Source organism: Pseudomonas arabinosi, assembly GCF_047758675.1.
Classification (GTDB): domain Bacteria; phylum Pseudomonadota; class Gammaproteobacteria; order Pseudomonadales; family Pseudomonadaceae; genus Aquipseudomonas; species Aquipseudomonas arabinosi.
Map to the genome: position 1 here is coordinate 967696 of NZ_CP180480.1, position 114120 is coordinate 1081815.

Annotated in this window: 107 protein-coding genes, 6 tRNA genes and 3 rRNA genes (1 of these 116 only partly in view); 85 read left to right on the plus strand and 31 right to left on the minus strand. The window is 57.5% G+C overall.

The window, feature by feature from the left end; translation table 11 throughout:
• Positions 1–139 precede the first annotated feature (139 nt).
• From ACMXYJ_RS04340 to ACMXYJ_RS04375, 8 genes are all read right to left on the minus strand, one after another.
• Complete coding sequence (locus tag ACMXYJ_RS04340) at positions 140–2062, minus strand: PrkA family serine protein kinase (protein ID WP_008147199.1); 1923 nt, start codon at positions 2060–2062, stop codon at positions 140–142.
• A 296-nt stretch (positions 2063–2358) separates the two neighbouring features.
• Positions 2359–2688 carry a thiosulfate sulfurtransferase GlpE gene (glpE, locus tag ACMXYJ_RS04345; protein ID WP_046045372.1) on the minus strand — a complete coding sequence of 110 codons (330 nt, stop codon included), beginning with the start codon at positions 2686–2688 and terminating at the stop codon, positions 2359–2361.
• Positions 2689–2721: 33 nt separating this feature from the next.
• Positions 2722–3603 carry a symmetrical bis(5'-nucleosyl)-tetraphosphatase gene (locus ACMXYJ_RS04350; RefSeq protein WP_046045373.1) on the minus strand — a complete coding sequence of 294 codons (882 nt, stop codon included), beginning with the start codon at positions 3601–3603 and terminating at the stop codon, positions 2722–2724.
• The gene (apaG, locus tag ACMXYJ_RS04355; RefSeq protein WP_008147202.1) at positions 3603–3983 is read right to left on the minus strand and encodes a Co2+/Mg2+ efflux protein ApaG; all 381 of its coding nucleotides are present in this window, start codon (positions 3981–3983) and stop codon (positions 3603–3605) included. Before apaG ends, ACMXYJ_RS04350 begins: the two co-directional genes overlap by 1 nt.
• Before the next feature lie 121 nt (positions 3984–4104).
• Positions 4105–4923: a 16S rRNA (adenine(1518)-N(6)/adenine(1519)-N(6))-dimethyltransferase RsmA gene (gene rsmA / locus ACMXYJ_RS04360; protein ID WP_415758913.1), complete on the minus strand. Its 819-nt coding sequence runs from the start codon at positions 4921–4923 to the stop codon at positions 4105–4107.
• The gene (pdxA, locus tag ACMXYJ_RS04365) at positions 4920–5909 is read right to left on the minus strand and encodes a 4-hydroxythreonine-4-phosphate dehydrogenase PdxA (RefSeq protein WP_415758914.1); all 990 of its coding nucleotides are present in this window, start codon (positions 5907–5909) and stop codon (positions 4920–4922) included. The genes rsmA and pdxA overlap by 4 nt, the downstream gene beginning before the upstream one ends.
• Positions 5906–7222, minus strand: coding sequence for a peptidylprolyl isomerase SurA (surA, locus tag ACMXYJ_RS04370; RefSeq protein WP_415758915.1), 1317 nt, complete (start codon positions 7220–7222; stop codon positions 5906–5908). Before surA ends, pdxA begins: the two co-directional genes overlap by 4 nt.
• On the minus strand, positions 7203–10004 hold the full coding sequence (locus tag ACMXYJ_RS04375) for an LPS-assembly protein LptD (protein WP_415758916.1): 2802 nt from the start codon (positions 10002–10004) through the stop codon (positions 7203–7205). The genes surA and ACMXYJ_RS04375 overlap by 20 nt, the downstream gene beginning before the upstream one ends.
• A gap of 130 nt (positions 10005–10134) precedes the next feature.
• Here ACMXYJ_RS04375 and ACMXYJ_RS04380 point away from each other — a divergent pair, with 130 nt between their 5' ends.
• Genes ACMXYJ_RS04380 through ACMXYJ_RS04390 form a run of 3 tightly spaced genes read left to right on the plus strand, consistent with a single transcriptional unit; the run spans position 10135 to position 12591 of the window.
• The gene (locus tag ACMXYJ_RS04380) at positions 10135–11154 is read left to right on the plus strand and encodes an aminoglycoside phosphotransferase family protein (RefSeq protein WP_415758917.1); all 1020 of its coding nucleotides are present in this window, start codon (positions 10135–10137) and stop codon (positions 11152–11154) included.
• Positions 11151–11822: an N-acetylmuramate alpha-1-phosphate uridylyltransferase MurU gene (gene murU, locus ACMXYJ_RS04385; RefSeq protein WP_415758918.1), complete on the plus strand. Its 672-nt coding sequence runs from the start codon at positions 11151–11153 to the stop codon at positions 11820–11822. The genes ACMXYJ_RS04380 and murU overlap by 4 nt, the downstream gene beginning before the upstream one ends.
• A 1-nt stretch (position 11823) precedes the next feature.
• Positions 11824–12591 carry a TerB family tellurite resistance protein gene (locus ACMXYJ_RS04390; RefSeq protein WP_415758919.1) on the plus strand — a complete coding sequence of 256 codons (768 nt, stop codon included), beginning with the start codon at positions 11824–11826 and terminating at the stop codon, positions 12589–12591.
• Positions 12592–12733: 142 nt separating this feature from the next.
• On the opposite strand, the gene ACMXYJ_RS04395 is transcribed toward ACMXYJ_RS04390, so the two are convergent.
• Complete coding sequence (locus ACMXYJ_RS04395; RefSeq protein WP_415758920.1) at positions 12734–13726, minus strand: alpha/beta hydrolase family protein; 993 nt, start codon at positions 13724–13726, stop codon at positions 12734–12736.
• A 73-nt stretch (positions 13727–13799) separates the two neighbouring features.
• On the opposite strand from ACMXYJ_RS04395, the gene ACMXYJ_RS04400 reads away from it, so the two are divergent.
• The 10 genes from ACMXYJ_RS04400 (at position 13800) to trpE (ending at position 26137) form a co-directional block, all read left to right on the plus strand.
• Complete coding sequence (locus tag ACMXYJ_RS04400; protein WP_415758921.1) at positions 13800–16199, plus strand: PAS domain-containing sensor histidine kinase; 2400 nt, start codon at positions 13800–13802, stop codon at positions 16197–16199.
• Complete coding sequence (locus ACMXYJ_RS04405; RefSeq protein ID WP_003210977.1) at positions 16200–16829, plus strand: response regulator; 630 nt, start codon at positions 16200–16202, stop codon at positions 16827–16829. It abuts the gene before it with no gap.
• Between the two features lie 351 nt (positions 16830–17180).
• Positions 17181–18305 carry an ABC transporter ATP-binding protein gene (locus ACMXYJ_RS04410; protein WP_415758922.1) on the plus strand — a complete coding sequence of 375 codons (1125 nt, stop codon included), beginning with the start codon at positions 17181–17183 and terminating at the stop codon, positions 18303–18305.
• A gap of 49 nt (positions 18306–18354) precedes the next feature.
• Positions 18355–19398: an ABC transporter substrate-binding protein gene (locus ACMXYJ_RS04415; RefSeq protein WP_095127226.1), complete on the plus strand. Its 1044-nt coding sequence runs from the start codon at positions 18355–18357 to the stop codon at positions 19396–19398.
• A 169-nt stretch (positions 19399–19567) separates the two neighbouring features.
• Entirely contained in the window at positions 19568–20815 is a 1248-nt protein-coding gene (locus tag ACMXYJ_RS04420; protein WP_415758923.1) for an ABC transporter permease, read from the plus strand.
• Positions 20816–20827: 12 nt separating this feature from the next.
• On the plus strand, positions 20828–21652 hold the full coding sequence (locus tag ACMXYJ_RS04425; RefSeq protein ID WP_415758924.1) for an ABC transporter permease: 825 nt from the start codon (positions 20828–20830) through the stop codon (positions 21650–21652).
• 213 nt (positions 21653–21865) lie between these two features.
• The gene (locus ACMXYJ_RS04430) at positions 21866–23014 is read left to right on the plus strand and encodes an iron-containing alcohol dehydrogenase (protein WP_415758925.1); all 1149 of its coding nucleotides are present in this window, start codon (positions 21866–21868) and stop codon (positions 23012–23014) included.
• Between the two features lie 80 nt (positions 23015–23094).
• Positions 23095–23769 (plus strand): ribulose-phosphate 3-epimerase, encoded by a 675-nt coding sequence (gene rpe / locus ACMXYJ_RS04435; protein ID WP_415758926.1) that lies wholly within the window; start codon positions 23095–23097, stop codon positions 23767–23769.
• Complete coding sequence (locus ACMXYJ_RS04440) at positions 23766–24584, plus strand: phosphoglycolate phosphatase (RefSeq protein WP_415758927.1); 819 nt, start codon at positions 23766–23768, stop codon at positions 24582–24584. The genes rpe and ACMXYJ_RS04440 overlap by 4 nt, the downstream gene beginning before the upstream one ends.
• A 71-nt stretch (positions 24585–24655) precedes the next feature.
• Positions 24656–26137 carry an anthranilate synthase component I gene (trpE, locus tag ACMXYJ_RS04445; RefSeq protein ID WP_223431295.1) on the plus strand — a complete coding sequence of 494 codons (1482 nt, stop codon included), beginning with the start codon at positions 24656–24658 and terminating at the stop codon, positions 26135–26137.
• A gap of 80 nt (positions 26138–26217) precedes the next feature.
• Here the strand turns inward: trpE and estP are convergent, their stop codons facing one another.
• A complete protein-coding gene (estP, locus tag ACMXYJ_RS04450) occupies positions 26218–28125 on the minus strand; it encodes an esterase EstP (RefSeq protein WP_415758928.1) in 1908 nt (635 codons plus the stop codon).
• 406 nt (positions 28126–28531) lie between these two features.
• Between estP and ACMXYJ_RS04455 the strand changes: the two genes are divergently transcribed.
• The 4 genes from ACMXYJ_RS04455 (at position 28532) to ACMXYJ_RS04470 (ending at position 31889) form a co-directional block, all read left to right on the plus strand.
• Complete coding sequence (locus ACMXYJ_RS04455) at positions 28532–29125, plus strand: aminodeoxychorismate/anthranilate synthase component II (RefSeq protein WP_415758929.1); 594 nt, start codon at positions 28532–28534, stop codon at positions 29123–29125.
• Positions 29126–29134: 9 nt separating this feature from the next.
• Positions 29135–30184, plus strand: coding sequence for an anthranilate phosphoribosyltransferase (trpD, locus tag ACMXYJ_RS04460; protein ID WP_415758930.1), 1050 nt, complete (start codon positions 29135–29137; stop codon positions 30182–30184).
• Entirely contained in the window at positions 30181–31017 is an 837-nt protein-coding gene (gene trpC / locus ACMXYJ_RS04465) for an indole-3-glycerol phosphate synthase TrpC (RefSeq protein ID WP_415758931.1), read from the plus strand. The genes trpD and trpC overlap by 4 nt, the downstream gene beginning before the upstream one ends.
• A gap of 170 nt (positions 31018–31187) precedes the next feature.
• On the plus strand, positions 31188–31889 hold the full coding sequence (locus ACMXYJ_RS04470; RefSeq protein ID WP_415758932.1) for a lipoate--protein ligase family protein: 702 nt from the start codon (positions 31188–31190) through the stop codon (positions 31887–31889).
• Here the strand turns inward: ACMXYJ_RS04470 and crp are convergent.
• Complete coding sequence (crp, locus tag ACMXYJ_RS04475) at positions 31886–32530, minus strand: cAMP-activated global transcriptional regulator CRP (protein ID WP_415758933.1); 645 nt, start codon at positions 32528–32530, stop codon at positions 31886–31888. The genes ACMXYJ_RS04470 and crp overlap by 4 nt on opposite strands.
• A 231-nt stretch (positions 32531–32761) precedes the next feature.
• Here crp and ACMXYJ_RS04480 point away from each other — a divergent pair, with 231 nt between their 5' ends.
• On the plus strand, positions 32762–33184 hold the full coding sequence (locus tag ACMXYJ_RS04480) for an OsmC family protein (RefSeq protein WP_008061600.1): 423 nt from the start codon (positions 32762–32764) through the stop codon (positions 33182–33184).
• Positions 33185–33422: 238 nt separating this feature from the next.
• Positions 33423–34217, plus strand: a complete 795-nt coding sequence (gene speD / locus ACMXYJ_RS04485) for an adenosylmethionine decarboxylase (RefSeq protein ID WP_415758934.1) — start codon at positions 33423–33425, stop codon at positions 34215–34217.
• Positions 34218–34287: 70 nt separating this feature from the next.
• Here speD and coq7 read toward each other — a convergent pair whose 3' ends face one another.
• From coq7 to hemJ, 6 genes are all read right to left on the minus strand, one after another.
• Entirely contained in the window at positions 34288–34935 is a 648-nt protein-coding gene (gene coq7, locus ACMXYJ_RS04490; protein ID WP_008147238.1) for a 2-polyprenyl-3-methyl-6-methoxy-1,4-benzoquinone monooxygenase, read from the minus strand.
• Positions 34936–35059: 124 nt separating this feature from the next.
• Positions 35060–35398: a histidine triad nucleotide-binding protein gene (locus ACMXYJ_RS04495; protein ID WP_008147240.1), complete on the minus strand. Its 339-nt coding sequence runs from the start codon at positions 35396–35398 to the stop codon at positions 35060–35062.
• Positions 35399–35480: 82 nt separating this feature from the next.
• Positions 35481–36269 (minus strand): SDR family NAD(P)-dependent oxidoreductase, encoded by a 789-nt coding sequence (locus tag ACMXYJ_RS04500; RefSeq protein ID WP_415758935.1) that lies wholly within the window; start codon positions 36267–36269, stop codon positions 35481–35483.
• A 62-nt stretch (positions 36270–36331) separates the two neighbouring features.
• The gene (locus ACMXYJ_RS04505; protein ID WP_415758936.1) at positions 36332–37297 is read right to left on the minus strand and encodes a DUF805 domain-containing protein; all 966 of its coding nucleotides are present in this window, start codon (positions 37295–37297) and stop codon (positions 36332–36334) included.
• 86 nt (positions 37298–37383) lie between these two features.
• Complete coding sequence (locus ACMXYJ_RS04510; RefSeq protein WP_415758937.1) at positions 37384–38352, minus strand: NAD(P)H-dependent flavin oxidoreductase; 969 nt, start codon at positions 38350–38352, stop codon at positions 37384–37386.
• Between the two features lie 33 nt (positions 38353–38385).
• A complete protein-coding gene (hemJ, locus tag ACMXYJ_RS04515; protein ID WP_415758938.1) occupies positions 38386–38814 on the minus strand; it encodes a protoporphyrinogen oxidase HemJ in 429 nt (142 codons plus the stop codon).
• A 135-nt stretch (positions 38815–38949) separates the two neighbouring features.
• Between hemJ and argC the strand changes: the two genes are divergently transcribed.
• Positions 38950–39984 carry an N-acetyl-gamma-glutamyl-phosphate reductase gene (gene argC, locus ACMXYJ_RS04520; RefSeq protein WP_415758939.1) on the plus strand — a complete coding sequence of 345 codons (1035 nt, stop codon included), beginning with the start codon at positions 38950–38952 and terminating at the stop codon, positions 39982–39984.
• Positions 39985–40152: 168 nt separating this feature from the next.
• Positions 40153–40503 (plus strand): iron-sulfur cluster insertion protein ErpA, encoded by a 351-nt coding sequence (gene erpA / locus ACMXYJ_RS04525; RefSeq protein WP_007947969.1) that lies wholly within the window; start codon positions 40153–40155, stop codon positions 40501–40503.
• An 80-nt stretch (positions 40504–40583) separates the two neighbouring features.
• Here the strand turns inward: erpA and ACMXYJ_RS04530 are convergent, their stop codons facing one another.
• Together ACMXYJ_RS04530 and ACMXYJ_RS04535 are read right to left on the minus strand one after the other, a co-directional pair.
• On the minus strand, positions 40584–41675 hold the full coding sequence (locus tag ACMXYJ_RS04530; protein WP_415758940.1) for an anhydro-N-acetylmuramic acid kinase: 1092 nt from the start codon (positions 41673–41675) through the stop codon (positions 40584–40586).
• A 3-nt stretch (positions 41676–41678) separates the two neighbouring features.
• Complete coding sequence (locus ACMXYJ_RS04535; protein WP_415758941.1) at positions 41679–43103, minus strand: peptidoglycan DD-metalloendopeptidase family protein; 1425 nt, start codon at positions 43101–43103, stop codon at positions 41679–41681.
• Positions 43104–43315: 212 nt separating this feature from the next.
• Here ACMXYJ_RS04535 and tyrS point away from each other — a divergent pair, with 212 nt between their 5' ends.
• The 56 genes from tyrS to bfr all read left to right on the plus strand — a co-directional run bounded on the left by tyrS (position 43316) and on the right by bfr (position 86902).
• Positions 43316–44515: a tyrosine--tRNA ligase gene (tyrS, locus tag ACMXYJ_RS04540; protein ID WP_415758942.1), complete on the plus strand. Its 1200-nt coding sequence runs from the start codon at positions 43316–43318 to the stop codon at positions 44513–44515.
• 495 nt (positions 44516–45010) lie between these two features.
• Positions 45011–46549 (plus strand): 16S ribosomal RNA (locus ACMXYJ_RS04545).
• An 83-nt stretch (positions 46550–46632) separates the two neighbouring features.
• Positions 46633–46709: transfer RNA gene (locus ACMXYJ_RS04550), tRNA-Ile, on the plus strand.
• A gap of 27 nt (positions 46710–46736) precedes the next feature.
• A tRNA-Ala gene (locus tag ACMXYJ_RS04555) sits at positions 46737–46812 on the plus strand.
• A 250-nt stretch (positions 46813–47062) separates the two neighbouring features.
• Positions 47063–49954: ribosomal RNA gene (locus tag ACMXYJ_RS04560) — 23S ribosomal RNA — on the plus strand.
• Between the two features lie 152 nt (positions 49955–50106).
• Positions 50107–50222 (plus strand): 5S ribosomal RNA (rrf, locus tag ACMXYJ_RS04565).
• The 16S, 23S and 5S rRNA genes sit together here with 2 tRNA genes alongside, the layout of an rRNA operon.
• Positions 50223–50357: 135 nt before the next feature.
• On the plus strand, positions 50358–51317 hold the full coding sequence (gene birA / locus ACMXYJ_RS04570) for a bifunctional biotin--[acetyl-CoA-carboxylase] ligase/biotin operon repressor BirA (RefSeq protein ID WP_415758943.1): 960 nt from the start codon (positions 50358–50360) through the stop codon (positions 51315–51317).
• Positions 51307–52056 (plus strand): pantothenate kinase, encoded by a 750-nt coding sequence (locus ACMXYJ_RS04575; RefSeq protein WP_415758944.1) that lies wholly within the window; start codon positions 51307–51309, stop codon positions 52054–52056. Before birA ends, ACMXYJ_RS04575 begins: the two co-directional genes overlap by 11 nt.
• Before the next feature lie 7 nt (positions 52057–52063).
• On the plus strand, positions 52064–52504 hold the full coding sequence (locus tag ACMXYJ_RS04580) for a hypothetical protein (RefSeq protein WP_415758945.1): 441 nt from the start codon (positions 52064–52066) through the stop codon (positions 52502–52504).
• Between the two features lie 142 nt (positions 52505–52646).
• Positions 52647–52731, plus strand: a tRNA-Tyr gene (locus ACMXYJ_RS04585).
• 23 nt (positions 52732–52754) lie between these two features.
• A tRNA-Gly gene (locus ACMXYJ_RS04590) sits at positions 52755–52828 on the plus strand.
• Between the two features lie 26 nt (positions 52829–52854).
• Positions 52855–52930: transfer RNA gene (locus ACMXYJ_RS04595), tRNA-Thr, on the plus strand.
• Between the two features lie 84 nt (positions 52931–53014).
• A complete protein-coding gene (gene tuf, locus ACMXYJ_RS04600; protein ID WP_046047313.1) occupies positions 53015–54208 on the plus strand; it encodes an elongation factor Tu in 1194 nt (397 codons plus the stop codon).
• A 53-nt stretch (positions 54209–54261) separates the two neighbouring features.
• Positions 54262–54337 (plus strand) — tRNA-Trp (locus tag ACMXYJ_RS04605).
• Between the two features lie 45 nt (positions 54338–54382).
• A complete protein-coding gene (gene secE, locus ACMXYJ_RS04610; protein ID WP_131062048.1) occupies positions 54383–54751 on the plus strand; it encodes a preprotein translocase subunit SecE in 369 nt (122 codons plus the stop codon).
• A gap of 9 nt (positions 54752–54760) precedes the next feature.
• A complete protein-coding gene (nusG, locus tag ACMXYJ_RS04615) occupies positions 54761–55294 on the plus strand; it encodes a transcription termination/antitermination protein NusG (protein ID WP_415758946.1) in 534 nt (177 codons plus the stop codon).
• A 117-nt stretch (positions 55295–55411) separates the two neighbouring features.
• The gene (rplK, locus tag ACMXYJ_RS04620) at positions 55412–55843 is read left to right on the plus strand and encodes a 50S ribosomal protein L11 (protein WP_003210097.1); all 432 of its coding nucleotides are present in this window, start codon (positions 55412–55414) and stop codon (positions 55841–55843) included.
• The gene (rplA, locus tag ACMXYJ_RS04625; RefSeq protein ID WP_007896626.1) at positions 55843–56538 is read left to right on the plus strand and encodes a 50S ribosomal protein L1; all 696 of its coding nucleotides are present in this window, start codon (positions 55843–55845) and stop codon (positions 56536–56538) included. The genes rplK and rplA overlap by 1 nt, the downstream gene beginning before the upstream one ends.
• 198 nt (positions 56539–56736) lie before the next feature.
• On the plus strand, positions 56737–57237 hold the full coding sequence (gene rplJ / locus ACMXYJ_RS04630) for a 50S ribosomal protein L10 (protein ID WP_008145489.1): 501 nt from the start codon (positions 56737–56739) through the stop codon (positions 57235–57237).
• Positions 57238–57317: 80 nt separating this feature from the next.
• On the plus strand, positions 57318–57683 hold the full coding sequence (gene rplL, locus ACMXYJ_RS04635) for a 50S ribosomal protein L7/L12 (RefSeq protein WP_010467258.1): 366 nt from the start codon (positions 57318–57320) through the stop codon (positions 57681–57683).
• A 220-nt stretch (positions 57684–57903) separates the two neighbouring features.
• Positions 57904–61977, plus strand: a complete 4074-nt coding sequence (rpoB, locus tag ACMXYJ_RS04640; RefSeq protein ID WP_149630379.1) for a DNA-directed RNA polymerase subunit beta — start codon at positions 57904–57906, stop codon at positions 61975–61977.
• Between the two features lie 64 nt (positions 61978–62041).
• Positions 62042–66241: a DNA-directed RNA polymerase subunit beta' gene (gene rpoC / locus ACMXYJ_RS04645; RefSeq protein ID WP_415758947.1), complete on the plus strand. Its 4200-nt coding sequence runs from the start codon at positions 62042–62044 to the stop codon at positions 66239–66241.
• 216 nt (positions 66242–66457) lie between these two features.
• Positions 66458–66829, plus strand: coding sequence for a 30S ribosomal protein S12 (gene rpsL, locus ACMXYJ_RS04650; RefSeq protein ID WP_002555494.1), 372 nt, complete (start codon positions 66458–66460; stop codon positions 66827–66829).
• 118 nt (positions 66830–66947) lie between these two features.
• On the plus strand, positions 66948–67418 hold the full coding sequence (rpsG, locus tag ACMXYJ_RS04655; RefSeq protein ID WP_002555493.1) for a 30S ribosomal protein S7: 471 nt from the start codon (positions 66948–66950) through the stop codon (positions 67416–67418).
• Positions 67419–67448: 30 nt separating this feature from the next.
• Positions 67449–69554: an elongation factor G gene (gene fusA / locus ACMXYJ_RS04660; RefSeq protein WP_415758948.1), complete on the plus strand. Its 2106-nt coding sequence runs from the start codon at positions 67449–67451 to the stop codon at positions 69552–69554.
• Positions 69555–69585: 31 nt separating this feature from the next.
• Positions 69586–70779, plus strand: a complete 1194-nt coding sequence (gene tuf / locus ACMXYJ_RS04665) for an elongation factor Tu (protein WP_046047317.1) — start codon at positions 69586–69588, stop codon at positions 70777–70779.
• Positions 70780–70920: 141 nt separating this feature from the next.
• Positions 70921–71232, plus strand: coding sequence for a 30S ribosomal protein S10 (gene rpsJ, locus ACMXYJ_RS04670; RefSeq protein WP_003186070.1), 312 nt, complete (start codon positions 70921–70923; stop codon positions 71230–71232).
• Positions 71233–71312: 80 nt separating this feature from the next.
• Positions 71313–71948: a 50S ribosomal protein L3 gene (gene rplC, locus ACMXYJ_RS04675; RefSeq protein WP_003186059.1), complete on the plus strand. Its 636-nt coding sequence runs from the start codon at positions 71313–71315 to the stop codon at positions 71946–71948.
• Between the two features lie 12 nt (positions 71949–71960).
• Positions 71961–72563 (plus strand): 50S ribosomal protein L4, encoded by a 603-nt coding sequence (gene rplD, locus ACMXYJ_RS04680; RefSeq protein ID WP_415758949.1) that lies wholly within the window; start codon positions 71961–71963, stop codon positions 72561–72563.
• Complete coding sequence (rplW, locus tag ACMXYJ_RS04685; protein ID WP_002555488.1) at positions 72560–72859, plus strand: 50S ribosomal protein L23; 300 nt, start codon at positions 72560–72562, stop codon at positions 72857–72859. The genes rplD and rplW overlap by 4 nt, the downstream gene beginning before the upstream one ends.
• Before the next feature lie 14 nt (positions 72860–72873).
• Positions 72874–73698: a 50S ribosomal protein L2 gene (rplB, locus tag ACMXYJ_RS04690; protein ID WP_003176423.1), complete on the plus strand. Its 825-nt coding sequence runs from the start codon at positions 72874–72876 to the stop codon at positions 73696–73698.
• 16 nt (positions 73699–73714) lie between these two features.
• Entirely contained in the window at positions 73715–73990 is a 276-nt protein-coding gene (gene rpsS / locus ACMXYJ_RS04695) for a 30S ribosomal protein S19 (protein ID WP_002555486.1), read from the plus strand.
• A gap of 13 nt (positions 73991–74003) precedes the next feature.
• Positions 74004–74336, plus strand: coding sequence for a 50S ribosomal protein L22 (gene rplV, locus ACMXYJ_RS04700; RefSeq protein WP_003103908.1), 333 nt, complete (start codon positions 74004–74006; stop codon positions 74334–74336).
• 13 nt (positions 74337–74349) lie between these two features.
• Positions 74350–75036: a 30S ribosomal protein S3 gene (gene rpsC, locus ACMXYJ_RS04705; protein WP_003176422.1), complete on the plus strand. Its 687-nt coding sequence runs from the start codon at positions 74350–74352 to the stop codon at positions 75034–75036.
• 12 nt (positions 75037–75048) lie between these two features.
• The gene (gene rplP / locus ACMXYJ_RS04710; protein WP_008145497.1) at positions 75049–75462 is read left to right on the plus strand and encodes a 50S ribosomal protein L16; all 414 of its coding nucleotides are present in this window, start codon (positions 75049–75051) and stop codon (positions 75460–75462) included.
• Positions 75462–75653, plus strand: coding sequence for a 50S ribosomal protein L29 (gene rpmC, locus ACMXYJ_RS04715; protein WP_002555481.1), 192 nt, complete (start codon positions 75462–75464; stop codon positions 75651–75653). Before rplP ends, rpmC begins: the two co-directional genes overlap by 1 nt.
• A 2-nt stretch (positions 75654–75655) precedes the next feature.
• The gene (rpsQ, locus tag ACMXYJ_RS04720) at positions 75656–75922 is read left to right on the plus strand and encodes a 30S ribosomal protein S17 (protein WP_003176419.1); all 267 of its coding nucleotides are present in this window, start codon (positions 75656–75658) and stop codon (positions 75920–75922) included.
• A 23-nt stretch (positions 75923–75945) separates the two neighbouring features.
• Positions 75946–76314 carry a 50S ribosomal protein L14 gene (gene rplN, locus ACMXYJ_RS04725; RefSeq protein WP_002555479.1) on the plus strand — a complete coding sequence of 123 codons (369 nt, stop codon included), beginning with the start codon at positions 75946–75948 and terminating at the stop codon, positions 76312–76314.
• Positions 76315–76325: 11 nt separating this feature from the next.
• Entirely contained in the window at positions 76326–76640 is a 315-nt protein-coding gene (rplX, locus tag ACMXYJ_RS04730; RefSeq protein ID WP_008145498.1) for a 50S ribosomal protein L24, read from the plus strand.
• A gap of 20 nt (positions 76641–76660) precedes the next feature.
• Positions 76661–77200, plus strand: a complete 540-nt coding sequence (gene rplE, locus ACMXYJ_RS04735; protein ID WP_003176415.1) for a 50S ribosomal protein L5 — start codon at positions 76661–76663, stop codon at positions 77198–77200.
• A gap of 13 nt (positions 77201–77213) precedes the next feature.
• Entirely contained in the window at positions 77214–77519 is a 306-nt protein-coding gene (rpsN, locus tag ACMXYJ_RS04740; protein WP_003176414.1) for a 30S ribosomal protein S14, read from the plus strand.
• A gap of 209 nt (positions 77520–77728) precedes the next feature.
• Entirely contained in the window at positions 77729–78121 is a 393-nt protein-coding gene (gene rpsH, locus ACMXYJ_RS04745; RefSeq protein ID WP_003186040.1) for a 30S ribosomal protein S8, read from the plus strand.
• A 12-nt stretch (positions 78122–78133) separates the two neighbouring features.
• Positions 78134–78667 (plus strand): 50S ribosomal protein L6, encoded by a 534-nt coding sequence (rplF, locus tag ACMXYJ_RS04750; protein WP_003176412.1) that lies wholly within the window; start codon positions 78134–78136, stop codon positions 78665–78667.
• A 10-nt stretch (positions 78668–78677) separates the two neighbouring features.
• Complete coding sequence (rplR, locus tag ACMXYJ_RS04755) at positions 78678–79028, plus strand: 50S ribosomal protein L18 (protein ID WP_003186037.1); 351 nt, start codon at positions 78678–78680, stop codon at positions 79026–79028.
• A 3-nt stretch (positions 79029–79031) separates the two neighbouring features.
• Positions 79032–79532: a 30S ribosomal protein S5 gene (rpsE, locus tag ACMXYJ_RS04760; protein ID WP_007943782.1), complete on the plus strand. Its 501-nt coding sequence runs from the start codon at positions 79032–79034 to the stop codon at positions 79530–79532.
• A 2-nt stretch (positions 79533–79534) separates the two neighbouring features.
• A complete protein-coding gene (rpmD, locus tag ACMXYJ_RS04765) occupies positions 79535–79711 on the plus strand; it encodes a 50S ribosomal protein L30 (RefSeq protein WP_003186033.1) in 177 nt (58 codons plus the stop codon).
• Positions 79712–79714: 3 nt separating this feature from the next.
• Positions 79715–80152, plus strand: a complete 438-nt coding sequence (gene rplO / locus ACMXYJ_RS04770) for a 50S ribosomal protein L15 (RefSeq protein WP_007896782.1) — start codon at positions 79715–79717, stop codon at positions 80150–80152.
• The gene (gene secY, locus ACMXYJ_RS04775; RefSeq protein WP_008073883.1) at positions 80153–81481 is read left to right on the plus strand and encodes a preprotein translocase subunit SecY; all 1329 of its coding nucleotides are present in this window, start codon (positions 80153–80155) and stop codon (positions 81479–81481) included.
• 27 nt (positions 81482–81508) lie between these two features.
• Positions 81509–81625 (plus strand): 50S ribosomal protein L36, encoded by a 117-nt coding sequence (rpmJ, locus tag ACMXYJ_RS04780; RefSeq protein WP_002555468.1) that lies wholly within the window; start codon positions 81509–81511, stop codon positions 81623–81625.
• A gap of 130 nt (positions 81626–81755) precedes the next feature.
• The gene (rpsM, locus tag ACMXYJ_RS04785) at positions 81756–82112 is read left to right on the plus strand and encodes a 30S ribosomal protein S13 (protein WP_003186020.1); all 357 of its coding nucleotides are present in this window, start codon (positions 81756–81758) and stop codon (positions 82110–82112) included.
• Positions 82113–82142: 30 nt separating this feature from the next.
• Positions 82143–82532 carry a 30S ribosomal protein S11 gene (rpsK, locus tag ACMXYJ_RS04790; RefSeq protein WP_002555466.1) on the plus strand — a complete coding sequence of 130 codons (390 nt, stop codon included), beginning with the start codon at positions 82143–82145 and terminating at the stop codon, positions 82530–82532.
• An 18-nt stretch (positions 82533–82550) separates the two neighbouring features.
• Entirely contained in the window at positions 82551–83171 is a 621-nt protein-coding gene (gene rpsD / locus ACMXYJ_RS04795; RefSeq protein WP_003210056.1) for a 30S ribosomal protein S4, read from the plus strand.
• Between the two features lie 22 nt (positions 83172–83193).
• The gene (locus ACMXYJ_RS04800; protein ID WP_003186012.1) at positions 83194–84195 is read left to right on the plus strand and encodes a DNA-directed RNA polymerase subunit alpha; all 1002 of its coding nucleotides are present in this window, start codon (positions 83194–83196) and stop codon (positions 84193–84195) included.
• A 42-nt stretch (positions 84196–84237) separates the two neighbouring features.
• Positions 84238–84624: a 50S ribosomal protein L17 gene (gene rplQ / locus ACMXYJ_RS04805; RefSeq protein WP_008145500.1), complete on the plus strand. Its 387-nt coding sequence runs from the start codon at positions 84238–84240 to the stop codon at positions 84622–84624.
• A gap of 209 nt (positions 84625–84833) precedes the next feature.
• Positions 84834–86288: a catalase gene (locus ACMXYJ_RS04810; RefSeq protein ID WP_415758950.1), complete on the plus strand. Its 1455-nt coding sequence runs from the start codon at positions 84834–84836 to the stop codon at positions 86286–86288.
• 149 nt (positions 86289–86437) lie between these two features.
• The gene (bfr, locus tag ACMXYJ_RS04815) at positions 86438–86902 is read left to right on the plus strand and encodes a bacterioferritin (RefSeq protein ID WP_007943775.1); all 465 of its coding nucleotides are present in this window, start codon (positions 86438–86440) and stop codon (positions 86900–86902) included.
• 64 nt (positions 86903–86966) lie between these two features.
• Here bfr and uvrA read toward each other — a convergent pair whose 3' ends face one another.
• Positions 86967–89801, minus strand: coding sequence for an excinuclease ABC subunit UvrA (gene uvrA / locus ACMXYJ_RS04820; RefSeq protein WP_415758951.1), 2835 nt, complete (start codon positions 89799–89801; stop codon positions 86967–86969).
• A gap of 191 nt (positions 89802–89992) precedes the next feature.
• On the opposite strand from uvrA, the gene ACMXYJ_RS04825 reads away from it, so the two are divergent.
• A complete protein-coding gene (locus tag ACMXYJ_RS04825) occupies positions 89993–91390 on the plus strand; it encodes an MFS transporter (RefSeq protein WP_415758952.1) in 1398 nt (465 codons plus the stop codon).
• Between the two features lie 9 nt (positions 91391–91399).
• Positions 91400–91930, plus strand: coding sequence for a single-stranded DNA-binding protein (locus tag ACMXYJ_RS04830; protein WP_008145505.1), 531 nt, complete (start codon positions 91400–91402; stop codon positions 91928–91930).
• A 66-nt stretch (positions 91931–91996) separates the two neighbouring features.
• Here the strand turns inward: ACMXYJ_RS04830 and ACMXYJ_RS04835 are convergent, their stop codons facing one another.
• Together ACMXYJ_RS04835 and ACMXYJ_RS04840 are read right to left on the minus strand one after the other, a co-directional pair.
• A complete protein-coding gene (locus ACMXYJ_RS04835) occupies positions 91997–94201 on the minus strand; it encodes an OsmC domain/YcaO domain-containing protein (protein WP_415758953.1) in 2205 nt (734 codons plus the stop codon).
• A 153-nt stretch (positions 94202–94354) separates the two neighbouring features.
• The gene (locus tag ACMXYJ_RS04840) at positions 94355–94909 is read right to left on the minus strand and encodes a cysteine hydrolase family protein (RefSeq protein ID WP_415758954.1); all 555 of its coding nucleotides are present in this window, start codon (positions 94907–94909) and stop codon (positions 94355–94357) included.
• 101 nt (positions 94910–95010) lie between these two features.
• Between ACMXYJ_RS04840 and ACMXYJ_RS04845 the strand changes: the two genes are divergently transcribed.
• From ACMXYJ_RS04845 to ACMXYJ_RS04855, 3 genes are all read left to right on the plus strand, one after another.
• Positions 95011–96003, plus strand: a complete 993-nt coding sequence (locus ACMXYJ_RS04845; RefSeq protein WP_415758955.1) for a GlxA family transcriptional regulator — start codon at positions 95011–95013, stop codon at positions 96001–96003.
• Between the two features lie 192 nt (positions 96004–96195).
• Positions 96196–97305: a DUF3182 family protein gene (locus ACMXYJ_RS04850; protein WP_415758956.1), complete on the plus strand. Its 1110-nt coding sequence runs from the start codon at positions 96196–96198 to the stop codon at positions 97303–97305.
• A complete protein-coding gene (locus ACMXYJ_RS04855) occupies positions 97295–98053 on the plus strand; it encodes an alpha/beta hydrolase family protein (protein ID WP_415758957.1) in 759 nt (252 codons plus the stop codon). The genes ACMXYJ_RS04850 and ACMXYJ_RS04855 overlap by 11 nt, the downstream gene beginning before the upstream one ends.
• A 101-nt stretch (positions 98054–98154) precedes the next feature.
• Here ACMXYJ_RS04855 and ACMXYJ_RS04860 read toward each other — a convergent pair whose 3' ends face one another.
• The 5 genes from ACMXYJ_RS04860 to ACMXYJ_RS04880 form a co-directional block, all read right to left on the minus strand.
• Positions 98155–99144, minus strand: a complete 990-nt coding sequence (locus tag ACMXYJ_RS04860) for a lysylphosphatidylglycerol synthase domain-containing protein (protein ID WP_415758958.1) — start codon at positions 99142–99144, stop codon at positions 98155–98157.
• Positions 99141–100427 carry a cardiolipin synthase ClsB gene (gene clsB, locus ACMXYJ_RS04865; protein ID WP_415758959.1) on the minus strand — a complete coding sequence of 429 codons (1287 nt, stop codon included), beginning with the start codon at positions 100425–100427 and terminating at the stop codon, positions 99141–99143. The genes ACMXYJ_RS04860 and clsB overlap by 4 nt, the downstream gene beginning before the upstream one ends.
• A complete protein-coding gene (locus ACMXYJ_RS04870; protein WP_415758960.1) occupies positions 100424–101221 on the minus strand; it encodes an endonuclease/exonuclease/phosphatase family protein in 798 nt (265 codons plus the stop codon). The genes clsB and ACMXYJ_RS04870 overlap by 4 nt, the downstream gene beginning before the upstream one ends.
• Complete coding sequence (locus ACMXYJ_RS04875; RefSeq protein WP_415758961.1) at positions 101218–102144, minus strand: DUF72 domain-containing protein; 927 nt, start codon at positions 102142–102144, stop codon at positions 101218–101220. The genes ACMXYJ_RS04870 and ACMXYJ_RS04875 overlap by 4 nt, the downstream gene beginning before the upstream one ends.
• 212 nt (positions 102145–102356) lie before the next feature.
• The gene (locus ACMXYJ_RS04880) at positions 102357–103568 is read right to left on the minus strand and encodes an MFS transporter (RefSeq protein ID WP_415758962.1); all 1212 of its coding nucleotides are present in this window, start codon (positions 103566–103568) and stop codon (positions 102357–102359) included.
• 358 nt (positions 103569–103926) lie between these two features.
• Between ACMXYJ_RS04880 and ACMXYJ_RS04885 the strand changes: the two genes are divergently transcribed.
• Positions 103927–106050 (plus strand): mechanosensitive ion channel family protein, encoded by a 2124-nt coding sequence (locus tag ACMXYJ_RS04885; RefSeq protein WP_415758963.1) that lies wholly within the window; start codon positions 103927–103929, stop codon positions 106048–106050.
• Positions 106051–106099: 49 nt separating this feature from the next.
• On the opposite strand, the gene ACMXYJ_RS04890 is transcribed toward ACMXYJ_RS04885, so the two are convergent.
• Positions 106100–110410 (minus strand): DEAD/DEAH box helicase, encoded by a 4311-nt coding sequence (locus ACMXYJ_RS04890; RefSeq protein ID WP_415758964.1) that lies wholly within the window; start codon positions 110408–110410, stop codon positions 106100–106102.
• Between the two features lie 295 nt (positions 110411–110705).
• On the opposite strand from ACMXYJ_RS04890, the gene ACMXYJ_RS04895 reads away from it, so the two are divergent.
• Together ACMXYJ_RS04895 and ACMXYJ_RS04900 are read left to right on the plus strand one after the other, a co-directional pair.
• The gene (locus tag ACMXYJ_RS04895; protein ID WP_046053235.1) at positions 110706–111590 is read left to right on the plus strand and encodes a sugar nucleotide-binding protein; all 885 of its coding nucleotides are present in this window, start codon (positions 110706–110708) and stop codon (positions 111588–111590) included.
• The gene (locus ACMXYJ_RS04900; protein ID WP_415758965.1) at positions 111583–112512 is read left to right on the plus strand and encodes an NAD-dependent epimerase/dehydratase family protein; all 930 of its coding nucleotides are present in this window, start codon (positions 111583–111585) and stop codon (positions 112510–112512) included. The genes ACMXYJ_RS04895 and ACMXYJ_RS04900 overlap by 8 nt, the downstream gene beginning before the upstream one ends.
• Positions 112513–112569: 57 nt before the next feature.
• On the opposite strand, the gene ACMXYJ_RS04905 is transcribed toward ACMXYJ_RS04900, so the two are convergent.
• From ACMXYJ_RS04905 to ACMXYJ_RS04915, 3 genes are all read right to left on the minus strand, one after another.
• A complete protein-coding gene (locus ACMXYJ_RS04905) occupies positions 112570–113268 on the minus strand; it encodes an OmpW/AlkL family protein (protein ID WP_415758966.1) in 699 nt (232 codons plus the stop codon).
• A 223-nt stretch (positions 113269–113491) separates the two neighbouring features.
• Positions 113492–114010, minus strand: coding sequence for a DUF3299 domain-containing protein (locus ACMXYJ_RS04910; RefSeq protein WP_150658314.1), 519 nt, complete (start codon positions 114008–114010; stop codon positions 113492–113494).
• Positions 114011–114021: 11 nt separating this feature from the next.
• A protein-coding gene (locus tag ACMXYJ_RS04915) for an ABC transporter permease (RefSeq protein WP_024164579.1) crosses the window boundary here: on the minus strand, positions 114022–114120 show its 3' portion. The gene runs 1167 nt beyond the window's last position; only the last 99 of its 1266 coding nucleotides appear in the window; the start codon falls outside the window, past its right edge; it ends in the stop codon at positions 114022–114024.

Below are 114120 nucleotides of genomic sequence, written 5' to 3' on the forward strand. Positions count from 1 at the left end.
GATGTTCACGCTCCCCCAAGCGCTTTTGGACGCTGACTGAACCTCGCTACCGACTTTCGAACACCTTCCAGAGGTCTGTGTAACAGAAAATGCGTACACAGGCCTCTGGCTGACGACAACCGGTCTGACCGGCAGCGGGTTATTGTGATTTTCTGACCCGCAGGTACCACTCGGACAGCAGTCGTACCTGTTTGTCGGTGTAACCCCGCTCGACCATCCGTGTGACGAAGTCGTTGTGCTTCTGCTGGTCCTCTTTGCTGGCCTTGGCGTTGAAGCTGATGACTGGCAGGAGGTCCTCGGTGTTGGAGAACATTTTCTTCTCGATGACCACCCGCAGTTTTTCGTAGCTGAGCCAGGTCGGGTTTTTGCCGTTGTTGTTGGCCCGGGCGCGCAGTACGAAGTTGACGATTTCGTTGCGGAAATCCTTCGGATTGCTGATGCCGGCCGGTTTTTCGATTTTCTCCAGTTCTTCGTTCAGCGCTACGCGGTTGAGGATCTCGCCGGTTTCCGGGTCGCGGTATTCCTGGTCCTGGATCCAGAAGTCGGCGTACAGCACGTAGCGATCGAAGATGTTCTGGCCGTACTCGCTGTAAGACTCGAGGTAGGCGGTCTGGATTTCCTTGCCGATGAACTCGATATAACGCGGTGCCAGGTACTCCTTGAGGAAGCGCAGATAGCGTTCGCGGGTTTCGGCCTGGAATTGTTCCTGCTCGATCTGTTGTTCCAGCACGTAGAGCAAGTGCACCGGGTTGGCGGCGATTTCGTGCGGATCGAAGTTGAACACTTTCGACAGGATCTTGAACGCGAAGCGGGTCGACAAACCGTTCATGCCTTCGTCGACACCCGCATTGTCGCGGTATTCCTGGATCGACTTGGCCTTCGGATCGGTGTCCTTGAGGTTTTCGCCGTCATACACGCGCATCTTGGAGTAGATGTTGGAGTTTTCCGGCTCTTTCAGTCGCGAAAGCACGGTGAACTGGGCAAGCATCTTCAGGGTGTCAGGCGCGCAGTGAGCCTTGGCCAGGGAGCTGTTGAACAAGAGCTTGTCGTAGATCTTCACTTCGTCGCTGACCCGCAGGCAGTACGGCACTTTGACGATGTAGATCCGGTCGATGAAGGCTTCGTTGTTCTTATTGTTGCGGAAGGTGTGCCATTCCGATTCGTTGGAGTGGGCCAACAGGATCCCGGTAAACGGAATTGCCCCCAGACCTTCGGTACTGTTGTAGTTGCCTTCCTGAGTGGCGGTCAGCAGTGGGTGCAGCACCTTGATCGGCGCCTTGAACATTTCGACGAATTCCATCAGGCCCTGGTTGGCCCGGCACAGTGCGCCCGAGTAGCTGTAGGCGTCGGCGTCGTTCTGTGGGTATTCCTCCAGTTTGCGGATATCGACCTTGCCCACCAGCGCCGAGATGTCCTGGTTGTTTTCATCTCCCGGCTCGGTTTTGGCCACGGCGATCTGGTTGAGGATCGACGGATACAGCTTCACCACACGGAACTGGCTGATGTCGCCGCCGAATTCGGCGAGGCGTTTGGTAGCCCATGGCGACATGATGGTGTTGAGGTAGCGCCGTGGAATGCCGAAGTCTTCCTCGAGGATCGCGCCATCTTCGGTGGCGTTGAACAGACCCAGAGGCGATTCGAATACCGGCGAGCCCTTGATCGCGTAGAAGGGCACTTTTTCGATCAGCTGTTTCAGCTTTTCGGCCAGGGACGATTTACCGCCACCCACAGGGCCGAGCAGATAAAGAATTTGTTTCTTCTCTTCCAGGCCCTGAGCGGCATGGCGGAAATACGACACGATCTGGTCGATGCATTCTTCCATCCCGTGGAAGTCTTCAAAGGCCGGATAGCGGCGGATTACCTTGTTGGAGAAGATTCGCGACAGCCTCGAGTTGGCCGAGGTGTCGAGAAGCTCCGGCTCACCGATGGCCAGTAACAGACGCTCGGCGGCGGAGGCGTAGGCGCTGCGGTCGCTTTTGCACAGCTCCAGATACTCTTGCAGCGAGAGTTCTTCCTGGCGTGTGGACTCGAAGCGTTGTTGGAAGTGGCTAAAGATACTCATGACGTCACCTCGCTCGATACGTGGAGCCGACGCCGGATCATTCAGTCGATGCTGGCAGCGACCGAATATGCAGTCGCTGTTTACCCCCCAGAACTCTTTCGAAGTTGACTACCCCGAAAGCTACTCCCGATGACCCGCGCGCCGGTGTACCGGCTCTCCCCTGTTTTGGATGGCCTGCGCTTAAGGATAGTTGGGAATTCGGGAGGTAAAGGCGAGATACGTAATTAGTTGTGGCAGACCGTTCGTCTGCCACCGCGCGAGCCCGCGGGGACCGGGGCTTGCGCGTTACAAAAAAATTATTCGGAAGTGCCTTGCGCTGTTTCCGAAGGATACGTCGTACGCCACAGCTCAAAACCGCCATCCATGCTGTAGACGTCGGAGAAGCCCTGGCTAATGAGGTACGCAGCGGCGCTCTGACTGGAATTGCCGTGGTAGCAGACCACTACCGTCGGTGCATCAAGGTCGGCGGCACGGATGAAGTCCGAGATGGAAACGTTGTCCAGATGCTTGGATCCGGCAATGTGCAGTGCGGCAAAGGTCGCTGGGTCGCGAACATCGACCACCACTGCGCCTTGTTCGCGCAGGGCCTGGGCTTGTTCCGGGGGGATACGTTTGAATTCGCTCATGGCGGGCTCCTGTGGCTCGGCTGAAAGCGCAGTTTAGCGCGGGGCGCTTGCTGACGATGGTTCGGGGATAAGTGCGGCGACTGGCGGCAGGGCAAGGCCATGCTCGTCGCATTTGCAAGACAGGCGTTCACCGCTGTCGACATTCATGAGGGTCAGGGCGCCACCCCAGACACAACCGGTGTCGAGGGCCGAGATGCCCGGCTCATTGCATCGGCCTTCCAGAGCGGCCCAGTGGCCGAAGATGATCTTCAAGCCCTTGGTCTTGCGCTCTTTGTGCTGAAACCAGGGTTTGTAGCCCGGTGGCGCATTGTCGAGGCCTTCCTTGCTTTTGAGGTCAAGCTTGCCCTCAGCGGTACAAAACCGCATGCGGGTGAAATAGTTGGTGATCACCCGCAGACGTGTCACGCCTTTGAGGTCGTTGTCCCATTTCGCCGGATCGTTGCCGTACATGCCATCGAGGTAGGGTGGCAACAGGTTGTCATCGCGCAATGCCGTCTCGACTTCGGCGGCATACTTCAAGGCCTTGCGCAGTGACCACTGGGGCGGAATGCCCGCATGTACCAGGGCGACGTCGCGCTGTTCGTCATAGTGCATGAGCTTTTGCTGACGCAGCCACTCCAGCAGTTCCGCGCAATCGGGCGCTGCGAGAATCTCGAGCAGGGTGTCGGACTTCTTCAAGCGTTCGATGTTTTTCCCGGCAGCCAGCAAGTGCAGGTCATGGTTGCCGAGCACGCACACCAGCGATTCGCGGATGCTATAGAGGAAGCGCAAGGTATCCAGCGACTGCGGGCCACGGTTGACCAGATCGCCGACCAGCCACAGACGATCCTGTGTCGGGTCGAAGGCGACCTGCTTGAGCAGGCATTGCAATGCTTGAAGGCAGCCTTGCAGATCGCCGACGGCATACGTTGCCATCAGTGCAGGGCTCCGGGCACCGCCAGACGGAATGGGGCGATGATGGCGTCGAAGTGTTTGCCGTCGTCGGCAACCATTTCATAAGTGCCCTGCATCGTGCCGACCTTGGAGGTCATGACGGTGCCGCTGCTGTAGGTGTGGCTCTCGCCCACCTCGATCAACGGTTGCTGGCCAACAACGCCGGCTCCGCGAACCTCTTCGACATGCCCGTCACCGTCGGTGATCACCCAGTGCCGTGACAACAGCTTGGCCGGTAGCTCGCCATTGTTGTGCACGGTGATGGTGTAGGCGAAGGCAAAGCGGTTTTGCTCGGGTTGCGATTGTTCTGCCAGATAGCGGGTGACGACGCTGACGTCGACCTGGTAACGAGGATCGGACATGCAAGAGGCCTTAAACGAAGCGGAACGCGGGGCGTAGCTGATGGAGATCAGTCTAGGCCAAGTATCGGGTAGTAAACCAGACATGACGGCTGGTGTCCTACCCGATAACGCTCATTGCCTGTCAGTCGGCGGCGGGCGTCTGTAGGACTTGTTCGCTGAGCTTGTCGGCAAGGCGCACGAAGGCGGCCAGATCGAGCTGTTCGGGACGCAGGCTGCCATCAACGCCGGCGGCTTCGATTTCAGCATTGCTCAGCAGCAGCTTGAGGGTGTTGCGCAGGGTCTTGCGGCGCTGGTTAAAGGCTTCGCGCACGACACGCTCCAACAGCTTGTGATCCTTGGCCGGGTGCGGGAGCACCGCGTGAGGCACCAGGCGCACGATAGCCGAATCGACTTTGGGCGGCGGATTGAACGCGCCCGGGCCAACGTTGAACAGGTGTTCGACCCGGCAGTGATACTGAACCATGATCGACAAGCGACCCCAGTCACCACCACCAGGGCCTGCTGCCAGGCGCTCGACCACTTCTTTTTGCAGCATGAAATGCATGTCGCGAATCAGGCTGGCGTTATGCAGCAGGTGAAAAATCAGCGGCGTAGAGATGTTGTACGGCAGGTTGCCAACCACCCGCAGGCTGTTCGGCGCAGCGTTCAGGCTGTTGAAGTCGAACTTCAGTGCGTCGCCCTGGTGCAGGTTGAAGTTGCTCTTGCTGGCAAATTGCTGGTTGAGGATCGGGATCAGATCCTTGTCCAGTTCCACCACGTCCAACTGGGCGCCGCTGTTAAGCAGGCCCTCAGTCAGCGCACCCTGGCCAGGGCCGATTTCCAGCAGGTGGTCTTCGGGTTTGGCGCGGATGGCGCGCAGGATGCGGTCGATAACGCCAGCATCGTGCAGAAAGTTCTGGCCGAAGCGCTTGCGCGCCCGGTGTTGGTAATGCTCGGTCATAAACGGGTCTCGGCCATCTGGTAGGCTGTTTCCAGGGCGACTTGCAGGCTGCCGGTATCGATTTTGCCGCTGCCGGCCAGGTCCAGGGCAGTGCCGTGGTCGACCGATGTGCGGATGATCGGCAAGCCGAGGGTCACGTTGACTGCCGCGCCGAAGCCTTTGTACTTCAGCACAGGCAGGCCCTGGTCGTGGTACATCGCCAGCACCGCATCGCAGTGCTCCAGATATTTGGGGGTAAACAGAGTGTCGGCGGGCAGGGGGCCACGAAGGTCCATTCCTTCGCCGCGCAGGCGCTCTAATGTAGGTTCGATGATGTCGATTTCTTCATGGCCCAGGTGTCCGCCTTCGCCGGCATGGGGGTTGAGCCCACAGACGAGGATGCGTGGCCGGGCAATGCCGAATTTTTCTTGTAGATCGGTGTGCAGGATTCGCGTGACCCGTTCCAGACGCTCCGGTGTGATCGCATCGGCAATCTCGCGAAGAGGCAGGTGAGTGGTGACCAGCGCCACGCGCAAACCGCGAGTGGCGAGCATCATCACCACTTGGGCGGTATGGGTCAGGTCGGCGAGAAATTCTGTGTGCCCGGAAAAGGCGATCCCGGATTCATTGATCACGCCCTTGTGTACAGGGGCCGTGATCATGCCGGCAAAATGCCCGTCCAGGCAGCCTTGGCCAGCTCGAGTCAGGGTTTCGAGAACGAAAGCCGCATTGGCCTTGTCCAGTTGCCCGGCAGTGACCTTGGCGTTGAGCGGTGTATCCCAGACATACAGGCTGTTGGCTGGCGCGGGCACATCCGGCCAGCTGTCCGGGGTGACCGGCAGCAAATCGACAACCACACCCAGCTGCACGGCCCGCTCAAGGAGCAGGTCGCGGCTGGTAATGGCAATCAGGGGATGTGGCTGGGCTTGCGAGGCGAGCAGCAGGCACAGGTCGGGACCTATGCCGGCCGGTTCGCCGGGTGTCAGCGCGAAACGTTTGGGTTTCACTGCGCTGCCTGGTCTGCACCAGGGAGTTTGATCTCTACGTACGCTTCGTCACGGATCTGACGCAGCCAGGTTTGCAGTTCTTCGTCGTATTTGCGGTTACGCAATACGGTCATTGCTTGCTGCTCACGGGCCTGGGTGGTGCTGTCAGTGGCGCGACGGCCAAGGACTTCCAGAACGTGCCAGCCATATTGGGTCTGGAACGGCTTGGACAGCTGACCTTGTGGGGTCTTGGCCATCACTTCGCGGAATTCAGGCACCAATGCATTCGGGTCGATCCAGTTCAGGTCACCACCGTTGAGGGCGGAACCAGGATCTTCCGAGAAGCTTTTCGCCAGTTCGCCGAAATCTTCGCCCGCTTCGATACGGGTGTAGAGGGACTCAGCGAGGGCTTTGGTTTTTGCTTCGTCGCGGATCGGGCTCGGCTTGACCAGGATATGACGCACGTGCACTTCATCACGTACCTGGGTCTCACCGCCACGCTTGTCGAGGATCTTCAGGATGATGAAGCCGCCCGGCGTACGCATTGGCTGGGTAATGTCGCCGACAGTCATGGTGCTCAGTATACGATCGAACGGAGGTGGCAGTTGACCGGCTTTACGCCAGCCCATATCGCCACCTTCCAGTGCGGTTTCGCTGGCGGATTTGGCGATTGCCAACTGACCGAAGTCAGCGCCTTGCTTGAGCTGCTGGTAAACCGCGTCTGCCTGTTTGGCTGCATTCTGAATCGCGTCGGAGTTGGCGCTTTCCGGCGTAGGAATCAGGATGTTGGCCAAGCGGAATTCTTCGGACAGCTGCATTTTGCCAAGGTCGGAAGCGAGGAAGTTCTTCACTTCCTGTTCGGAAACCTGGATACGTTCGGCCACACGACGCTGACGCACACGGCTGATAACCATCTCGCGGCGAATCTGGTCGCGGGCGTCGTCGTAAGACAGACCGTCGCGAGTCAGAGCGGCGCGGAATTGATCCACGGACATGTTGTTGCGTTGGGCAATGGTGCCGACAGCCTGGTTCAGTTCTTCATCGGTAATGCGGATACCGGAACGTTCGCCGATCTGCAGTTGCAGGTTTTCGACGATCAGACGTTCAAGTACCTGCTGATCCAGCACGTTGGCCGGCGGTACAGCAGAACCGCGCTTGGCGATGGTTTGCTGAACTTCATGAACCCGTTGGTCCAGTTGGCTCTGCATGACCACGTCGTTGTCGACAATGGCCACCACTTTATCGATGGACTGTACCGCGGCGTTCGCCGCGGTACCCAGGAACAGCGCGCCCAGCATCAGCGGGCGCAGACAATCAGAAAGCTTGGTCTTCACGTTCACGATAACCTTGGATGCCTTTGTCGAGGAAGCTCTCTACTTTGGCGCCGGTGAGGCCGCCGAGTCCCTTCAGAACAATTTGTAGGAAGATGCCGTGGTCGCCTTTTTCGTTTTCCGGGGCGTTCTGACTGAACTCGTCATACGAAACCCAGTAACGGTTGATCAGGCGCAGTTTCCAGCAGCAGTTGTCGTACTCGAAACCACCGAAAGCTTCCAGGGTACGGTTACGGTTGTAGTCATACTGCCAGCGGCTGATGGCGTTCCATTGCGGCACGATCGGCCAGATCACCGAGAAATCGTGCTGCTGAATCTTGTAGTAGTCCTTCACGTAGCCAGGTTGGCCCGGGGTGCCGTAGTCGCCACCGCCCACTTGCCACTTACCGGTGTTCTGGTCGTAACGGACCTGGTCATTGCGATAGCGATAGCCGGCGTTGATGACCTTGTTCGGGTTGTCTTCAGGCTGGTAGTGGAACATCGCGCTGCCCGAGCGAGGGCTGCGGCTGTCCGGGTCCCAGTTGTAATCGGCCGTGGTGCGCCAATCACGATTCCAGCGGTATTCGTATTCCAGCGCATACGGCGAGACATTAGCCTGCGCGTCCTGGCGGGTTTTTGCATCGATACCCGGCAACTGAACTTCACGATCCTTGAAATACATGGCTTGGCCGACGCTGATGCGTTGACGTTCGAAGCCATTGTCTTCGATCCAGCGGTTGGTTACGCCCAGAGACAGTTTGTTCTCGTCGCCGACGCGGTCGGTGCCAGAGAAGCGGTTGTCACGGAACAGCGACGCGTAGTTGAAGGTGTATTCGCTGGTGTCGAAGACCGGAATGTCTTCCTGATCCGTTTCAGGGACGTACAGGTAGAACAGGCGCGGTTCGAGGGTCTGGCGATAATTCTTGCCGAACCATTGGGTGTTGCGATCGAAGTACAGGCCGCTATCGATGCTTGCGATCGGCACGCCACGGTTCTGGCTGCTGCTGAAGGTACCGTTGAGCTTTTGCTGCTCCGCGGTTTGCGCGTCAATCTGGCTTTTGCCGGTACCGTCCAGATCCAGTTGGTACTGGGTGTACTGATACTTGAGCGATGGCTTCACGAAGCCATAAGTCCAGTCCAAAGGCAGGCTGACGCCCGGTTTGAGATTCAAACGGTCGCCGTTGGCACGTGCCAGTCCCGTAACGTTGTTATCAAGACGCGGTTCGACGGTGCCATCTTCGTTTACGAAATTACCGTTCTTCAAATCACGGTCGAATCGTACGACTTCTGTCTCGTAGTCGAAATTCAGGCCACCAGGGTGAGTCGGCAGCTGACCATTGAAAGTGATCTGCGGCAGGCGGTCGTACGGCGTAATGTTCGAAACGGTCGCGAGCTGATAAGCCTGTGCATTCAAACGAGCGGTGTAGCTGTCGCCACGATAGGTGACAGAACCCTGCTGGTTCACGAAGTCAGAGCTTTTTACCCCGATCTGATCGGTTTGCAGATCCTGGAAGTAATACGGGTCGCTGATCTTGGTGTAATCGACTTGTGTCAGAACGCGCGAGTCGAGACCGCCCTTGTGCTGCCAGTTATACATGTAGCGGTTTTTTTGGTAATCGGTCTGGCCACTGCGATCAGTGTCTTCGTCGTTGAGGTACGCGGCGCCGAACTGACCTTCGCTGGAAGGGGTCAGGTAACGGAATTCGCCTTCCATCAACAGCCCGTGCTTGCTCATGTAGCGCGGGTACAACGTGGCATCGTAGTTTGGTGCCAGGTTGAAGTAATACGGTGTGACCAGCAAGAAGCCGGTATCGCTGCCGGTGCCGATGGTCGGCGGCAGGAAGCCGGACTGGCGACGGTCGTCGATCGGGAAATAGATGTACGGCGTGTACAGAACCGGAATGTCTTTGACCCGCAGCGTCACGTTGGTCGCGGTACCGAAACCGGTGGCCGGGTTCAAGGTGATGTTGTTGCCCTTGAGCTGCCAGGCGTTGCTGTCCGGTTCGCACGTGGTGTACGTACCATCCTTGAGGCGGATGATCGCGTTCTCGGCACGCTTGGCGTACAGCGCATTACCGCGGATACGGGATTTGTGCATTACGTATTCGGCGTTGTCGACCTTGGCTTCACCGGTGTCGAGCTGCACGTCGGCGTGGTCGCCCACGATCAGTGCGCCGTTGTCGCGAACACGGACGTTGCCGCTCAGTTCGCCACGGCTCTCGGCCTGGTAAAGATTCGCTTCGTCGGCTTCGACCTGCATGCTGCCCTGACGCATGACCACGTCACCCGCGAGGGTCGCGACCTGCTCATCCTGCTTATAGCGAGAGGCTTTGGCGCCGAGAAAGGTCGGAGCGTCACTTTTATTCGTCTTGTCATTCATGCCAGGACGAATTGGTTCGATATAGGAACCAGCGCAGTAAGGACCGGTTTCGGCCAATTGCGCTGCAGTGAGCTTCTCGCGCGGAACCCAATCGAGGTGACTGTAGTCTTCGCTACGCGACTTCAGGCCGCGGCCCTTGGATTCGGTCACCAGCACAGGCTTGGCGCCGGTGTCTTGACTTAAACCGCTGTCAGCCGGAGTCTCGCCGCTCGTGCTTACCGCCGCGCTGCCGTCATGGACGGGGCGAGGTGGCAGCGCAGCTGCTGGAGATTTTGGCGCACAGTTCCAGGCACCCGAAGCAGAGACTGAGCAGTCATACTGTTCCGCGGCGACCACGAACGAAGTGGCTAGAGGTTGCAGGGCCAGCAGACTGCCGGTAACCAACAACGGAAATTTTTTACGAAACGCGGGGGATTTCAATGCCATCTTATTAGTCCGGGCTTCCTGCGTGCCATCTGCCCGCGGTGTGGGCCGCACGCCTCTCGATGGTCTGAAAAAGATGCTGGATAATAAAGCATGACCCGCTTGACGGCTAGCGCCGTCGGAGACCCTTGCAATGCCTGACCAAGATGTACGTTTGCAACACCTGAAAGTTTGGCTCGATGAGCAATTGGCTGCCCTCTTTGCAGAACAGGGTTGGGGTGCCGTACCCCCGGCCACGTTGACTGCGGCCAGTAGCGATGCGAGTTTTCGACGTTATTTCCGCTGGGAAGGCGAGGGCAGAAGCTTCGTCGTGATGGACGCGCCACCGCCCCAGGAAAACTGTAAACCCTTCGTGGATATCGCTTTTTTGCTGGCGAAATCCGGAATAAATGTTCCGAAAATTTATGCCGAAGACCTCGAGCGTGGTTTTCTTTTGCTCAATGACCTGGGCAACAAGACTTACCTGGACGTGATCGACAGCGAAAATGCCGACGATTTGTTCAAGGATGCCCTGCAAGCGCTGCTGGCTTTTCAGCAGTTGCCGATGGTTGCTCCGCTGCCAAGTTATGACGTGGCGCTGCTGCGTCGCGAGCTGGAATTGTTCCCCGAGTGGTACGTGAAGCGCGAGTTGGGCATCGAGTTCGACTCGGCGCAGCAAATGCTCTGGCAGAACGTGACCGAGTTATTGATCGACAGCGCACTGGCCCAGCCTAAAGTGCTGGTGCACCGCGACTACATGCCACGCAACTTGATGCTCAGCGAGCCAAATCCCGGCGTGCTGGATTTCCAGGACGCCGTCTATGGTCCGGTGACCTACGACGTGACCTGCCTGTTCAAGGATGCGTTCCTCAGCTGGCCCGAGGAGCGTGTGCGCGGTTGGCTGGAAGCGTACTGGCAGCAAGCGGGCGATCTCGGGATCCCGGTTCAGCCAGACTTCGAAGACTTCCTGCGTGCCAGCGACCTGATGGGCGTGCAGCGGCACCTGAAAGTGATCGGCATCTTTGCCCGCATCTGCCACCGCGACGGCAAGCCACGCTATCTCGGCGATGTGCCACGCTTCTTTGCTTATATAGACGCCGTGATCGCCCGCCGCCCTGAACTGGCCGAGCTGGATGTGTTGCTGCTGAGTCTGCGTGCTGGAGTGAATGCATGAAGGCAATGATTCTGGCAGCAGGCAAAGGCGAGCGCATGCGCCCGCTGACCTTAAGCACGCCGAAACCACTGGTTCGCGCGGGCGGTATACCGTTGATCGAGTATCACTTGAAAGCCTTGGCGGTGGCGGGGTTTACCGAGGTGGTGATCAACCATGCCTGGCTCGGCCAGCTGATCGAAAACTATCTGGGTGATGGCTCGCAATACGGCGTACGTATTCAGTACTCGCCGGAAGGTGAGCCGCTGGAAACCGGAGGCGGGATTTTCCGCGCGCTGCCGTTGCTGGGTAACGAGGCCTTTATGGTGGTCAACGGTGACATCTGGACCGACTACGACTTCAGCGTGTTGCACCAACCCATCACCGGGCTGGCGCATTTGGTGTTGGCGGACAACCCTGCCCATCATCCGACCGGCGATTTCAGTCTGATCGACGGGCAAGTACGCGACGGTCAGCCGGACACTGCAAACCTGACCTACAGCGGCATCGCGGTCCTGCACCCGAAACTGTTCGACGGCTGCTCCGCCGGCGCCTTCAAGCTTGCACCGCTGCTGCGCAAGGCCATGGCCGATGGACACGTCACCGGCGAGCACTTGAATGGACATTGGGTGGATGTTGGCACTCACGAGCGTCTGGCTGAAGTCGAAACCCTGTTAGAAGCGAGACGCTGAGATGTTGTGGCCAGCGACTCTGATTGGCGCCGGGGCGGGCTTTTACATCGCCAGCATTCCGGGGGCCATGCTGGGCGCCTTGTTGGGGCAGGTGCTGGATCGGCACTTGCACATACAGAGCTGGGCGCACTTGCGAGAAAGGCTCGGTGGCCGCTCGGTGCTGCGCAACGATGAACTGCTGTTTGTGTTGTTGGGACGGCTGGCCAAGAGCGATGGACGGGTGGTGGAAGGCCACATCCAGCAGGCCCGTCAGGAAATGCGCTCGCTGGACATGAGCGAGTCGGCCCAGCGCCGGGCAATTGCCGCGTTCAATCGCGGCAAGTCGGGAGATGACCGGTTGCGCGGTTACCTGCGCCGCTTGGGTCGTCAACCTCATGCCGCCGAAGGCGTCCTGCGCGCCTGTTGGCGGATGATTTGGGCCGATGGCCGCGCCGGTAGCGCTGAACGAGAGCTGATCAGGCAGTGGGGTAAATGGCTGGGCTGGTCGTCACAACAGGTGCAGGTTCTGGCGGCCGATTACGAAAAGCACAAGTTTGCACAGGCCAGCAGCGTTCTGACCTATCAAGATGCCCTGCGGCTTTTGGGCGTTTCGGCGACCAGTGAGCCGGCGCAGATCAAGCGTGCTTATCGACGCCTGCTGAGTCGCCATCACCCGGACAAGATCGCCGGCAGCGGTGCGACGGCGTTGCAGGTTCGCGAAGCCACTGACAAGACCCGCGAACTGCATAGCGCCTACACATTGATTCGTGAGCGGCGGGATTTTCGTTAGGGCAACAGATTTGTAGTGTTTGTAGGCCCACTTCGCGAGCAAGCCCGCTCCCACATGAGATCTTCAGTGGACACAGAATGTGCGGACGACCGAGATCATATGTGGGAGCGGGCTTGCTCGCGAAGAAGGGCTACTCGGTTGATCAGTCTGTCGCTGGCTGAGGACTCAACCAGCCCCGCACCCGACGGAACAGTTGCTCTTGCTCTGCCTTGGAATTACCCGGCAAAGCCTTGAGCGAAACCTGACTGAACCCCGAAGTCTTCAAACGTTTGCTGGCCTGCAAACGTTCCAGCGCCAGATTGCGATCCAGCGGCCTATCCATATAGAAGATGTCTGCGGTGGGCAGCTTCAGGGTCGGTGTCAGTTCGACCAGCTCTGGTTTGGCTTTCGCCGGCATCTGAGCGGCGACCATCACAAACTTTTCCACTTGCGAGGGCTGCTTCTCGCTCAGGTAGCGCGCGGCCCAGTAGGCGCCAGTGCCATGCCCCAGCACGACAATGCTGCGAGCGCTTTGCTGTTCGGCGTAGGCAATCGCAGCGTCGATGCGGGCGAAGATTCGTTCGGCGTCGGCGTTGGCCTGTTCCTCGCTAGTTTCGGCGATCGCCTTGTCTGCCACCTCCGCTTCACCGCCCGCCGCTTGTTCGATGGGCGCAGCAGTGGTCGAGTTTTTGCTGCCGGTGTCGGGGGCTTTTGGTGTGGGCGCCACTTCGACGATACGCGGCGCAATGGCATCGCTTTGCAGGTCCGGCAAGGTGATACTCAGGCTGCTCCACTCGGCGTCCGGCAATTTACGTCGCAATGGACCGATTGCTTGCGGCCAGTCAACGGTTTCGCCGGCGCCCGGGATGATAATCACCGCGCCTTTGGGTTCGGCGGTATTGGCCGGTTTCCACAAGGCCAGAAACGTGTCGCTGCCCGCTTGCAGTTGCTGCTGTTCCTGAACAGGGATCTGTCGCTCAAGTGCGTTCGCTTCTTCCTGACTACGCTCAAGCAGCGGCTGGCGCTCGACCGGTTTTTCTTCAGCGGGTGTTTCCGTTGCGGCAGGTACCGGGTCGGCGGCCTCGACAGAAAAGGCGCAAGGCAGGATCAGCGACAGGCACAATGCTGGCAGTGCCAGGCGGTAAACAGGGGGCATCGGATATTCCAGGCCAGAAGTTATTCCGGCAGCCTAATGGGTTGGTCAGTATTTGTCAGTGTGTGAGATTTCGATGATGCGTTTTCGCTGCCTGTGGGTTATCGGCTGTTTGTGGTTTCCCTTGATGGGCTGGGCGGCTCCCGCGCCACCGGTGCACGTCGCGCAATTGTCCGCGGGCCAGCAGCAATGGCTGGCGCAACATGGCGAGTTGCGGGTGGGGCTGGTGTTGCAAGTGCCCTATGCCCAATACGATCGCCGCTTGCAGCGTTTGTCCGGGGTCAATGTCGAGCTGATGAAGTGGCTGGCCAAGGCGCTCAAAGTCGAGCTGAGCTGGCGTAACTTTCCCGACCTGGCGCAACTGGAAGCCGCCGCGCGCGAGGGTGAAATCGACATCGCTCCGGGGCTGACCCAAACACCCGGTGGCCTGCGGCTCTGGCAGTTTTCCGACCCGTATATGCGGGTGCCGCAACTGGTGGTCAGCGATCAGAAAAGCACCGGCGTGGTAGAGCTGGAAAAACTCGACAGCCAAACCCGCGTCGCCGTGCGCATGCCCGGCGCCACCGCCGATTACCTGCGCAGCAATTACCCGCACCTGAACCTTCAAGGCGTACCGATCGAGCGCCAGGCACTGCAACTGTTATTGAGTCAGCAGGCCAGTTACGCCGTGGTCGACGAAGCGCAACTAGGGCGTTTGTCCGCCGAGCCGGAATTCGCCGGGCTGGTGGTGGTGGGCGACATCGGCTTGCCGCAACTGTTGCGGGTGGCTACGCGCCGGGACTGGCCGGAACTGGCCGGCATCGTCGAAAGTGCGTTGCGGGCGATCCCGGCCAAGGACCTGGAGCAACTGCACAACCAGTGGCTGCAACCCAAATACCCGCGGTTGACCGAGTCCCCGGGGTTCTGGCAAAACCTCTGTCTGCTGTTGGCGGTGTTGACGCTGAGCAGCATGGCTATCGTGTTCTGGCAGCGTCGGCAGCAGCACAGTCTTGAGCATCGTTTGCTGGCCGCGCGCGAGGACATTGCCCTGCGTGCCGCCAGCGAAGAAGCCCTGCGCCTCACCCAGTTTTCCATCGACCAGAGCACCGTCGGCATCCTTTGGGTCAACTGGGACAGCCATGTGCGCTACGCCAATCGCGCGGCCGAAACCATGCTGGGTTATCCGGCGGGCGGGATCATTGATCGGCCGCTGATCGACTTCGAGCCCGGCTTGCACATGGATCGCTGGCTGAACCTGTGGAAACGCGCCCGGGCCAGTGAGGACGGCCCGCAAAGTTTCGAAACCAACTGTATACGGGCGGATGGCAGCAACCTGCCGGTGGATGTTTCGCTGAGCTTTTTGCGGTTTCGCGAGAGCGAATACCTGGTGGTTTACCTCAACGACGTCACCGAGCGCCGTCGTGCATTGGCCGCGTTGCAGGAAAGCGAGGCCCGATTGCAAGGGATCGCCGCCAACGTTCCAGGACTGGTCTTTCGTCTGGAACGGGCGCCGGTGACGGGGCAGATCGACTTTGCCTACATCAGTGAAGGCAGCGAGAGCCTGGTCGGTTACTCGCCGGCCACCCTGGCCCATCGCGACAAAGGCCTGCGCAGCTTGGTGCACCCCGACGACAAGGCCAGTTATCACCAAACCCAGGACCATGCACTGGACACCGACAGTGACTGGTCGTGGCAGGGAAGGATTCTCACCCGATCCGGCGAACAGCGCTGGGCCGAAATCAAAGCCATCACCCGCCGACTCGAAGACGGCGCCTATGTCTGGGACGGGATCGTCTGGGACATCAGCGAGAGCAAACGCATCGAACTGGAACTGGCCAGTTCTCGCGAGCAGTTGCGTGAGTTGTCCGCGCACCTGGAGAGCGTGCGGGAAGAGGAAAAGGCCCGCATCGCCCGGGAAGTACACGACGAGCTGGGTCAGATGTTGACCGTGCTCAAACTGGAAACCTCCATGTGCGAACTGGCCTACGCCCAGCTCGACCCCGGTCTGAACGAACGCTTGAACAGCATGAAGCGACTGATCGCTCAGCTGTTCCAACTGGTTCGCGATGTCGCCACGGCACTGCGGCCGCCGATTCTCGACGCCGGGATCGCCTCGGCCATCGAGTGGCAGGCCCGCCGATTCGAGGCGCGCACGCAGATTCCGTGTCTGGTGCAGGTGCCGGAGAATCTGCCGGTGCTCAGTGATGCCAAGGCGATTGGCCTGTTCCGGATCCTTCAGGAAGCGCTGACCAATGTCATGCGCCATGCCCAGGCGCATACTGTCGAACTGACATTGGCGCTGGAGGGCGACGAGTTGTGTCTGACCGTCAGCGATGATGGCGTAGGATTTGTCCCCGCCACCGGTAGGTCAACATCCTTCGGGGTGGTCGGCATGCGCGAGCGAGTGTTGATCATGGGCGGGCAGTTGTCGCTTGAGAGTGAACCGGGTGAAGGCACGACCCTGAGCGTGCGAGTGCCGCTGGATGAGGAGAAGTAAGTGATCCGTGTACTGGTAGCCGAAGACCACACCATCGTCCGCGAAGGCATCAAGCAATTGATCGGCCTGGCCAAGGATTTGCTGGTGGTAGGGGAGGCGAGCAATGGCGAGCAGTTGCTCGAGACCTTGCGTCATGTTCCCTGCGAAGTGGTCTTGCTGGACATCTCCATGCCCGGGGTTAACGGGCTGGAGGCGATCCCGCGGATTCGTGCACTGAACAATCCGCCGGCGATTCTGGTGTTATCGATGCACGACGAAGCGCAAATGGCCGCCCGTGCGTTGAAGGTCGGCGCCGCCGGTTATGCGACCAAGGACAGCGATCCGGCATTGCTGCTGACGGCGATCCGCAAGGTCGCGGCGGGCGGGCGCTACATCGACCCGGACCTGGCCGACCGCATGGTCTTCGAAGTCGGCCTGACCGATTCGCGGCCGTTGCATTCGTTGCTGTCCGAGCGCGAATTCTCGGTGTTCGAACGCCTGGCCCAGGGCGCCAACGTCAACGACATCGCCCAGCAACTGGCCTTGAGCAGCAAAACCATCAGCACCCACAAGGCGCGGCTGATGCAGAAACTCAACATCACCTCCCTGGCGGAACTGGTGAAGTACGCGATGGAGCACAAACTCCTCTGACACACACCACCGAACATTGTAGGAGTGAGCCTGCTCGCGATAGCGGTGTGTCAGTCGACATAATTTGCACTGAGCCACCGCTATCGCGAGCAGGCTCACTCCCACAGAGATTTTGGTGGCATGTCCAATTGCGACATGCTTCCAACGCTGCTTTTGCCGGTTCCTGCGGCTTGCAGCCCCCCGCCCGTCGCAATACCCAATCCACATATCCATCCCCGCCATCCTTGTAGGGCAATCCCTACCCCCAACCTTCCATCCTGCTGAGGCCATTCTCTCCTGCGCCCCGATTTGCGTGGTCGGCAGCGTCCACTAGGCTTAGTCCACAGCAGTCATCACAACAAAGGTGTGGGTATGAGCCAGGTTGATTCAAACGCAGGGGCCAGCGATATTCTGGTCAGCTTTCGTGGAGTGCAAAAAAGCTACGACGGCGAGAACCTGATCGTCAAAGACCTCAACCTGGAGATTCGCAAAGGCGAATTCCTCACCTTGCTCGGGCCGTCCGGCTCCGGCAAGACCACCAGCCTGATGATGCTCGCCGGTTTCGAAACACCGACCGCAGGCGAAATCCAGCTGGCCGGGCGTTCCATCAATAACGTGCCGCCGCACAAGCGCGACATCGGCATGGTGTTCCAGAACTACGCATTGTTTCCGCACATGACGGTCGCCGAGAACCTGGCGTTCCCGTTGAGCGTGCGCGGCTTGAACAAGAGCGATGTCAGCGACAAGGTCAAAAAAGTCCTGAGCATGGTTCAGCTCGACACCTTCGCCCAGCGTTACCCGGCACAACTGTCCGGCGGTCAGCAGCAGCGTGTGGCCCTGGCCCGGGCGTTGGTGTTCGAGCCGCAACTGGTGCTGATGGACGAACCCCTCGGCGCACTCGACAAACAACTGCGCGAACACATGCAGATGGAGATCAAGCACCTGCACCAGCGCCTCGGCGTGACTGTGGTCTACGTGACCCACGACCAGGGCGAAGCCCTGACCATGTCCGACCGCGTGGCAGTCTTCCACCAGGGCGAAATCCAGCAGATCGCGCCACCGCGCACCCTCTACGAAGAGCCGAAAAACACCTTCGTCGCCAACTTCATCGGCGAGAACAACCGCCTCAACGGCCGCTTGCACAGCCACACCGGCGACCGCTGCGTGGTTGAGTTGGGTCGCGGTGAAAAGGTTGAAGCTCTGGCAGTCAACGTCGGCAAGACCGGCGAACCCGTCACGCTGTCGATTCGCCCCGAGCGCATCAGCCTCAACGGCGCAAGCGATCAATGCGTCAACCGCTTCTCAGGGAGGGTGGAGGAATTCATCTACCTGGGCGACCACGTCCGGGTTCGCCTGGAAGTCTGCGGCAAGACCGATTTTTTTGTGAAACAACCGATTGCCGAGCTCGATCCCGCGCTGGCTGTCGGCGACGTGGTACCGCTTGGCTGGCAGGTCGAACACGTTCGCGCGCTCGACCCACTTCTAGAGGCGCATTGATCGCCCCCTGCTTCAACAACACCAACCCTGCACGTGGAGAGAACAATAAATGTTGAGATCCCTGAAATTCACCGCTTTGGTCATGGGCATGATCGGTGCGGCACACGCAATGGCGGCGGGCCCGGACCTGACCGTGGTGTCCTTTGGCGGGGCGAACAAGGCGGCGCAGGTCAAAGCCTTCTACGCACCGTGGGAAGCGGCAGGTAACGGCAAGATCGTGGCGGGCGAGTACAACGGCGAAATGGCCAAGGTCAAAGCCATGGTCGACACCAAAAGCGTGTCCTGGGACCTGGTAGAAGTTGAATCGCCAGAACTGTCCCGTGGTTGCGACGAAGACATGTTCGAGCAGCTTGATCCGAAGTTGTTCGGCAAGTCCGAAGACTACGTCAAAGGTGCCATCCAGCCATGCGGCGTGGGCTTCTTCGTGTGGTCGACCGTGCTGGCTTACAACGCCGACAAACTGGCTTCCGCACCGACCAGCTGGGTGGATTTCTGGGACACCAAGAAATTCCCGGGCAAACGTGGCCTGCGTAAAGGCGCCAAGTACACCCTGGAATTCGCTCTGATGGCCGACGGCGTTGCGCCGAAGGACGTCTACAAAGTACTGGCCGGCAAGGATGGTCAGGACCGCGCGTTCAAGAAGCTTGATGAACTCAAGCCAAGCATCCAGTGGTGGGAAGCCGGCGCGCAACCGCCGCAGTACCTCGCTTCCGGCGACGTGGTCATGAGCTCGGCCTACAACGGCCGGATCGCTGCCGTGCAGAAAGAAAGCAACCTGAAAGTCGTGTGGAACGGCGGCATCTACGACTTCGACGCATGGGCCATTCCAAAAGGTCTGGATAAGGCACGCGCTGAAGCGGCGAAGAAATTCATCGCGTTCTCGGTGGCGCCGCAGCAGCAGAAGACTTACTCGGAAAACATCGCCTACGGCCCGGCCAACATTCAAGCCGTACCGTTGCTGGCCAAGGATGTCCTGAAAGACATGCCGACCACCCCGGAAAACATCGCCAACCAGGTGCAGATCGACGTCAGCTTCTGGGCTGACAACGGTGAGCAACTGGAACAGCGCTTCAATTCCTGGGCTGCGAAGTAAGCAATACCCTGTGGTTTGAACACCGCAATCCTTGTGGGAGCGAGCTTGCTCGCGATAGCAGTGGGTCAGTCAACATTGATGTTGAATGTAATGCCCCCATCGCGAGCAAGCTCGCTCCCACAGGTTGTTTGTATGCCTCTGTAACGATCAAAGATTTCCGGAGTACGCCATGGCCACCGCCATTCCCCTGAACGCGGGCACCGACCCCACCTTGAAGCAGCGGCTCAAGCACGCCGAGCGGATCAACCGCTGGAAAGCACAAGCCTTGATCGCGCCGTTGGTGCTGTTTCTGTTGCTGGTGTTCCTGGTGCCCATCGTGGCGCTGCTCTACAAAAGTGTTGGTAACCCGGAAGTGGTCGGCGGTATGCCACGCACCGTGGCGGCTATCGCCAGTTGGGATGGCCGAGGCTTGCCCGCTGAACCGGTTTACAAGGCGGCCAGTGAAGACCTCGCTGAAGCCCGCAAGAATCAGACCCTGGGCGACCTGTCCAAGCGCTTGAACATGGAATTGGCCGGCTACCGCAGCCTGCTGACCAAAACTGCACGTGCCTTACCGTTCGCTACCGAACCGGTCTCTTATAAAGAAGCGCTGGAAGGTCTCGACGAGCGCTGGGGCGACCCGGCCTATTGGCAAGCCGTGCGCCGCAACACCAGCAACATCACACCGTATTACTTGCTGGCGGCGGTCGATCACCGTATCGACGACCTCGGCGAAATTGCCCCGGCCACGCCCGATCAGGCGATTTACCTCGACATCTTTGCCCGGACGTTCTGGATGGGGCTGATCATCACCGTGATTTGCCTGTTGCTGGCGTATCCGTTGGCTTACTTGCTGGCGAACTTGCCGTCACGGCAAAGCAACCTGCTGATGATCCTGGTGCTACTGCCGTTCTGGACTTCAATCCTGGTGCGGGTCGCCGCGTGGATCGTGTTGCTGCAATCGGGTGGCTTGATCAACAGCGGCCTGATGGCGATGGGCATTATCGATAAACCGCTGGAGCTGGTGTTCAACCGCACCGGGGTTTACATCTCCATGGTGCACATTCTGCTGCCGTTCATGATTCTGCCGATCTACAGCGTGATGAAAGGCATCTCGCCGACCTACATGCGTGCCGCGATTTCCCTCGGATGCCACCCGTTCGCCAGTTTCTGGCGGGTGTACTTCCCGCAGACCTATGCCGGTGTCGGCGCCGGTTGCCTGTTGGTGTTCATCCTCGCTATCGGCTACTACATCACCCCGGCCTTGCTGGGCAGCCCGAACGATCAGATGGTCAGTTACTTCGTCGCCTTCTACACCAACACCAGCATCAACTGGGGCATGGCGACCGCACTCGGTGGGCTGCTGCTGTTGGCGACCGTGGTGCTTTATCTGATTTACAGCTGGCTGGTGGGCGCCAGTCGCCTGCGCCTGAGCTAAGGGGAGAACGAAATGCTGAGTCCTTATATGTCGCCCATTGAGCGGGTGTGGTTCTACAGTTTGCGGATTCTCTGCGGCTTGATTTTGTTGTTCCTGATCCTGCCGGTGCTGGTGATCATTCCGCTGTCGTTCAACTCGGGCAGTTTCCTGGTCTATCCGCTGCAAGGCTTCTCGCTGCACTGGTATCAGGACTTCTTCGCCTCGGCCGAGTGGATGCGTGCGCTGAAGAACAGCATCATCGTTGCTCCGGCGGCGACTGTGCTGGCGATGATCTTCGGTACGCTGGCGGCCATCGGCCTGACGCGGGGCGAATTCCGCGGCAAGGCGCTGGTGATGGCGCTGGTGATTTCGCCGATGGTGGTACCGGTGGTGATCATCGGTGTGGCCAGCTATCTGTTTTTCGCGCCACTGGGTCTGGGCAACAGCTTCTTCTCGCTGATCGTGGTGCATGCGGTGTTGGGCGTGCCGTTTGTGATCATCACGGTGTCGGCGACGTTGCAGGGGTTTAACCAAAACCTGGTGCGCGCTGCTGCAAGCCTGGGTGCTTCGCCACTGACCGCGTTCCGTCGGGTGACCTTGCCGCTGATTGCGCCTGGCGTGATCTCCGGTGCGCTGTTTGCCTTCGCGACTTCGTTCGATGAAGTGGTGGTGACGCTGTTCCTCGCCGGCCCTGAGCAAGCGACCCTGCCACGGCAGATGTTCAGCGGCATCCGCGAAAACCTCAGCCCGACAATTGCTGCCGCAGCGACCCTGCTGATTGCCTTCTCGGTAATCCTGCTGCTGACCCTCGAGTGGCTGCGTGGCCGTAGCGAAAAACTGCGCACCGCTCAGGTCTGAGGCCGTACACGGTCAAAATGTGGGAGCGGGCTTGCTCGCGAATGCGGAGTGACATTCACAATAGATGTCGACTGATCCACCGCTTTCGCGAGCAAGCCCGCTCCCACATTGGATTTTCACTGTGTCATGGTCATTCATGACCTGAATAGCAGACAAACCCCAATCCCCAGCTACTCTTGTGCCCAGCTCCCCTATCTATAAGAGGCTGCGCACATGAGTCTTTCCTCTTTCAAAATCGCTCACAAACTGATCACCGGTGCAGGGGCCATCGAGCAACTGGCGGCTGAGCTGACACGCCTGGACATCGACAACCCGCTGATCGTCACCGATGCCGCACTGGTCAAGTCCGGCACGGTCGAGCTGGCGCTGGCGCAGCTGGGCGACCGAGCCTACGAAATTTTCGACCGTGTGTTGCCAGACCCGGAAATCGCCATCGTTGAAGACTGCATGCGGGTCTACCGCGAGGGCGGGCACGACGGACTGATCGGCCTGGGTGGCGGCAGTGCCATCGACATCGCTAAAAGTGTCGCGGCCTACGCCGGTTATCACGGGGCGCTGGAGGATCTGTTTGGCATCGATCAGGTGCCGCGCAAAGGTCCGCCGCTGATCGCCATTCCGACCACCGCCGGCACCGGCTCGGAAGTCACTAACGTGGCGATCCTCTCCGACAAGGTCGCGCAGCTGAAGAAAGGCATCGTCAGCGACTATCTATTACCGGACGTGGCGCTGGTCAGCCCACAAATGACCCTGACCTGTCCGCGCAGTGTCACGGCCGCCAGTGGCGTCGATGCACTGGTGCACGCCATCGAATCCTATCTGTCGCTGAACGCCTCACCGATTACCGACGCGTTGGCCATCGGCGCCATCAAGCTCATCGCCAAGGCGCTGCCGAAGGCTTACGCCAATCCGTCCAATCTCCAGGCCCGCGAAGACATGGCCACCGCCAGCCTGATGGCCGGCATGGCGTTTGGTAATGCCGGGGTCGGCGCGGTGCACGCGCTGGCGTATCCGCTGGGCGGCCGTTACAACATTGCCCATGGCGTCAGCAACGCCTTGCTGCTGCCGTATGTCATGAGCTGGAACAAAATGGCCTGCGTGGAGCGCATGCAAGATATCGCCGAGGCCATGGGGGTGAAGACCGCTCATCTGAGCGCCAACGACGCGGCGGACAAGGCCGTAGAGGCGATGACCGAGTTGTGCGCTGCGGTGGAAATCCCGCCGGGCCTGCACAGCTTCGGTGTTCCAGAAGCAGCCATCCCGGCCATGGCGGTGGAGGCGGCGGGAATCGAGCGCCTGATGCGCAACAATCCGCGCAAACTGAGCGCCGTCGACATAGAGAAGATTTACCGAGCGGCCTACTGATCATCGCAGTCACGTCGCGCACGTCAAAGCATGAGGTATACAATGCGCGCCATCGTGATTCTGCTCAAAAAAGGTGCGTCATGCAGCCCTTCGTAATTGCTCCGTCGATTCTCTCCGCTGACTTCGCCCGCCTGGGTGAAGAAGTGGACAACGTCCTGGCCGCTGGCGCCGACTTCGTGCACTTCGATGTCATGGACAACCACTACGTGCCCAACCTGACCATCGGCCCGATGGTGTGTGCCGCGCTGCGCAAGTACGGCGTGACTGCGCCGATCGACGCGCACCTGATGGTCAGCCCGGTGGACCGCATCGTCGGTGACTTCATCGAAGCCGGCGCGACCTACATCACGTTCCACCCGGAAGCCTCGCAGCACGTCGACCGCTCCCTGCAACTGATCCGCGAAGGCGGCTGCAAGTCGGGCCTGGTGTTCAACCCGGCGACCCCGCTGGACGTGCTCAAGTACGTGATGGACAAGGTCGACATGATCCTGCTGATGAGCGTCAACCCGGGCTTCGGCGGGCAAAAGTTCATCCCCGGCACCCTCGACAAACTGCGTGAAGCGCGGGCGCTGATCGATGCATCCGGCCGTGACATCCGCCTGGAAATCGACGGCGGCGTGAACGTAAATAACATTCGTGAAATCGCCGCTGCTGGCGCTGACACCTTCGTTGCCGGCTCGGCGATCTTCAATGCACCGAATTACCAAGAGGTAATTGAAAAGATGCGTTCCGAACTGGCGCTGTCCCGTTCATGAGTGGCTTTGAGCAGCTGTTCCCGGGGTCTCTGCCGCGGCTGGTGATGTTCGATCTGGATGGCACGCTGGTCGATTCGGTCCCTGACCTCGCAGCGGCTGTGGATAACATGCTGCTCAAACTCGGGCGAAAACCTGCCGGCATCGAATCGGTGCGTGACTGGGTAGGCAACGGCGTGCACACGCTGGTACGCCGGGCCTTGGCCAACCACATTGACGCCGAGGGTGTCGATGAGGTCGAAGCCGAGCATGCCCTGGAGCTGTTCAACGGCTTTTACGAGGATGGACACGATTTGACCGTGGTCTATCCTGGCGTGCGCGATACCCTGAAATGGCTGCAAAAGCAGGGCGTCGAGATGGCGCTGATCACCAACAAGCCGGAGCGCTTCGTCGCACCGCTGCTGGATCAGATGAAGATCGGCCGTTACTTCAAATGGATCATCGGCGGCGACACCCTGCCGCAGAAGAAACCGGACCCGGCCGCGCTGTTTTTCGTGATGAAGATGGCCAATATTCCGGCCTCCCAATCGTTGTTCGTCGGCGACTCGCGCAGCGATGTGCTGGCGGCGAAAGCGGCGGGGGTCAAATGCGTGGCGCTCAGTTACGGTTATAACCACGGCCGACCGATTGCCGAAGAGTCGCCGGCGCTGGTGATCGACGATCTGCGCAAGTTAATTCGCGGTTGCCTGGATCCGGCCGCTGAGATAACGTTGGCCGACGCTGTTCAACCCCCTTCTGGAAACGCCATCGTGGTGGTCACTCGCAAACTCTGGATGAAAGTCATCAAGGCCCTGGCCCGCTGGCGTTGGCGCGCCTGACTTGTTCCTGGCCGGCATACCGGCGCGTTTGCATACCTGACTGTTAGACCCTCAAGCCACGAGGCTACCCCATGATCCGCGAAGAATTCCTGCGTTTGGCCGCTGCCGGCTATAACCGCATCCCGCTTGCCTGTGAAACCCTGGCTGACTTCGACACGCCGCTGTCGATCTACCTGAAACTGGCCGACGAGCCCAACTCCTACCTGCTGGAATCGGTGCAGGGCGGGGAGAAGTGGGGGCGTTACTCGATCATCGGCCTGCCGTGCCGCACCGTATTGCGGGTTCACGACCATCACGTCAGCGTGACCCACGACGGCATCGAGATCGAAAGCCACGAAGCCGAAGATCCACTGGCGTTCGTCGAAGAATTTAAAGCCCGCTACAACGTGCCAACCATCCCTGGCCTGCCGCGCTTCAATGGCGGTCTGGTGGGTTATTTCGGTTACGACTGCGTGCGCTATGTGGAGAAGCGTCTGGGCAAGTGCCCGAACCCGGATCCACTGGGCGTGCCGGACATTCTGCTGATGGTTTCTGACGCGGTAGTGGTATTCGACAACCTCGCCGGCAAGATGCACGCGATTGTCCTGGCCGATCCCTCGCAAGACGATGCTTTCGAGCAAGGTCAGGCGCGTCTGGAAGAGTTGTTGGAAAAACTCCGTCAGCCAATTACCCCGCGCCGTGGCCTGGATTTCAGCAAGCAACAGTCTGCTGATCCGGTGTTTCGTTCGAGCTTCACCCAGGACGATTACGAAAAAGCCGTCGACACCATCAAGGAATACATCTTGGCCGGTGACTGCATGCAGGTCGTGCCGTCCCAGCGCATGTCGATCGACTTCAAGGCTGCGCCCATCGACTTGTACCGCGCGCTGCGTTGCTTCAACCCGACGCCTTACATGTACTTCTTCAACTTCGGCGACTTCCACGTCGTCGGCAGTTCGCCGGAAGTGCTGGTGCGGGTCGAAGACAACCTGATCACCGTGCGCCCGATCGCCGGCACCCGTCCGAGGGGCGCCAACGAAGAGGCCGACCTGGCACTGGAAAAAGACCTGCTGTCCGACGACAAGGAAATTGCCGAGCACTTGATGCTGATAGACCTGGGCCGTAACGACACTGGTCGGGTCTCGGAAATCGGTTCGGTGAAACTCACCGAAAAAATGGTCATCGAGCGGTATTCCAACGTGATGCACATTGTTTCCAACGTCACCGGCCAACTGAAGGCCGGGCTGACAGCGATGGACGCACTGCGGGCGATTCTGCCGGCGGGTACCTTGTCTGGCGCACCGAAGATTCGCGCGATGGAAATCATCGACGAACTGGAACCGGTCAAGCGTGGTGTCTACGGCGGCGCCGTCGGCTACTTCGCCTGGAACGGCAACATGGACACCGCAATCGCGATCCGCACCGCGGTGATCAAGAACGGCGAGCTGCACGTGCAGGCCGGTGGCGGCATCGTTGCCGACTCGGTGCCGGCGCTGGAATGGGAAGAAACCCTGAACAAGCGCCGCGCGATGTTCCGTGCAGTGGCCCTGGCCGAGCAAACCCCGGACAGCTGAGTTCCCACAAAGACCTCTGCACCATAAAAAACGCGGCACCTGTGAGGGCGCCGCGTTTTTTGTGCCTGCTGTTTGCCGGATCAGAAATCCAGCGCAACCCCAACGGTAAGCCCTTGCTGGGTAAAGTCATCATCCTTGCGGAACGTGTATCCGCCACGCAGCGCCAGATCGGCCGTCAACTTGTGGCTGACCCCCAGGCTCACGCGATTCAAGTGGCTTTGCGGTGTATAGCCGTCCAGTTTGAAGTCCAGGGACGGCAGGCTGTTGAGCGCGATGTTTACTTTCTGAGTGTCATCCTCGTACTCATGCTCATACGCGTATTCGCCGAACACTTGAGTCTGCGGGGTGATCTGATACTTACCCTGCAGACCGGCGCCCAGACGTTTTGAATCGCGCGTCTGATCATCAAAGGTCAGCGCCGTGGAACGAGTGCTGTTTTCCGAGTAACCGTCGACTTCCACTTTTGCGTAATCGGCGCTGATGAACGGCGACAGGTGCCACTCGCTGCCCGGTTGCGCAATGTCGTAGCCAACCCGTGTGCTGAAGGCCCAGAGATCGCCATCGGTATCGCCTTTCTCCGCTCCTTCGCTGGCACCCAGGTTGAATTTGCGTTTGAGGTTGTCGTAATCCAGCTTGCCGCCGGTCAACGCGGCATCGGCCCACCAGCGATTCTGCTGGAACTGGGCGAAGGCGGTGGCCAGGTAGCTGTTGAGTTTGTAGTCCGAATCGTTATTGCCTGCTTCCAGGTTCTGACGATAGAAGCCCGCCGCCACACCGACGCGCCAGGCGTCATTGAGACGATAGCTGCCGCCGATATTCAGGTTGTAACCGTCGCCGTCGGCGCTGGCTCCGCTGCTTTGGCTATCGACATCCAGATGCTGACCGCCACCGGCGACAATCGCGCGCCATTGGCCGACCGCCTGCCAGTTCTCCCAGTCCGACTGCCATTGGCTGCGCAGTTCATACTGGTGCGCACGCAAGGTGGCGTGGGCCATTTCTGGCAGTAATGTCAGTTCCCACGGCGCAGCCAGTAGGGAGTAGGCGTAGTCGGAAATCAGTTTTTGCCCGGCTTCGGTCGGATGAACCCCATCGTTATAAATCAGCTTGCTGGGGTCCGGGGTGGCACTGTTGATGCCATACGCAGGGTTTTCGGTGCAGCTGTTACCGCTGAAGCAAGTCGCCGTCAGGCTCTGGCCGGTAGCAAAACCGAATCGAGCCGGATCGGCGAAAGTTTCCTGCAACAGCAACGGAATGTTCAGCGGGATGATTTCGGCATCGATCCCCGCCAGTCGAGTGACCAGTTGCCGGTTGAAGGCAGAGCTCAGTAGTGAGGTGGCTGTCTGCTGGGGCGTGCCATTGATAGCGGGCGCCAAACCCAGGTCGGGCAGCAGCCAGACCATGATGTATCGGGCGCCGGCGGTTTGCAGAACCTGGACGCTGTTGGCCAGTCGATCCGCAGCGGCATTCGCCTGAGCGCCACTTTGCACACGTCCCTGAAGAAAATCGTTACCACCCCCGGAAATGTAATACAGCGCATTCGGATCGGCATTGAAGTTGTTTGTCGGCAGATAGCCCGGACGCGTGCGTTCACCCGTGGCGGATGCGGTGGTGATCGAGGTGAGGATCTGGTCGGTGCGATATCCGCCAACGGCCCAGTTATTACCGTCTGGCAGCCCCTGATTCGCACGCGCCGCCGAGGTTGAAGCGGCCGTCTGGTCCGGTGAAAACCCGAGCCTTCCACCCAGCAGTTGGGTCGAGTTGGCGGAGTAGATTTCGCCGCTGCCGTCCTGGTAAACCGGTCCGGTGCGGTTGGTGAAGCGCACGGTCGAGCCGGGAGGGCCGCCCGTGTCGGTAAACTGCCCGGCATCGTTGAGGCTATCGCCGAAGACGATGAAATTCGAATAAGGGTTGGGCGCCGCGATCGCCTGGGTGCAGGCCATGGCGAGCAAGCACCCGGCAAGCGGTACAGCCAGCGTCTGTCTGATCATGAGCAAGTCCGTTTGTTATTGTTGTAGTGAGCAGAACGATAGTGCCAAAAACTATAGAGCCTGTTGCCGTTCGGCGCGAACCCGTCAATTGTTTCAAGAGGTTCGATCGCCCCATATTGCACGCTCTGCCCAGCTAAGTTACTGTGCCGAGACGTATAAATGAGACCTTCCCCCGTGTTGATCGTCAGCAAACTTCTGGATCAAGTCATCAAGGCACACGCCCGTTGGCGTTGGCGCGCCTGAATCCTTCTGCCGGCCCGGCCGGATCTTTACCGCTTTGCCTTCTTTACCCGTAAGACAAACCGCTTTGCAGCGCGACTCCAGCGACTGACAAAGTGCAGGACGCTGCGGGTAAATCATTCGAAGGCTGTATTCAAAGTCAGTAAATTCAAGAGGTTCTTAAGCCATGTTGCTGATGATCGATAACTACGACTCTTTTACTTACAACGTTGTGCAATACCTCGGTGAGCTCGGCTCCCAGGTCAAAGTCGTGCGCAACGATGAGCTCACCATTGCCGAAATCGAAGCCCTCAACCCTGAGCGGATCGTCGTTTCACCCGGCCCTTGCACGCCGAACGAAGCCGGCGTGTCGATTGATGTGATCAAGCATTTTGGCGGTAAATTGCCGATCCTCGGCGTGTGCCTGGGCCATCAGTCCATCGGCCAGGCCTTTGGTGGCGATGTGGTCCGCGCCCGTCACGTCATGCACGGCAAAACCAGCCCGGTGTTCCACGAGGATAAAGGCGTATTTGAAGGCCTGAACCATCCGCTGACGGTCACCCGCTATCATTCACTGATCGTCAAACGCGAAACCCTGCCCGATTGCCTGGAACTGACCGCCTGGACTCAGCTTGAAGACGGTTCGGTCGACGAGATCATGGGGCTGCGCCACAAGACACTGAACATCGAGGGCGTCCAGTTTCACCCTGAGTCGATCCTCACCGAACAGGGCCACGAGCTGTTCGCTAATTTCCTCAAACAAACCGGCGGCACGCGCTAAGGACTTTTCATGAATATCAAGACAGCCCTGAGCCGTATCGTCGAACAGCTCGACCTCAGCACCGATGAGATGCGCGATGTCATGCGCGAAATCATGACCGGTCAATGCACGGATGCGCAGATCGGCGCGTTCATGATGGCCATGCGCATGAAGAGTGAAAGCATCGACGAGATCGTCGGCGCCGTGTCGGTCATGCGTGAGCTGGCAGACAAGGTCGAACTCAAGACCCTCGACGGCGTCGTTGATGTGGTGGGTACCGGCGGTGACGGTGCGAACATCTTCAACGTATCGACGGCTGCCTCGTTCGTGGTCGCGGCGGCCGGTTGCACCGTCGCCAAGCACGGTAACCGTGCAGTCTCGGGCAAAAGCGGCAGCGCCGATTTGCTGGAGGCGGCGGGTATCTACCTGAACCTGACGCCGGTTCAGGTAGCACGCTGCATCGACAACGTCGGCATCGGTTTCATGTTCGCCCAAACCCATCACAGCGCCATGAAGCACGCCGCCGGCCCGCGCCGGGAGCTGGGCTTGCGCACCTTGTTCAACATGCTCGGCCCGCTTACGAATCCGGCCGGCGTGAAGCATCAGGTGGTGGGCGTGTTCAATCAGGCGTTGTGCCGGCCGCTGGCTGAAGTCTTGCAACGTATGGGCAGCAAGCACGTGTTGGTGGTGCACTCGAAGGATGGCCTGGACGAGTTCAGTCTGGCGGCGCCAACCTTCGTGGCGGAATTGAAGGATGACCAGATCACCGAGTATTGGGTCGAGCCAGAAGACCTGGGGATGAAGAGCCAGAGCCTGCACGGTCTGGCAGTGGATAGCCCGGCGGCCTCGCTGGAGTTGATTCGCGATGCCCTGGGCAAGCGCAAGACCGAGAACGGTCAGAAAGCCGCGGAAATGATTATGCTCAATGCCGGTGCCGCGCTGTACGCCGCCGACCATGCCAGCAGTTTGAAAGAAGGCGTTGCCCTGGCGCACGATGCGCTGCACACAGGCCTCGCTCGGGAAAAACTGGAGGAGTTGGGTGCATTTACCGCGGTATTCAAAGTGGAGAATGAGGGATGAGTGTACCGACGGTTCTGGAAAACATTCTGGCCCGTAAAATCCAGGAAGTCGCCGAGCGTAGCGCTCGCGTAAGCCTGGCGGAGCTGGAAAGTCTGGCCAAGGCGGCCGATGCACCCCGTGGTTTTGCCAAGGCATTGTTGGCTCAGGCCAAGCTCAAGCAGCCCGCGGTCATTGCAGAAATCAAAAAAGCTTCACCGAGCAAAGGCGTTATCCGCGAGAACTTCGTTCCCGCCGACATCGCCAAGAGTTACGAGAAGGGCGGCGCGACCTGCCTGTCAGTGCTCACCGATATCGATTACTTCCAGGGCGCCGATGCGTATCTGCAACAGGCGCGGGCGGCGTGCAATCTGCCGGTGATCCGCAAGGACTTCATGATCGATCCGTACCAGATCATTGAAGCCCGAGCGTTGGGCGCCGACTGCGTGCTGTTGATCGTCTCCGCACTGGATGACGTGAAAATGGCCGAGCTGGCGGCCGTGGCCAAAAGTGTCGGCCTCGATGTGCTGGTGGAAGTTCACGATGGCGACGAGCTGGAGCGGGCCTTGAAAACCCTCGACACTCCGTTGGTCGGCGTGAACAACCGCAACCTGCACACCTTCGAAGTTAATCTGGAAACCACCCTCGATCTGTTGCCGCGTATCCCGCGTGATCGCTTGGTGATCACCGAAAGTGGCATTCTCAACCGGGCCGATGTCGAGCTGATGGAAATCAGCGATGTGTACGCGTTCCTGGTTGGCGAAGCGTTCATGCGCGCCGAAAGCCCGGGCACCGAACTGCAGCGTCTGTTCTTTCCTGAGCGTGGCATCGCGGTGAGCGGTTCTACACTCGACTGAAAAGCATCGTCGGAGCGCCGCCCGGAGCAAGCTCGCTCCCACAGTGATTGTTGGTGGACACAAAATTTGTGAGCCCCCAGATCAAATGTGGGAGCGAGCTTGCTCCGGGCGGCGCTCCGACGATGGCGGCGTAAGAAGCACCACAGACTTAACGTCCGACGGAATACCTTATGACCCTGATTACCTCCCTGACGACCGAAGCCGGCCTGCTCGCCGAACAGGATCTGTTGGCCCATGTGTGCACCGGCGATTCGGAGTTTGGGCTGTTGTTCTGGCAGCCCAGTGATCGGGCGCTGGTCATGCCGCGACGGTTGAATCGTCTGCCTGGGTTCGAGGCCGCGTGCGAAGTGTCGGCGGCGGCAGGTTGGCCGGTGTTGTTGCGTGAAACCGGCGGTGAACCGGTGCCGCAATCGGCCTCAACGATCAACATCGCGCTGGTCTACGCGCCACCGCGTAGCGAGGGTGACCAGAACCGCATCGAAACCGGTTATCGCCGGCTTTGCGATCCGATTTGTCAGTTGCTCGATGAACTGGGCGGTGTTTCGTCTTTGGGCGAAATAGAGGGGGCGTTCTGTGATGGGCGTTTCAACGTCAACCTTGATGGGCGCAAGATGGTCGGCACGGCTCAACGCTGGCGCCAGAGCAAGGGCGGTACGCGTCCGGTTGGGTTGGTGCACGGGGCTTTGTTGCTCGATAACGAGCGTGAGTCGATGGTTGCGGCGGTTAACCGGTTCAATGAAGCCTGTGGCCTGGAGCAGCGAGTTCGCGCCGAGAGCCACATTGCTCTTCATGAAAAATATGCGGTACCTGATGCGTTGGAACGACTCGACACGTTGTACCGCCAGTTGCTGGCAGACATGTTCAGGGTTTAGCGGGTACCGAAGACCACCATGGTCTTACCTTTGACGTCCACCAGGTTGCGTTCTTCCAGATCCTTGAGTACGCGACCGACCATCTCACGTGAACAACCGACAATCCGCCCAATCTCCTGACGGGTCACCTTGATCTGCATGCCATCGGGATGGGTCATTGCATCTGGCTGTTTGCACAGTTCCAGCAGGCAGCGTGCGACGCGGCCGGTAACGTCGAAGAACGCCAGGTCTCCCACCTTGCGGGTGGTGTTGCGCAGGCGCTGTGCGATTTGTCCGCTGAGCACGTAAAGAATGTCTGGATCCTGTTGGGACAGTTCGCGGAATTTCGCGTAACTGATCTCCGCCACTTCGCATTCGATCTTGGCGCGAACCCAGGCGCTGCGTTCCTGTTCCAGGCCGGCCTGTTCGAACAGACCCAACTCGCCGAAAAAGTCTCCGGTGTTCAGGTAGGCAATGATCATTTCGCGGCCGTCGTCATCCTCGATCAGGATGGTGACCGACCCCTTGATGATGAAGAACAGGGTTTCCGAGCGATCGCCCGCACAAATGATGTTGCTTTTGGCCGCATAACGACGGCGCTGGCAGTGCATCAGCAGCTTGTCGAGGTTTTTGATTTTGGGTGTTGGGGTAATAGCAACCATGGTTGTATCCCGAAAAGACTTCACGGTGTGTTTGGTTTTCTTATGAGTCGCTGAGGTTGCTACAAAGCTGGCTATGCGCCAGTGAATTGGCGCCAGCTTAACAGACACTTCCTGCAATATTCGAGAATTTACCTACAGCGCAGCGGCTTGCGTCGTAGGAAGTCGAGACGCCGTCAATCAAGGCCCCTGTGCTAAGCTGGCGACCCTTTTTTATACAGTGGAGTCTTGGCGATGAAGGCACGCATCCAATGGGCTGGCGAAGCCATGTTCCTCGGCGAATCCGGCAGCGGTCATGTCGTGGTCATGGACGGCCCGCCCGATGCCGGCGGTCGCAACCTGGGTGTCCGGCCGATGGAAATGCTCCTGCTGGGTGTTGGCGGTTGCAGCAATTTCGACGTGGTCAGCATCCTCAAGAAGTCCCGTCAGGCCGTTGAAAGCTGTGAAGCCTTCCTCGAAGCCGAGCGCGCCACCGAAGATCCGAAGGTTTTCACCAAGATCCACATGCACTTTGTGGTCAAGGGCCGCGGCTTGAAAGAAGCCCAGGTCAAACGCGCCATCGAGCTGTCTGCCGAGAAGTATTGCTCGGCGTCGATCATGCTGGGTGCGGCGGGCGTAGAGATTACACACGACTACGAGATCATCGAGCTCGGTTGAATCAACATTCAACTATCATAAAGGCAGTGCAGACTGTGGCGATCCCAAGCTGACGTCTGCACAATGCGCCACTTTTTTCAGGGTAGTGGCCTGTCCGCCGACAGGCCGCGCACCCGAACAGACAACCAAAGTCGCCATTGCGAAGAGGTGTTAACCGTCCTACGCAGGTGTGTCGTTCGCATCTGACGGGCATGCTTGATCATGCGGCCGGGCCGCAACACATAGAGAGTCTTTAACGGTGAAAAGCAAACTCAAGCTCCACGGGTTCAATAACCTGACAAAGACCTTGAGCTTCAACATCTATGACATCTGCTATGCGGAAACCCCGCAAGACCAACAGGCTTACGTCGAGTACATCAATAAAGAGTACAACGCGAAGCGCCTGACGCAGATCCTCACAGAAGTTGTCGATATCATTGGTGCCAACATCCTGAACATCGCGAGTCAGGACTATGAGCCCCAGGGCGCCAGTGTCACGATTCTGATCTCCGAAGAGCCGGTGACCCCCACCGACAGTCAAATCGAAGAGTCTCCGGGCCCGCTGCCTGAAATTATCCTGGCCCACCTCGACAAGAGCCACATCACGGTGCACACCTACCCGGAAATCCATCCGGACGATGGCATCGCGACATTCCGTGTGGACATTGACGTGTCGACCTGTGGCGTCATTTCACCGCTCAAGGCGCTCAACTTCCTGATCCACCAGTTCGATTCGGACATCGTGACCGTGGATTATCGCGTGCGCGGCTTCACCCGTGACGTGGAAGGTAAAAAGCACTTCATCGACCACGAGATCAACTCGATTCAGAACTACCTTTCCGAAGACACCCGCGACGCGTACCAGATGACCGATGTGAACGTGTATCAGGAAAACCTGTTCCACACCAAAATGCTGCTGAAGAACTTCGAACTCGATAACTACCTGTTCGGCGACGCTACCAGCAACCTGTCCGTTGAGCAGCGTGCCCAGGTGACCGAGCGTGTGAAACACGAAATGCTGGAAATCTTCTACGCGCGCAACATGTCGAGCTGATTTTCTGCGAAAAAAGAAAGGGCGCTGAAAAGCGCCCTTTTTTGTGCCCGGTGTTTTTTTGGGGGGAGGATCAGATCCGGTAAGTACTTTTGGTCATGACCTTGGCCATCAGGCTCATGCCGAACTTCACCGGTGCCGGGAAGCGGAAACCCCCAGCCTCCAGCGCGCTTTCGGCGTGGTGCTCTTCATCAATGCGCATCTGCTCGAGGATCGCCCGGGACTTTTCGTCCTCGGCCGGCAGTTGCTCAAGGTGTTCGTTCAGGTGTTTGCACACCTGATGCTCGGTCGCGGCAACGAAACCCAGGCTGACTTTATCGCTGATCAGCCCGGCTACCGCACCAATCCCGAACGACATGCCGTAGAACAGCGGATTGAGAATGCTGGTGTGGCTGCCCAACTGTTTTATGCGTTGTTCGCACCAGACCAGGTGGTCGATTTCTTCTTCGGCGGCATGTTCCATCGCGGCGCGCACTTGCGGCAGCTTGGCGGTCAGGGCCTGACCCTGATACAGCGCCTGGGCACAGACTTCGCCGGTATGGTTGATGCGCATCAGACCGGCGACGTGCCGGGTGTCTTCGTCGCTCATTTGCGCATCCGGCTGAACGATAGCGGGCGAAGGACGGTACGGCTGACCACTGAAGGGCAACAAGGTACGCATCGCGGCATCGGCTTGCAGCAGAAGGCGGTCAATCGGCGAGTAGTGACGTTGGGTAGTCATGCTGACCTCCGGGAAGAATCTCGGCGGCCAGTTTAACCCAATCGGCCGGGGAAGGTTTGCGCTGGGTCATTGCGACGCAGGTACTTGTGGGAGCGGTTGCCCACCCCCACGGGGTTTACTGCAATCAGCCCGGCGGCCAATGCATCTGGCGCTGACCCAGTACATGCATATGAATGTGATAGACGGTTTGTCCCCCCAGTGGATTGCAATTCATGACCACGCGGAAGCCCTCTTCGCAACCCAGTTCCAGGGCCAGACGCTGGGCGGTGAACAGAATATGCCCAGCCAATGCCTTGTCGTCCTCGGTCAGGTCGTTAAGCGTGCGCACCGCTTTTTTCGGGATCACCAGAAAATGTACCGGTGCCTGTGGGGCGATGTCGTGGAAGGCCAGTACCTGGTCGTCCTCGTAAATGATCTTGGCCGGGATTTCCCGGTTGATGATCTTGGTGAACAGAGTATCCACAGCTGTTTTCTCCGTTGTTTGGGCTGGCCTGAGTGTAACCATGGGTTATGCCCGAGCCCAGCCTTTTACCTTGAGGGTGCGATCAGCGCGGGCAGTAAGCCTTGTTGACCATGCCGGCGATTGTCCGGGTCAGCCAGCGCGAGCCGAGCCGCGGCAGGAAGGCGCGCCAGCGGTTGCGTCGACCCGGAATAATGATGGCGCGATTTTTCTCCAGAGCCCGCACGGTGTAGAGCGCGACTTCCTCGGGGCTCATCAGCATTTTGCTGTCGCTCAGTTTGCCAGCGTCCAGTTGCGCGGTGCGGAAAAACGCTGTGCGGGTAGGGCCGGGGCAGAGCACCGACACTTTGACCGCGCATTTTTTCAGTTCGACGCGCAACCCTTCGGAAAAGTGCAGCACATAGGCCTTGCTGGCGTAATAAGTACTCATCCACGGGCCTGGATGGAACGCCGCCACCGAGGCGACATTCAAAATCTGCCCGCCGCCCTGCAGCGCCATACTGTTGCCGACCGCATGACACAGGCGTGTGAGCGCGAGGATGTTCACTTCGATCAGGTCCTGCTCGGTCATCCAGTCCTGAGCCAGAAAAGGGCCGCAGGTGCCGATGCCGGCGCAGTTGACCAGCAAATCGATCTGCCGGTCACCTTCCTCCAGCTCCAGCAGAAACCCGGACAGCCGTAGCGGCTCGCCGAGGTCACAGGCTCGGAACAACACTTCCACACCAAAACGTTGGGTCAGCTCAATAGCAATACTTTCCAGCTGATCACGCTGACGGGCCACCAGAATCAGGCTGCGGCCGCGCCGGGCCAGCGCTTCGGCCATCGCCAGGCCGATGCCGCTGGAAGCGCCGGTGATCAGAGCGTAACGGGTCATGCATTTCTCCATCGCAACAGCTCCGCGCCGGCGACGCAGGTGTCACGGGCGGGGAGCGCTGTTCATTCTTTCGCAGAGTCTACAGGGGGCTGGGCTGCTTCGGCTGCATCGTCGGCCGAATTTGGCGCTGGCTCTGCTTCCACGGCGGTTTGATCTTCGATCTCTTCGGTGGTCACGGAGTCACTTTCATAGCTACTTTGGGTGGCGCTTTCGTATTCGCTCTGAATGGTGCTAAGGCCTCCGCTCAGTCCACTGATGAACAAAATCGCGATAAACACCAGCCACAATGAAGCCAGGATTTTGACCGCGGTGCTGTTGGGCGGTGGTGGCGCACCGTATCGATTGGCGGTGGTATTACCCGGCACAATCACCATTACGAACGGAAAGATGCTGCCCACGAATGGCACGAGCGTCAGCAGCCAGAGCCAGCCAGACCAGCCAGCATCATGCAGGCGCTGGACACTGAACTGGATGCTGACGAGGCCGAGCGCCACGAAGCCGATCAAGGCCAGCAGGCCTCCGAGAATGAGGGCGATGGTCGAGTCCGTATTGATGAGAGCCAAGGCGAAAACAGCAAGCAAAGAGCCAACGCTAAGGGTCACCAGCGTCAGGGACATCGTCCAGGCCAGATAACGCAAGCGGCCGATCCGACCCTCGAAGCTGAATGGCTTGAGTGTGGAAAATTCAGGCAAAACTTCGCCAACGGGAGCCCGGGGTGGTGCGTAAGGGGATTCGGGATCTGCCGCGACGGCAGGGGCGTGTTCATGAACGTCAGCCAGGTTCAGCTCGATCGAAGGTTCGGATTCGATCCGGGCATCGATACCGGTTTTGGTCAGCGCCTGGAGATAAGTCTGCGCATCGACCTGCGACAGGTCGCGTTTGAGCGCAACCGGCTTGCCACTAAACAACCGCTCGATGGCCGCCACATCGCTTTTGAACAACTCGGCGAGATTTAGCTTGGCGGTGGTGACGTCAACGCCTGGCAGCAGAGCGCCGTCGAACACGATCTTGAAACGGTTTTCGCTCATTGCGAGGCATCCTTGTCGCGAATGTTTCAGGGAGTCTTGCTGATGGAGTGTAAGGCCAGCCGGAATGGGCTGACCAAGTTTTACAGTCAGCGCGGCCAGCGTTTGGGCAGCGCTGCCGCCAGTTCCAGTGCTTTGCGGTACTCGGCATCAAGGCGAGCGACCAATTGATCGACACTCGGCAGGTCATCGATCTCGCCGACACCCTGGCCTGCGGACCAGACGGTTTTCCAGGCTTTGGCTTCATCGCTTATGGGCTTGAGTTTGGAGCCGAAGTCCACTTCGCCCTTGCCTTGCAGCGCGGCCATGTCGAAACCCGCAGCCTCAAGGCTCTGACGCATAAAACTCGCCGGTACTCCCGACACCGCTGGAGTATGGACGATGTCCGCGGCACTGGAAGTCAGCAACATCTCTTTATAGGCGTCAGGCGCATGACTTTCGGTGGTGCCGATAAATCGCGTACCGAAGTAGGCCAGATCCGCACCGAGCAATTGTGCTGCGAGAATTTCGTGACCGTGGTTCAGGCAACCGGCCAGCAGCAGGGTCTTGTCGAAGAATTGGCGTATCTCGGCAATCAGTGAGAACGGGCTCCAGGTTCCGGCGTGTCCACCGGCGCCTGCTGCCACCGCGATCAAACCGTCAACGCCGGCCTCGGCGGCTTTCTCTGCATGGCGACGAGTCGTCACGTCATGGAACACCAGACCGCCATAGCTGTGCACTGCATCGACCAGTTCTTTCACGGCGCCGAGGCTGGTGATCACGATCGGCACTTTGTGCTCGATGCAGATCGCCAGGTCCGCTTGCAGCCGCGGGTTGGTGTTGTGGACGATCAAGTTCACTGCATAAGGCGCTGGATTGTCCAATGTCGCCAATCCTGCTTCGATCTCTTCCAGCCAGGCCTTGAACCCGCTGCTCTCGCGCTGGTTCAGTGCAGGAAAGCTGCCCACCACGCCATTACGGCAGCAGGCGAGCACCAGTTGTGGGTTGGAGATCAGGAACATTGGCGCTGCCACTACAGGCAGACGCAAGCGTTGTTCGAGCAGAGCGGGCAGCGACATTGGAAGTACCCCGGTGAGTAGTGCTTATTGGAGTTAGAACGGCCGAACGACGACCAGAATCACGATAGCCAGCAATATCAGAACCGGCACTTCATTGAACCAGCGATAAAAGACATGGCTGCGGGTGTTCTCGCCACGGGCAAAACGTTTCAACTGGGCACCGCACATGTGGTGGTAGCCGATCAGGATCACCACCAGGGTCAACTTGGCGTGAATCCACGCACCCTGACTGAATATGCTTGGGTTCAGGCCGATCAGTGCGATGCCGAAAATCAAGGTGGCGATCATCGCCGGCCCCATGATGCCGCGATACAGCTTGCGCTCCATGATGCTGAAGCGTTCCTTGCTGACGGTGTCTTCACTTTGGGCGTGATAGACAAACAGGCGCGGCAGATAGAACAGGCCGGCAAACCAGCAGACCATGCTGACGATGTGAAGCGCTTTGAGCCACAGATAAAGCATTTTTAGTTATTCCCAGGTTCACGGTAGCGAAGATAGTAGAGGGTAGAGCGCCCGCACGTCACCTTGACGGTTGTCGCAGAGCCGCGCGGCCCCTATTATCGACGGCTTTCCAGTGGGTTCGTTGAGGGCAGGTTTATGGTCAAGGTCGGTATCGTCGGCGGCACGGGTTACACCGGTGTCGAACTGCTGCGTCTGTTGGCACAGCATCCGCAAGCTGAAGTGGCAGTCATCACTTCCCGATCCGAGGCCGGTCTGGCCGTGGCTGATATGTATCCGAACCTGCGCGGTCATTACGATGGCCTGGCGTTCAGCGTTCCAGACATCAAGACGCTGGGCGCTTGCGACGTGGTGTTTTTCGCCACGCCTCACGGGGTCGCCCATGCGCTGGCTGGCGAGTTGCTGGCGGCCGGGACCAAAGTCATCGACCTGTCGGCGGACTTCCGTCTGCAAGACGCTGATGAGTGGGCCAAGTGGTACGGTCAGCCGCACGGAGCGCCGGAACTGCTGGAAGAGGCGGTTTACGGCTTGCCGGAAGTCAATCGCGAGCAGATCAAGCAGGCTCGCCTGATCGCCGTGCCGGGTTGCTACCCGACTGCTACGCAATTGGGTTTCCTGCCATTGCTGGAAGCAGGTCTGGCCGATACCACTCGCTTGATTGCTGACTGCAAATCCGGTGTCAGTGGTGCCGGTCGTGGCGCGTCTGTAGGTTCGTTGTACTCCGAGACATCGGAAAGCATGAAGGCTTACGCTGTCAAAGGTCACCGTCACCTGCCGGAAATCCGCCAGGGTCTGCGTCGTGCCGCGGGCAAGGACGTCGGTCTGACGTTCGTTCCGCACCTGACGCCAATGATTCGAGGCATCCACTCGACGCTCTACGCGACGGTTGTGGATCGCTCGGTGGATCTGCAGGCGCTGTTTGAAAAGCGTTATGCCAACGAACCGTTCGTCGATGTCATGCCGGCCGGCAGCCATCCGGAAACCCGCAGTGTGCGCGGTGCCAACGTTTGCCGTATTGCGGTGCATCGTCCGCAGGATGGTGACCTGGTGGTGGTGTTGTCGGTGATCGACAACCTGGTCAAAGGCGCGTCGGGGCAGGCGGTGCAGAACATGAACATCCTGTTCGGCCTGGATGAGCGTTTGGGCCTGTCCCATGCAGGCATGCTGCCGTAAGGCTTTTTCCTGCTCAGCAAAAAGGCCCGTCTGACGGGCCTTTTTGCATTCCGGGCTTACGATTGGGTTGATTGATATACCGTAACAATAGTTGACCAATTTTCTAGGAGAAGCGGATAATGCGCGTCATCACGCATTATGGCGGCGTAACGCCGGGAGATAGTTAGCATGAGCGTCGAATCCTTCACCCCCACGGCTTTGCAATTCACCCACGGTGCCGCGCACAAGGTGAAGAGCCTGGTCGATGAAGAGGGGAATGATCGCTTGAAGCTGCGCGTATTCGTTACGGGCGGCGGTTGTTCAGGTTTTCAGTACGGCTTCACCTTCGATGAGGAAGTGGCCGATGACGACACCATTGTCGAGCGCGAAGGGGTGAGTCTGGTCGTTGATCCGATGAGCTTCCAGTACCTGGCAGGTGCCGAGGTGGATTATCAGGAAGGTCTGGAAGGTTCGCGCTTCGTGATCAAGAATCCGAACGCGAGCACCACGTGTGGCTGCGGCTCTTCGTTCTCGATCTGATCGCAAGTCACCGCATCACCAAGCGCCGCATGGCCTCAGGGCTCTGCGGCGTTTTGCTGTCTGGGATTTGGTATGGATGGTCAGGCAGGGTAAATGGCGCCAAGTACGCGCAGGCCGCGGGCGCCGGTGACGCTCGGGCGATTGGCTGCGATGCCTTCAAGGCAGCAATGGGCCAGCCAGGCGAAGGCCATGGCTTCGACCCAGTCCGGGTCTACACCGTAAGCCGCGGTGCTGCTGACATTGGTGTTCGGCAGCAAGCTGGCCAAGCGGTTCATCAGCGTGGCGTTGTGGGCGCCGCCGCCGCAGACCAACAGTTCCTGAGTATCTGATTGAGCGCTTTGCAGTGACTCGACGATGGTCAGGACGGTCAGTTCGAGCAGGGTTGCCTGTACATCTTCGGTGGCGAAGGTCGGCAGTTTCGATAGATGCTGTGTCAGCCATGGCAGGTTGAACACTTCGCGGCCGGTGCTCTTGGGGCCTTTGGTCACGAAAAATGGATCGCTCAGCAGTTCATTCAGCAGAACCGGTTCGACCTTGCCGCTGGCAGCCCATTGGCCATCGCGATCAAAGTTGTCTCCGCGTTGCTGGTGAATCCAGGCATCCAGCAGAACATTGCCCGGGCCACAGTCGAAGCCGGCTACCGGGTTGCCGGGCTCGATCAGGCTGAGGTTGCTGAATCCGCCAACGTTCAATACCGCGCGATTGCCTGCGCGTTCTTCAAACAACGCTTCGTGAAAGGCAGGGACCAGTGGGGCGCCTTGTCCGCCAGCCGCAACATCGCGGCTGCGAAAGTCGCTGACCACGGTGATGCCGGTCAACTCGGTCAGAAGGGCAGGGTTGCCAATCTGCACGGTGAAGCCGCGCGCCGGCTCGTGGCGAATGGTTTGGCCATGGCTGCCAATCGCACGAATGTCTTCGGGTTTCAGGTTTTGTTGGTCGAGAAGGGTATGAATGCCCTGCGCTGCCAGGGTTACCCAGTTTTGCTGGGCGATGGCAGAGCGGGCAATCTCATCCGGGCCGCTGGCGCACAAGCCAAGCAGCTCGGCGCGCAGGGATTCAGGCATTGGGGTGTAGTGCGTGGCGATCAGGTTGATAGCCGGAGTCAGCTCGATCAGCGCAATGTCCAGGCCATCAAGGCTGGTCCCGGACATCACACCTATATAGAACGTCATGGCTTAGCGCTTGCTCGAAGCTAGCTGCGTGGATTTCTCTTGATCCATGCGCGCCATCAGCGGTTGGCTCTGCGCGAGGAAACGTGCGCGTTCGGCTTTGGAGATCGGATCGGCCATCGCTACCTTTTGGCCTAGTGGGTCGACGTGCACGCCATTGACCTGGAACTCGTAATGCAAATGCGGTCCGGTGGAAAGTCCGGTGGTGCCGATGTAGCCGATTACCTGGCCTTGTTTGACGCTACTGCCAGTCTGCACGCCTTTGGCAAAGCCCTGCATGTGGCCGTACAGCGTACGGTAGGTATTGCCGTGCTGGATGATCACGGTGTTGCCGTAGCCGCCACGGCGACCGGCCAACAACACTTTGCCGTCGCCGGCAGCTTTGATTGGAGTGCCACGCGGCGCTGCATAGTCGACGCCTTTGTGAGCGCGGATCTTGTTCAGGATCGGATGCTTGCGGCCCATCGAGAATTTCGAGCTGATGCGGGCGAAGTCCACCGGGGTACGGATAAACGCCTTGCGCATGCTGTTGCCGTCAGCAGTGTAGTAGCTGCTGTTGCCTTGTTTATTGGTGTAACGCACGGCGGTGTAGGTCTTGCCGCGGTTAGTGAAGCGAGCGGAAAGGATCGGGCCATTGCCGACAGCCTTGCCGTTGACGACCTTCTGTTCGTAGATGACATCGAACTGGTCACCCTGGCGAATATCCTGGGCGAAGTCGACGTCATAGCCAAACACGCTGGCCATGTCCATGGTCAGGCTGTGGGACAAACCGGCGCGTGCAGCGGACTGCGACAGCGAGCTGTTGATCACGCCATGAACGTAGGCAGAGCGCACGGTTGGCTTGGCGGTAATGCGGTTGAATGCATAACCCTTGTCATTCTTGGTCAAGGTGATGCTTTCGACGTCGCTGACCTTGCTGTGCAGATTGGTCAGCTGACCATCGGGGCTCAGTTCGAATTCAAGTTTCTGGCCGTGTTTGAGTTGGCTGAACTGCTTGGCCTGCTTGTCACTGGCTAGCACTTCATGCACCGAAGCTGCTGGAAGCCCGACTTTCTCGAACAGTGTGGAGAGGGTATCGCCTTTAGAGACGATCACTTCCCTGTGGTTTGGAGACTTTTTTTCTTCGATCACAGGCGCCGGCGCGGGTGCGGCCTGAGCGGTTTCCTGGGGTTCTTCGGCGCTGTTTTCGATCTGCGCGAAAGGGGAAGCTGCTGGTTCATTTGTGGCCTGGACGGCCTCGGCAGCGTCTTGATCTTGTGTCAGTTGTTCAGCAGGGCTTTCCAGTTCAAGACTCAGGGTTGTCTTTTTGGCTTCAACATCACTGGAAGGAAATACCAGAAGCGCCAGGCTCAGAAGGGCTGCGATGCCACTTGCTGCGAGCAGGTGGGTCTTCGGGTAAAGCGGCGGCGCTTTAGACGATTCTTTGGTCATAGGTAATTTTTGACTTTGAAAAAGATGAATTGGAAAAGATGAATGACATGATGAAGATGAAATAACTGTATAAAATATAACCAAATCATCTCTGAAGCAAGTCCTCGAACGCTGTGTCCGTGGATTGGCGTCCGTGCGCCGGGCAAAACTTGTATTTGACGCGCGATCTTGTATGGTTGGTTCCCTTTGAATTCGAGCCTTGCGGGTCTGTTATGAAGTCGGTTGAAGAGCAGCTAGCGCTGATTAAACGTGGTGCGGAAGAACTGTTGGTCGAGTCCGAGCTGATCGAAAAGCTCAAGCGTGGCCAGCCGCTACGTATTAAGGCAGGCTTTGATCCGACTGCGCCGGATTTGCACCTGGGTCATACCGTGCTTATTAATAAGCTGCGCCAGTTCCAGGAGCTGGGGCATCAGGTGATCTTCCTTATAGGTGACTTCACCGGGATGATCGGCGATCCGAGCGGCAAGAGTGCGACACGTCCTCCTCTTACACGCGAGCAGGTTCTCGAAAATGCCGAGACCTACAAGACCCAGGTTTTCAAGATTCTTGATCCGGCGAAAACTGAAGTCGCGTTCAACTCCACATGGATGGATCAGATGGGGCCGGCCGACTTCATTCGTCTGACTTCGCAGTACACCGTAGCTCGCATGCTCGAGCGCGACGACTTCGACAAGCGCTACACAACCAATCAGCCAATTGCCATTCACGAGTTCCTCTATCCGCTGGTTCAGGGTTATGACTCGGTTGCTTTGCGCGCGGACGTCGAACTGGGTGGTACTGATCAGAAGTTCAACCTGTTGATGGGGCGTGAACTGCAGCGTGGATATGGTCAAGAGGCACAGTGCATTCTAACCATGCCGTTGCTCGAGGGTCTGGATGGCGTGAAGAAGATGTCCAAGTCCTTGGGCAACTACGTAGGTATTCAGGAAGCGCCGGGTGTGATGTACGGCAAGCTGGTTTCCATTCCGGATGCGTTGATGTGGCGCTATTTCGAACTGCTCAGCTTCCGCTCCATGGATGAGATCAATGCATTCCGTGCCGATGTCGAGTCGGGTGCCAATCCGCGTGATATCAAGATCAAGCTGGCCGAAGAAATTGTTGCGCGTTTCCATGGTGAAGAGGCTGCGGCCAATGCTCACCGTGCGGCGGGTAACCGCATGAAGGAAGGCGAGCTGCCGGATGATCTGCCAGAGATCGAATTGACTGCTAGTGAAGACATGCCAATCGCTGCTGTTCTTAATAAGGCCGGTCTGGTCAAGAACTCGGCTGTTGCTAGGGATCTTCTGGGTTCTGGTGGTGTGCGTATAGATGGCGAGGTTGTCGATCGCACCTTTATATATGTGCTGGGCGCGACCCATGTTTGCCAGGCCGGGAAGAAGGCGTTTGCGCGTATTACGCTCAAATCCGAATAAAGCTAAAATTAGGTGTTGACGGCAGATTCTGGAAGTCTATAATTCGCCCCACTTCCGGCGCAGTCGAAACGGAAAACTCCTTGGTAAACAAAGAGTTACGCGGTTTTCGGCAGTGAGTTGCTTCAGGTCATCGAAGCGCGAAAGGGGTTGAAAAAGAGGTGTTGACAGCAGCGAGTAACGCTGTAGAATTCGCCTCCCGCTAACGAGAGATCGAAAGCGCAAGTGGTTGAAGTTGCAAAGGAAACTTTGAAAACTTCGAAAAATAACCGCTTGACAGCAACAGGGGCTGCTGTAGAATGCGCGCCTCGGTTGAGACGAAAGATCTTAACCAACCGCTCTTTAACAACTGAATCAAGCAATTCGTGTGGGTGCTTGTGGAGTCAGACTGATAGTCAACAAGATTATCAGCATCACAAGTTACTCCGCGAGAAATCAAAGATGTAACCAGCGATTGCTGAGCCAAGTTTAGGGTTTCTTAAAAACCCAAAGATGTTTGAACTGAAGAGTTTGATCATGGCTCAGATTGAACGCTGGCGGCAGGCCTAACACATGCAAGTCGAGCGGCAGCACGGGTACTTGTACCTGGTGGCGAGCGGCGGACGGGTGAGTAATGCCTAGGAATCTGCCTGGTAGTGGGGGATAACGCTCGGAAACGGACGCTAATACCGCATACGTCCTACGGGAGAAAGCAGGGGACCTTCGGGCCTTGCGCTATCAGATGAGCCTAGGTCGGATTAGCTAGTTGGTGAGGTAATGGCTCACCAAGGCGACGATCCGTAACTGGTCTGAGAGGATGATCAGTCACACTGGAACTGAGACACGGTCCAGACTCCTACGGGAGGCAGCAGTGGGGAATATTGGACAATGGGCGAAAGCCTGATCCAGCCATGCCGCGTGTGTGAAGAAGGTCTTCGGATTGTAAAGCACTTTAAGTTGGGAGGAAGGGCATTAACCTAATACGTTGGTGTCTTGACGTTACCGACAGAATAAGCACCGGCTAACTCTGTGCCAGCAGCCGCGGTAATACAGAGGGTGCAAGCGTTAATCGGAATTACTGGGCGTAAAGCGCGCGTAGGTGGTTTGTTAAGTTGGATGTGAAATCCCCGGGCTCAACCTGGGAACTGCATTCAAAACTGACAAGCTAGAGTATGGTAGAGGGTGGTGGAATTTCCTGTGTAGCGGTGAAATGCGTAGATATAGGAAGGAACACCAGTGGCGAAGGCGACCACCTGGACTGATACTGACACTGAGGTGCGAAAGCGTGGGGAGCAAACAGGATTAGATACCCTGGTAGTCCACGCCGTAAACGATGTCAACTAGCCGTTGGGAGCCTTGAGCTCTTAGTGGCGCAGCTAACGCATTAAGTTGACCGCCTGGGGAGTACGGCCGCAAGGTTAAAACTCAAATGAATTGACGGGGGCCCGCACAAGCGGTGGAGCATGTGGTTTAATTCGAAGCAACGCGAAGAACCTTACCAGGCCTTGACATCCAATGAACTTTCCAGAGATGGATTGGTGCCTTCGGGAACATTGAGACAGGTGCTGCATGGCTGTCGTCAGCTCGTGTCGTGAGATGTTGGGTTAAGTCCCGTAACGAGCGCAACCCTTGTCCTTAGTTACCAGCACGTCATGGTGGGCACTCTAAGGAGACTGCCGGTGACAAACCGGAGGAAGGTGGGGATGACGTCAAGTCATCATGGCCCTTACGGCCTGGGCTACACACGTGCTACAATGGTCGGTACAGAGGGTTGCCAAGCCGCGAGGTGGAGCTAATCCCAGAAAACCGATCGTAGTCCGGATCGCAGTCTGCAACTCGACTGCGTGAAGTCGGAATCGCTAGTAATCGCGAATCAGAATGTCGCGGTGAATACGTTCCCGGGCCTTGTACACACCGCCCGTCACACCATGGGAGTGGGTTGCACCAGAAGTAGCTAGTCTAACCTTCGGGAGGACGGTTACCACGGTGTGATTCATGACTGGGGTGAAGTCGTAACAAGGTAGCCGTAGGGGAACCTGCGGCTGGATCACCTCCTTAATCGACGACATCAGCTGCTCCATAAGCTCCCACACGAATTGCTTGATTCATTGAAGAAGACGATAAAGAAGCAGCCCGAAATTGGGTCTGTAGCTCAGTTGGTTAGAGCGCACCCCTGATAAGGGTGAGGTCGGCAGTTCGAATCTGCCCAGACCCACCAATTTTGTGTGGGAACCTGTAGAAATACGGGGCCATAGCTCAGCTGGGAGAGCGCCTGCCTTGCACGCAGGAGGTCAACGGTTCGATCCCGTTTGGCTCCACCACTACTGCTTCTGTTTGTTGAAAGCTTAGAAATGAGCATTCCATCGTGATGATGGTGAATGTTGATTTCTAGTCTTTGGATTAGATCGTTCTTTAAAAATTTGGGTATGTGATAGAAAGATAGACTGGACAACACTTTCACTGGTGTTGGATCAGGCTAAGGTAAAATTTGTGAGTTGCTCTTAATTGAGTATTATCGAATTTTCGGCGAATGTCGTCTTCACAGTATAACCAGATTGCTTGGGGTTATATGGTCAAGTGAAGAAGCGCATACGGTGGATGCCTTGGCAGTCAGAGGCGATGAAAGACGTGGTAGCCTGCGAAAAGCTTCGGGGAGTCGGCAAACAGACTTTGATCCGGAGATGTCTGAATGGGGGAACCCAGCCATCATAAGATGGTTATCTTAAGCTGAATACATAGGCTTAAGAGGCGAACCAGGGGAACTGAAACATCTAAGTACCCTGAGGAAAAGAAATCAACCGAGATTCCCTTAGTAGTGGCGAGCGAACGGGGACTAGCCCTTAAGTGGCTTTGAGATTAGCGGAACGCTCTGGAAAGTGCGGCCATAGTGGGTGATAGCCCTGTACGCGAAAATCTCTTAGTCATGAAATCGAGTAGGACGGAGCACGAGAAACTTTGTCTGAATATGGGGGGACCATCCTCCAAGGCTAAATACTACTGACTGACCGATAGTGAACTAGTACCGTGAGGGAAAGGCGAAAAGAACCCCGGAGAGGGGGGTGAAATAGATCCTGAAACCGTATGCGTACAAGCAGTGGGAGCCCACTTTGTTGGGTGACTGCGTACCTTTTGTATAATGGGTCAGCGACTTATTTTCAGTGGCGAGCTTAACCGAATAGGGGAGGCGTAGCGAAAGCGAGTCTTAATAGGGCGTCTAGTCGCTGGGAATAGACCCGAAACCGGGCGATCTATCCATGGGCAGGTTGAAGGTTGGGTAACACTAACTGGAGGACCGAACCGACTACCGTTGAAAAGTTAGCGGATGACCTGTGGATCGGAGTGAAAGGCTAATCAAGCTCGGAGATAGCTGGTTCTCCTCGAAAGCTATTTAGGTAGCGCCTCATGTATCACTGTAGGGGGTAGAGCACTGTTTCGGCTAGGGGGTCATCCCGACTTACCAAACCGATGCAAACTCCGAATACCTACAAGTGCCGAGCATGGGAGACACACGGCGGGTGCTAACGTCCGTCGTGAAAAGGGAAACAACCCAGACCGTCAGCTAAGGTCCCAAAGTTATGGTTAAGTGGGAAACGATGTGGGAAGGCTTAGACAGCTAGGAGGTTGGCTTAGAAGCAGCCACCCTTTAAAGAAAGCGTAATAGCTCACTAGTCGAGTCGGCCTGCGCGGAAGATGTAACGGGGCTCAAACCATACACCGAAGCTACGGGTATCACTTAGGTGATGCGGTAGAGGAGCGTTCTGTAAGCCTGTGAAGGTGAGTTGAGAAGCTTGCTGGAGGTATCAGAAGTGCGAATGCTGACATGAGTAACGACAATGGGTGTGAAAAACACCCACGCCGAAAGACCAAGGTTTCCTGCGCAACGTTAATCGACGCAGGGTTAGTCGGTCCCTAAGGCGAGGCTGAAAAGCGTAGTCGATGGAAAACAGGTTAATATTCCTGTACTTCTGGTTATTGCGATGGAGGGACGGAGAAGGCTAGGCCAGCTTGGCGTTGGTTGTCCAAGTTTAAGGTGGTAGGCTGGAATCTTAGGTAAATCCGGGATTCTAAGGCCGAGAGCTGATGACGAGTTACCCTTTGGGTGACGAAGTGGTTGATGCCATGCTTCCAAGAAAAGCTTCTAAGCTTCAGGTAACCAGGAACCGTACCCCAAACCGACACAGGTGGTTGGGTAGAGAATACCAAGGCGCTTGAGAGAACTCGGGTGAAGGAACTAGGCAAAATGGCACCGTAACTTCGGGAGAAGGTGCGCCGGTGAGGGTGAAGCATTTACTGCGTAAGCCCATGCCGGTCGAAGATACCAGGCCGCTGCGACTGTTTATTAAAAACACAGCACTCTGCAAACACGAAAGTGGACGTATAGGGTGTGACGCCTGCCCGGTGCCGGAAGGTTAATTGATGGGGTTAGCTAACGCGAAGCTCTTGATCGAAGCCCCGGTAAACGGCGGCCGTAACTATAACGGTCCTAAGGTAGCGAAATTCCTTGTCGGGTAAGTTCCGACCTGCACGAATGGCGTAACGATGGCGGCGCTGTCTCCACCCGAGACTCAGTGAAATTGAAATCGCTGTGAAGATGCAGTGTATCCGCGGCTAGACGGAAAGACCCCGTGAACCTTTACTATAGCTTTGCACTGGACTTTGAATTTGCTTGTGTAGGATAGGTGGGAGGCTTTGAAGCGTGGACGCCAGTTCGCGTGGAGCCAACCTTGAAATACCACCCTGGCAACTTTGAGGTTCTAACTCAGGTCCGTTATCCGGATCGAGGACAGTGTATGGTGGGTAGTTTGACTGGGGCGGTCTCCTCCTAAAGAGTAACGGAGGAGTACGAAGGTGCGCTCAGACCGGTCGGAAATCGGTCGTAGAGTATAAAGGCAAAAGCGCGCTTGACTGCGAGACAGACACGTCGAGCAGGTACGAAAGTAGGTCTTAGTGATCCGGTGGTTCTGTATGGAAGGGCCATCGCTCAACGGATAAAAGGTACTCCGGGGATAACAGGCTGATACCGCCCAAGAGTTCATATCGACGGCGGTGTTTGGCACCTCGATGTCGGCTCATCACATCCTGGGGCTGAAGCCGGTCCCAAGGGTATGGCTGTTCGCCATTTAAAGTGGTACGCGAGCTGGGTTTAGAACGTCGTGAGACAGTTCGGTCCCTATCTGCCGTGGACGTTTGAGATTTGAGAGGGGCTGCTCCTAGTACGAGAGGACCGGAGTGGACGAACCTCTGGTGTTCCGGTTGTCACGCCAGTGGCATTGCCGGGTAGCTATGTTCGGAATAGATAACCGCTGAAAGCATCTAAGCGGGAAACTAGCCTCAAGATGAGATCTCACTGGGACCTTGAGTCCCCTGAAGGGCCGTCGAAGACTACGACGTTGATAGGTTGGGTGTGTAAGCGCTGTGAGGCGTTGAGCTAACCAATACTAATTGCCCGTGAGGCTTGACCATATAACACCCAAGCAATTTGCGTCGAAAGGCCAGATTGCGGTGTGTGAAGACGAAACGAACCGAAAGTTCGAGATACTCACAAAACACCCAACTATCGCATACCCATTCGCTGGAGCGTGAACCGAAAGGTAAACGACCTGGCTACCGAATTTCTTGACGACCATAGAGCATTGGAACCACCTGATCCCATCCCGAACTCAGCAGTGAAACGATGCATCGCCGATGGTAGTGTGGGGTTTCCCCATGTGAGAGTAGGTCATCGTCAAGATTAAATTCCGAAACCCCTATCTGCGTATGCAGGTAGGGGTTTTGTTTTGTCCGCAGGAAAACTGCTCTGTAGGGTTTCTATGCAATGGCGCGGGGCATGGCTATCATGCGGGCCTCATTGTGAGGCGAGACTTGCATGCTGACATTGTTAAAGCTTCTTAAAGATGGCCGATTTCATTCGGGCCAGGCCTTGGGCGTCGCCTTGGGTGTCAGTCGTAGTGCCGTTTGGAAGCAGCTTCAGCATTTAGAGGCTGAGCTGGGGTTATCCATTCATAAGGTGCGGGGGCGCGGCTATCAACTGGCTGCGCCATTGACGCTGCTTGATCCTGTCGAGATAAGAGAGCAGGCGCCTTCTTGTGATTGGCCCATCCTGGTTTTCGATTCAATTGACTCCACTAATGCCGAGGCTTTGCGCGCCATAGAGCGGGGGCAGGCGGCACCCTTTCTGGTGCTTGCCGAACGGCAAACTGCAGGACGCGGGCGGCGTGGACGTAAATGGGCGAGTCCATTCGCGGAAAACATCTATTACAGCCTCGTGTTACGTATTGAAGGTGGGATGCGTCAGCTGGAAGGCTTGAGTCTTGTTGTTGGGCTCGCCGTCATGCAGGCCCTGCGTGAGCTGGGTATTTCGGGGGCTGGATTGAAGTGGCCAAACGATGTTCTGGTTGGTCAGAAGAAGATCGCCGGGATATTGCTCGAGCTGGTGGGAGATCCTGCTGATGTGTGTCACGTTGTGCTGGGTGTGGGAATTAATGTGAACATGCAGATTACCGATGAGGTAGATCAGCAGTGGACGTCCATGCGGCTAGAGTCGGGCAGGGTGTTTGATCGAAATCACTTGGTCGGAGAGTTGGGCGCGATGCTCCAGGCATATCTGTCTCGTCATCAAGTCGACGGATTTTCAGCTATCCAGGCAGAGTGGGAGCAAAATCATCTCTGGCAGGGGCGGGCCGTGTCGTTGATCGCAGGTGTTAACCATATAGATGGCGAAGTGCTGGGTATTGATAGTCAGGGTGCCCTGCGCTTGAAGGTGGGTGGTGTGGAAAAAGTCTTTAGTGGTGGTGAGCTCAGTCTGAGGTTGCGTGATGATTCTTGAGCTCGACTGCGGAAACAGTTTTATCAAGTGGCGTGTGCTCGACGCGGATGTTCGGCGGGTGGTTGGCGAGGGCGTCGTTGATTCGGATCTTGCTTTGTTGGAGAGCTTGAAAGCGCTTAAGGGGCTCGCCCTCAAGTTTTGTCGGTTGGTCAGTGTCAGGACCGCCGAAGAAACCAGTGCACTGATTTCTCTGCTGACAGAAGCTTTTGGTGTGTCGGTGGTATGTGCAGCGCCGTCCCGCGAAATGTCCGGGGTTCGTAATGGTTATGAGGAGTTCGAGCGGTTAGGGCTTGACCGTTGGCTGGCGATGCTTGGGGGGTTCCAGCTGGCTTCGGGTGCTTGCCTTGTGCTTGATTTTGGTACGGCTGTTACCGCGGACTTCATCTCTAGGGATGGAGAGCACCTCGGAGGGTTCATATGCCCGGGAATGCCTCTGATGCGAAACCAATTGCGTACCCATACCCGTAGAATTCGTTATGGCGATCTAGCAGCTGAGCGCGCTCTGGAACGTCTCGTTCCTGGTCGGACAACTGTCGAAGCGGTCGAGCGGGGGTGCTCGTTGATGCTGAGAGGCTTTGTCCTGACACAGCTAGAGTTGGCACGTAGCTATTGGGGGGATGATTTTGCGGTGTTCCTCACTGGAGGAGATGCAGGCCTGGTTTCCGAGATCGTGCCTGAGGCCAGGGTGGTTCCTGATCTGGTGTTTGTAGGTTTGGCTATGGCGTGTCCCTTGTCGTGAGGTTTTTATGCGTTGGTTGTTTTTGCTGCTGCTTGTTCTCAATGTGTTCTATTACATCTGGCACCAACAAGAGGCTCCTCTGCGTGCGAAGGATGTAACCCCTTTGAATTTGTATAGGGGTTCGCAGCAGGATATTCGCTTGTTGAGTGAAACGACTGACGCGGCTCGTGATAAAGGAAAGCCTTCCCAGGCAGACGATGGATGTCTCTATCTTGGCGGTTTTACTCGTCAGGAGGCGGCTCAGGCGGTTGAGCGGCGATTGAGTGGCATGGAAATCAAGTTTGAGTCCTTGCTGAGGCCCCCTGCCGAGTCGGATGGTTACTGGGTGCGTGTGGCACCAGAAAGCCGGCGTTGGCTGGATGACTCGCAGCTGAAAAACCTTTCTAGAGAATTCAATGAGTTAAAACATAAAATAATGCCGTGCGAGGGGGTTGCACCCGCCGAATAGTTTGCATAGAATGGCGCCCGCTTCGCAGTGAAGACCTTTAACGGCTAACACCGCAAAGTGATGTCAACGCAGCTAACCTCAGGTTTTTAATGAGAAAATGCTTGACAGAAGGCTGGCATGATATAGAATGCCGGCTCGCTTAGGAGGGGTTCCCGAGCGGCCAAAGGGATCAGACTGTAAATCTGACGTCTACGACTTCGAAGGTTCGAATCCTTCCCCCTCCACCATTTTTAGCGAGAGCTGCAAGCTCGCGGGTATAGTTTAGTGGTAGAACCTCAGCCTTCCAAGCTGATGATGCGGGTTCGATTCCCGCTACCCGCTCCAAGTTTGCAGATCCTGCATAGCGTTACGCTCTTGTAGCTCAGTTGGTAGAGCACACCCTTGGTAAGGGTGAGGTCAGCGGTTCAAATCCGCTCAAGAGCTCCATATAACAAGGCAGATATGAAAATATCTGCCTTTGTTTTAATGGCTTGTTTGGCTTGCTCAATTCTTCTCCTAGGGGTGATTTTGATGGCTAAGGAAAAGTTCGAACGTAATAAGCCGCACGTCAACGTTGGTACCATTGGTCACGTCGATCACGGTAAAACTACTCTGACTGCTGCTTTGACCCGCGTCTGCTCCGAGGTTTTCGGTTCGGCAAAGGTTGACTTCGACAAGATCGATAGCGCCCCTGAAGAAAAAGCTCGTGGTATTACCATCAACACGGCTCATGTTGAGTACGATTCGGCTGCGCGTCACTACGCACACGTTGACTGTCCAGGTCACGCCGACTACGTAAAAAACATGATTACCGGTGCTGCTCAGATGGATGGTGCGATTCTGGTTTGCTCGGCCGCTGATGGTCCGATGCCGCAAACCCGTGAGCACATCCTTTTGTCCCGGCAGGTTGGCGTTCCGTACATTGTTGTCTTCCTGAACAAGGCTGACATGGTCGATGATGCCGAGCTGCTGGAGTTGGTTGAGATGGAAGTGCGCGACCTGCTGAGCACTTATGATTTCCCGGGTGATGACACTCCGATCATCATTGGTTCGGCGCTGATGGCGCTGAATGGTCAAGACGACAACGAGATGGGTACTACTGCCGTCAAGAAGTTGGTCGAGACTCTGGATAGCTACATTCCGCAGCCTGAGCGTGCTATTGATAAGCCGTTCCTGATGCCGATCGAGGATGTTTTCTCGATCTCCGGTCGCGGTACTGTTGTGACTGGTCGTGTTGAGCGTGGCATTGTCCGCATTCAGGAAGAAGTTGAGATTGTTGGTCTTCGTGACACTGTCAAAACTACTTGCACTGGTGTTGAGATGTTCCGCAAGCTGCTCGACGAAGGTCGTGCTGGCGAGAACTGCGGTGTGCTGCTGCGTGGTACTAAGCGTGATGATGTTGAGCGTGGCCAGGTTCTGGTCAAGCCGGGCACTGTCAAGCCGCATACCAAGTTCACAGCTGAAGTTTACGTTCTGAGCAAGGAAGAGGGTGGTCGTCATACGCCATTCTTCAAAGGCTACCGTCCACAGTTCTACTTCCGGACCACCGATGTGACCGGTAACTGCGAACTGCCGGAAGGCGTTGAGATGGTGATGCCAGGTGATAACGTCCAGATGACGGTCACTCTGATCAAAACCATCGCAATGGAGGATGGTCTGCGTTTCGCCATTCGTGAAGGCGGTCGTACCGTCGGTGCTGGTGTCGTTGCTAAGGTTATCGAGTAAGTTGTTGTAATGTCTTTTTCGGGCCGGCATAATGGTCGGCCTGATTTTGTTTTAGGTCAGTAGCTCAATTGGCAGAGCGACGGTCTCCAAAACCGTAGGTTGGGGGTTCGATTCCCTCCTGACCTGCCAGATTCACTTGGTGTGTCTGGCTTTCTTTTCACAGGATCTTCATAGATGACTCCTAAAGCTGAAGCTCAAGGCTCTCGCTTCGATCTGCTCAAGTGGCTAGTAGTAGTTGCTTTGGTGATTGTTGGCGTTGTTGGCAATCAGTATTACTCTGCTTCGCCGATCCTGTACCGCGTACTTGCTTTGCTCGCCATTGCTGCTGTAGCTGCCTTTGTAGGCCTGCAGACGGTCAAGGGCAAGTCTTTCTTTGTACTGGTTAAGGAAGCTCGCACCGAGATTCGTAAAGTCGTATGGCCAACTCGCCAAGAAACCACGCAGACCACGTTGATTGTAGTGGCTGTTGTTCTGGTTATGGCGTTGCTGTTGTGGGGGCTTGATTCCCTGCTCGGCTGGCTTGTTTCCTTGATTGTCGGCTAAGGGTGTCCCGTGGCTAAGCGTTGGTACGTTGTGCATGCTTACTCCGGTTACGAGAAGCATGTCATGCGCTCGTTGGTAGAGCGCGTAAAGCTGGCTGGCATGGAAGAAGGCTTCGGCGAAATTCTGGTTCCCACTGAAGAAGTGGTTGAAATGCGTAATGGCCAGAAACGCAAAAGCGAGCGCAAGTTCTTCCCAGGTTATGTGCTGGTTCAGATGGACATGAATGAGGGTACTTGGCACTTGGTCAAGGATACTCCTCGGGTGATGGGCTTTATCGGCGGTACTGCGGATAAGCCTGCACCTATCACAGATAAAGAGGCAGAAGCAATTCTGCGTCGCGTTGCTGATGGTAGCGACAAGCCGAAGCCGAAGACGTTGTTCGAGCCAGGTGAGTCGGTGCGTGTCAACGACGGTCCGTTTGCCGACTTTACCGGCACGGTCGAAGAAGTTAACTACGAGAAGAGCCGGATCCAAGTGGCAGTGCTCATTTTCGGTCGCTCTACTCCGGTAGAGCTAGAGTTCAGCCAGGTCGAAAAAGTCTAGCTGAGCAAGCATCCCAACCCCGCAGCCCTAGGCTGTGGGGTTTTGTCGTCACTGGGATAAACGCGCAAGTAACCGGGGAGCCTTTCGAGGCGTTCGAACCCGTAATTGGAGTGCCTCATGGCCAAGAAGATTACCGCTTACATCAAGCTGCAAGTGAAGGCCGCTCAGGCTAACCCAAGCCCACCTGTTGGTCCTGCTCTGGGTCAGCACGGCGTGAACATCATGGAATTCTGCAAGGCTTTCAACGCCCGTACTCAGGGTATTGAGCCAGGTCTGCCGACTCCAGTGATCATCACTGTCTACAGCGACCGTAGCTTCACTTTCGAAACCAAATCCACGCCTGCTTCGGTTCTGCTGAAGAAAGCTGCTGGTCTGACTAGCGGTTCCGCTCGTCCGAACACAGTTAAGGTTGGCACCGTTACCCGTGCTCAGCTGGAAGAAATCGCGAAAACCAAAAACGCGGATCTGACTGCAGCTGATATGGACGCGGCCGTGCGTACTATCGCCGGTTCTGCTCGTAGCATGGGCCTTAACGTGGAGGGTGTGTAATGGCTAAGTTGACCAAGCGTCAAAAGGCTATCGCCGGCAAAATCGAAGCAGGCAAGTCCTACAACTTTGTAGACGCTGCTGCTCTGCTGGCTGAGCTGTCGACCGTCAAGTTCAGCGAGTCGTTCGACGTTGCTGTAAACTTGGGTGTTGACCCGCGTAAATCCGACCAGGTCGTTCGTAGCGCTACTGTGCTGCCACACGGCACTGGCAAGACCGTTCGCGTTGCTGTGTTCACCCAGGGTCCAGCTGCTGAGGCCGCTTTGGCTGCCGGCGCTGACCGTGTAGGTATGGACGATCTGGCTGCCGAAATGAAAGGCGGCGACCTGAACTATGACGTAGTTATCGCATCCCCGGATGCAATGCGCGTTGTTGGTCAGTTGGGTCAGATCCTGGGCCCACGTGGCCTGATGCCTAACCCTAAAGTCGGCACCGTAACGCCAGACGTAGCTACCGCGGTTAAGAACGCCAAGGCTGGTCAGGTTCGTTATCGCACCGACAAAAACGGCATCATCCACACCTCCGTTGGCAAGGTTGGCTTCGACGCCGTCAAGCTGAAGGAAAACGTTGAAGCCCTGATCGCTGATCTGAAGCGTATCAAGCCAGCTTCCTCGAAAGGTATTTACGTCAAGCGCGTTACCCTGAGCACCACCATGGGTCCAGGTCTGGTCATCGACCAAGGCTCGCTCGACGCGTAAGACAAAGATTGGCGCAAGCGATTGCGCCAATTGAAAGATTGGGGTCCCTGCCTGGCGGGGGCTATCCAAGACCGTAGGCGGCGCAAGTCTTAAACCTCAAGCCTACGCAGATGGTGCTCCCGGTTCCTTACCGAATCAGACACCAAAACGACATCTGGCCTCGGTTGGATGAAACGGTAACAAGCAGGAGTTTTTCCCGTGGCAATTAAACTTGAAGACAAGAAGGCCATCGTCGCTGAAGTCAACAAGGCTGCCCAAGTTGCTCTGTCCGCTGTCGTGGCTGATGCCCGTGGCGTAACAGTAGGCGCTATGACCGGACTCCGTAAAGAGGCTCGTGAAGCTGGCGTTTACGTACGTGTTGTACGTAACACCCTGCTCAAGCGCGCCGTTGCTGGCACTCAATATGACGTGCTCAACGACGTGTTCACCGGCCCGACCTTGATTGCATTCTCCAAAGATCATCCGGGCGCTGCTGCTCGTATCTTCAAAGAGTTCGCAAAAGGTCAGGATAAGTTCGAGATCAAGGCAGCTGCGTTCGAGGGCAAGTTCCTCGCAGCTAATCAGATCGACGTACTGGCAAGCCTGCCGACCCGTGACGAAGCAATTTCTCAGCTGATGAGCGTGATTCAAGGCGCAACCAGCAAATTGGCTCGTACTCTGGCGGCTCTTCGCGACCAGAAAGAAGCTGCTGCAGCCTAAGGCTGAGCGACTCCTTTCAGCGTTTATTGTTTATTTCGATGGCCGCGTAGGCTGTCACCCCAATACAGGAATTTATAGTCATGTCTCTGACTAACGACCAAATCATCGAAGCAATCGGCGAAAAATCCGTTCTGGAAATCGTTGAGCTGATCAAGGCCATGGAAGAGAAGTTCGGCGTTTCCGCTGCCGCTGCTTCCGCTGGTCCAGCTGCTGTCGCTGCCGTTGTTGAAGAACAAACTGAATTCAACGTCATGCTGCTGGAAGCTGGCGAGAAGAAAGTTAACGTGATCAAGGCAGTACGTGAACTGACCGGTCTGGGCTTGAAAGAAGCCAAGGCTGTAGTTGACGGCGCTCCTGGCATGGTTCTGGAAGCTGTTTCGAAAGACGCAGCTGACAAAGCCAAAGCCACTCTGGAAGAAGCAGGCGCTAAAGTCGAGCTGAAGTAAGCATCGACTTTGCGTCTCCAGCCCGAGCGTTAAGCGAAAGGCTGATGGCTGGTGGCTCTTGCCACCGGCCTTTTTCCGTTATTGGCAGCCGACTGGGTCGGTGCTGGTAACGAGCTGTAACCACCCGATGCGGTGGAGCAAACCATGGGGTTTGCACGATTTTCTGGCTGCTCCCGTCGGGAGGGGCCAAACAAGCAGGTGACCAAGCTGGGGAACGCTGATGGCTTACTCATATACTGAGAAAAAACGTATCCGCAAGGACTTTAGCAAGTTGCCGGACGTCATGGATGTGCCGTACCTCCTGGCCATCCAGCTGGATTCGTATCGTGAATTCTTGCAAGCGGGAGCGACTAAAGATCAGTTCCGCGACGTGGGCCTGCATGCGGCCTTCAAATCCGTTTTCCCGATCATCAGCTACTCCGGCAATGCTGCGCTGGAGTACGTCGGTTATCGCCTGGGCGAACCGGCATTTGATGTCAAAGAATGCGTATTGCGCGGTGTAACTTACGCCGTACCTTTGCGGGTAAAAGTGCGCCTGATCATTTTCGACAAAGAATCGTCGAACAAAGCGATCAAGGACATCAAAGAGCAAGAAGTCTACATGGGTGAAATCCCCCTGATGACTGAGAACGGTACCTTCGTAATCAACGGTACCGAGCGTGTAATCGTTTCCCAGCTGCACCGTTCCCCGGGCGTGTTCTTCGACCACGACCGTGGCAAGACGCACAGCTCCGGTAAACTGTTGTACTCGGCGCGTATCATTCCTTACCGCGGTTCGTGGTTGGACTTCGAGTTCGACCCGAAAGACTGCGTATTCGTGCGTATCGACCGTCGTCGCAAGCTGCCTGCATCGGTACTGCTGCGCGCGCTCGGCTATACCACTGAAGAAGTGCTCGACGCGTTCTACACCACCAACGTATTCCATGTGCAGGGCGAAAGCATCAGCCTGGAATTGGTGCCTCAGCGCCTGCGTGGTGAAATCGCTGTTATCGATATTCTCGATGACAAGGGCAAGGTTATTGTCGAGCAGGGTCGTCGTATCACCGCTCGTCACATCAACCAGCTGGAAAAAGCCGGGATCAAAGAGTTGGTTATGCCTCTGGACTACGTCCTGGGTCGCACTACCGCCAAGGTCATCGTGCATCCGGCAACCGGCGAAATCCTGGCAGAGTGCAACACCGAACTGAACACCGAGATCCTGGCCAAAATCGCCAAGTCCCAGGTTGTTCGCATCGAAACTCTGTACACCAACGATATCGACTGCGGTCCGTTCGTCTCCGACACTCTGAAGATCGACTCCACCAGCAACCAATTGGAAGCGCTGGTCGAGATCTATCGCATGATGCGTCCAGGCGAGCCACCAACCAAAGACGCTGCCGAGACTCTGTTCAACAACCTGTTCTTCAGCCCTGAGCGCTATGACCTGTCTGCGGTCGGCCGGATGAAGTTCAACCGTCGTATCGGTCGTACCGAGATCGAAGGTTCGGGCGTGTTGTGCAAAGAAGACATCGTTGCGGTGCTGAAGACTCTGGTCGACATCCGTAACGGTAAAGGCATCGTCGATGACATCGACCACCTGGGTAACCGTCGTGTTCGCTGTGTAGGCGAAATGGCCGAGAACCAGTTCCGCGTTGGCCTGGTACGTGTTGAGCGTGCGGTCAAAGAGCGTCTGTCGATGGCTGAAAGCGAAGGCCTGATGCCGCAAGACCTGATCAACGCGAAGCCAGTGGCTGCGGCGGTGAAAGAGTTCTTCGGTTCCAGCCAGCTTTCCCAGTTCATGGACCAGAACAACCCGCTGTCCGAGATCACCCACAAGCGTCGTGTTTCTGCACTCGGCCCTGGCGGTTTGACTCGTGAGCGTGCTGGCTTTGAAGTTCGTGACGTACACCCGACTCACTACGGTCGTGTATGCCCGATTGAAACGCCGGAAGGTCCGAACATCGGTCTGATCAACTCCCTGGCCGCTTATGCGCGCACCAACCAGTACGGCTTCCTTGAGAGCCCGTACCGTGTGGTGAAAGACGCTCTGGTCACCGACGAGATCGTGTTCCTGTCCGCCATCGAAGAAGCTGATCACGTGATCGCTCAGGCTTCGGCCACGATGAACGACAAGAAAATGCTGATCGACGAGCTGGTAGCTGTTCGTCACTTGAACGAGTTCACCGTCAAGGCGCCGGAAGACGTCACCTTGATGGACGTTTCTCCGAAGCAGGTAGTTTCGGTTGCAGCGTCGCTGATCCCGTTCCTCGAGCACGATGACGCCAACCGTGCGTTGATGGGTTCGAACATGCAGCGTCAAGCTGTACCAACCCTGCGCGCTGACAAGCCGCTGGTCGGTACTGGCATGGAGCGTAACGTAGCTCGTGACTCCGGCGTTTGCGTCGTGGCTCGTCGTGGTGGCGTTATCGATTCCGTCGACGCCAGCCGTATCGTGGTTCGTGTTGCTGATGATGAAGTTGAAACCGGTGAAGCTGGTGTCGACATCTACAACCTGACCAAATACACCCGCTCCAACCAGAACACCTGCATCAACCAGCGTCCGCTGGTGCGTAAAGGTGATCGGGTACAGCGTAGCGACATCATGGCTGACGGCCCGTCCACCGACATGGGTGAACTGGCGCTGGGTCAGAACATGCGCATCGCGTTCATGGCCTGGAACGGTTACAACTTCGAAGACTCCATCTGCCTGTCGGAACGAGTTGTTCAAGAAGACCGCTTTACCACGATCCACATTCAGGAACTGACCTGTGTGGCACGTGACACCAAGCTTGGGCCAGAGGAAATCACTGCAGACATCCCTAACGTGGGTGAAGCTGCACTGAACAAGCTGGACGAAGCCGGTATCGTTTACGTAGGTGCTGAAGTTGGCGCAGGCGACATCCTGGTTGGTAAGGTCACTCCGAAAGGCGAGACCCAGCTGACTCCGGAAGAAAAACTGCTGCGTGCCATCTTCGGTGAAAAAGCCAGCGACGTTAAAGACACTTCCCTGCGCGTGCCTACCGGCACCAAGGGTACCGTTATCGACGTACAGGTCTTCACCCGCGACGGCGTTGAGCGTGATGCTCGTGCACTGTCGATCGAGAAGACTCAACTCGACGAGATCCGCAAGGACCTGAACGAAGAGTTCCGTATCGTTGAAGGCGCAACTTTCGAACGTCTGCGTTCCGCTCTGGTCGGCCACAAAGCCGAAGGCGGCGCCGGTCTGAAGAAAGGTCAGGAAATCACCGACGAAGTTCTCGACGGTCTTGAGCATGGTCAGTGGTTCAAACTGCGCATGGCTGAAGATGCTCTGAACGAGCAGCTCGAGAAGGCTCAGGCCTACATCGTTGATCGCCGCCGTCTGCTGGACGACAAGTTCGAAGACAAGAAGCGCAAACTGCAGCAGGGCGATGACCTGGCTCCAGGCGTGCTGAAAATCGTCAAGGTTTACCTGGCAATCCGTCGCCGCATCCAGCCGGGCGACAAGATGGCCGGTCGTCACGGTAACAAAGGTGTGGTCTCCGTGATCATGCCGGTTGAAGACATGCCGCACGATGCCAATGGCACCCCGGTCGACGTCGTCCTCAACCCGTTGGGCGTACCTTCGCGTATGAACGTTGGTCAGATCCTTGAAACCCACCTGGGCCTCGCGGCTAAAGGCTTGGGCGAGAAGATCAACCGGATGATCGAAGAGCAGCGCAAAGTCGCTGAGCTTCGTAAATTCCTCGACGAGATCTACAACCAGATCGGCGGTCGTAACGAAGATCTGGATAGCTTCTCCGACCAGGAAATCCTGGACCTGGCGAAGAACCTGCGTGGCGGCGTTCCAATGGCCACTCCAGTGTTCGACGGCGCCAAGGAAAGCGAAATCAAGGCCATGCTGAAACTGGCAGACCTGCCAGAAAGCGGCCAGATGCAGCTGACCGACGGCCGTACCGGCAACAAGTTCGAGCGCCCGGTTACTGTTGGCTACATGTACATGCTGAAGCTGAACCACTTGGTAGACGACAAGATGCACGCTCGTTCTACCGGTTCGTACAGCCTGGTTACCCAGCAGCCGCTGGGTGGTAAGGCACAGTTCGGTGGTCAGCGTTTCGGGGAGATGGAGGTCTGGGCACTGGAAGCATACGGTGCCGCTTACACTCTGCAAGAAATGCTCACAGTGAAGTCGGACGATGTGAACGGCCGTACCAAGATGTACAAAAACATCGTGGATGGCGATCACCGTATGGAGCCGGGCATGCCCGAGTCCTTCAACGTGTTGATCAAGGAAATTCGTTCCCTCGGCATCGATATCGATCTGGAAACCGAATAACACGTGACGCGAATCGAGAGCGGGGCAGGATTGCCCGCTCTCTGCTCCGCCAGGAGGAAAGGCCTTGAAAGACCTACTGAATTTGCTGAAAAACCAGGGTCAAGTCGAAGAGTTCGACGCCATCCGTATTGGATTGGCATCGCCTGAGATGATCCGTTCGTGGTCGTTCGGTGAAGTTAAAAAGCCGGAAACCATCAACTACCGTACGTTCAAACCTGAGCGTGACGGCCTGTTCTGCGCCAAGATCTTTGGCCCGGTAAAGGATTACGAGTGCCTGTGCGGTAAGTACAAGCGCTTGAAGCACCGTGGTGTGATCTGCGAGAAGTGCGGCGTTGAAGTCGCGCTGGCCAAAGTTCGTCGTGAGCGCATGGCGCACATCGAACTGGCTTCCCCGGTTGCCCACATCTGGTTCCTGAAATCGCTGCCGTCGCGTATCGGCTTGCTGATGGACATGACCCTGCGTGATATCGAACGCGTTCTCTACTTCGAGAGCTATGTCGTTATCGATCCAGGCATGACCACCCTTGAAAAAGGTCAGCTGCTCAACGATGAGCAGTACTTCGAAGCGCTGGAAGAGTTCGGCGACGATTTCGATGCCCGTATGGGTGCTGAAGCTGTCCGTGAACTGCTGCACGCTATCGACCTGGAACACGAGATTGGCCGTCTGCGTGAAGAAATTCCGCAAACCAACTCCGAAACCAAAATCAAGAAGCTGTCCAAGCGTCTGAAGTTGATGGAAGCCTTCCAGGGTTCCGGCAACCTTCCAGAATGGATGGTGCTGACCGTTCTGCCGGTTCTGCCGCCAGATCTGCGTCCACTGGTCCCGCTGGATGGCGGTCGCTTCGCGACTTCCGACCTCAACGATCTGTATCGTCGAGTGATCAACCGTAACAACCGCTTGAAGCGCCTGCTTGATCTGTCCGCTCCGGACATCATCGTGCGCAACGAAAAGCGTATGTTGCAGGAAGCTGTCGACGCACTGCTCGATAACGGCCGTCGTGGTCGCGCTATCACCGGTTCCAACAAGCGTCCTCTGAAATCCCTGGCCGACATGATCAAGGGTAAACAGGGTCGTTTCCGTCAGAACTTGCTCGGTAAGCGTGTTGACTACTCCGGTCGTTCGGTAATTACCGTAGGTCCGACCCTGCGTCTGCACCAGTGCGGTCTGCCGAAGAAGATGGCTCTCGAGCTGTTCAAGCCGTTCATTTTCGGCAAGCTGGAAATGCGTGGTCTCGCTACCACCATCAAAGCTGCCAAGAAGATGGTCGAGCGCGAACTGCCAGAGGTTTGGGACGTTCTCGCTGAAGTGATCCGTGAACACCCGGTTCTCCTCAACCGTGCACCGACCCTTCACCGTCTGGGTATCCAGGCGTTTGAACCGGTACTGATCGAAGGTAAGGCTATCCAGCTGCACCCGTTGGTCTGTGCTGCGTACAACGCCGACTTCGACGGCGACCAAATGGCCGTGCACGTACCGCTGACACTGGAAGCCCAGTTGGAAGCGCGTGCGTTGATGATGTCGACCAACAACATTCTGTCGCCAGCCAACGGTGAGCCAATCATCGTTCCGTCGCAGGACGTTGTATTGGGTCTGTACTACATGACTCGTGAAGCGATCAACGCCAAGGGCGAAGGTCGTGTGTTCGCGGATCTGCAAGAAGTTGACCGTGTGTTCCGTGCCGGCGAAGCCGCACTGCACGCTAAAGTCAAAGTGCGGATCAACGAAACCGTCAACGACCGTGATGGCGGCAGCGTGAGCGGCACTCGTATCGTCGACACCACTGTCGGCCGTGCGCTGTTGTTCCAGGTTGTTCCACCTGGCCTGTCGTACGACGTCGTCAACCAGCCGATGAAGAAAAAGGCGATCTCCAAGCTGATCAACCAGTGCTACCGCGTGGTTGGTTTGAAAGAGACCGTGATCTTCGCTGACCAGTTGATGTACACCGGTTTTGCCTATTCGACCATTTCCGGCGTTTCCATCGGTGTTAACGACTTCGTTATCCCGGATGAAAAAGCCCGCATCATCAATGCTGCTACTGATGAAGTGAAAGAGATCGAAAGTCAGTACGCCTCCGGCCTGGTAACCCAGGGCGAGAAGTACAACAAAGTGATCGACCTTTGGTCCAAGGCGAACGACGAAGTTTCCAAGGCGATGATGGCCAACCTCTCGAAAGAGAAAGTCATCGACCGTCATGGCGTCGAAGTCGACCAGGAATCCTTCAACTCGATGTACATGATGGCCGACTCGGGCGCACGGGGTTCTGCCGCGCAGATCCGTCAGCTCGCCGGTATGCGTGGCCTGATGGCCAAGCCGGACGGTTCCATCATCGAAACGCCGATTACTGCGAACTTCCGTGAAGGTTTGAGCGTACTTCAGTACTTCATCTCCACTCACGGTGCTCGTAAAGGTTTGGCGGATACCGCGTTGAAAACTGCGAACTCCGGTTACCTGACTCGTCGTCTGGTAGACGTGGCGCAGGATCTGGTAGTAACCGAGATCGATTGCGGCACCGAACATGGCCTGGTAATGACTCCGCACATTGAAGGCGGTGACGTTGTTGAGCCGCTGGGTGAGCGCGTATTGGGTCGTGTTATTGCCCGTGACGTGTACAAGCCGGGTACCGAAGAAATCATCGTTCCTGCCGGCACACTGGTAGACGAGAAGTGGGTCGAGTTCATCGAGCTGAACAGCATCGATGAAGTGATCGTGCGTTCGCCGATCAGCTGCGAAACCCGCTACGGCATTTGCGCCAAGTGCTACGGCCGTGACTTGGCTCGTGGTCACCAGGTGAACATCGGTGAAGCGGTCGGCGTTATCGCTGCCCAGTCCATCGGTGAGCCAGGTACCCAGCTGACAATGCGTACGTTCCACATCGGTGGTGCGGCCAGCCGGACCTCCGCTGCGGACAGCGTCCAGGTGAAGAATGGCGGTACCGTTCGTCTGCACAATTTGAAGCACGTGGAGCGAGTGGATGGTTGCCTGGTTGCTGTGTCCCGTTCCGGTGAGCTGGCAATCGCTGATGACTTCGGTCGTGAGCGCGAGCGTTACAAGCTGCCGTACGGTGCTGTGATTTCGGTTAAAGAAGGTGACAAGGTCGACGCTGGCGCAATCGTGGCCAAGTGGGATCCGCACACTCACCCAATCGTTACCGAAATGAAAGGTACCGTGACCTACGTGGGCATGGAAGAAGGCATCACGATCAAGCGTCAGACTGACGAATTGACCGGTATGACCAACATTGAAGTACTCGACGCCAAAGACCGTCCAGCTGCCGGTAAAGATATCCGTCCTGCTGTGAAGATGGTTGATGACAACGGCAAGGATCTCTTGCTGCCGGGTACTGACGTTATTGCTCAGTACTTCCTGCCTGCTAACGCCCTGGTTGGTGTAGCGGATGGCGCGAAGATTGCGATCGGTGATGTTATCGCTCGTATCCCGCAAGAGACTTCGAAGACCCGTGACATCACCGGTGGTCTGCCACGTGTTGCCGACTTGTTCGAAGCACGTCGTCCGAAAGAAGCCTCGATTCTGGCTGAAGTCAGCGGCACCATCGCGTTCGGTAAAGAGACCAAAGGCAAGCGCCGTCTGGTTATCACCCCGAACGACGGCACCGATCCGTACGAAGAGCTGATTCCGAAGTGGCGTCACCTGAACGTCTTCGAAGGCGAACAGGTAAACCGCGGCGAAGTTATCTCCGACGGTCCGAGCGATCCACACGACATCCTGCGTTTGCTGGGTGTGAGTGCGCTGGCCAAGTACATCGTGAACGAGATCCAGGACGTTTATCGTCTGCAAGGCGTGAAGATCAACGACAAGCACATCGAGACCATCCTGCGTCAGATGTTGCGTAAGGTTGAAATCGCTGAATCCGGCGACTCGACTTTCATCAAGGGTGACCAGATGGAGTTGACTCACGTTCTGGTAGAGAACGAGCGACTGGCTGGCGACGAGAAATTCGTTTCCAAGTTCACTCGGGTGCTGTTGGGTATCACCAAGGCGTCGTTGTCCACCGAATCGTTCATCTCGGCGGCTTCCTTCCAGGAAACCACTCGCGTACTGACCGAAGCGGCGGTAACCGGCAAGCGCGATTACCTGCGCGGCCTGAAAGAAAACGTGGTCGTGGGTCGTCTGATCCCGGCTGGTACCGGTCTGGCATATCACAGCGAGCGCAAGCGCCGCCGTGAAGCTGACAAACCGTTGCGCGTAAGCGCCAGTGAAGTGGAAGCTGCACTGACCGAAGCGCTGAACTCGAGCGGTAACTGAGTTCTGCGATAAATGAGCGTAAGGCCCTGGCCGTTCCGTTCATCGAATTGAGACAATTTGTCGAGGTTCGATGAGCGGGGAGGTCGGGGCCTTGCCTTGACTGGGGGCAAGATCCTCTTTAGACTCTTGTACCCCTAAATTTGGCGGGAATTCGTTCCTGCCATTTTGCTTTTCTTGCAAGACAATAGCGTCGCAAGACAACAGTGGAGCTAGTAGATGGCAACTATCAACCAGCTGGTACGTCAGCCGCGTAAGCGTATCGTCGAGAAATCCGACGTGCCTGCGCTGCAGAACTGCCCGCAACGTCGTGGCGTATGCACCCGTGTGTATACCACCACGCCGAAAAAACCTAACTCGGCACTGCGTAAAGTATGCCGTGTGCGTCTGACCAACGGTTTCGAGGTTTCCTCGTACATCGGCGGTGAAGGCCACAACCTGCAAGAGCACAGCGTGGTACTGATCCGCGGCGGTCGTGTAAAAGACTTGCCAGGTGTTCGTTACCACACCGTACGCGGTTCTTTGGATACTTCCGGCGTTAAAGGTCGTAACCAGGGTCGTTCGAAGTACGGTACCAAGAAGCCTAAGTAGTAGCGGCTTTTTGTAAAAACTGATTTTCTATTTTTCTGAGTCGATAAGAGTAAGGTCGGAGGCGTCCCGAAAGGGCACCGATTCCGAGCGAACCTGAAGACCGTTTGAGGGCTTATCCATGCCAAGAAGACGCGTAGCAGCCAAGCGCGAAGTGCTTGACGATCCAAAATACGGAAGCCAAATCCTGGCCAAGTTCATGAACCACGTTATGGAAAGCGGCAAGAAAGCCGTTGCCGAGCGTATCGTTTATGGCGCGCTGGAGAAGGTTAAAGAACGCAAGAACAGCGACCCCCTGGAAATCTTCGAGAAAGCTCTCGACGCCATCGCTCCGCTGGTCGAAGTAAAGTCGCGCCGTGTAGGCGGTGCTACTTACCAGGTTCCGGTTGAAGTTCGTCCGTCCCGTCGTAACGCCCTGGCAATGCGCTGGTTGGTAGACTTCGCCCGCAAGCGCGGCGAGAAGTCTATGGCTCTGCGTTTGGCTGGCGAACTGTTGGACGCTGCTGAAGGTAAAGGTGCTGCAGTTAAGAAGCGTGAAGACGTGCACCGTATGGCTGAAGCCAACAAGGCTTTCTCGCACTACCGCTTCTAATTTTAGCGTCACTAATTTTGCGAGGGCTTTATGGCTCGTACTACACCGATTAATCGCTACCGTAACATTGGTATCGTTGCTCACGTGGATGCTGGTAAAACCACCACCACCGAGCGCGTCCTTTTTTACACTGGCAAAAGTCACAAGATGGGCGAGGTGCATGACGGCGCCGCGACCACAGACTGGATGGTGCAGGAGCAGGAGCGTGGTATTACCATTACTTCTGCTGCTATCACCGCCTTCTGGCAGGGTTCCGAGAAGCAGCACAAAGACCAATACCGCTTCAACGTTATTGATACCCCGGGCCACGTTGACTTCACTATTGAAGTTGAACGTTCCCTGCGTGTACTCGATGGCGCGGTCGTTGTGTTCTGCGGCACCTCGGGTGTTGAGCCTCAGTCGGAAACCGTATGGCGTCAAGCCAACAAATACGGCGTTCCACGTCTTGTTTACGTAAACAAGATGGACCGTGCTGGTGCAAACTTCCTGCGCGTGATCGGTCAGATCAAGCAGCGTCTGGGTCACACTCCGGTGCCAATCCAGTTGGCCATCGGTTCCGAAGACAACTTCCAGGGTCAGATCGATCTGATGGCCATGGAAGCTGTTTACTGGAATGACGCTGACAAAGGTATGGTTCCAGTTCGTAAGCCTATCCCTGCTGAACTGCAGGAATTGGCTGACGAGTGGCGCGGCAATATGGTTGAGGCTGCGGCCGAAGCCAGTGAAGAGCTGATGAACAAGTACCTCGAAGGTGAAGAACTCACCAACGCGGAAATCAAGGCCGCTCTGCGTCAGCGTACTATTGCTGGTGAGATCGTTCTGGCTGTTTGCGGTTCTTCTTTCAAGAACAAGGGTGTTCCCCTGGTTCTCGACGCCGTTATCGACTACCTGCCTGCTCCAAGCGACATTCCTGCCATCAAGGGTACTGACCCGGATGACGAGACCCAGGAAATGGAGCGTCACGCAGACGACAGCGAGCCGTTCTCGGCTCTGGCGTTCAAGATCGCTACCGACCCATTCGTGGGTACCTTGACCTTTGTTCGAGTTTACTCGGGCGTGTTGGCCTCCGGCGACGGCGTGATCAACTCGGTTAAAGGCAAGAAAGAGCGCGTGGGTCGTATGGTGCAAATGCACGCAAACGCCCGTGAAGAAATCAAGGAAGTACGCGCTGGTGACATCGCGGCCTTGATCGGCATGAAGGACGTCACCACTGGTGAAACTTTGTGCAACGCTGACAAGCCAATCATCCTGGTTCGCATGGACTTCCCGGAGCCGGTTATTTCGGTTGCCGTAGAGCCTAAGACCAAGGACGACCAGGAAAAAATGGGTATCGCTCTGGGCAAACTTGCTCAGGAAGACCCGTCTTTCCGCGTCAAGACTGATGAAGAGACTGGTCAAACGATCATCTCCGGCATGGGCGAGTTGCACCTGGACATCCTGGTTGACCGGATGCGCCGTGAGTTCAACGTCGAAGCCAACATCGGTAAGCCTCAAGTTTCGTACCGTGAGCGCATCACGAAGAGCTGCGAAATTGAAGGCAAGTTCGTTCGCCAGTCCGGCGGTCGTGGCCAGTTCGGTCATTGCTGGATTCGTTTTGCTCCTGCTGACGAAGGTCAGGAAGGTCTGCAATTCCTGAACGAAGTAGTGGGTGGTGTGGTTCCTAAGGAATACATCCCGGCTATCCAGAAGGGTATCGAAGAGCAGATGAAGAACGGCGTTGTTGCCGGCTATCCGCTGATCGGCCTGAAGGCTACCGTGTTTGATGGTTCCTACCACGACGTCGACTCCAACGAGATGGCGTTTAAGGTGGCTGCTTCCATGGCAACTAAGCAACTGGCCCAGAAGGGTGGTGGTGAGTTGCTTGAGCCGATCATGGCGGTAGAGGTAGTTACACCTGAAGACTATATGGGTGACGTGATGGGCGACCTTAACCGTCGTCGCGGCATGATCCTGGGTATGGAAGACACGGTTTCCGGCAAAGTGATTCGCGCCGAGGTTCCGTTGGGTGAGATGTTCGGTTACGCAACCGACGTTCGTTCCATGTCCCAAGGTCGCGCAAGCTACTCTATGGAATTCAAAAAATACAATACAGCTCCGTCGCATATCGTCGAAACTGTTACCAAAAAACAAGGCTGATTCAGCCCCTTTAGGCTAGGAGTTAATTGTCGTGGCTAAAGAAAAATTTGACCGTACCCTCCCGCACGTCAACGTTGGCACCATCGGTCACGTCGACCACGGTAAAACCACGCTGACCGCTGCTCTGACTCGCGTCTGCTCCGAAATTTTCGGTTCGGCCGTTGTTGCTTTCGACAAAATCGACAGCGCTCCGGAAGAAAAGGCTCGTGGTATCACCATCAACACCGCACACGTTGAATACAACTCGCTGATCCGTCACTACGCTCACGTTGACTGCCCAGGTCACGCTGACTATGTGAAGAACATGATCACCGGTGCTGCTCAAATGGACGGCGCTATTCTGGTTTGCTCGGCCGCTGATGGTCCGATGCCACAAACTCGTGAGCACATCCTGCTGTCCCGTCAGGTTGGCGTTCCGTACATCGTTGTCTTCCTGAACAAGGCTGACATGGTTGACGACGCTGAGCTGTTGGAGCTGGTTGAGATGGAAGTGCGCGATCTGCTGAGCACTTACGACTTCCCAGGTGACGACACTCCGATCATCATCGGTTCGGCTCTGATGGCTCTGAACGGCCAAGACGACAACGAAATGGGTACCACCGCTGTTAAGCGCCTGGTAGAAACTCTGGACAGCTACATCCCAGATCCAGTTCGTGTTATCGACAAGCCGTTCCTGATGCCAATCGAAGACGTATTCTCGATCTCCGGTCGCGGTACTGTTGTAACTGGCCGTATCGAGCGCGGTATCGTCAAGGTTCAGGATCCACTGGAAATCGTTGGTCTGCGTGACACTACCGTCACCACCTGCACCGGTGTTGAAATGTTCCGTAAGCTGCTCGACGAAGGTCGTGCTGGCGAGAACTGCGGCGTGCTGCTGCGCGGCACCAAGCGTGACGACGTTGAGCGTGGCCAGGTTCTGGTCAAGCCAGGTTCGGTTAAGCCGCACACTACCTTCGAAGCTGAAGTGTACGTGTTGAGCAAAGAAGAAGGCGGTCGCCACACTCCGTTCTTCAAAGGCTACCGTCCACAGTTCTACTTCCGGACCACTGACGTGACCGGTAACTGCGAACTGCCGGAAGGCGTTGAAATGGTAATGCCAGGCGACAACATCAAAATGGTTGTCACCCTGATCAAAACCATCGCAATGGAAGATGGTCTGCGTTTCGCTATTCGTGAAGGCGGTCGTACCGTCGGCGCTGGCGTCGTAGCCAAAATCATCGCTTAATAAGTGATGACTTGAAAAAGCCCCCGCCTAGCGGGGGCTTTTTTATTGGGTTGACACTGTAGTAGCCCGTCTATAGAATTGCGCCTCCTTTTAACGGGCGTATTGCGCTCGCTGGGAATAGCAGCCGGAGTCTGAAATCCAATGCAAAATCAGCAAATCCGTATCAGGTTGAAGGCTTTTGACCATCGCCTGATCGACCAATCCACCCAGGAAATCGTGGAAACCGCGAAACGTACTGGTGCTCAAGTGCGTGGTCCAATTCCACTGCCTACCCGTAAAGAGCGGTTCACCGTTCTGGTCTCCCCGCACGTCAACAAAGACGCGCGTGACCAGTATGAGATCCGTACTCATAAGCGCGTTCTGGACATCGTCCAGCCAACGGATAAAACCGTTGATGCTCTTATGAAGCTTGATCTTGCGGCCGGTGTGGAAGTGCAGATCAGCCTCGGCTAAGACTCGGTCTTAGTCGTGTAACGCTCTGAAATGGGCGGCCATAGCGGGTGAAAGCCCCGTACACTCATGAGGTTTACAACATGACTATTGGTGTAGTCGGTCGTAAATGCGGTATGACCCGTATTTTCACCGAAGAAGGTGTCTCCATTCCGGTCACGGTCATTGAGATCGAACCGAATCGCGTCACCCAGTTCAAAACTGAAGAGACCGATGGCTATCGTGCAGTGCAAGTCACTGTAGGCGAGCGTCGTGCTTCGCGTGTTACAGCTGCTCAAGCTGGCCACTTCGCTAAAGCGAACGTTGCCGCTGGTCGTACCGTAATGGAATTCCGTCTTGAAGAAGGCGAGTACCAGGCCGGCGATCTGATCAACGCTGAAATCTTCGCCGCTGGTCAACTGGTTGATGTAACCGGTCAGTCCAAAGGTAAAGGCTTCCAGGGTACGATCAAGCGTTGGAATTTCCGCGGGCAAGATAATACCCACGGTAACTCCGTATCCCACCGCGTTCCAGGCTCTATCGGCCAGTGCCAGACTCCTGGTCGTGTATTCAAGGGCAAAAAAATGTCCGGTCATATGGGCGCTGAGCGCGTGACCGTGCAGTCCCTCGAAGTAGTGCGCGTGGACGCTGAACGCAATCTGTTGTTGGTCAAGGGCGCTGTTCCTGGCGCTACTGGCGGCAACTTGGTTGTACGTCCAGCAGCCAAGGCTCGCGGTTAAGGGGAAGCTGACATGCAATTAAATGTAAATGACGCTCAAGCGATCGAAGTTTCCGAACTGACATTTGGCGGCGAGTTCAACGAGACGCTGGTTCACCAAGCAGTCGTGGCCTACATGGCCGGCGGCCGTCAAGGTACCAAGCAGCAAAAGACCCGTTCCGACGTTCGTGGTGGCGGTAAGCGCCCATGGCGTCAGAAAGGTACTGGCCGTGCTCGTGCCGGTACTATCCGTAGCCCAATCTGGCGTGGCGGCGGTACCACTTTCGCAGCTCGTCCTCAGGATCACACCCAGAAGCTGAACAAGAAGATGTATCGCGCAGCAATGCGTTCCATCCTTGCTGAGCTGGTGCGTACTGATCGTCTGGTTGTGGTTCAGGACTTCGCTGTTGATGCACCGAAGACCAAAGATCTGCTGAACAAACTGACCGGCATGGGCCTGACTGACGTCTTGATCGTGTCTGAAGTAGTTGATCAGAACCTGTACCTGGCTGCTCGTAACCTGCCACACGTTGATGTACGTGACGTGCAAGGTTCCGATCCAGTTAGTCTGATCGCATACGACAAGGTGTTGATCACCGTGTCGGCCGTGAAGAAATTCGAGGAGCTGCTGGGATGAACCAGGAACGCGTATTTAAAGTTCTGCTTGGCCCGCACGTTTCCGAGAAGGCTACGGTTCTGGCTGACAAGAAAGGCCAGTTCGTTTTCAAGGTTGCAACTGACGCAACCAAGCTGGAAATCAAGAAGGCCGTCGAAAGCCTGTTCAGCGTGAAAGTAGAGCGTGTTACTACCCTGAATGTTCTGGGTAAGAGCAAGCGCACTGCTCGCGGTCTGGGCAAGCGTAATGACTGGAAGAAGGCAGTTATCTCCCTTCAGCCAGGCCAAGATCTCGATTTCAGCAGCAGTGCTGAGTAAGGAAGGGGTGCATCATGGCAATCGTTAAATGCAAACCGACTTCCCCTGGCCGCCGTTTTGTGGTCAAGGTGGTCAACCAGGAGCTGCATAAAGGCGCTCCTCACGCACCGCTGCTCGAGAAAAAATCGAAGACTGGTGGTCGTAACAACAATGGTCGTATTACCACTCGTCACATCGGTGGTGGCCATAAGCAGCATTATCGTCTGGTCGATTTCCGTCGCAACGACAAAGATGGCATCTCTGCCACTGTCGAGCGTATTGAATACGATCCAAACCGTACTGCTCACATCGCTCTGCTGCTGTACGCAGATGGCGAGCGTCGCTACATCATCGCCCCTAAAGGCGTGAGTGCTGGCGACCAGCTGATCGCAGGTGCTCTGGCGCCGATCAAGCCGGGCAACGCTCTGCAACTGCGTAACATTCCAGTTGGTAGCACCGTACACGGCATCGAATTGAAGCCAGGTAAAGGCGCGCAAATCGCTCGTTCCGCTGGTGCTTCGGCTCAGCTGATCGCTCGTGAAGGTGTCTACGTGACCCTGCGTCTGCGTTCTGGTGAGATGCGTAAAGTGCTGGCTGAATGCCGCGCGACCCTGGGTGAAGTCTCGAACTCCGAGCACAGCCTGCGTTCGCTGGGTAAAGCTGGTGCCAAACGCTGGCGTGGCGTTCGCCCAACCGTTCGTGGTGTTGCCATGAACCCGGTTGACCACCCACATGGTGGTGGTGAAGGTCGTACCTCTGGTGGTCGTCATCCGGTATCGCCATGGGGCTTCCCGACTAAGGGCGCGAAGACTCGTGGTAATAAGCGTACCGACAAAATGATCGTCCGTCGTCGCAAGTAAATAGAGGGATACGACAGTGCCACGTTCTCTGAAAAAAGGTCCTTTTATTGATCTTCACCTACTGAAGAAGATCGAAGTGGCGGCGGAAAAGAACGATCGCAAACCAGTTAAAACCTGGTCGCGTCGTTCGATGATCCTGCCACAAATGGTCGGTTTGACCATTGCAGTGCATAACGGTCGTCAACATGTTCCAGTTCTCGTGAACGAAGACATGGTCGGCCACAAACTGGGCGAGTTTGCCGGTACCCGCACATATCGTGGGCACGTGGCAGACAAGAAAGCCAAGCGTTAAGGGGTAAGGAACGATGGAAGTAGCCGCTAAGTTGTCGGGCGCTCGAATCTCCGCCCAGAAAGCCCGCTTGGTCGCCGACCAGATCCGCGGGAAGAAGGTGGGCGAAGCGCTCAACCTGTTGGCTTTCAGCAGTAAGAAAGCCGCCGAGATCATGAAGAAAGTGCTGGAGTCGGCCGTAGCCAACGCCGAGCATAACGAAGGCGCAGACGTTGATGACCTTAAAGTCAGCACCGTTTTCGTCAACGAAGGGCGTTCGCTGAAGCGAATCATGCCACGTGCCAAAGGCCGTGCTGATCGCATCGTCAAGCGGTCTTGCCATATCACTGTCAAGGTTGCTGACAAGTAACGGAGTCGAAGAGATGGGTCAGAAAGTACATCCCATTGGCATTCGCCTGGGAATCGTCAAGGAGCACACCTCCGTCTGGTACGCAGACGGTCGGACTTATGCGGACTATTTGTTCGCTGATCTGAAGGTGCGCGAGTATCTCCAAGACAAACTAAAAAGCGCGTCCGTAAGCCGTATCGATATCCATCGTCCGGCTCAGACTGCACGTATCACCATCCACACCGCTCGTCCAGGTATCGTTATCGGGAAGAAAGGTGAAGATGTTGAGAAACTGCGTCAGGACCTGACCAAGCAAATGGGTGTGCCTGTGCACATCAATATCGAAGAGATCCGCAAGCCGGAACTCGACGGTATGCTGGTTGCGCAGAGCGTAGCTCAGCAGCTGGAGCGTCGCGTAATGTTCCGTCGCGCTATGAAGCGCGCTGTTCAGAACGCCATGCGCATTGGTGCCAAAGGCATCAAAATCCAAGTGAGCGGTCGTCTCGGCGGTGCTGAAATCGCACGTACTGAATGGTATCGCGAAGGTCGTGTGCCACTGCACACCCTGCGTGCCGACATCGACTATGCCAACTACGAAGCTCACACCACTTACGGTGTGATCGGTGTAAAGGTTTGGATCTTCAAAGGCGAAGTAATTGGTGGTCGCCAAGAAGAACTGAAACCACAAGCACCAGCGCCTCGTAAAAAAGCTGCTAAGTAAGGGGTACGCCAAATGTTGCAACCAAAGCGTACGAAGTTCCGCAAGCAGATGACAGGCCACAACCGTGGTCTGGCACAGCGCGGTAGCAAAGTCAGCTTCGGCGAGTTCGCGCTGAAGTCTGTAGCTCGTGGTCGTCTCACCGCTCGTCAGATCGAGTCAGCGCGTCGTGCTCTGACCCGTCACGTTAAACGTGGCGGCAAGATCTGGATCCGTGTATTCCCGGACAAGCCTATTTCCAAAAAGCCACTCGAAGTTCGGATGGGTAAAGGTAAGGGTAGTGTGGAGTACTGGGTTGCCCAGATTCAGCCAGGCAAAGTCCTGTATGAAATCGAGGGTGTTACTGAAGAGCTGGCGCGTGAGGCTTTTGCCCTGGCTGCTGCAAAGCTGCCGCTCGCCACCGCCTTTGTTAAACGGACGGTGATGTGATGAAAGCGAATGAACTTCGTGAAAAATCCGCACAGCAGCTGAACGAGCAACTGCTCGGCCTGCTGCGCGACCAGTTCAATCTGCGTATGCAGAAAGCAACTGGCCAGTTGGGGCAGTCTCATCTGCTCTCGCAAGTTAAACGTGACATCGCTCGCGTGAAGACTGTGCTTAACCAGCAGGCAGGTAAGTAATCATGGCTGAAGCCGAAAAAACTGTCCGTACGCTGACTGGCCGTGTTGTCAGCGACAAGATGGACAAAACCATCACCGTTCTGATCGAGCGTCGCGTTAAGCACCCGATCTACGGTAAATACGTTAAGCGTTCGACTAAGCTGCACGCGCACGACGAAACCAACCAGTGCCACATCGGCGACAAAGTCACTATTCGTGAAACTCGTCCGCTGGCCAAGACCAAGTCTTGGGCATTGGTTGATGTTCTCGAACGCGCTGTGGAAGTCTAAGGACTAGGGGTCGGAGAAATTATATGATTCAGACTCAATCCATGCTCGATGTGGCCGATAACAGCGGCGCTCGCCGTGTTATGTGCATCAAGGTGCTGGGTGGCTCCCATCGTCGTTACGCTGGTATCGGTGACATCATCAAAGTTACCGTGAAGGAAGCAATTCCTCGCGGTAAAGTGAAAAAAGGCCAAGTGATGACTGCTGTTGTAGTCCGCACTCGTCACGGCGTACGTCGTGCTGATGGCTCCATTATCCGCTTTGATGGCAACGCTGCTGTTCTTCTGAACAACAAGCAAGAGCCGATCGGCACCCGTATCTTTGGGCCAGTGACCCGTGAACTTCGTACTGAGAAGTTCATGAAGATCGTCTCGCTCGCCCCAGAAGTGCTGTAAGGAGATCCGACATGCAAAAGATTCGTCGTGACGACGAGATCATCGTGATCGCCGGCAAAGACAAAGGTAAGCGCGGTAAGGTGCTTAAGGTTCTCGCTAATAACCGTCTGGTTATTGGTGGTCTGAACCTGGTTAAGCGTCATACCAAGCCTAACCCGGCGTCGGGCGTACAAGGCGGTATCGTCGAAAAAGAAGCTCCACTGGACGCTTCTAACGTCGCCATTTTCAACGGCGAAACCAACAAGGCTGACCGCGTTGGTTTCAAAGTAGAAGACGGCAAGAAAATTCGTGTCTTCAAGTCGACCCAAAAAGCGGTTGATGCTTGAACACTGCTAGGTAGAAGACCATGGCACGACTAAAAGAGATTTACTGGAAGGAAATCGCACCGAAGCTTAAGGAAGAACTTAAGCTTTCGAACGTGATGGAAGTTCCACGCGTTACAAAAATCACCCTGAACATGGGTCTGGGCGAAGCGGTCGGTGACAAAAAAGTCATCGAGCACGCTGTTGCTGACCTGGAAAAGATCACCGGCCAGAAAGTCGTTGTGACCTACGCTCGGAAATCCATCGCTGGCTTTAAAGTCCGTGAAGGTTGGCCGATCGGCGTCAAAGTGACCCTGCGCCGTGAGCGTATGTACGAGTTCCTGGATCGTCTGCTGTCGATCTCCCTGCCTCGGGTTCGCGACTTCCGCGGCCTGAATGCCAAGTCCTTCGATGGTCGTGGTAACTACAGCATGGGCGTTAAAGAGCAGATCATCTTCCCGGAAATCGACTACGACAAGATCGATGCTCTCCGCGGTCTGGACATTACCCTGACCACCACTGCCAAGAACGATGATGAAGGTCGCGCCCTGTTGCGTGCTTTCAAATTCCCGTTCCGCAACTGATTGGAGTAGGAAAATGGCCAAGATGAGCATGAAAAACCGCGAGCTGAAGCGTCAGCTCACGGTTGCCAAGTACGCCAAAAAGCGTGCAGCACTGAAAGCTATCATCGTTGATCTGAACGCAAGTCCAGAAGCACGTTGGGAAGCTACAGTAGCTCTGCAGAAGCAGCCACGTGACGCAAGCGCCTCGCGCATGCGTAACCGCTGCCGCCTGACCGGTCGTCCACACGGCGTTTACCGCAAGTTCGGCCTTGGCCGTAACAAACTGCGTGAAGCTGCAATGCGTGGTGACGTACCTGGTCTGGTTAAAGCCAGCTGGTAAGCACTATCAAAGTCTCGGTGTTCGGGGTCGCAAGATCCTGACCGCCGGTGACCTTGAACTTGAATCAAGCCCCTTTTGGGGCTTGATTCATTTGTGGGGTGTGTCTAGAATACCCGGCTCGCCTGAGCCCGTGCTTTTTCCGCATGGATGAGCTCGGCGACAAGTAGTAGCCGCAAGGCTAATTTTTTTGTATTAGGAGCGTCTAGCCCATGAGTATGCAGGACCCGTTAGCGGACATGCTAACTCGAATCCGTAATGCCCAGATGGCTGAAAAGTCCGTCGTAAGCATGCCATCTTCTACTTTGAAGGTAGCTGTTGCCAAAGTCCTGAAGGACGAAGGTTACATTGCGGGTTATCAGATCAGCAGCGAAATCAAACCACTGCTGTCCATCGAGCTGAAGTACTTCGAAGGCCGTCCGGTTATCGAAGAAGTGAAGCGCGTTAGCCGTCCAGGCCTGCGTCAGTACAAGTCCGTCGATGATCTGCCAAAAGTTCGTGGCGGTCTCGGTGTGTCTATCGTCTCCACCAACAAAGGTGTGATGACGGATCGTGCTGCGCGCGCTGCCGGTGTCGGCGGCGAAGTTCTTTGCACTGTGTTCTAAGGGGGGATAAGCATGTCACGCGTCGCTAAGAACCCCGTTAAGCTGCCAGCCGGTGTCGAAGTTAAATTCGCAGGCCAACAGCTTTCGGTGAAGGGTGCCAAGGGCACTCTCGAACTGAACATCCATTCGTCCGTTGAGATCGTTGAAGAAGCTGGTGAGCTGCGTTTCGCTGCTCGCAATGGCGATCAACAAACTCGCGCAATGGCTGGTACCACTCGTGCGTTGGTAAACAACATGGTCCAAGGCGTAAGCCAAGGCTTCGAGCGCAAGCTCCAGCTGGTCGGTGTTGGTTACAAAGCGCAAGCAAAAGGCACAGTGCTGAACCTGGCTCTTGGCTTCTCGCACCCAGTGGATTATGAACTGCCGGAAGGCATCACCGCTGAGACTCCTAGCCAGACCGATATCCTGATCAAGGGCATCGATAAGCAGCTGGTAGGTCAAGTGGCCGCCGAGATCCGCGACTTCCGTCCACCAGAGCCGTACAAAGGCAAAGGTGTGCGCTACGCGGACGAAGTCGTCCGTCGTAAAGAAGCCAAGAAGAAGTAGGGCATAGCAAATGACCGACAAAAAAGTTACTCGACTGCGTCGCGCTCGCAAAGCACGCCTGAAAATGCACGAACTCGAAGTCGTGCGTCTCTGCGTGTTCCGCTCGTCGCAGCACATCTACGCCCAGGTCATTTCGGCCGACGGCAACAAAGTCCTGGCATCTGCCTCGACTTTGGATAAAGAACTGCGTGATGGCGCCACTGGCAACATCGACGCGGCCACTAAGGTTGGCCAGCTGGTCGCTACGCGTGCTAAAGCCGCTGGCGTCTCGCAGGTGGCTTTCGACCGCTCTGGCTTCAAGTATCACGGCCGCGTCAAGGCGCTGGCTGATGCTGCTCGTGAAGCTGGGCTGGAGTTCTAAGTTATGTCAAATAACGACCAAAAGCGCGACGAAGGCTACATCGAGAAGCTGGTTCAAGTTAACCGCGTAGCCAAAACCGTTAAAGGCGGCCGTATCTTCACTTTCACCGCGTTGACCGTGGTTGGTGATGGTAAAGGGCGTGTTGGCTTCGGCCGTGGCAAGTCGCGTGAAGTGCCTGCTGCGATCCAGAAGGCAATGGAAGCTGCTCGCCGCAACATGATCCAAGTTGATCTGAACGGCACCACTCTGCAGTACGCAATGAAGTCCGGTCACGGCGCTTCGAAGGTGTACATGCAGCCTGCTTCTGAAGGTACCGGTATCATCGCTGGCGGCGCTATGCGTGCTGTCCTCGAAGTTGCTGGCGTTCAGAACGTTCTGGCCAAGTGCTACGGCTCGACTAACCCGGTAAACGTGGTTCACGCCACTTTCAAAGGTTTGAAAGCTATGCAGTCTCCTGAATCCATTGCCGCCAAGCGTGGCAAAAGCGTCAAGGAGATCTTCTGATCATGGCTACCGTAAAAGTTACGCTGATCAAAAGCATGACCGGCCGCATCCCTAACCACAAATTGTGCGTTAAGGGTCTGGGTCTGCGTCGCATCGGTCACACTGTAGAAGTACTTGATACTCCCGAGAATCGCGGGATGATCAACAAGGCTTACTACATGCTGCGTGTCGAGGGTTAATCGATGAAACTCAATGATCTGAGTCCAGCGCCGGGTTCCCGTCGCGAAAAGCATCGTCCGGGCCGTGGTATCGGTAGTGGTTTGGGCAAGACCGGTGGCCGTGGCCACAAAGGTCAGTCCTCCCGCTCCGGTGGCACCATTGCTCCAGGCTTTGAAGGCGGTCAACAGCCGCTGCATCGTCGCCTGCCGAAGTTCGGTTTCGTTTCCCTGAAAGCCATGGACCGCGCAGAAGTGCGTTTGTCCGAGCTGGCTAAAGTGGAAGGCGACATCGTCACCGTGCAGTCCCTGAAAGATGCCAACGTGATCAACGTCAACGTACAGCGTGTGAAAATCATGCTGTCCGGCGAAGTTACTCGCGCTGTTACCATCGGAAAGGGAATCGGCGCCACCAAAGGTGCGCGTGCGGCTATCGAAGCAGCTGGCGGCAAGTTCGAGGAATAAATGGCTAAGCAAGGTGCTCTCTCTGCGCTCGGCAAAGGCGGTATGTCTGAACTCTGGGCTCGTCTGCGTTTTCTATTCTTGGCGATTATCGTCTACCGAATAGGCGCACACATCCCGGTTCCAGGTATCAACCCGGACCGACTCGCGGACCTGTTTCGACAGAATGAGGGGACCATTCTTAGCTTGTTCAACATGTTTTCCGGCGGCGCGCTGGAACGGATGAGCATCTTTGCACTGGGGATCATGCCGTACATTTCGGCATCGATCATCATGCAGTTGATGACCGCCGTCAGCCCGCAGCTGGAACAGTTGAAGAAGGAAGGTGAAGCTGGGCGTCGCAAGATTGCTCAGTACACCCGCTACGGCACTGTCGTCCTCGCTCTCGTTCAGGCAATTGGCATGTCCATTGGTCTGGCGGGGCAGGGCGTTTCGTTCACTGGTGACTTTGGCTTCCATTTCGTCGCGGTATCCACTTTTGTGGCTGGTGCGATGTTCATGATGTGGCTGGGTGAGCAGATTACTGAGCGTGGTGTTGGCAACGGTATCTCGATGTTGATTTTCGCAGGTATCGTCGCCGGTCTTCCGAGAGCGATCGGGCAGTCTTTCGAGTCTGCGCGTCAGGGTGATATCAATATTTTCGCCCTGGTTGCCATCGGTTTGCTGGCAGTAGCGATTATCGGTTTTGTGGTGTTCATTGAGCGTGGTCAGCGTCGTATTGCTGTTCATTACGCCAAGCGTCAGCAGGGCCGTAAGGTCTTTGCTGCGCAGACTAGCCACTTGCCGTTGAAGGTGAACATGGCCGGTGTTATTCCAGCCATTTTCGCGAGCAGCATTTTGCTGTTCCCGGCTTCGTTGGGTACCTGGTTTGGTCAGTCTGAAGGTATGGGCTGGCTGCAGGACATCTCGCAGTCGATCGCTCCTGGTCAGCCGTTGAATATTCTGCTGTTTAGTGCAGGGATTATTTTCTTCTGCTTCTTCTATACGGCGTTGATGTTCAATCCGAAAGACGTAGCGGAAAACCTGAAGAAGTCCGGTGCCTTTATTCCGGGCATCCGTCCAGGTGAGCAGTCTGCGCGCTACATTGATGGCGTTCTGACTCGTTTGACCCTGTTCGGTGCTCTATATATGACGGCCGTGTGCCTGTTGCCCCAGTTCCTGGTGGTTGCAGCAAACGTTCCGTTCTACCTTGGCGGGACCTCGTTGCTGATCGTGGTCGTGGTTGTGATGGACTTCATGTCCCAAGTACAATCGCACCTCGTTTCGCACCAGTACGAATCCCTGATGAAGAAAGCCAACCTGAAGGGTTACGGCAGCGGCATGTTGCGCTGAGTACCCATAAGGTTCGAGGAGTTGGTGATGAAAGTTCGTGCATCGGTGAAAAAGCTGTGCCGTAACTGCAAGATTATTCGCCGCGAAGGTGTTGTTCGAGTAATTTGCAGCGCGGAACCGCGTCACAAACAGCGCCAAGGCTGAGTGTGATTGTGCTTCAAGCCCGGCAGCTAGTGCGCTGCCGGGTTGATTATTTGTTATTACAGCGATATTATCTCGCGCCCTATTTCTTGGCTTCCGGGGCGTAGGTAGCTGTCAATTGGAGTCCCACTGAATGGCCCGTATTGCAGGCGTTAACATTCCAGATAACAAGCATACTGTTATCTCGCTGACCTACATCTATGGTGTTGGTCGCACTACTGCACAGAAGATCTGTGCAGTGACTGGGGTAAACCCAGCCGCAAAGATCAAAGATCTGAGCGACGAGCAGATTGAACAGCTGCGTGGCGAAGTGGCGAAGTTCACCACTGAAGGTGACCTGCGTCGCGAAATCAACATGAAAATCAAGCGTTTGATGGACCTCGGTTGCTATCGCGGTCTGCGTCATCGTCGTGGTCTTCCAGTGCGCGGTCAGCGTACCAAGACTAACGCGCGTACCCGTAAAGGTCCGCGTAAGCCGATCCGCAAGTAATCGCCCCCGCGAATCGACAGGAAAATTATCATGGCAAAACCTGCTGCTCGTCCTCGTAAAAAAGTTAAAAAGACAGTGGTTGATGGCATCGCCCACATCCATGCATCTTTTAACAACACAATCGTGACCATCACCGACCGTCAAGGCAACGCTCTTTCCTGGGCTACCTCCGGTGGTTCGGGTTTCCGCGGTTCCCGCAAGTCCACCCCGTTTGCTGCTCAAGTAGCTGCTGAACGTGCTGGTCAAGCTGCGCTGGAATACGGCCTGAAAAACCTCGACGTTAACGTCAAAGGTCCAGGTCCAGGTCGTGAATCTGCAGTCCGCGCTTTGAACGGCTGTGGCTACAAGATCGCCAGCATCACCGACGTGACGCCAATCCCGCACAACGGGTGCCGTCCGCCGAAGAAGCGCCGCGTGTAATCCAGGAGATTGTAAAGAATGGCTCGTTACATTGGTCCAAAATGCAAACTCGCTCGTCGCGAAGGCACCGATCTCTTCTTGAAGAGCGGCGTGCGCGCGATCGAATCGAAGTGCAACATTGAAGCAGCACCTGGTATCCACGGCCAACGCCGCGGTCGCCAGTCCGATTACGGCACCCAACTGCGTGAAAAGCAGAAGGTCCGTCGTATCTACGGCGTTCTCGAGCGTCAATTCAGCGGCTACTACAAAGAAGCTGCTGGCAAGAAAGGCGCAACTGGCGAAAACCTGTTGCAACTGCTCGAATGCCGTCTGGACAACGTTGTATACCGTATGGGTTTTGGCTCTACTCGTGCCGAATCCCGTCAGCTGGTATCGCACAAATCCGTAAGCGTTAACGGTCAGACCGTAAACGTGCCGTCGTACCAGGTTCGTGCTGGTGACGTGGTCGCGATTCGCGAGAAAGCAAAGAACCAACTTCGCATTGTCCAAGCTCTCGATCTGTGTGCCCAACGTGGCCGCGTAGAATGGGTAGAAGTAGACACTGAGAAGAAGTCGGGCGTTTTCAAGAACGTTCCTGCTCGCAGTGATCTGTCCGCCGACATCAACGAAAGCCTGATTGTCGAGCTCTACTCCAAGTAAGGGCTAGAAAATAGGTGCATCCATGCAGATTTCGGTAAATGAGTTCCTGACACCCCGCCATATTGATGTGCAGGTTGTCAGTCCAACCCGCGCCAAGATCACTCTCGAGCCTCTCGAGCGTGGTTTCGGCCACACCCTGGGCAACGCGCTGCGACGCATCCTGTTGTCCTCAATGCCCGGCTGCGCAGTAGTCGAGGCCGAGATTGACGGTGTGCTCCATGAGTACAGCGCCATCGAAGGTGTACAGGAAGACGTAATTGAAATCCTGTTGAACCTTAAAGGTCTGGCTATCAAGCTGCACGGCCGTGACGAAGTTACGCTGACCTTGTCGAAGAAGGGTTCGGGGGTGGTTACCGCTGCCGATATTCAGCTGGATCATGATGTCGAGATCGTTAATCCCGATCACGTAATCGCTAACCTGGCGTCTAACGGCGCCCTGAACATGAAGCTCACCGTAGCTCGTGGTCGTGGTTATGAACCGGCAGACTCGCGTCAGAGCGATGAAGACGAAAGCCGCAGCATCGGTCGCTTGCAGCTTGACTCTTCGTTCAGCCCGGTTCGCCGTATCGCATACGTGGTGGAAAACGCCCGTGTCGAACAGCGTACTAACCTGGACAAGCTGGTTATTGATCTGGAAACCAACGGTACTCTGGATCCTGAAGAGGCAATTCGCCGCGCTGCAACCATTCTGCAACAGCAGTTGGCTGCGTTCGTCGACCTCAAAGGTGACAGTGAGCCAGTGGTTGTCGAGCAGGAAGACGAGATCGATCCGATCCTGCTTCGCCCGGTTGACGATCTGGAACTGACTGTACGTTCGGCTAACTGCCTTAAGGCGGAAAACATCTACTACATCGGTGACCTGATTCAGCGTACCGAAGTAGAGCTGTTGAAGACTCCGAACCTTGGCAAGAAATCCTTGACTGAAATCAAGGACGTTCTGGCCTCCCGCGGTCTGTCCCTCGGCATGCGCCTCGACAACTGGCCGCCTGCAAGTCTTAAGAAGGACGACAAGGCGACTGCCTGATCGTCGTAATCACCGAACGTTGTGTTTGGTAAGGAATGAACCATGCGTCATCGTAAAAGTGGTCGTCACCTGAGCCGCACTAGCTCGCACCGCAAGGCCATGTTTCAAAACATGGCAGTGTCGCTGTTCGAGCACGAGCTGATCAAAACTACACTGCCGAAAGCTAAAGAACTGCGTCGCGTTGCTGAGCCGCTGATCACTTTGGCCAAGACAGACAGCCTGGCTAACCGCCGTCTGGCTTTCGACCGTACTCGTTCGAAAGCTATCGTTGGTAAGCTCTTCAACGACCTGGGCAAGCGTTACGCTACCCGTGAGGGTGGCTACCTGCGCATCCTCAAGTGCGGTTTCCGCACTGGCGACAACGCGCCTATGGCGTACGTCGAGTTGGTTGATCGTCCTGCCGGCGGTGAAGCTGTATCCGCTGAGTAAGACGTCAGTCTGAAACGAAGAACCGGGCCTAGTGCCCGGTTTTTTGTGCGCGTTCGAAAAGTATCGAGTGGCTTAGGCGATACAGCTTCATTAGTATTTATCTATCGATTCTCACAATTTAATGAATTTGATGGTGTCATGTTGATGGTCAATACTCCCTCTCAGCCGATTAGCCGGCAGTAGGAAAGACAGACAGAGGAAGACATCGCATGAGCCAAAATAAAACACTTACCACCGCCAGTGGCGCTCCTGTCGCTGATAACCAGAATTCCCGTTCCGCCGGCCCTCGTGGCCCGCTGCTGCTCGACGACTTTCACCTGATCGAGAAGCTTGCCCACTTCAATCGTGAAAACATCCCTGAGCGCCGCGTACACGCCAAAGGTTCGGGTGCTTACGGTACGTTCACCGTAACTCGGGACATCACCGAGTACACAAGCGCCAAACTGTTTGAGTCTGTCGGCAAGCAAACCCCAACCTTCCTGCGGTTTTCCACCGTGGGCGGTGAGCGTGGTTCGGCCGACACCGAGCGCGATCCACGTGGTTTCGCGCTGAAGTTCTACACCGAAGAAGGCAACTGGGACATCGTTGGCAACAACACCCCCGTGTTCTTCATCCGCGATCCTTTGAAATTCCCGGACTTTATTCACACCCAAAAACGTCTGCCGCAAAGCAATCTGAAAAGCGCGCAAATGATGTGGGACTTCTGGTCCCACTCACCTGAGGCGCTGCACCAGGTCACCATTCTGTTCTCGGACCGTGGCATCCCCGACGGCTACCGTCACATGCACGGCTTCGGCAGCCACACCTACAGCCTGATCAACGCCACTGGCGAGCGTCACTGGGTGAAGTGGCACTACAAGACCAAGCAAGGGATTAAAAACCTGGCGCCGGCAGAAGCAGCGCGCCTGGCCGGTACCGATCCGGATTACGCACAGCGTGATCTGTTCGGCGCGATCGAGCGCGGTGATTTCCCGAAATGGCGCGTGTGCATCCAGATCATGACTGAGGCTCAGGCCGCAGCGCACTACGAGAACCCGTTTGATGTGACCAAGACCTGGTCGCAGAAAGAGTTTCCGCTGATTGAAGTGGGCGAGTTGGAACTCAACCGCAACCCGCAGAACTATTTTGCTGAAGTCGAGCAAGCCGCTTTCGGTCCGAGCAACATGGTCCCGGGTGTCGGCTTGTCGCCTGACCGCATGCTGCAAGGGCGAGTGTTCGCTTACGCCGATGCTCACCGCTACCGCATTGGCACCAACCACCAGCAGCTGCCGGTGAACGCGCCTCGCAGTCCGGTGAACAGCTATCAGCGCGATGGTTCGATGGCGTTTGGCAGCAATGGTGGTGCAACACCTAACTACGAGCCGAACAGCTACGTCGAATCGCCGAAGCAAGCACCTCGTTATGCAGAGCCGCCATTGGCGCTAAGTGGTTCGGCTGATCGCTACGATCACCGCGAGGATATCGACTACTACAGCCACGCGGGTGCGCTGTTCCGTTTGATGAGCGATGAGCAGAAAGCGCTCTTGGTCAGCAACATTGCAGGCGCAATGGCCGGGGTCTCCAGTGATGTAGTTGACCGCCAATTGCAGCATTTCTACAAAGCCGACCCGGCGTATGGAGAAGCAATCGCAAAGCTGCTCAACGTACAGCTTAACGAAGTCTAAATGAGAAGCAGAACCGCCCTTATTTGGGCGGTTTTTGCGTTATTTAAACCCCTTTTCTCAGAATATCTTCGCTTTTATCGCGTAGGCAGAGTGACCAAACAGTCTGCTTGGTTCAAACTACAGACTTTCAAGCAGGGAGATGTAGGGCGATGCAAGGCCACCCAGACGTAATCGATTACCTCAACACGTTGCTGACCGGCGAACTGGCGGCACGTGATCAATATTTCGTCCATTCGCGGATGTATGAGGACTGGGGTTTCACCAAGCTCTACGAACGTATCAACCACGAGATGGAAGAAGAAGCCGGGCACGCTGATGCCCTGATGCGCCGAATTCTGATGCTCGAAGGTACGCCGCGCATGCGTCCGGACGACCTTGATGTCGGCACTACCGTACCGGATATGCTCGCCGCTGACCTGCGGCTGGAATACAAAGTCCGCGCCGCGCTCTGCAAGGGCATAAAGCTCTGCGAACAGCACAAGGACTACGTCAGCCGCGAGATGCTGCGGGTTCAATTGCATGACACCGAAGAAGACCACACCTACTGGCTTGAAAAGCAGATGGGTCTGATCAAGCTGATCGGTCTGGAAAATTACCTGCAATCACACGCCTGATTCCACCGGATACAAAAAAGCCCCTGTCACCGAGAAGTGACAGGGGCTTTTTCATGGCCGTGATTCAGGCCTTGTCGCGTGCCAACAGCGGCTTGAGGTAGAAGCCGGTATGAGACTGTTTCATCTCGGACACTTCTTCCGGTGTGCCGACGGCAATGATCTGCCCGCCTTTGGAGCCACCCTCTGGTCCAAGGTCCACCAACCAGTCTGCGGTCTTGATCACGTCCAGGTTGTGTTCGATCACCACCACGGTGTTGCCGTGGTCGCGCAATCGATGCAGTACGTCGAGCAGTTGCTGAATATCCGCGAAGTGCAGGCCGGTTGTCGGCTCATCGAGGATATACAGCGTCTTGCCGGTATCGCGCTTGGACAGTTCACGGGACAGCTTCACCCGTTGGGCTTCACCACCCGACAGTGTGGTCGCTGACTGCCCGAGCTTGATGTACGACAGGCCGACATCCATCAGCGTCTGAAGCTTGCGCGCCAGGGCTGGAACCGCATCAAAGAACACTCGCGCTTCCTCGATCGTCATCTCGAGGGTTTCGTGAATGTTCTTGCCCTTGTACTTGATCTCGAGAGTTTCGCGGTTGTAGCGCTTGCTCTTGCAGACGTCGCACGGGACATAGATGTCCGGCAGGAAGTGCATTTCCACCTTGATCAGGCCATCGCCCTGACACGCTTCGCAACGGCCGCCCTTCACGTTGAAGGAGAAACGTCCAGGACCATAACCGCGGGAGCGGGACTCCGGCACGCCGGCGAACAGTTCGCGAATCGGTGTGAACAACCCGGTGTAGGTCGCCGGGTTTGAGCGCGGCGTTCGGCCGATCGGGCTCTGGTCGATGTCGACAACCTTGTCCAGATGCTCCAGACCTTTGATGCTGTCGTGAGCGGCCGCTTCGAGTGTCGTCGCACCGTTCAATGCCGTAGCGCTCAGCGGGAACAAGGTGTTGTTGATCAGCGTCGACTTGCCCGAGCCGGACACACCGGTCACGCAGGTCAGCAGGCCGATCGGAATGTCCAGATCGACATCGCGCAAGTTGTTGCCACGGGCGCCCTTGAGGGACAGCGACAACTTCTTGTTACGCGGCGTGCGTTGGGCCGGAACGGCAATCTTCACCCGACCCGACAAGTACTTGCCGGTCAACGAATCTGGATGAGCCATGACCTCGGCCGGCGTACCTTCGGCGACGATATGCCCGCCGTGTACACCCGCGCCAGGACCGATATCCACCACGTAGTCAGCCAGGCGAATCGCATCTTCGTCGTGCTCGACCACAATCACCGTATTACCGATGTCCCGCAGGTGCTTGAGCGTACCGAGCAGCCGATCGTTGTCCCGCTGGTGCAAGCCAATCGACGGTTCGTCGAGGATGTACAGAACGCCCACCAGTCCGGCGCCGATCTGGCTGGCCAGACGGATACGCTGCGCTTCACCGCCGGACAAGGTGTCCGCACTGCGATCCAGCGACAAATAGTCCAGGCCAACATTGACCAGGAACTGCAGTCGCTCGCGAATTTCCTTGAGAATCTTGTCGGCAATTTCGCCACGTCGGCCGGTGAGTTTCAGTACGCCGAAATATTCACAGGCATCGCCAATCGGCAGATTGGTCACCGCCGGCAGCGTCTTCTCACCCACCCACACATGCCGCGCCTCACGACGCAGGCGAGTACCACGGCAATCCGGGCAAGGCTGGGTGCTGAGGAACTTGGCCAGCTCTTCACGCACCGATGCGGACTCGGTTTCACGGTAGCGACGGTCCAGATTCGGCACGATGCCTTCGAACGGGTGCGAGCGTTTGACGATGTCGCCGCGGTCGTTCAGGTATTTGAAGTCGACGTTTTGCGACCCGCTGCCGTGCAGGATGAACTTCTGCTGATCGGCCGTCAGTTCGTTGAATGGCACTTCCAGGCTGAACTTGTAGTGTGAAGCCAACGAGCCGAGCATCTGGAAGTAATAGACGTTGCGCCGGTCCCAGCCACGAATCGCGCCCTCGGCCAGCGTCAGTTCACCATTGACCAATCGCTTGATGTCGAAGAACTGCTTAACGCCCAGGCCATCGCACGTAGGGCAAGCGCCGGCCGGGTTGTTGAAGGAGAACAGCTTGGGTTCAAGCTCGCTGATGGCATGACCGCAAATCGGGCAGGCGAATCGCGCGGAGAAGATGATTTCTTCGCCGGGCTCGTCGTCCATCGGCGCGACCAGGGCGATGCCGTCCGCGAGCTTCAGCGCGGTCTCGAACGACTCGGCCAGGCGCTGTTGCAGGTCGGCGCGCACCTTGAAGCGGTCGACCACCACATCGATCGTGTGCTTCTTCTGCTTATCCAGCTTCGGCAATTCGTCCAGCTCGCAGAGCCTGCCGTTGACCCGGGCCCGCACAAAGCCTTGGGCGCGCAGTTCTTCGAAGACCGAAAGGTGCTCGCCTTTACGCTCGCGAATCACCGGGGCCAGCAGCATAAGCTTGCTGCCCTCCGGTTGGGCGAGGACCAGATCGACCATTTGGCTGACGGTCTGGGCTTCCAGCGGAATGTCGTGATCCGGGCAACGCGGAATACCCACGCGAGCGTAAAGCAGGCGCAGGTAATCGTAGATTTCGGTGATGGTGCCGACCGTCGAACGCGGGTTGTGCGAGGTCGATTTCTGCTCGATGGAAATGGCTGGCGACAAACCTTCAATGGTGTCGACGTCAGGCTTTTCCATCATCGACAAAAATTGCCGGGCATAGGCCGACAGCGATTCGACGTAGCGGCGCTGGCCTTCGGCGTACAGCGTGTCGAACGCCAGGGATGATTTGCCGGAGCCGGACAGGCCGGTGATGACGATCAGTTTGTCCCGTGGCAGGGTCAGGTCGATGTTCTTCAGGTTGTGGGTTCGGGCCCCACGAATCAGGATCTTGTCCAAAGTGGCCTCGCTCGGCGGGCGTCGAAAACGTAGGAGTATACGGCCAAATACTGGATGGATGCACACTATCGAATAAGCGGGTTGCAGGCTTACATGAAGAGTCTGTCAGCAGAGCGCGTCAAAGCGTCGCGATATACCCCGTCAATCGATGGGACTGGTAGAATCGCCGCCGGTTCACATGAGGTTTTTCCATGCACGATCCCCACAGCGAACGCATGAGTGGCAGCGAGACCCGCGCAGCAAGCGGTCTGGCCCTGGTGTTCGCCTTCCGTATGCTTGGCATGTTCATGGTGTTGCCCGTACTGGCGACCTATGGGATGGATCTGGCAGGAGCGACCCCGGCCCTTATCGGGCTGGCGATTGGCGCTTACGGCCTGACCCAGGCGATCTTTCAAATTCCTTTCGGCTTCATTTCCGATCGCATCGGTCGCCGTCCGGTGATTTACCTGGGGCTGATCGTCTTCGCCCTCGGTAGCGTGCTGGCGGCCAATGCCGACTCGATCTGGGGCGTGATCGCCGGGCGAATCCTGCAAGGCGCAGGGGCGATTTCCGCGGCGGTGATGGCGTTGCTGTCAGACCTGACCCGCGAACAGCATCGGACCAAAGCCATGGCCATGATCGGCATGACGATCGGTCTGTCGTTCGCTGTCGCGATGGTTGTAGGACCGTTGCTGACCCGCGCCTTTGGCCTGTCCGGGTTGTTCCTCGCCACGGGTGGCATGGCGTTGTTTGGCATAGTGATCGTGATGTTCATGGTGCCGCGCTCGACCGGGCCGTTGCAGCACCGCGAATCCGGTGTTGCGCGCCAGGCGCTGATCCCGACGCTCAAGCATCCAGACTTGCTGCGTCTGGACCTGGGTATTTTTGTGTTGCACGCGATGTTGATGTCGAGCTTCGTTGCGTTGCCTTTGGCGCTGGTCGAAAAAGCCGGGCTGCCTAAAGAGCAGCACTGGTGGGTCTACCTCACTGCGCTGCTGATTTCCTTCTTCGCCATGATCCCGTTCATTATCTACGGCGAGAAGAAACGCAAAATGAAACGAGTTTTACTCGGCGCCGTCGCGACGCTGATGCTCACTGAGCTATTCTTCTGGCAGTTCGGCGATAGCTTGCGAGCTCTGGTGATCGGGACGGTGGTGTTCTTTACCGCGTTCAACTTGCTGGAAGCTTCGTTGCCATCGCTGATCAGCAAGGTTTCACCGGCAGGCGGCAAGGGCACGGCGATGGGGGTTTATTCCACCAGCCAGTTCCTCGGTTCGGCACTGGGCGGCATCCTCGGCGGCTGGTTGTTCCAGCATGGCGGTCTGTCGGTTGTGTTCCTTGGATGCGCCGGTCTGGCTGCCCTCTGGCTGGCCTTTGCTGTTACCATGCGCGAACCTCCCTACGTGACGAGTCTGCGCTTGCCGCTGTCGCCCGAGGCGATCCGCGAAGCGGGTCTGGTCGAGCGCCTGAAGGCTGTCGTAGGGGTAACAGATGCAGTGATCGTCGCAGACGAAGCGGCGATTTACATCAAATTGGACACCGAACTATTGGATCGCACCACCCTCGAGCGCCTGGTGAACAACCCGCCCGAGGCAGCGTGCGTAGCCTAGGAGAACGTTATGGCCCGTGGGGTTAACAAAGTCATATTGGTCGGCACTTGCGGCCAGGATCCCGAAGTTCGCTACTTGCCTAACGGTAACGCCGTGACCAACCTGAGTCTGGCGACCAGCGAACAGTGGACCGACAAGCAAACCGGTCAGAAGGTCGAGAAGACCGAATGGCACCGTGTGTCGATGTTCGGCAAAGTTGCAGAGATCGCCGGCGAGTACCTGCGTAAAGGTTCGCAGGTCTACATCGAAGGCAAGCTGCAGACCCGCGAGTGGGAAAAAGACGGTATCAAGCGTTACACCACTGAAATCGTGGTCGACATGCAAGGCACCATGCAACTGCTGGGCGGCCGTCCACAACAGGGCGACCAACAAGGCGGGGGCAATAACTACCAGCAGTCCGCCCCAGCCCCACGCCAGCAGGCTCCGCGTCCGCAGCAGTCGGCAGCACCGCAACAGTCGCGTCAGGCTCCGGCTCCACAGCAGGCTGCCCCGCAACCGGCTCCGGATTTCGACAGCTTTGATGACGATATCCCGTTCTAAAAAGCAGCTATCCAGTCAGTAACAAAAAAGCGAAGCCATCTGGCTTCGCTTTTTTTGTGGGCGCTGTTAACTGGATAACGCGGTCACATTGGCCCGCGCCGAGTGCAGTTTCTTGTAGCTATCGATCAACCGCAGGTGCCTGTCGAGCCCCTCCAGCTTCAAGCTGGTCGGCGTCAAGCCATGGAAACGCACGCTGCCGTCCACCGAGCCGATCACTGCATCCATTCGTTCGTTGCCAAACATCCGGCGGAAATTGGCCTCGTAGTCTTCCAGTTCCAGGTCTTCGTCCAGCTTCATCTCCAACACCGCGTTGACGGCTTGGTAGAACAAGCCGCGCTCAACCGTGTTGTCGTTGTACTGCAGGAACATCTCCACTGCCTCTTTCGCCTCTTCAAATTGCTGCAAGGCGAGATAAATCAGCAGCTTCAACTCCAGGATCGTCAGCTGACCCCACGCCGTATTGTCGTCAAATTCGATGCCGATCAGGCTGGTGATGTCGGTGTAGTCGTCCAGCTCACTTTCCACCAGACGCTCAACCAGCGCTTGCAGTTCGTCTTCGTCCAGGCGATGCAGGTTCAGGATGTCGGCACGGAAGAACAGCGCTTTGTTGGTGTTATCCCAGATCAGGTCGTCCGCGGGATAGATTTCCGAATAGTCTGGCACCAGGATGCGGCACGCCGTTGCGCCGATGTGCTCGTAAACCGCCATGTACGATTCTTTGCCCATGCCTTCGAGAATGCCGAACAAGGTCGCGGCTTCCTCGGCATTCGAGTTTTCACCCTGGCCGGAGAAGTCCCACTCCACGAATTCGTAATCGGACTTGGAGCTGAAGAAGCGCCACGACACCACGCCGCTGGAATCGATGAAGTGCTCGACGAAGTTATTCGGCTCGGTCACCGCATGGCCTTCAAATGTCGGCTGGGGCAAGTCGTTGAGGCCTTCGAAGCTGCGGCCCTGGAGCAGTTCGGTCAGGCTGCGTTCCAGCGCCACTTCCAGGCTTGGATGTGCGCCGAACGAGGCGAACACACCGCCGGTACGCGGGTTCATCAACGTGACGCACATCACCGGGAATTCACCGCCCAGGGACGCATCCTTCACCAACACGGGGAACCCTTGCTCTTCCAGCGCCTGAATACCGGCCAGTATCCCGGGGTATTTCGCCAGCACATCGGCGGGCACATCCGGCAGTGCAAATTCACCTTCGATGATTTCGCGTTTTACCGCACGCTCGAAGATCTCCGACAGGCATTGCACCTGGGCTTCGGCCAGCGTGTTGCCGGCACTCATGCCGTTGCTCAGGAACAGGTTTTCAATCAAGTTGGACGGGAAATACACCGTTTCGCCGTCCGACTGGCGCACGTATGGCAGCGAGCAGATGCCGCGCTCTTCATTGCCCGAGTTGGTGTCGATCAGGTGGGAGCCACGCAACTCGCCGTCGCGGTTGTAAATCTTCAGGCAGTACGCGTCGAGGATTTCGGCCGGCAGTTCATCTTTACGGCCAGGCTTGAACCAGCGTTCGTCCGGGTAATGCACAAACGGCGCGTTGGCGATCTCTTCGCCCCAGAACTGATCGTTGTAGAAGAAGTTGCAGTTGAGTCGCTCGATAAACTCGCCCAGCGCCGACGCCAGCGCGCCTTCCTTGGTTGCGCCCTTACCGTTGGTAAAACACATCGGCGAGTGCGCATCGCGGATATGCAGCGACCACACGTTGGGAACGATATTGCGCCACGAGGCGATTTCAATCTTCATGCCCAGGCCCGCCAGAATGGCCGACATGTTGGCGATGGTTTGCTCCAGCGGCAGATCCTTGCCCGCGATATAGGTGTGCGCCTCTGAATTAGACGCAGGCATCAGCAACGCCTGGGCATCGGCGTCGAGGTTTTCCACCTCTTCGATCACAAACTCAGGCCCGGCCTGGACCACTTTTTTCACGGTACACCGGTCGATGGAACGCAGGATGCCCTGGCGGTCCTTGTCGGAAATATCCGCCGGCAACTCGACCTGGATCTTGAAAATCTGGTTGTAGCGGTTTTCCGGATCAACAATGTTGTTCTGCGACAGGCGGATGTTTTCGGTGGGAATACTGCGAGTGTCGCAGTACAGCTTCACGAAATAAGCCGCACACAACGCCGACGAAGCCAGGAAGTAGTCGAACGGACCCGGTGCCGAGCCATCGCCCTTGTAGCGGATAGGTTGATCGGCCACCACCGTGAAGTCGTCGAACTTGGCTTCAAGTCGAAGGTTGTCGAGAAAGTTGACCTTGATTTCCATGGGGGATTACCAGAATAACGGCTAGACGATTTGGCCGCCATTATCCGGCTTTTCGGCCGTAAGTCTCAGAAAAAAGGCCAGTCATGTGCGCACGTGACTGGCCTTCTCAGTTTCGGGAGCGTCGGATTGCAGCACCCGAGGCAGAAGCGTTGGTCAGTGATGCGCCGCGAGGAACTCGTCAGTGGACACCACGCTTGCATAGGCGAAGCCCAGGGCCGACATGAAGGCCGCGTGAGCGTGAGCAGCCGGGACGGTGACGCCGTTGAATTCCAGATCACGGGTAGCACAGGCGTCGTGAACGACCGTAACGGTGTAGCCGAAGTCAGCAGCGGCGCGGGTGATGCCATCGACACACATGTGGCTCATGCTGCCGACGACCACGAGCTCCTTGATGCTTTGTTCGTCGAGGATCGATTTCAGTTGTGTTTCGCGGAACGAGTTGACGAAGTGTTTGAGCACGACCGGTTCGTCGGCGCGGTTGAGGACTTTAGGGTGCAGCTTCGCGCCCTCGGAGCCCGGAGTGAAAAAGGGCGCTTCGTCGGAAGTGAATTCGTGACGGATGTGCACCACCGAATCACCCGCATCGCGGAAGGCTTTGAGCAGACGAACGGCGTTGTCCGCGGCTGTATCGGCGCCGACCAGCGGCCACTTGCCTTGAGGGAAGTAGTCGTTTTGGATATCAACTACGATGAGTGCTTGCTTGGCCATGACTGTTTCCTCGAAGTGCTTGTTGGTGTGGAATGAAGTATTGGGTCTGGCAGGCCGTCCGAGGATTGGCCACACCGACAATAGAAGGGGGAAAACTGACAATGGACGCAGAAAGGCCAATCGCCGAGTTGGGCGTGCTGATTTATTCCGGTGCGCAGATGGCGGCGGTGCATGGATTGACGGACCTGTTCGGGGTGGCGAACCGGATTGCCGCCGAGCATCAGGCGGCGCAGTTACCGTTGTTGCGGGTCAGCCATTGGCAGGTTGATGGCGATCAGGCGCCCGAGCGGGTCTACGACAGTCATCCCGCTGCGGACGGTGCGTTGGTGGCGGTGTTGATCCCGCCGTCGATTGCCGGTTTCTCCGAAGGCCAGGCACCGCAGGGGCTGATTCGCTGGCTGCGACAGCAACACGCCAATGGCGCGACACTCGGCGGGGTTTGTGTGGGGTCGATTCTGTTGGCCGAGAGCGGCCTGCTCGACGGTCGCAGCGCCACCACCCACTGGACCTCGGCCAAAGCCTTCGCCGAGCGTTATCCGGCGATCAAGCTCAAGGCCGACACACCCATTGTTGACGACGGCGACCTGATCACCACCGCCGGGCTGATGGCCTGGTCCGAACTGGGCTTGCGCCTGGTCAACCGTCTGCTGGGGCCAAGCATCGCCACCAGCACCGCGCGGTTTTTGGTGGTGGAACACAGCGACAGCGCGAGTGAATGTGGAAGCAACTTTTCACCCATTCTCAGCCATGGCGACGCCTCGATTCTCAAGGTCCAGCATTGGCTGCAGAGCACCGGAGCGACCGATGTGTCGCTGGCGACGATGGCCGAGCGGGCAGGGCTGGAAGAGCGCACGTTCCTGCGTCGATTTCGCGCCGCAACCGGGCTTAAACCCACCGAGTACTGCCAGCATCTGCGGGTCGGCAAGGCCCGGGAAATGCTCGAGTTCACCAACGGCACCATCGATCATATTGCCTGGACCGTGGGTTATCAGGATCCGAGTGCCTTTCGGGCGACGTTCAAGAAGATTACCGGGTTGGCGCCAAGTGATTACCGGGCACGGTTTGGGGTGACACCCTCAGCTGTGACTCGGTAGCCAGATCTGTGTAAGCCTTCCGGTCGTGCAAAATGCAGGAATCTTGAAGGCTGTCGTGCAGAATCAAACAGGCACGGTGCCATCATTTTTTTTGTAACTGGCTGATTTGAAAAACGTTTGTCTTCGGCCCCCCTTGGCCTGATCTCTGCACCCTTTCAACTACATTCATCAAGCGCAGTTGAAGGGGGACGCATGACCCCAACAAATCGCAAGAAACTGGTGGTCGCCCATTCCGTGCGCCCCGAGGCGCCGTTGCACGAAGTGGAAACCAATCGTGCGCTGGCCCGTTGGCTGGCGCAGATCCTGGGGCTGAAATACGGAGGCAGTTACGACCCCGAACTGCACAACGGTCGAGACCTGTATCTGTTGCCGACCCAGACGCTTGTTGGCGCCGCTGCCGCCCGGCAATTGGGCGTCAAGGGGCCGGAGGATTTGTGGGGCGGTTACGTCGACCATGATTTCATCTGCACCAAAGCCATCAGTCACGGGTTGCGCAACAAAAATGCTCACGCTCCGGAAGGCTGGTCACCGTTGTTTTCCGAACGTGTGCGCAGCGTGGTGCTCGACGGCCTCAGTGTTTTTTCCATGGACGATGCGCGTCCTGCGGCGGAGCATCTGCTCTACAGCGGCCCGATCCGCATCAAGCCTATTCACGCCTGCGCCGGACGCGGTCAGGAAGTGATCAAAAGCCTCGACCAGTTCGATGCCATCCTCACCAGACCCGAGGCCAAAGCGCTGTTCACCGAAGGCGTGGTGCTGGAGCAGGACCTGGACAAAGTGATCACCCACAGCGTCGGGCAGAGCTTTATCGGCGACAAGGTACTGAGTTATTGCGGTGATCAATACTTGACCAAAGACGGTCAGGGCGAGCAGGTTTATGGAGGCTCCAACCTGCTGGTGGTGCGGGGTGACTACGACGATCTGCTCGAACTGGAACTGCCGGACGATGTGCAGCTGGCGATCCGGCAGGCGCAAGTGTTCGACCGTGCCGCGGATGAGGCTTATCCCGGTTTCTACGCCTCGCGGCGCAACTACGACATCGCCCAAGGCGTGGACAGCAACGGCAAGCAGCGCAGCGGTGTACTCGAGCAGTCCTGGCGGATGGGCGGTGCCAGCAGCGCCGAAGTCGCCGCCTTGCAGAGCTTCGTCAACGACCCCGGGATGCGCGCCATTTGCGTGTCGTCGGTCGAGACTTACATCGACCAGCCGCTGCCGGTGGACGCCATCGAGGTGTATCGCGGGCCGGCGCAAAACAGTGACTTTCTTCTCAAGTACGTAACGGTTAAATCCTATGACGGCTAGAAGCGAAACCATTCAAATCGACATCGACGATGAACAGATGATTGGGACCTTTCTCAGTCCAAAATCGAAAGTCCCCGGCGTGCTCTTTGTACACGGTTGGGGCGGCAGTCAGGAGCGGGACCTGGAACGGGCAAAAGGCATCGCCGGTTTGGGTTGCGTGTGCCTGACGTTCGACTTGCGTGGGCATACCGGTGGGACCGGAATTGCGCTGAGTCGAGTCACGCGCGAAGACAACCTGCGCGACTTGCTGGCAGCGTACGATCGCTTGCTCGCGCACCCGGCGCTCGATACATCGGCGATTGCCGTGGTCGGCACCAGTTATGGCGGCTATCTGGCCTCGATCCTGACGTCATTGCGTCCGGTGCGCTGGCTGGCGCTACGGGTGCCGGCGCTGTATCGCGATGATCAATGGCACACGCCCAAACGTGATCTGGACAAGCTCGATTTACGTGATTACCGCCGCACGCTAGTGCGCGCCGACAGCAATCGTGCGCTGCATGCCTGTTCGCAATTCACCGGGGATGTGCTGCTGGTCGAATCAGAAACTGACGACTATGTGCCCCACGCAACCATCATGAGTTACCGCGCGGCCTGTCAGCAGACTCACTCGCTGACCCACCGGATTATCGACGGCGCCGATCACGCCTTGAGCGAGCCTGTTTCGCAACAGGCGTACACCTCGATTCTGGTGGACTGGATCACCGAAATGGTGGTGGGCGAGCGGTTGAGTATTATCCAGTCATCGTAAAAAGATCGCAGCCTCGTTTCACTCGACAGCTCCTACAGGGGATCGCGTAGACCTGTAGGAGCTGTTGAGTGAAACGAGGCTGCGATCTTTTGATCTTGCTTCTAATCCCGGGGCTTTTTCGCGATCCGCAACGACTTGGCCTTGGCTTCCACGATCAGGTACATCACCAGGGTAATCAGTAGCGGCAAGATGAAATAGATCGCCCGATAGGCCAGCAATCCGGCCACCAGGCTGCCTCGGGACACTTCATGTTGCAGCAGCGCCACGAACACCGCTTCCAGCACGCCAAGCCCGGCGGGAATGTGCGTGATGACCCCGGCAATCGCGCTGATCAACAACACCCCAAGCACCAGCGGATAATCCAGCTTGCTCGGCAGCAAGGTGAAAATCACTGCCGCCATCAGCGACCAGTTCAGCGCTCCGAGGGCCAGTTGCAGCACGGCCATGCGCAGGGACGGCAGGTTGATTTCCACCCCGCGTATTGCCCATTCCCGACGCTTGGAAAATTGGCACGCTGCCAGATACCCGGCGCTCACCAGCAGCAACAACACGCCCACACCTTGCAACGCATCAGTGCTCAGCTTCCAGCCTGGCGGCATTCGCACCAGTCCGCTGCTGAACACCGCGCCGGCAATCACCATGTAACCGAACCAGTTGGTCGCCAGGCTCAACCCGAGAATTTTCGCGATGTTGCCCTTGCTCACCCCGAGCCGCGAATACAGCCGATAACGCATGGCAATGCCACCGACCCAGGCACTCAGGTTGAGGTTGAAGGCATAGCTGATAATTCCCACCGGCAGGATCTGCTTCCACGTCAGGTCCTGGCGAATGTAGGTACGGCCGATCAGGTCGAAGCAGGCGTAGACCAGAAAACTCACCAAGGTCAGACCGGACGCGATGATCAGTGTGCGCACCTTGAAATCTGCGAGGTTGTCGAACACTTCATCCCATTCGATGCGCTGGGCAAGCATCGTGAACAGCACGATCAGCGCCAGGAAAAACAGCATGGTCAGCGGCCGTTTCCAGCGGCTCCAGCGGGATTTGGGCGGGGTGTCGGCGTGGGCCGCCGATTGTGTATCAGAGTGGCTCATCTGGTGTCACTCCCGGCGGAATGGGAAAAAGGTTTCAGGCGCGGTTTATGCGCCGGCAGCCAACCGGCCCAGGCCGGGAAGTGCCGCAGAAAGTGAAACACCAGGAAACCGACGGTCATGTGCCAGACCCGCCCGCGCGGGGACTTGTCTGCGGACATGACCTTGCAATGGTTGTTACTCAGGTCTTCGAGGCGCTCGAACAGGTCGCGGTTGAAGGCGCGATCGCGGATCAACACATTGGCTTCCAGGTTCAAGGACAGGCTCAACGGATCGAGGTTGCTCGAACCGACCGTGCTCCAATCTTCATCCACCAGCGCGACTTTGCCGTGCAGCGGACGGTCGCAATATTCGTAAATCTGCACGCCGGATTTGAGCAGGTAGTCATAGGTCATGCGCGCGGCGAGTTTGGCCGCCAGCATATCGGGCTGACCTTGCAGGATCAGTCGCACATCGACGCCACGGCGCGCCGCGTTGCGGATCTCGCGCAGCAAGCGATAGCCCGGAAAGAAGTAGGCGTTAGCGATCACCACCCGGCGCTGGGCACTGCGCAGCACCTGTCGGTAAACCTCTTCGATGTCGGTCGGATGTTCGCCGTTGTCGCGGTACACCAGGCGAACCTGGCCGTCATGACCGGTGAACGCCAGCTCCGAGCGCCGTTGCCTGCGGCGTTGCCACCAGTATTTGGCGCGAGCCGGGCGACCGCATTGCAGCAGGGCGAAATGATGAATGTCGGCCACCGCCGGGCCTTGCACTTCAACGGAATAATCCTGCTTGGCCTCAGGTCCGAAGTCAGCCAGATGGTCGGCCGAAAAGTTGATGCCACCGATGAACGCAATTGTGCCGTCGACCACCACGATCTTGCGGTGCAGGCGGCGGAACCAGTTGGTGCGGATGCCCAGACGTTTGGGCGCCGGGTCGAAAATCTGGATACGCACGCCGGCCTCGCTCAGTGCGGTGAGGTATCCCGTGCTCAGTTCACCGCAGCCAAAGCCATCGAGACTGGCGGTGATTCGCACGCCGCGTTGAGCCGCGGCGATCAGTACTTCCTGCAGCTCATCACCGACCTTGTCCTCAAACACAATGAAGGTTTCCAGCAGGATTTCAGTCTTGGCCTGACGCATGGCCTCGAACACCCGAGGGAAATACGCTTCGCCGTTTTCCAGCAGCTCTACGCGGTTATTGCCTTGCCAGCCATATTCGACGTCGACCACGCCCGGCTCACGGATCGGCGGGGTTGTGGATAAGTGCTCCACGTTGGTTTTATCCATCGATGGGCTGCTCATAGCTCGATCTCCACCGATAGCGGTGCATGGTCGGAAAGGTGTGACCAGGGCCGCGCGGCCAGCACTTGCGGCTGGCTGGCCTTGAGGTTGCGCACGTAGATGCGGTCAAGGCGCAGCGCTGGCAATCGCGCTGGAAAACTGCGCGCCGGTTTGCCGTGGAGTTCGGCGAAAACCTCTCGTAAACCACTGGGTTTGAGCAGTGCGTCGGCGCGCTGGCGCCAGTCGTTGAAGTCACCGGCAACGATCACCGGGGCATCGCTGGGCAGTTCGTCGAGACGCTGGGCCAGCAACTTGAGTTGTTCGGTCCGGTGGGTTTCACGAAGGCCCAGATGCACACAGATGGCATGCACTTCCTGGCCGTCACCGGGCAGGCGCAGCACGCAATGCAGGATGCCGCGGTTCTCGTGACCGCTGATGGAAACGTCGAGGTTGTCGTGGCGAATGATCTGGAATTTCGACAGCAGCGCATTGCCGTGATCGCCCGCCGGATAGACCGCGTTGCGTCCATAGGCGAACTGCGGCCACAGGGTGTCGGCGAGGAATTCGTACTGCGGCATCGCCGGCCAATTGCTGTAGCGCTGGGGGTGATGCTCGTGGGTGCCGTGGACCTCCTGCAAAAACACCACGTCGGCGGACACGCTGCGCACCGCTTCGCGCAACTCCGGCAGGATGAAACGCCGGTTGAGCGCGGTGAACCCCTTGTGCGTGTTGACCGTCAGCACGGTAAAGCGGCGCACGGAGGTGATGATGGGTTGCTGTTCGTCGGTGGTGCCGACCGGTTCGGAAATGCTCATGACAGCACTCCTTCGGCGGCCAGTTCACCGGGACGGGTGGCGAGGTCTTTATCCAGATGAAAGCGCTCCAGCAAGCGGCGGGCATCGAAGGGCGCGCGGACTTTGATGTCGTTGTCGAAGTAGCAAAACACCTCACGGGACTTGCGCGCCTTGGGCTTTTGCCGGGGCGCGATCAGCTGCGGGTCGGGCGGTTGCTGGCCGTGGTACCAGGCCTCGATCCGGTCACCCCAGCGTTTCAGTGCTTCGGGGGTGTAACCGCTGGCGTAGAGTTCTTCGGCACCGTGCAGTCGCAGGTAAACGAAGTCACTGGTGAGGTCTTCGCGGTACGGCCATTTACCGGCGGTGTCGGCGATAACCAGCGCAGCATTGTGGCGCTTGAGCAGGCGGATGAAGGCGGGGTCGACGAAGCTCTCGTTTCTGATTTCTACGGCATGGCGCAAAGGCTTTTTCCCGTAGGCCTTCAGGCTGGCGTGATCGTTCACGTGCGAATCATGCTGGCGGGCGAGGGCGGCGGCCTCTTCGGTGTTGTGCGGCAACTGCTCCAGAAAGCTCTCGAACAGCTCGGCATCGAATTTGAAATTGGGCGGGAATTGCCAGAGGATCGGGCCGAGTTTTTCTTTCAGTTCCAGCACCCCGGACGCAAAGAAATTCGCCAGGGGTTTATGGACGTCCCGCAGTCGCCTGATGTGGGTGATGAAACGGGGGGCCTTGATGCTGAAAACGAAGCCCCTCGGGGTTTCGGCGTACCACTGGGCATAACGTTCGGGCCGTTGCAGGGCGTAAAACGATCCATTGATTTCGATGCTGTTGACCGCCCGTGAGGCGAATTGCAATTCGCGCTTGTGGGTCAGCCCCTTCGGGTAGAAATCCCCCCGCCAGGGCGTGTAGCGCCAGCCTGAAATACCGATGTGGATCGCCGCCATGTCGCCTCCCGTCTAATGGTCTTCGGACTGCCCCTGTCTTTTGATGACTGCGGGGCGGGCGAGAAAGTTTCGACGGGACTACGGACGGTTAATGCTTAACAGACCCACACAAATCAAATGTGGGAGTGAGCCTGCTCGCGATAGCGGACTATCAGTCGATGGAGAGGTTGACTGACACTCCGTCATCGCGAGCAAGCTCGCTCCCACAGGGTTTAGTGTCCGGCGACCACTCGGGTCGAGCCTTCAACCGGTTCGGCATACACCGGGCCCAACCGATCAAGACGACCGCTCCACAGGGTCAGCGCCAACGCGACCAACACCACCAGACCACCAATCCACGCGGTGTGGATCAGGCCCATGTGAGCAACGATCAAGCCGCCACCCCACGCGCCACCGGCGATGCCGAGGTTGAACGCGGCGATGTTCAGGCCCGATGCCACGTCCACCGCATGCGGCGTGTGATGTTCGGCCTGACGCACTACATAAACCTGCAGCCCCGGCACGTTGCCGAACGCAACGGCGCCCCAGACCAGTACGGTGGCCAGGGCCAGCCATGGATTGCCAGCGGTGAACGTCAGTACGAACAACACCGCCGCGAGCAGGGCGAAGATTATTTTCAGGGCGCTGATCGGGCCGCGTTTGTCCGCCAGTTTGCCGCCCCAGATGTTACCGACGGCCACCGAGATGCCGTAGACCAGCAGCACCAGGCTGACGGTGCTGGCGCTGAAGCCGGAAATGTCCTGAAGAATCGGTGCCAGGAAGGTGAACGCAATGAACGAGCCGCCGTAACCGACTGCGGTCATGGCATACACCAGCAACAAACGCGGCTGCTTGAGCACCTGCAATTGCTGCAACAGTGAAGCCGGTTTGCTGTGGGCAATATTTTTCGGCACGTAAAGCAGGCTGCCGATAAACGCGATCACGCCTAGGGCAGACACCGCGAGGAAGGTTTCACGCCAGCCGAAATGCTGGCCAATGAACGTCCCCAGTGGCACGCCGGTGACTAGCGCGACGGTCAGGCCGGTGAACATGATGGCGATCGCGCTGGCGGCTTTCTCTTTCGGCACGAGGCTGGTGGCGATGGTCGAGCCAATCGAGAAAAACACCCCGTGGGCCAGGCCGGTGACGATCCGCGCGATGATCAGCGATTCGTAGCTTGGCGCTTTCCAGGCCAGAAGATTGCCGAGGGTGAACAGCACCATCAGCGACAACAGCAGCATTTTGCGCGGGACTTTGCCGGTGAGGGCGGTCAGCACCGGGGCGCCAATGGCAACGCCCAATGCGTAGAGGCTGACCAACAGGCCGGCGGACGGCAGGCTGACGCCGAGGTCGGCACCGATGGTGGGTAACAGGCCAACGATGACGAACTCGGTCGTCCCGATGGCGAAGGCGCTGAGGGTCAGCGCGAGCAAGGCAATGGGCATGGCTGCAACTCCGGTGGATTGATTGATGGAGCGCAGTGTCGGGGTTTGGGGTGTGTGGAAAAATACAGGGATGGGCATTTGATATTTGCTTTGTGCGCAAAGATCAAAAGCGCCCCCTCACCCTAACCCTCTCCCCAAGGGGCGAGGGGACTGACCGAAGTGTCTTTAGAAATACTGCGACCTGAATATTCGGAGTCGAACTCAGGTTCGGAAAGCCATGGAGATCGGCTCCCTTTCCCCCTCTCCCCTCTGGGGAGAGGGCTGGGGTGAGGGGTGGCCCTTGATTTCACCCAATAACCGAACTTGCCTACACTTTCCCGATCAGTTCCTTACAGACCCTTTTGCAGGAGCGCCGCGTTTGTTCAAGTTCAAGACCGCGATACTACTGGGGGCATTGCTGATTCTGGGCAGCAACGAGCTGGAGGCTGCCGCAATACCGGGTGTGCCGGCCGCCGCCGCGACACCATTGGCACACCCCGAACCGCTGGTACAGGGTGGTTTGCTGGGTGCCATCAGTTCGAGCATTGATCAAGTCCAGGGAAAACTCGATCTCAACGAGGACCTGCTGGACGCCTGGCGTCTGCGTGCAGACCGGGCGGCGGTTGAGGTGGATCAACTGGTCAATCATCCATCGTCCCGTTCGAGCTGGAGCGTGGCGGGGGATTTCCTGCTGTTGTCCGGTGTGTGGATGGGCGTCTTTGCGCTGCTCTGGCTGCTGGGAGGGCTGCTCACCAAACGTCTGTGCCAGAACCGCTTGCTGCTCACTCGCGAGCGCGGTCAGGCCTTGCTGGGTTATGTGTTGCCCTACACGGTTCCGGCGCTGATCAGCCTGCCGCTGACGTTGTATGTCAGCCATTTTCTGCAAGTGTCCGCCGGCCGGGCGCTGGCATTGTGTTTCGCCTATGCCACCAGCAGCGGCATTTTCGCCGCGTCGTTGCTGTTGTCGCTGGTGGTGCTGTTCAACGCCGGCCACAAGCGCCGAGCGGTGCAGATTATTCGTCAGTACAGCCCGCGACCGCTCTTTTTGATGGGCTTCCTCGTGGCCCTGAGCGATGGCTTGACCAGTCCGCAGATCGCCCGTCTGCTCGGCGGCAATCTCACCAGCAGCGTCGCGGTGTTCACCGGGGTGGCGGCCTCGGTCACCTTTGGCATTTTGGTGATCAAGATGCGCCGTCCGGTCGCCCATCTGATCCGCATTTTGCCGTTGCCCCAGCGCCTCAGTCAGCCGGCCTTGCGTGAAATGCTGCGGATCTTTTCCGGGCTCTGGTACTGGCCGATTCTGTTGATGGTGCTGGTGTCGGTGATCAACCTGATCGGCATTGGCGATGACAACCAGAAAGTACTGCGCTGTGCGCTGTTTACCACGGTGTTGCTGATTGCGACGGTGTTTCTCAGCACGTCGCTTCATCACCTGTTCAAGTCGCGCAGTGAGTTGGCCGTGCGTCGCAGCAGTGCCTACAAAGAGCGCTTTCTCAGCCTTTCGCACGCTTTGCTGCGCATCGCCCTGGCGATTGTGTTTATCGATGTCCTGGGGCGCATCTGGGGCGTGTCGCTGTTCGAGTTTGCGGTAAGCAATTCGGTTGGCCGGGCGATCAGTGATTCCCTGAGCCGTATCGGTTTGATTTTCCTGGTGACCTGGATGGTCTGGGTGGTGTTGGACACGGCGATTCAGGAAGCCCTGAAACCACCTGTCAGCAAACGTTCGACGCGCCAGCCCAGCACCCGGATCAAAACCATCCTGCCGCTGCTGCGCAATGCGATCAAAATCATTCTGGTGGTGATCTGCGCGATCACCACCATGGCTAACCTGGGGATCAACGTTGCACCCTTCCTGGCCGGTGCCGGTGTTGTGGGGCTGGCGATCGGTTTCGGTTCCCAGCAGCTGGTGCAGGACGTGATCACCGGGTTGTTCATCATCATCGAAGACACGTTGTCGATTGGCGATTGGGTCGTGCTCGACTCTGGCCACGCCGGCACCGTTGAGGGCCTGACCATCCGCACCTTGCGCCTGCGTGACGGCAAGGGGTTTGTGCACTCGGTGCCGTTCGGTCAGATCAAGGCCGTGACCAATCAATCGCGGCAATTCGCCTATGCATTTTTCTCGGTGCAATTCACCTACGACACCGATGTCGACAAGGCTATCGAGTTGATCCGCGAGGCCGGGGATTCCATTCGCGATGACGCGTTCCTCAAGTACAACCTGCAAGGGCCGCTGGATGTGTTTGGGGTCGACAAGATGGACCTTAACGGCGTGGTGCTGACGGCACAGTTCCGCACCGTGTCGGGGGGGCAATACGCGGTGAGTCGGGCGTTCAATCAGCGTTTGAAAAAGCTTGTGGATAACAGTCCGTGGGTGCATTTCGCGCAGACTTATCCACAGCAGGTCTTGATGCCCAGGCAGGCTGTTGAGCCACCGCAAAGCGATGGGCTTGCATCGGAGCATTCATCGGTGTTCCTGCCGGATCAGCCGCGTACTCAATAATTTTGGTGCGCTTACTGGCCTCATCGCGAGCAGGCCGGTGCTGACAACATCAATGCCGGATCAGTTTGTTGTGCAGCTCGGCAGTTGATTGCTGATCCAGCTCAAGCCAGAAAATCTGCTTGCCGGCAATCTCGGCAGCCGCCGGCAATCCATCGCGATACACCAATCGATTACTCGCCAATGCCGGTACTTTTGCACCCGGTAAAAGCGTCCCGGCGAGGTTAAACGGATCAACTCCGCACACGGCAATCAAACTCCCGTCATGCGGCCGTCGCCGCACCTCGCGCAGTAACGGAATGGCTTCAGGCAACGCAAACTGCTCACCCGCCAAGCCACTGACAAACCGCCCGCCGCGAATCTCGCCGCGAGCTTCCAGCCGATGGAAAGTGCGCAGCAATTCTCGCCAGCTCGGCAGCCAATCCGCTTCACGTTCCAGCAAGCGCCAGAACACCACGCCGTAGCGTCGGAGCAAAGTCATGGCGATATGTTCAAGGGTGTCGGTCGGTGTCGGACGTTTGTTCTCCACAACCGGAGCTTGCGCCCCGCGTCGCAGCAAGGCCCAGCGCCCGGCATCGTCCATCCCGCCGACAAACGCTCCGCGCCCGCGTCGGCTGCTGCGATTCTGGCGTTTGCTGGCGGGAGTAATCAGCGCTCGCAGACCAGCGAAGCTGTCGGCGTTCACCAGTCCGGCACCGACCAATTCCTGCAAGGCGATTTCCAGTTCCGAGCGCAGCAGATGAGCTTCGTGAATCAGCTCATCGAAAAACAACGCGCCGTGTTGGCTCAGGGCTTCGTAGACTTTTTGCGTCTTGGGCGACAGTTCGCTGACCGGCGTCTGCTCGGTCAACCCGCTCCACAACCCGACCTGACTGCGCGGCAATAGCAGAATCGGTGTGCTGCGCAGCGCCGTGCTGGCGCTCTTGTTGCGTGCCGTCAGGCGAGTCCAGACCAGTTTGCCGCTGCGGCACAGGTCATCCAGCCAACTCGCTGAATAGTCTTTGATCCGCGCCGGCAAAATATCGCTGTCCCAGGCCGAAGCGGCGGCGGGGTAGCCTTCGAACTGACCGACTATCGCGGGCAATACTGCGCTGCCCTGACCCTGTGTCGCGGCGGACAGGTGCTGCCAGTCGAACAGGAAACGCATGAAATCCTGCAACGCCACGGGCTCGATTTCCCGCCGCAGACGCTTGACGGTGTAGCGGTGAATCCGCGCCAGCAGGTGCCGCTCGCACCATTCTTCTTCAGTCGTGCCTGGCGTGAATTGGCCACGCAGCACATAGCCTTCGCGTTCCAGTTGCGCCAACGCCTGGGTGACTTGAGTCGCCGGTAAACCGAGCGGTTCGGCAATCGCGTCCAGCGGCAGCGGGCCGAACGCGCCGAGCCGCGCACGAATCACTTCCAGCACCGCTTCGTCCGGCGCCCAGACTTCATCGAACCCGGACAACGCCTCCAACGGTGGCTGCAAAATCGCTTGTGGATAAATCGCTTGCAGGCAGGTCAGCCGCTCCAGTGCCAACCACAGCGCTTGCCCGGTATTGACTGGCAAGCGGCTGGCGCGACCGCTGTCGGCCAGGGTGTTCAGCCAGTCAAGCCAGTCTGGATGGGCCTGGGCCTCGACGTCGGTGATGCACGCGAGGCTCATCAACGCTTCATGCATTTCATCGATGCCGGTGGGCGTTGGCCAGGCTTCCTCGCGCACGGCTTGAATCGCGTCCGCGTCCAGCGCACCGAGGTCGTCGGTGGACTGCGGATCGCTCCAGCGGCGGTTGAGTACCGCTTGAGTGCGGCGCTCTTCCAGCGGCGCATCGTCGAGAAAGGTGTAGGGCCGGGCGCTGAGAATTTCCGCTGCCAGCGGCGAGGGGGCCGGCAGGTCGCGGCTGATCAAACGGATGTCGCCACGTTCCATGCGCCGCAATAACGCCAGCCAGCCTTCGCTGTCCATGGCCTCGTGCAGGCAATCGTCGAGGGTTTGTTCCACCAGTGGATGGTCGGGAATTTCCCGTTCGCCCGCGAGGTTTTCCACGCAGGCAATCTGATCGGGAAATACGCTGGCGATCAGGTCTTCGCTTTTCATCCGCTGGATCTGCGGCGGGACTTTGCGGCCGCCACTGTAGCGCGGCAGCGCCAGAGCGACCCCGGCATTCCAGCGCCAGCGCACGCCGAACAGCGGCGCGTCGAGCACGGCTTGAACCAGGGTGTGCTCGGCGCTGTTGCTATGCAAATAGCGCCAAACGTCATCGAGTTCAAAACTGTGGCTGGTGGACAGCGAGAGGACGATGGCGTCTTCGCTGGCGGCGGCCTGCAATTCGAAGTTGAAGGTGCGGCAAAAACGCTTGCGCAGGGCCAGGCCCCAGGCACGGTTGATGCGGCTACCGAAAGGCGTGTGGATGATCAATTGCGTGCCGCCGGACTCGTCGAAAAACCGCTCCATCAGCAGCGTGTCTTGTGACGGCAGGGCTCCCAGCGTCAGGCGCGCACGGGCCAGGTAATCGACCAATTGTTCGGCACTGGCGAGGTTCAGACCGAGGGTGTCGGTCAGCCAGTCGGTCGCGGGCTGCAAGTGACCGGGTGTGGCGCCGAGCAGTTCATCGAGTTGCGCTTGCAGGCGGGCCACGGCGAACGACAGTTCAGCGCTGCGTCCCGGCGCCTCGCCGAGCCAGAATGGAATGGTCGGCGGTTGGCCCTGAGCGTCTTCGACCCGGACCTTGCCAGTTTCGACCCGCAGGATTCGGTAGGAGGTGTTGCCCAGCTGGAAGACATCCCCGGCGATGCTTTCCACCGCAAAGTCTTCGTTGACGCTGCCGATGTTCAGCCCTTGGGGTTCGAGTAAAACGCTGTAGTCGGCGTTGTCCGGGATCGTCCCGCCGCTGGTCACGGCCGTCAGTTTTGCGCCCCGGCGCCCGCGCAGGGTGCGGGTCACGGCGTCTCGGTGCAGGTAAGCGCTGCGGATGCCCAGGCGACCGTTGTAGCCTTCGGCGAGCATCTGCAGCAACGCTTGATAGTGTTTGTCGTCGAGTTCGCGGTAGGGCGAGGCGTTGCGGAACATCTCCAGCAGCGCCTGCTCTTGCCATTCCTGGCAACTGACCTCGGCGATGATCTGCTGGGCCAGCACGTCCAGCGGTGCCTTGGGAATCAGCAAGGTGTCGAGTTCGCCGCGCCGCACGCAGTCGAGCAGAGCGGCGCATTCGATCAGGTCGTCGCGGGTGGTGGCGAACAAACGGCCCTTGGGCGTACCGCCGACCTGGTGCCCGGAGCGGCCGACCCGTTGCAGAAACCCGGCAATCGAACGCGGCGAGGCAATCTGGCAGACCAGGTCTACATCGCCGATATCGATCCCCAGTTCCAGGGACGCCGTGGCAATCAGCACTTGCAGTTCGCCGCGCTTGAGCCGCTGTTCGGCGTCGAGACGAAACTCCTTGGCCAGACTGCCGTGGTGGGCGGCCACCGCCTCCTTGCCGAGACGTTCGCTCAAGTGACGGCTCAGGCGTTCGGCGAGGCGTCGGGTGTTGACGAAAATCAGCGTGGTGCGGTGTTCGCGGGCGAGGGCGGCGAGGCGGTCGTAGACCAATTCCCAGATGTCGTTGGCCATCACCGCCGACAACGGCACGGGCGGCACTTCGATGTCCAGATCCCGCGGGCGGGCGTGGCCGATGTCGATGATTTCGCACTCGCGATCACGGCCCACCAGAAATTGCGAGACGGCCTCAATGGGTTTTTGCGTTGCAGACAGGCCAATCCGCATTAGCGGTTGCGCGCACAACGCTTGCAGTCGCTCGAGGCTCAGGGCCAGGTGACTGCCGCGCTTGCTGGCGGCGATCGCGTGAATTTCGTCGACGATCACCGTGCGGGCGGTACTGAGCATTTGTCGGCCGGAGTCGGAACCGAGCAGCACGTAAAGGGATTCCGGGGTGGTCACCAGGATATGCGGCGCGGTCTTGCGCATCGCCGAGCGGTCTTTTTGCGGCGTATCGCCGGTGCGTACGGCGGTGTTGATCTGCAATTGCGGCAGGCCCATGGCGCGTAACTGCTCGGTGATGCCGGCCAGCGGGTCTTGCAGGTTGATCTGGATGTCGTTGGACAAGGCCTTTAGCGGCGAAACGTAGACCACCAGGGTTTCATCCGGCAGATGGCCGTCGTTGGCCATTGCGCGGTGGACCAGGTCATCGATGACCGCGAGGAACGCGGTGAGGGTCTTGCCAGAGCCCGTGGGCGCGGCGACCAGTGTCGAACGGTGCTGGCGGATCAACGGCCACGCCCGGGCCTGGGCGGCGGTGACCGTCGGGAAGGTGCTGCTGAACCAGGCGCTGACGGCGGGGTGGAAGCCTGACAGGGCGCTGTCCGTCGGGATTGGCAGATTCATGTCCTGATTTATGCGGGCGAGTCGGGGAAGTTGCAAGTACCGCTCGGGATCTGCGTCGTTGCTGAGGGCCCTATCGCGAGCAAGGGATCTTCTGCGTACACAAAACCAGTGTGGGAGCGAGCTTGCTCGCGATAGGGCCGAAACAGGCGCCGCCGTTCTCAGGTATCTACACTTTACGGATGACGGTTGCGCACTAAACCCGCAAAATGCAACGATTCCGGCAACTATCGACGGCATCGCCCGCGAGCGGTGTCGATAAAGCCATTGTTTCAATCAGACTGGGCCTGCTGACTCTATGCGAATGCGCCTTATGTTACTGGGCGGCGGAAATGCCCTTGGGCAGGCGCTGATTCGCCTCGGTGCGGAGGAAGACATCGGCTTCCTCGCCCCCCGCCCACCGCAAGACGGCTGGGACGCCGCAACCCTGACGCAACTGCTCGACGACACCCGTCCAGACGCGTTGATCAATCTCGCCTATTACTTCGACTGGTTTCAGGCGGAGACAGTCAGCGAACAGCGTCTGGCCGGGCAGGAGCGGGCGATCGAGCGTCTGGCCGAACTGTGCCAGCATCACAACATCGTGCTGTTGCAACCGTCGAGCTATCGCGTGTTCGATGGCTCCCGGGCGACGGCGTACAGCGAAAAAGACGAACCGGTGCCCTTGGGCCTGCGCGGTCAGGCCTTGTGGCGGATCGAACAAAGCGTGCGCGCCACCTGCCCGCAACACGTGTTGCTGCGATTCGGCTGGCTGCTGGATGACAGCCCCGACGGCACCCTCGGGCGTTTCCTCGGCCGCGCCGAACTGCCTGAAGAATTGCTGATGGCCGACGACCGTCGGGGCAATCCGACGCCGGTGGATGACGCTGCCCGGGTGATCATCTCGGTCCTCAAGCAACTCGATTGCTCGGCGCCGCTGTGGGGCACCTACCATTACGCCGGGCATGAGGCGACCACGCCGCTGGCGCTTGGGCAGGCGATCCTCACCGAAGCACGTGCTCTGCATCCGCTGGCCATCGAAGCACCGACCGCCCAGGCTCACGCCGCGCGACCGGACGCCGCCGAAGAGCCGCAACACGCGGTGCTGGCCTGCAAGAAAATTCTGCACACTTTCGGGATCAAGCCCCGCGCCTGGCGTGCGGCACTCCCGGGCTTACTGGATAGGTTTTATCGCCATGGTTGACGGCCCTGTTTTAATCACCGGCGGCGCCGGCTTCATTGGCTCGCACCTCACCGATGCCTTACTCGCCAAGGGCCATTCGGTGCGCATTCTCGATGACCTCTCCACCGGCAAACGCAGCAACCTGCCGCTGGACAATCCAGGCGTCGAACTGATCGTGGGCGATGTCGCCGATGCCGCGCTTGTAGCGCAGGCGATGCTCGGTTGCAGCGCTGTGGCGCACCTGGCCGCAGTGGCCTCGGTGCAGGCGTCGGTGGATGATCCGGTGAAGACTCACCAGAGCAACTTCATTGGCTCGCTGAATGTCTGCGAAGCCATGCGCCAGACTGGCGTCAAACGCGTGCTGTACGCGTCCAGCGCAGCGGTCTACGGCAACAATGGCGAAGGCGAGTCGATCGACGAAGACACACCCAAGGCACCGTTGACGCCCTACGCTTCAGACAAGTTGGCGAGCGAGCACTACTTTGATTTCTACCGTCGCCAGCATGGTCTGGAGCCGGTGGTGTTCCGCTTCTTCAACATCTTCGGCCCGCGCCAGGATCCGTCCTCGCCGTACTCCGGGGTGATCAGCATTTTCAGCGAGCGTGCGCAGAAGGGCCTGCCGATCACTGTGTTCGGCGATGGTGAGCAGACTCGCGATTTCGTCTACGTCGAAGACCTGGTCGACTTGCTGGTGCAAGCGATCGAGAAACCGCAGGTCGAAGTCGGCGCGGTCAACGTCGGCTGGAACCAGGCCACGACCCTCAAGCAAATGCTTGAAGCCCTTGAAGCGGTGGTCGGTCAATTGCCGCCGGTGAGCTATGGCCCGGCGCGCTCCGGTGACATCCGCCACTCGCGAGCGAACAATCAGCGTTTGCTGGAGCGCTTTACCTACCCGCAGCAGACACCGATGCGTGTCGGCCTGGCGCGGTTGTTGGGGCGCTGAGGTTTACGCAGTCATGAAAAAGGCGCCTTTCGAGGCGCCTTTTTTTGTGCGGCAATATTAGAACTTGTAACCCAGACCAACCATGTAGATGAACGGGTCTACGTCCACATCGACCTTGGCGCGAGTGCCCTGTGCCACAGCGTTATTTTGCACGGTCGCGGTGGTGTCGATGTCGATGTAGCGCACCTGGGCGTTGATCATGATGCTGTCGGTCAGCATGTAGTCGGCGCCGACCTGGAACGCCATGCCCCAGGAGTTATCCGCCTTGAAATTGCTGAAGCCGTTGGCGCTGGCTTCGCTGCCAACGTGCTCGTCGTAGATCCAGGTGTAGTTGATACCGGCACCGACATACGGCTGGAACGCGGACTTCCCGTCCAGTGGGTAATACACAATGCTCAGCGTCGGTGGCAGGTGTTTCAGCGTACCGAGTTTGCCATTGGCCGCGCCGAGGGCGGTGCCTTTGATCTTCACGTCATGCTCGAACGGCGAGGCCGCCAGCAACTCGATCCCCCAGTGGCTGTTGAGCATGTAAGCGAAGTTCAGACCCAGTTGCGTGTCGCTGCTCATGGTGGCCTTGCCACCCAGATCGGCACCCTTCAGCGGACCTTGATCAACCTTGACGCTGGAGCTGTCGGCTTTCGGGTTGACGGTGATTGCACCGGCACGAACGATGATATCGCCGGCTTCGTGGGCGTAGGCTAACGGTGCTGCGAGCGCGAGGGCAAACAGCGAAGCGCTGAGCAAGGACTTGTGCATGGAGGGCTCCAAAGGACGTTAAAAATTTTTGATGTCCAATGGTACGGAGCTGTCTGATACGGTCTTTTGACTCAGCTCAATGAAACAGTGATGGCCCTGTTTTTTGTGGAACCTTTGAGGGCCCCATCGCGAGCAGGCTCGCTCCCACATTTGGAATGCGTTCCCCTGTGGGAGCGAGCTTGCTCGCGATGGCTATCTAACAAGCAACCCACAACTACCGGTTTCACTCCGGCAATTCATACACATAAATCTTGTCCGCCTGCATCTGATACCCGGCATCCGCCAACTCGCTGGTCGATGCTTTAACCTGCAATGCCCCTTCGATCCAGTACGGCTGATACAACTCATCAAGCTTCACACCCACCTCGCTTTTGACATGCACGATCTGGTTCGACGGCGGTGGCGGCACGTGGATGCAGGCGCCGAAATAAGGCACCAGCAGAAACTCCGTGGTGCGACCTTCTTCACTCACTTCCAGCGGCACGATGTAGCCCGGTAAACGAATGTTCTGACCGTCGAGGCTTTTCACCACCGGTGCATTGGGCATGTCTTGCTTGGCCGCGGGTGCCGACTCGGCGGCCAACGCGTTGCCCATCTGCGACAGGTCGTGCAGCGGTGTCATGTTCGGCACTTCCGGTGCAGCGTCCGGCGGGATCATTTCCGACCAGGTCAGGTCTTTCGGCTCGGCCGCCCACAGGGGCAAGGCGACCAGCATCAACAGCGCAAGCACAGCGCGGGGCATGTTCAACGTCCTCATAAACGGATCGACAGGCCATCGGCCAAAGATTGGCGATACGCGCGCCAGGCCGGCACACTGCCCATCAGCAACGCGGCGATCAGGATGCCACCGAG

Excerpts from the sequence above, each read along its gene's own strand:
- ACMXYJ_RS04340 (WP_008147199.1), bottom strand. The coding sequence starts at position 2,062 with ATGAGTATCTTTAGCCACTTCCAACAACGCTTCGAGTCCACACGCCAG.
- glpE (WP_046045372.1), bottom strand. The coding sequence starts at position 2,688 with ATGAGCGAATTCAAACGTATCCCCCCGGAACAAGCCCAGGCCCTGCGC.
- ACMXYJ_RS04350 (WP_046045373.1), bottom strand. The coding sequence starts at position 3,603 with ATGGCAACGTATGCCGTCGGCGATCTGCAAGGCTGCCTTCAAGCATTG.
- apaG (WP_008147202.1), bottom strand. The coding sequence starts at position 3,983 with ATGTCCGATCCTCGTTACCAGGTCGACGTCAGCGTCGTCACCCGCTAT.
- rsmA (WP_415758913.1), bottom strand. The coding sequence starts at position 4,923 with ATGACCGAGCATTACCAACACCGGGCGCGCAAGCGCTTCGGCCAGAAC.
- ACMXYJ_RS04375 (WP_415758916.1), bottom strand. The coding sequence starts at position 10,004 with ATGGCATTGAAATCCCCCGCGTTTCGTAAAAAATTTCCGTTGTTGGTT.
- ACMXYJ_RS04380 (WP_415758917.1), top strand. The coding sequence starts at position 10,135 with ATGCCTGACCAAGATGTACGTTTGCAACACCTGAAAGTTTGGCTCGAT.
- murU (WP_415758918.1), top strand. The coding sequence starts at position 11,151 with ATGAAGGCAATGATTCTGGCAGCAGGCAAAGGCGAGCGCATGCGCCCG.
- ACMXYJ_RS04390 (WP_415758919.1), top strand. The coding sequence starts at position 11,824 with ATGTTGTGGCCAGCGACTCTGATTGGCGCCGGGGCGGGCTTTTACATC.
- ACMXYJ_RS04395 (WP_415758920.1), bottom strand. The coding sequence starts at position 13,726 with ATGCCCCCTGTTTACCGCCTGGCACTGCCAGCATTGTGCCTGTCGCTG.
- ACMXYJ_RS04400 (WP_415758921.1), top strand. The coding sequence starts at position 13,800 with ATGATGCGTTTTCGCTGCCTGTGGGTTATCGGCTGTTTGTGGTTTCCC.
- ACMXYJ_RS04410 (WP_415758922.1), top strand. The coding sequence starts at position 17,181 with ATGAGCCAGGTTGATTCAAACGCAGGGGCCAGCGATATTCTGGTCAGC.
- ACMXYJ_RS04415 (WP_095127226.1), top strand. The coding sequence starts at position 18,355 with ATGTTGAGATCCCTGAAATTCACCGCTTTGGTCATGGGCATGATCGGT.
- ACMXYJ_RS04420 (WP_415758923.1), top strand. The coding sequence starts at position 19,568 with ATGGCCACCGCCATTCCCCTGAACGCGGGCACCGACCCCACCTTGAAG.
- ACMXYJ_RS04425 (WP_415758924.1), top strand. The coding sequence starts at position 20,828 with ATGCTGAGTCCTTATATGTCGCCCATTGAGCGGGTGTGGTTCTACAGT.
- ACMXYJ_RS04430 (WP_415758925.1), top strand. The coding sequence starts at position 21,866 with ATGAGTCTTTCCTCTTTCAAAATCGCTCACAAACTGATCACCGGTGCA.
- rpe (WP_415758926.1), top strand. The coding sequence starts at position 23,095 with ATGCAGCCCTTCGTAATTGCTCCGTCGATTCTCTCCGCTGACTTCGCC.
- ACMXYJ_RS04440 (WP_415758927.1), top strand. The coding sequence starts at position 23,766 with ATGAGTGGCTTTGAGCAGCTGTTCCCGGGGTCTCTGCCGCGGCTGGTG.
- trpE (WP_223431295.1), top strand. The coding sequence starts at position 24,656 with ATGATCCGCGAAGAATTCCTGCGTTTGGCCGCTGCCGGCTATAACCGC.
- estP (WP_415758928.1), bottom strand. The coding sequence starts at position 28,125 with ATGATCAGACAGACGCTGGCTGTACCGCTTGCCGGGTGCTTGCTCGCC.
- ACMXYJ_RS04455 (WP_415758929.1), top strand. The coding sequence starts at position 28,532 with ATGTTGCTGATGATCGATAACTACGACTCTTTTACTTACAACGTTGTG.
- trpD (WP_415758930.1), top strand. The coding sequence starts at position 29,135 with ATGAATATCAAGACAGCCCTGAGCCGTATCGTCGAACAGCTCGACCTC.
- trpC (WP_415758931.1), top strand. The coding sequence starts at position 30,181 with ATGAGTGTACCGACGGTTCTGGAAAACATTCTGGCCCGTAAAATCCAG.
- ACMXYJ_RS04470 (WP_415758932.1), top strand. The coding sequence starts at position 31,188 with ATGACCCTGATTACCTCCCTGACGACCGAAGCCGGCCTGCTCGCCGAA.
- crp (WP_415758933.1), bottom strand. The coding sequence starts at position 32,530 with ATGGTTGCTATTACCCCAACACCCAAAATCAAAAACCTCGACAAGCTG.
- ACMXYJ_RS04480 (WP_008061600.1), top strand. The coding sequence starts at position 32,762 with ATGAAGGCACGCATCCAATGGGCTGGCGAAGCCATGTTCCTCGGCGAA.
- coq7 (WP_008147238.1), bottom strand. The coding sequence starts at position 34,935 with ATGACTACCCAACGTCACTACTCGCCGATTGACCGCCTTCTGCTGCAA.
- ACMXYJ_RS04500 (WP_415758935.1), bottom strand. The coding sequence starts at position 36,269 with ATGACCCGTTACGCTCTGATCACCGGCGCTTCCAGCGGCATCGGCCTG.
- ACMXYJ_RS04505 (WP_415758936.1), bottom strand. The coding sequence starts at position 37,297 with ATGAGCGAAAACCGTTTCAAGATCGTGTTCGACGGCGCTCTGCTGCCA.
- ACMXYJ_RS04510 (WP_415758937.1), bottom strand. The coding sequence starts at position 38,352 with ATGTCGCTGCCCGCTCTGCTCGAACAACGCTTGCGTCTGCCTGTAGTG.
- hemJ (WP_415758938.1), bottom strand. The coding sequence starts at position 38,814 with ATGCTTTATCTGTGGCTCAAAGCGCTTCACATCGTCAGCATGGTCTGC.
- argC (WP_415758939.1), top strand. The coding sequence starts at position 38,950 with ATGGTCAAGGTCGGTATCGTCGGCGGCACGGGTTACACCGGTGTCGAA.
- erpA (WP_007947969.1), top strand. The coding sequence starts at position 40,153 with ATGAGCGTCGAATCCTTCACCCCCACGGCTTTGCAATTCACCCACGGT.
- ACMXYJ_RS04530 (WP_415758940.1), bottom strand. The coding sequence starts at position 41,675 with ATGACGTTCTATATAGGTGTGATGTCCGGGACCAGCCTTGATGGCCTG.
- ACMXYJ_RS04535 (WP_415758941.1), bottom strand. The coding sequence starts at position 43,103 with ATGACCAAAGAATCGTCTAAAGCGCCGCCGCTTTACCCGAAGACCCAC.
- tyrS (WP_415758942.1), top strand. The coding sequence starts at position 43,316 with ATGAAGTCGGTTGAAGAGCAGCTAGCGCTGATTAAACGTGGTGCGGAA.
- birA (WP_415758943.1), top strand. The coding sequence starts at position 50,358 with ATGCTGACATTGTTAAAGCTTCTTAAAGATGGCCGATTTCATTCGGGC.
- ACMXYJ_RS04575 (WP_415758944.1), top strand. The coding sequence starts at position 51,307 with ATGATTCTTGAGCTCGACTGCGGAAACAGTTTTATCAAGTGGCGTGTG.
- ACMXYJ_RS04580 (WP_415758945.1), top strand. The coding sequence starts at position 52,064 with ATGCGTTGGTTGTTTTTGCTGCTGCTTGTTCTCAATGTGTTCTATTAC.
- tuf (WP_046047313.1), top strand. The coding sequence starts at position 53,015 with ATGGCTAAGGAAAAGTTCGAACGTAATAAGCCGCACGTCAACGTTGGT.
- secE (WP_131062048.1), top strand. The coding sequence starts at position 54,383 with ATGACTCCTAAAGCTGAAGCTCAAGGCTCTCGCTTCGATCTGCTCAAG.
- rplK (WP_003210097.1), top strand. The coding sequence starts at position 55,412 with ATGGCCAAGAAGATTACCGCTTACATCAAGCTGCAAGTGAAGGCCGCT.
- rplA (WP_007896626.1), top strand. The coding sequence starts at position 55,843 with ATGGCTAAGTTGACCAAGCGTCAAAAGGCTATCGCCGGCAAAATCGAA.
- rplL (WP_010467258.1), top strand. The coding sequence starts at position 57,318 with ATGTCTCTGACTAACGACCAAATCATCGAAGCAATCGGCGAAAAATCC.
- rpoB (WP_149630379.1), top strand. The coding sequence starts at position 57,904 with ATGGCTTACTCATATACTGAGAAAAAACGTATCCGCAAGGACTTTAGC.
- rpsL (WP_002555494.1), top strand. The coding sequence starts at position 66,458 with ATGGCAACTATCAACCAGCTGGTACGTCAGCCGCGTAAGCGTATCGTC.
- rpsG (WP_002555493.1), top strand. The coding sequence starts at position 66,948 with ATGCCAAGAAGACGCGTAGCAGCCAAGCGCGAAGTGCTTGACGATCCA.
- fusA (WP_415758948.1), top strand. The coding sequence starts at position 67,449 with ATGGCTCGTACTACACCGATTAATCGCTACCGTAACATTGGTATCGTT.
- rpsJ (WP_003186070.1), top strand. The coding sequence starts at position 70,921 with ATGCAAAATCAGCAAATCCGTATCAGGTTGAAGGCTTTTGACCATCGC.
- rplC (WP_003186059.1), top strand. The coding sequence starts at position 71,313 with ATGACTATTGGTGTAGTCGGTCGTAAATGCGGTATGACCCGTATTTTC.
- rplD (WP_415758949.1), top strand. The coding sequence starts at position 71,961 with ATGCAATTAAATGTAAATGACGCTCAAGCGATCGAAGTTTCCGAACTG.
- rplW (WP_002555488.1), top strand. The coding sequence starts at position 72,560 with ATGAACCAGGAACGCGTATTTAAAGTTCTGCTTGGCCCGCACGTTTCC.
- rplB (WP_003176423.1), top strand. The coding sequence starts at position 72,874 with ATGGCAATCGTTAAATGCAAACCGACTTCCCCTGGCCGCCGTTTTGTG.
- rplV (WP_003103908.1), top strand. The coding sequence starts at position 74,004 with ATGGAAGTAGCCGCTAAGTTGTCGGGCGCTCGAATCTCCGCCCAGAAA.
- rpsC (WP_003176422.1), top strand. The coding sequence starts at position 74,350 with ATGGGTCAGAAAGTACATCCCATTGGCATTCGCCTGGGAATCGTCAAG.
- rplP (WP_008145497.1), top strand. The coding sequence starts at position 75,049 with ATGTTGCAACCAAAGCGTACGAAGTTCCGCAAGCAGATGACAGGCCAC.
- rpmC (WP_002555481.1), top strand. The coding sequence starts at position 75,462 with ATGAAAGCGAATGAACTTCGTGAAAAATCCGCACAGCAGCTGAACGAG.
- rpsQ (WP_003176419.1), top strand. The coding sequence starts at position 75,656 with ATGGCTGAAGCCGAAAAAACTGTCCGTACGCTGACTGGCCGTGTTGTC.
- rplN (WP_002555479.1), top strand. The coding sequence starts at position 75,946 with ATGATTCAGACTCAATCCATGCTCGATGTGGCCGATAACAGCGGCGCT.
- rplX (WP_008145498.1), top strand. The coding sequence starts at position 76,326 with ATGCAAAAGATTCGTCGTGACGACGAGATCATCGTGATCGCCGGCAAA.
- rplE (WP_003176415.1), top strand. The coding sequence starts at position 76,661 with ATGGCACGACTAAAAGAGATTTACTGGAAGGAAATCGCACCGAAGCTT.
- rpsN (WP_003176414.1), top strand. The coding sequence starts at position 77,214 with ATGGCCAAGATGAGCATGAAAAACCGCGAGCTGAAGCGTCAGCTCACG.
- rpsH (WP_003186040.1), top strand. The coding sequence starts at position 77,729 with ATGAGTATGCAGGACCCGTTAGCGGACATGCTAACTCGAATCCGTAAT.
- rplF (WP_003176412.1), top strand. The coding sequence starts at position 78,134 with ATGTCACGCGTCGCTAAGAACCCCGTTAAGCTGCCAGCCGGTGTCGAA.
- rplR (WP_003186037.1), top strand. The coding sequence starts at position 78,678 with ATGACCGACAAAAAAGTTACTCGACTGCGTCGCGCTCGCAAAGCACGC.
- rpsE (WP_007943782.1), top strand. The coding sequence starts at position 79,032 with ATGTCAAATAACGACCAAAAGCGCGACGAAGGCTACATCGAGAAGCTG.
- rpmD (WP_003186033.1), top strand. The coding sequence starts at position 79,535 with ATGGCTACCGTAAAAGTTACGCTGATCAAAAGCATGACCGGCCGCATC.
- rplO (WP_007896782.1), top strand. The coding sequence starts at position 79,715 with ATGAAACTCAATGATCTGAGTCCAGCGCCGGGTTCCCGTCGCGAAAAG.
- secY (WP_008073883.1), top strand. The coding sequence starts at position 80,153 with ATGGCTAAGCAAGGTGCTCTCTCTGCGCTCGGCAAAGGCGGTATGTCT.
- rpmJ (WP_002555468.1), top strand. The coding sequence starts at position 81,509 with ATGAAAGTTCGTGCATCGGTGAAAAAGCTGTGCCGTAACTGCAAGATT.
- rpsM (WP_003186020.1), top strand. The coding sequence starts at position 81,756 with ATGGCCCGTATTGCAGGCGTTAACATTCCAGATAACAAGCATACTGTT.
- rpsK (WP_002555466.1), top strand. The coding sequence starts at position 82,143 with ATGGCAAAACCTGCTGCTCGTCCTCGTAAAAAAGTTAAAAAGACAGTG.
- rpsD (WP_003210056.1), top strand. The coding sequence starts at position 82,551 with ATGGCTCGTTACATTGGTCCAAAATGCAAACTCGCTCGTCGCGAAGGC.
- ACMXYJ_RS04800 (WP_003186012.1), top strand. The coding sequence starts at position 83,194 with ATGCAGATTTCGGTAAATGAGTTCCTGACACCCCGCCATATTGATGTG.
- rplQ (WP_008145500.1), top strand. The coding sequence starts at position 84,238 with ATGCGTCATCGTAAAAGTGGTCGTCACCTGAGCCGCACTAGCTCGCAC.
- ACMXYJ_RS04810 (WP_415758950.1), top strand. The coding sequence starts at position 84,834 with ATGAGCCAAAATAAAACACTTACCACCGCCAGTGGCGCTCCTGTCGCT.
- bfr (WP_007943775.1), top strand. The coding sequence starts at position 86,438 with ATGCAAGGCCACCCAGACGTAATCGATTACCTCAACACGTTGCTGACC.
- ACMXYJ_RS04825 (WP_415758952.1), top strand. The coding sequence starts at position 89,993 with ATGCACGATCCCCACAGCGAACGCATGAGTGGCAGCGAGACCCGCGCA.
- ACMXYJ_RS04830 (WP_008145505.1), top strand. The coding sequence starts at position 91,400 with ATGGCCCGTGGGGTTAACAAAGTCATATTGGTCGGCACTTGCGGCCAG.
- ACMXYJ_RS04835 (WP_415758953.1), bottom strand. The coding sequence starts at position 94,201 with ATGGAAATCAAGGTCAACTTTCTCGACAACCTTCGACTTGAAGCCAAG.
- ACMXYJ_RS04840 (WP_415758954.1), bottom strand. The coding sequence starts at position 94,909 with ATGGCCAAGCAAGCACTCATCGTAGTTGATATCCAAAACGACTACTTC.
- ACMXYJ_RS04845 (WP_415758955.1), top strand. The coding sequence starts at position 95,011 with ATGGACGCAGAAAGGCCAATCGCCGAGTTGGGCGTGCTGATTTATTCC.
- ACMXYJ_RS04850 (WP_415758956.1), top strand. The coding sequence starts at position 96,196 with ATGACCCCAACAAATCGCAAGAAACTGGTGGTCGCCCATTCCGTGCGC.
- ACMXYJ_RS04855 (WP_415758957.1), top strand. The coding sequence starts at position 97,295 with ATGACGGCTAGAAGCGAAACCATTCAAATCGACATCGACGATGAACAG.
- ACMXYJ_RS04860 (WP_415758958.1), bottom strand. The coding sequence starts at position 99,144 with ATGAGCCACTCTGATACACAATCGGCGGCCCACGCCGACACCCCGCCC.
- clsB (WP_415758959.1), bottom strand. The coding sequence starts at position 100,427 with ATGAGCAGCCCATCGATGGATAAAACCAACGTGGAGCACTTATCCACA.
- ACMXYJ_RS04870 (WP_415758960.1), bottom strand. The coding sequence starts at position 101,221 with ATGAGCATTTCCGAACCGGTCGGCACCACCGACGAACAGCAACCCATC.
- ACMXYJ_RS04875 (WP_415758961.1), bottom strand. The coding sequence starts at position 102,144 with ATGGCGGCGATCCACATCGGTATTTCAGGCTGGCGCTACACGCCCTGG.
- ACMXYJ_RS04880 (WP_415758962.1), bottom strand. The coding sequence starts at position 103,568 with ATGCCCATTGCCTTGCTCGCGCTGACCCTCAGCGCCTTCGCCATCGGG.
- ACMXYJ_RS04890 (WP_415758964.1), bottom strand. The coding sequence starts at position 110,410 with ATGAATCTGCCAATCCCGACGGACAGCGCCCTGTCAGGCTTCCACCCC.
- ACMXYJ_RS04895 (WP_046053235.1), top strand. The coding sequence starts at position 110,706 with ATGCGAATGCGCCTTATGTTACTGGGCGGCGGAAATGCCCTTGGGCAG.
- ACMXYJ_RS04900 (WP_415758965.1), top strand. The coding sequence starts at position 111,583 with ATGGTTGACGGCCCTGTTTTAATCACCGGCGGCGCCGGCTTCATTGGC.
- ACMXYJ_RS04905 (WP_415758966.1), bottom strand. The coding sequence starts at position 113,268 with ATGCACAAGTCCTTGCTCAGCGCTTCGCTGTTTGCCCTCGCGCTCGCA.
- ACMXYJ_RS04910 (WP_150658314.1), bottom strand. The coding sequence starts at position 114,010 with ATGCCCCGCGCTGTGCTTGCGCTGTTGATGCTGGTCGCCTTGCCCCTG.